Genomic DNA, 115343 nt, shown 5'->3' on the forward strand with positions numbered 1-115343 from the left:
GTCTTTGCCTCAACGATGATGACCAACGTGTACGTCGAATGGTCTCACGAGCCATAACACCCGTCACCTATTTTGGTATCGGAGCAAACAATCAGCAAACAGACCAACACTATGAGCGTGTATACGCTCAAGACGTCCAAACAAATAACAATGGGTGCCCAGAATTTACTCTAGTCTTCCCCGATCATTCCTCATATAAGGTATGTTCACAACTCATCGGTGAGCACCACGTATACAACCTTCTCGCTGCTGCTAGTGTTGCGTATCAGGCAGGAATTTCTACGGAGGCTATTGCACAGGTCCTTAATACTTCTCAAGCTGTTTCGCGTTGGCGTATGCAACGTACGGACCGTCCCGATGGAATTATCGTCATTAACGATGCTTATAACGCAAACCCCGAATCTATGGTGGCAGCTTTACGAGCCTTAGCTCAATTGGGTCGTACTCAACAGCGACGGACGTGGGCTATTCTTGGGCCCATGCTTGAGCTGGGTGAGGTCTCTGTTGCCGAACACGATAAACTTGGACGTTACGCAGTACGGATGAACATTTCGAAGATTGTAGCTGTCGGCGATATTGCTCAGCCTATTTACAATGCAGCACACCTTGAAGGCTCCTGGGGAGAAGAGGCAACGTGGGTTGCGACTGTAGAAGAGGCCTATCAACTCATTCGTCATGAAGCTCAGCCAGAAGATATTCTTCTCTTTAAATCCTCTCATTCTGCCGGTCTTGGAAAATTGGGAGAACGTGTGGCTACCGTTGAGAAGTTGCTCAGTGAAGAACGTGACACAAACGCCACACAGTGGTTGAGCGCCGGTGAGCCTTCGCAACAGGTAAACTCAGATTTTGATATTCAGAACATGACCGAAAATACTCTTGTGCAACACAAGCCGGAAGGCGATACCACAGCATGATTCCCATTCTTTTAGCGGCAACTTTTGGATTGACGATTTCAATTTTCGGCACTCCAATACTCATCAAATATTTAACCCGTCATCGTTATGGCCAATTCATCCGTGAGGAAGGTCCAGAATCGCATCAGAAGAAACTGGGTACCCCTACTATGGGCGGGCTTGTGATGATGTTGGCAACTGCTTTGGGATTCTTCCTATCGCTCGTGATAACCGCGGTGTTTTTCAAATCTTCGTGGGTACCTTCTGCCTCCGCGCTATTGGCCTTATTCTTGATGTTGGGTATGGCAGGAATCGGACTCATCGACGATATACGCAAGATTTCTCAGAAACAGTCTGAAGGTCTTAAACCTCGTGAAAAATTTATTCTTCAAGGGCTTGTAGGTACTATCTTCACCGGTCTGGCTCTACTCTTCCCAAACGCTCAAGGTCGCACTCCAGCCTCTAGCGCGATTTCTATTACGAGGGACACCGCGTTTGACTTCTTAACCTTTGGCCCAATTATTGGAATACTCCTTTTTATCCTTTGGGGCAATTTGATTATCACCGGCACGAGTAATGCGGTGAACCTTACCGACGGTTTAGACGGTTTAGCTACTGGTGTTTCTATTCTGGTGTTTTCTGGATATCTGATGATTTCGCTGTGGCAGACCCAGCACCTGTGCAACGGTGTAGCGGGAGAATCTGTCTGCTACGAAGTTCGTGATCCTCAACAGTTAGCGATGATTGCTGCTTCCCTTATCGGTGCGTTGGTCGGATTCTTATGGTGGAATACCTCTCCGGCTTCAATCTTTATGGGAGACACCGGAGCCTTAGGGCTTGGTGGGGCGTTAGCCGCTTTCGCTATCTTGACAAGAACTGAGCTGCTTCTTGTCCTCCTCGCAGGGCTATTTGTCGTGATTACCGTGACCGTTATAATGCAGCTAACTTATTTTAGGCTAACCAAAGGTAACCGTATCTTCCGGATGACCCCGTTGCAACATCATTTTGAGCTGGGCGGATGGCCGGAAGTTCAGGTTGTGATTCGTTTTTGGATTATAGCTGGAGTCTTTGTCATGCTTGGTCTTGGCGTATTTTATGGTGACTGGCTGATTGGCCACGGAGGGATAGTAAACTAGAACTATGCGTGCAACCAACGAGAACCCCGTCTACTCATCTTCACGTCTTGAAAACCTTACGAGCTGGGACGCACCATGGAAAGGTCTGCGTGTCGTCGTCGCTGGACTTGGCGTTTCAGGATTTTCTGCTGCCGATACTCTGATTGAACTGGGCGCAGAGGTATTAGTGATTGATAATGCTGATACTGAAGAAAACCGTTCAAAAGTTCAGACCCTTAAAATTGTTGGTCTAGCTGATGCGCTCTTATCTGAAGATGCGATGGATCATCTACCTCTCGTTAACGGGCAGCTTCCTGAACTTATTGTCACGAGCCCTGGGCTACGCCCTAACCTTGGGCTATTCGTTGAAGCTCAAGAACACGGTATTCAGGTATGGGGTGATGTGGAGCTTGCTTGGCGTCTGAATACTCGTCAGGGACGAAAAACTCCACAATGGTTGTGTATTACTGGAACTAACGGTAAAACAACAACGGTGGGCATGACGGAATCTATCCTTCAGCAGGCAGGGTACCGTGCGGTTGCTGTGGGAAATGTGGGAACACCTATTCTCGATGCCTTGAGAGATCCTGTCGAATACGATTATTTTGCGGTGGAACTGTCTAGTTTCCAATTGCATTGGTCGCACTCAATGTCTCCTCTTGCCTCTGTAGTGCTTAACGTTGCAGAAGACCACGTTGATTGGCATGAAGGGTACGAGAACTATCTTGCGGATAAGGCCCGTATTTATGAAAATACACAGGTGGCGTGTATTTTCCATGCCGAACATCAGAACATTATTCGTATGGTTGAAGAAGCCGATGTTCTCGAAGGGTGCCGTGCTATCGGCTTCCACGCAAATTCTCCGGCGCTTTCGATGTTAGGCGTTGTTGAAGGATTATTGGTAGACCGTGCGTTTACCGATAACCGTCAACATGAGGCTTTAGAACTTGCTGAAATTGCTGATACTGGTGCTCTTCCCACCAAACATACTGTTGAGAATGCTTTAGCAGCGGCTGCTTTATGCCGTGCTGCTGGCGTTCTTCCACAAGATATTAAACGCGGTTTAAAGAGTTTCGAACCTGGCGCTCATCGTATTCAACCGGTAGCTCACACCCATTCGGTACTGTGGGTTAATGATTCAAAAGCTACTAATCCTCATGCTGCACACGCTTCGCTGAGCTCTTTTGATTCAGTCCTTTGGATTGCTGGAGGGCTCTCAAAAGGTGTTGACTATGAGGAGCTAGTACGTTCTCATGTACATCGTCTCAAAGCTGTGATTCTCATTGGTACAGATACGCTCTCCTTACGCGAGGCTTTGTCAAAGCATGCTCCCAGCGTTCCGCTTTATAATGTCACTGATGAGCTAGAAAAATCTGCTAGTGGCGCTGACATTATGTCTCGTGCTGTTGCTCAAGCTTATGAATTAGCTTCAGAAAAAGACACTGTGCTCATGGCTCCTGCTGCTGCTTCAATGGACCAATTTAAGTCGTATGCAGACCGTGGCGACTGTTTTATTGAGGCCGTTACGCAACTGGTAGAGAAACTTAGCTCAACAGAGGACGAATAAAACCGGTTCTTGTAAGAAGACATCATTTCTTCCTCAACCGGAGGTGAAAACACTAACCCTAGCGATTGTTAACTGCTAGGTGAAGGGACAATAGTTTGAGCACGACAACCCCAGAACACTCTTCTGGTGCCTCAGAACCTTTATCAGAGCACACTCATAGGAGCTTTCGTGACCGTTTAGTTTCTTGGTATGTGGGTGTTCGTGGACGTGCTGAGAACTCTTCAATTAGTGATGTAGCATTATTGCTTTTTTTGATTGCCGTGGGATTAACACTCTTTGGCATCATGATGGTACTTTCAGCTTCTAGTGTTGAAGCTATTGCTGCTCAACTTTCACCTTTTAGCCAAGCGGTACGCCAAGCTCTTTTTGGGGTGATTGGCTTTGTTGCTTTGAGTATTTTCTCTTATGTACCAGTAACGCTCTATCGTCGTGGCTGGATACTGCATATTTTGCTTGCCATTATGACAATCATTCAGCTTTTTACCTCTCAATTTGGTAAAGAAATTGGTGGTAACCGCAACTGGTTGAATATCGGTTTTATTCAAATTCAGCCGTCTGAGCTGGCAAAGATTGTTTTTGTTATCTGGATGGCGTGGGTCTTATCCCAGCGTAGACTTTCTCCGGAAGATTCTAAATCTCCTTTTCCTTTGAAAGTGCTTTGGGGGTTGCCTCTTATCGGTGCAATTACCTTAGGTAAAGATATCGGTACCGTTATTGTTTATGCCATTATTTTCTTAGGAATGTTGTGGTTCTCAGGAATTACTTCCAAGTCTTTTGCTACTCTTCTAGGTATTTTTGCTGTTGCCGGTGTTGCTTCAGTATTGGTGAGTTCAAACCGTTTACAACGTATTTTAGGGCTTTTTGGTAAGTGCCAAGGCTCAATTTGTGATCAGTCTGATGCAGGTTTGGCAGCTTTGACAACGGGCGGTTTTTGGGGTGTCGGCTTAGGCCGTTCACGCCAGAAATACAATTATCTTCCCGAAGCTCATAACGACTATATTTTTGCGGTCATTGGTGAAGAGCTTGGACTGGTCGGCACCTTATTGATCATCGTTCTATATCTTGGGCTTATTTACTGCTGTGTCCGTATCATGCTCCGTAGTGCTGATCGTTTCGTCATTCTTGCTACGGGCGGAATTATGCTATGGCTGGTAAGCCAAGCAACTATTAATATTGCTATGGTGACGGGAATCCTCCCCGTGATTGGTATTCCGCTACCTTTTATCTCATATGGTGGCTCGTCACTGGTGACCTCACTTTTGGCGGTGGGCATACTTATCGCTTTTGCCCGGCAGAGCCCGTTACTTTCGATTACAGCGGGTAATGAGCAACTCTTCTCTACCAAATCTCATGAGAAGGATGCTCGCCGTCGTGCACGTCTGGGAAGAATCGTTCGGGATGAAGAACGACGTCTTCGCCAACCGTTAGCTCCTTTTACTGAACGCTATGAGAAATCTATATCTGTACTAGGTTTCTTTGGCTTAGGGCCGGCGGCGGTCTCAACATCGTCACCTCAGGGTTCAAAATATCCTTCACGATCTTCTGCGCAACGCTCTCAACCTCGTCGCTACCAGGAGGCTTCGGCCTCTCAACGGAGACGTCCTCAAGGTGAGCCTTCTCGTCGGGGGAGCAATCCTCGTGTGTCTCGAGAACAACGAGAAAAACCTGTGGGTCAAGGAATCTCTGGTGCTAGTCGTGGGGCAGACCGGCATCCTCAACGTCGAGATAGGTCCGAACAGTTCCATCTCAGACAACAATCGCATAGGGCTCAGCGGGGTTCTCACGTAGATCGTAGAAATGAATTTGAAGCATCACGACGGACTTCACGTACGAATAATCATCGTCAGGGCTCTGCTCAAGGAGCTCGCCGTAGAACTCGTCGAGAAGAATAATCTTTGGGTTGTGAGAGGATCCGGCGTAGAATTGAAGTTCATACAAATTGAACGGAGACTTAACCCATGACGATAAGCCCCTCCATTGTTTTGGCAGGTGGCGGAACCGCCGGGCATATCAACCCTATGTTGGCTATTGCTCGAGAAGTTACTCGCCAATCACCTGACGCAAAAATTCTTATGGTCGGTACAGAGGATGGACTGGAAGCAGACATCGTTCCTCAAGCTGGGTATGAGATAGCTTTTATTTCTCGTGCTCCTTTTCCTCGTAGGCCTAATCTGGCAGCGGTGAAGTTCCCCGTAAAGTTTATGCAGGGCGTGCAAAAGGCCCGTCAGATTCTGATGTCTTCGGGGGCTGATGTTGTGGTTGGTGTTGGCGGATATGTGTGTCCTCCGATGTATATTGCTGCTCAAATGCTTTCTGTTCCTGTCGTGATTCATGAGGCTAACGCAAAACCAGGAATGGCGAATGTTTTTGGAGCGAAGAGAGCTGCTTTTGTTGGAACAGCTTTTCCTGATACCAAAATTGCTCAAGCGCAACATGTCGGTATGCCAATGCGTGAGAATATTGAGTCTTTAGATCGTGAATCCTTACGAGAAGACGCTCGAAAGCGTTTAGGACTTGACCCGTCACTGCCAACGTTAGTGGTCACGGGCGGTTCTTTGGGAGCTAAGAGCCTAAACGATACTGTTGAGGGTATTCTTTCTGAATTGCCTCAGTGGAATTTTCAGATCTTGCATATTACAGGGCGTGACAAGTCAATAAAAACCCCTGACGGTATGTTGTTCGAAGCACCACGTTATGTGCAACGAGAGTTTATTACCAGCATGGAAGATGTGTATGCTGCTGCGGATCTTTTAGTTGTTCGTTCAGGAGCAGCTACCGTGAGCGAAGTCGCTGCTGTAGGTGTTCCCGCTGTTTTTGTTCCGTTGCCTATTGGCAATGGGGAGCAAGAGTTTAATGCTCGTTCTTTGATTCAATCCGGTGCCGGAGTCCTTGTCAAAGATGCAGAGTTTACTACTCAATGGTTTGTTGAGCATATTCCTGCTTTATTGGCAGATGCGAATAAACTCCGTGACATGTCAGAAAAATCCTATGCTCAAGGAATCCGTAATGCGGCTTCTACGATGGCAACTGAAGTACTAAAGGCGGTAAAGCATGACTAACAATTTGATGAACCTTCAGCTAGATCTTCCACATCCGTTAACTCCTCCTTTCCCAGAACGTTTATCGCTGGATTCTTTAGGAAAAGTTCACTTTGTGGGTATCGGCGGAGCCGGTATGTCTGCAATTGCCCGTTTGATGGTTCAGGCTGGGGTGAGCGTTTCTGGATCTGATCGTGCTGAGTCTTCGGTTACGGACAGTTTACGAGAACTTGGTATTGAGATTTTTACTCCGCAAGCAGCTGAGAACGTTGTGAATGTTGATACCGTTGTAGTGTCTACGGCGATTATGGCTGATAATCCAGAACTTGTAAAAGCTCGGGAGCTAGGGCTTCGTGTACTTCACCGTTCTGAGGCTTTAGCGGCAACGATGGGTACTTCTGAAGTTGTTGCAGTAGCTGGAACTCATGGGAAAACGACGACTAGCTCGATGATTTCTGTAACGCTGGGCGCTTTGGGCGCTGACCCTTCTTTTGCTGTTGGATCCACGATTGCCGGTTACGGTACGAATGCTCATTTGAGCTCTAACCAGCAGGGCTCTTGGTTTGTTGCTGAAGCTGATGAATCTGATGGCTCTTTTGTGCGCTATCGTCCTCAAATTGCTGTGGTAACAAACGTTGAACCTGACCACATTGATTTTTATGGAACAGCAGATAAAGTATATGAAGCTTTTGCACGGTTCGTTGCTTCGATGCCTGAGGATGGTGTTCTTATCGCTTGTATCGATGATGCAGGTGCTCGGGATTTAGCATCACGTACGCGTGAAGCCGGTTATTCTGTGATTACTTATGGTGAGGCTGAAGATGCTCACGTGCGTCTTTCCGAAACTACCAGTGACGGTATCGTTTGCTCTTCACACGTGACATGGGATTTCATGGTAGGGGAGCAAAACGTACAAGGTGCCGGACAGCTGGTGCTCAATGTTCCGGGTAAACATAATCAGTTAAATGGTTTAGCTGCTTTTATTTGCGGTGTTTTGGCCGGTTATGAGGCTGAGTCTAGTCTCAAAGCAGTGACCCAATTTCAGGGCACTGACCGTCGTTTTACCCTGCGTGGAGTTGTCAACGATATTAGAGTTTTTGATGACTATGCGCATCATCCCACGGAAGTTTTTCGTGCACTAGAAGCAGGACGGACAGTTGCTGCTGGGCATAATCTCTATGTGTTGTTCCAACCGCATCTTTTTTCTCGCACTCAGGAGTTTGCTCAGGAGTTTGCTCAGGCTTTATCGACTGCAGACCGCTCGTATGTTTTGGATATTTATCCGGCTCGTGAGCTTCCTATCGAGGGTGTTACTAGCGCGTTGATTACTGAGGCGGGTTTCTCTGAGGTACATTATGCTCAGCCTGAGGAGGCTTTAGAGAAGATGATTTCTCAAGCTCGCCCTGGCGACGTCATCATGACGGTAGGTGCTGGGGACGTAACAGCTTATGGTTCAGAACTGGTTGAGCGTCTATCGAAACGCGCGAAAGTATAGGTATGTCTGAAGATCGTGAACAGCTTTCGACTTTGAAGGATGGACAGCCGTCGAATGACGCTCCTGTCGTTCGTATTAACTCTTCTAAGGTGAAGCCTGTAGAAGATGATTCTTTGGTCAGTGCGAACTCTCGGCGTTTTGCTCAATGGCGTTCTACTCGCGCTGCGGCGAAAGGCTCTTCTACAGGGCAACAGAGCAGTTCTGCTGTTCATACTGCGGCATCCTCCTCTTCGTCATCTGGCGTGTGGTCTTTTTCTCGTGAGTCAGTTAAACGCTGGATTTATACCTTCTTAGGTCTTCTGGTCATTGCTGCGATATTCGTTGGTGTAGTTTTTTACTCTCCGCTTTTGGCTATTAAAACGATTACTGTGCAGGGTGCTTCTTTGTTGTCGAGTTCGTCAGTTGAGGAGAAATTACGTGGCTTAGAGGGTGTTCCTTTAACTCGTGTGAGTGATCAAGAGGTGTCTGCTTTGATTGGTCATCAACAGATTCTTCGAGGTGTTTCTATTTCTGCTCGGGCTCCCCACGAACTGATTGTTACTCTACATGAACGTATTCCGGTGGCTGCGATTCGCGATGGCTCAGAGTTTGTTTTAGTCGATAGTGATGGCGTGATGCTTTCTCGCGTTGATTCTTTAGAGGCTAGTGGTGTTCCTTTGATTGCTGGTGGTGGCGCTATTGTGAATACCCCACAGTTTAAAACGGTGACTCGGGTTCTTGAATCTTTGCCTCGTGATTTGTTGTCTATGGTGACTGAGGCGAAAGCTGATTCTACATCGACGATTACATTGATGATGGGTGATGATCGTCAGGTTTTGTGGGGGACAACAGCAGACAGTGACCTTAAAGCTAAAGTTCTTATTGAACTTATGAAGGCTTTGGGTGAGGATCAGCAGATTAAGGTCTTTGATGTCTCAAGCCCCTTGGTTCCTACGACTCGATAGTTCAACTTAAAGTTGAACTTCGGGTGCAATTCTTACTTTTTCGAGAAAATATCCTGTTTTTTTGAGATGTAAAGCGACAGAACCTCCGTAGTGTTGGTACTCTTCTAGTTGAAATACACATAAATCGAATAAATGTCATTCAATATAAAGTTGAAGGTTTGGTATTTATTCATCAATAATTCCTAAAAATCGTTAGAGGGACTTCATGGACGCAAATACCCCCCAGAACTACCTAGCAGTCATTAAAGTCGTCGGTATCGGCGGCGGCGGTGTCAACGCTGTCAACCGCATGATTGAGGTTGGTCTTCGCGGTGTCGAGTTCATCGCAATTAATACTGATGCACAAGCGCTGTTGATGTCTGATGCAGACGTTAAGCTCGACGTTGGTCGCGAGCTAACACGCGGTCTTGGTGCAGGCGCTAACCCCGAGGTTGGACGTCAGGCAGCAGAAGACCACGAGCAAGAAATCGAAGAGGTCCTCAAAGGCGCAGACATGGTGTTTGTGACTGCCGGTGAAGGTGGTGGCACCGGTACCGGTGGCGCTCCTGTCGTTGCTCGTATTGCACGTTCTTTGGGTGCGTTGACCATTGGTGTTGTAACACGCCCCTTCACCTTTGAAGGTCGTCGTCGTTCTAACCAAGCGGAAACCGGTATCGCAGCTTTGCGTGATGAAGTTGATACCTTGATTGTTATTCCTAACGACCGCTTGCTCTCTATCTCAGATCGTAACGTCTCAATGCTAGACGCCTTCAAATCTGCAGATCAGGTGCTTCTCTCTGGTGTTCAGGGCATTACCGACCTCATCACCACACCCGGCTTGATTAACCTTGACTTCGCAGACGTCAAGTCTGTGATGCAAGGAGCAGGTTCTGCATTGATGGGTATCGGCTCAGCTTCTGGTGAAGACCGCGCTGTTAAAGCTGCAGAGCTCGCTATTGCTTCACCTCTTCTTGAAGCATCTATCGATGGTGCACACGGTGTTCTTCTCTCTATCCAGGGTGGCTCAGATTTGGGTCTCTTCGAAATCAATGAAGCTGCTCGCCTCGTTCAGGAAGTTGCACACCCCGATGCGAACATCATCTTTGGTGCTGTTATTGATGATGCACTCGGTGATGAAGCTCGTGTGACCGTCATTGCAGCTGGCTTTGATTCTGTCAACCCTGAGACAAACGCTAACGGAAATAGCTCATCCGTTCAGCAGTCTGCACAGCAGAGCTCACCTTTTGGTGCAACTGCTAAAGCTCAGCCTTCTCAAGCGCCTGCAGCAAACTCTTGGCAGTCACAGGGCAACGACGTGCCTCACAACGCTGGTTTTGATGTAGATCTTCCACCAGTTGTTGAAGAAGCTCCTCGTAAAGATTCTTTGGACGTCCCTGACTTCCTCAAATAATCATCTAAAAGAGCAAAGCTCTTGGCGTAGAAACCTCACCGTATCTATAGCCAAGAGCTTTGTTCTTTTTATATCCACTCTTTTTTCTGGAGGACACCATGAGTTCACCTCTGGCAGCACATACGGTTGAAACATTGCACGACCGTCCTGTCCATATTGCTTTTAGCTCTGCTTCAGCAGGAAATCTAGGGTTGCACGTAGGGCAAAATTTTTTAGATGTTCTCAAGAACCGTGAACACCTTGAACAGTCTTTAAACCTCGGCTCAGAACAATTTACGTATGTAAATCAGGTTCATGGTGTTGACATCGTCGACGCTGATACACAGTATCTTCAACCGGTAATGCCTCATTCTTACCATGAACAAGAACGTCTGATGTATGCACAGTCCCTCCTTACTGATGCGCCTCAAGCAGATGCCGTGATATCCGCCCAAGGAAAACCTCTGGCCATTATGGTTGCTGACTGTATCCCCGTGATTTTTACTGCTGAATGTTCTGCCACATATTTTCCGTTGACTGCGGTTGCACATGCAGGGCGGAGAGGACTACTTGACGGCGTCTTGCAACAGACTGTGGAATCATTAGTGCGCCGAGGAGCAGAAAAAATTACTGCATGGATAGGCCCATCCATCTGCGGTGAATGTTATGAAGTTCCCGAAAAGATGCAGGAAGAGTCTACTCAAATTCTTTCAGCTGTTCGATCTCAGACTCGTTGGGGCACGACGGCTTTAGACTTGTCTGCTGGTGCTGAACAAGCTCTTCGACAACTGCCGTATGAGATAAAGATTGACACATCTATGGCTTGTTGTACCTTTGAAAACCAGCATTTGTTCTCTCATCGTAGGGGTGAACCTCAAGGTCGTTTTGCAGGTCTTGTATGGGTTGAAAATCTTAGGGAAAGAGGTACTAGTGTTAACCTATAGCATGCAACGTGCAGAAGAGTTAAAGAGCAACCTGATGCGTGTTCAAGAACGTATCCGCTGTGCCGAGCAGGATTATTCTGGCTCCCGAACTGCTCAAAGTCACAAAGTCGAACTCACTGTTGTGACAAAATTCTTTCCTGCTGAAGATATCTTAGCTCTTTATCATGCGGGGGTTCGCTCTGTGGGTGAGAACCGTGATCAAGAAGCTCATGAGAAAGCTCGTACGCTTGAACCGATGGTAGATTCGCATGATTCTTTGAGATGGTCTTTTATCGGGCAGCTACAGCGCAATAAAGCGAAGTCTGTTGTTCGTTATGCGCATGAAGTGCATTCTGTTGACAGGATTTCCTTGGTGGAGGCTTTAAACAAAGCCAAAATTCAATGTGAACAGAATGGGGGAGAATCCTTAGTCTCCGGTCCTTTATCGTGCTTTGTACAAGTCAATTTATCGTCTGAAGCAGATGATAGTTCCTCGCGTGGAGGCGCTACTGGTGATGAGATATTTCGTATCGCTGAGCGTCTTGAACAATGTGAGGGGCTCTCGTGTTCTGGAGTGATGGCAGTTGCTCCTTTGGGCGGAGATGCTGAGAAAAGTTTTGAGAAACTTTATGGTATTTCTCAGAAGCTGCAAGAGTTTTTTCCTCAGGCTTGGGAAATTTCTGCTGGGATGAGTGGTGACCTTGAAGAAGCTATTCGTTGGGGGTCAACGAGGGTGCGTGTTGGCTCAGAGATTATGGGTGCACGTCCTTAAGTGACTAAAAACCACGTTGGTTTATTGTTCTCTTTTTCTTTCTTAGGCGCGTTTTCCTACCCTAAAGAACTCTAGAATTGATACTGTGAAACATTGAAGAAGCAACTATGCCGGATTTTGAGTCTTTATTTAAAACCGGTGATGTTATAGATGGAGTGAAAAATGGCAGGGCGTACATTTCATCAGGCGATGTCATTCCTTGGTTTAGGGGAACAGGCAGAACCTGCGCGAGATCGCGTACAAGATCGTTACGATGATTTTGACGATTATGCAGAAGAGTATGACGATGACTACCGTCAGAACCGTGATGTTCTTTATAATTTCCCTGATGATGAGTACGACCAGTATCCTGTAGAAGAGGATGCGTCTAGAGTCATGTCTCATGATTTGGTATCTGACCAGCGAGAAGACCCATATCTTGCTGATGAAGAGAAAGCTGAACAAAAGTACGAACCAACGTACAATATGACACCTTCAGAACAAAAAACTGAAAAATCTTTTGTATCCTCAAACGCTGTGGGCCGTACTCCTCAGCGTACTCAACCTAATGACGAAAGCGAAGAAGAATTGCGCCTCATCACCACCGTTCACCCCCGCTCCTATAACGATGCTAAGACCATTGGCGAAACCTATCGTAGTAACATCCCCGTTATCATGAATGTTACTGAGATGACAGAATCTGATGCGAAACGCCTCATCGATTTTTGTGCAGGTCTAACTTTTGCTTTAGAAGGCAGCCTAGAACGGGTAACCGAAAAAGTATTTCTTCTGACTCCGTCAAATGTTGAAGTTGCCGGTTCCAAAGCTACTGAAGTTCCTGTGGCGATTGATAGCGAATCTCTCGACTTCTTTACCCAAGGCTAAAACACATGGTTGGTTACCTTTTAGCTTTACTGAGCATCCTTGTCTTCATCCTGTACTTTGCATTGCTTTTACGTTTGGTGTTTGACTGGGTGCAGATGTTTTCACGTTTTTGGAAACCTCAAGGCGTCTTCCTTATCGTAGCCTCTGCGGTGTATGCGATAACGGACCCTCCACTGAAGGCTTTGCGTCGGCTTGTTCCTCCGCTACGCGTGGGTGGCATGTCCTTAGATTTGGGATTCTTGATTCTTATCTTTGCGATTATGATTATCAATAACTTCCTTTTCCGATTAATCTTTATGTTTTCTTAAACCAAACTCTTTGCAGATGAGCTGATTGAGGCATAAGAGTAGTAATCTAGTACAAGGAATGTTTTATGGTGGGTAGTTTTCAGCTCGAGATTCTTCTACGTTAATATCGGAGACCAACGACGGTGCAACGCAGATAGAGTGTCGTGTACAAAACAATAGTTCTCATATTTTTGGGGATAATTGAAGAATTTTCCACGATAAAACGGCAACTTTACGTGAACTCACGTGTATCCTAGTTGCTGAGTTTAAAAAACTAGGAAGAATGTTCAGAGAGTAGCGGTGTTTTAGGGATGATGCACCGCTGCGTCGGGGAGTCCAGCAAAAGCTTGAATTTAGAGGTGAATATTTAGTGGCACTTACACCAGAAGCCGTCATTAACAAACGGTTCCAGGCAACCAAATTTAAAGAGGGGTACAACCCTGAGGAAGTCGACGACTTCCTTGACGAAATTGTTGTTGAATTGCGTCGTCTCAATAGCGAGAACGCAACTCTCAAACGAAACCTTGAAGAAGTCGAGAGTCGTTTGTCTCAGGCTCAAGAGGAACTGGAGCAGGTAGAAGCTCAAAGTGGCTCTGCTGTTGCTTCTGCTGAAGAACAGAACGCCCCTGTTGCTGCTGCAGCAGTTGCAGAACCTCAGCCTGCTGCAAGCACAGACCCCGAAGCTACCGACGCAGCAGAAAATGCTGGTGGTGGTCTCGGCGTGGGTACGAATAGTGCGGCTGGATTGCTTGCTATGGCTCAGAAACTTCACGATGATTACGTCTTCCAAGGTGAGACAGAGCGTGAACGTCTCATTGCTGAAGCACGTGAGGAGTCTGCACGACTGCTAACTTCTGCTCAAGAAGAGCGTTCCAAAGTTCTGGGTGAGCTCGAACAGAATAAAGTTAACCTTGAAGCTACTGTCGAGAAACTGCGCGGATTCGAGAAGAAATACCGTGAAGGTATGCGAAAGTACATCGAAGAGCAACTTCAGGATTTGGAGAGCGCTCCTTCTGTTGAGAGCAAACTTGACTCAACAGTTACTCCTACCGGTAGCTCCTTTATGCGCTAAAATCTTAGATTAGAGCTTTTGACGGGATAGTGGGAAGCATCATCATGATGCCTCACTATCCCGTCCGTTTATATAAAATAGTGATGAGAGCTGACCTTGAACCGGTGATACCGATAAGGATAAGCTCCACACCAACCATTTTGAGAACTTGTAGCAGATGGGAAAGAACACCGGATGTCTGAAGAACACACGCATCATGCGCAGAATTCATACTCGGCTGACTCCAATCCATCTGCGCACACCTTATCTGTCTTCCCCAAACTACTGACAGCATTCCTGACAGTGTTGATTGCTTACGGAGCAGATCAAGGCACTAAATATCTCGTTGAAACCACCATGACGCTGGAGGAAAAGATTCCAGTTATTCCCGGACTCCTTCGTTGGTATTACATTCTTAACTCTGGTGCAGCGTTCTCTCTGGGAACCAGCTACACCCTAGTTTTTACCCTCATCATGGTAGCTGCCGTCCTGATATGCTTATGGTGCCTTGTCCGAGCACGATCAACACTATGGATTTTCTCCTTAGCACTATTGTTAGGTGGCGTATTGGGGAACCTGACCGATAGGCTTCTTCGCCCGCCAGGATTTGGTATTGGACATGTTGTAGATTTTATTTCTATCGGAAACTTTGCCATCTTTAATGTCGCTGATTCGTGCATCTGCATCGCCATGGCACTGATTGTATTTCAGAATTTTCGTTCTGTTCGTCTTGACGGAACGTACGAATATTCTCAGAAGAAGAACCCACATAACACCGATCAGGAAAGTCACGAAACCAACGTATGAGTCAAAGAATTACATACCAGAGTGTTGTTAAAGAGTTTGCCGGTTTACGTCTTGACGCTGCTTTATCTGAAAGTCTTGATGTGGCAAGGACTCTAGCTGCAACTTGGATTAAAAACGGTGATGTTCAGGTGTTTGATGCCTCTGGACGTAGAGTCAAAGTTGCTAAAAGCTATAAGCTTTCGCTGGGGGACCAGATACAGGTCGACGCGCCAGCACCTCGAGATCTAAGCGATATTACCCCACAGCTTGTCGACGGTTTTTCTATTCTTTATGAGGATGAAGATATTGTCGTCATCGATAAACCTGCTGGGGTAGCAGCTCATCCCTCTCCAGGGTGGCACGGGCCTACCGTGCTTAGTGCTTTAATGGGATTAGGCGTGAGCATCTCAACTTCTGGAGCTGCTGAACGCCGAGGCATCGTCCATCGTTTAGATGTTGGAACATCTGGTGTTATGGTGGTAGCAAAGAATGAGCATTCATATAGTTTTCTCAAACGGGCGTTCAAAGAACGTACGGTCACAAAGCTCTACCACACCTTAGTTCAAGGTATACCAGATCCATTAGAGGGTACTATTGACGCTCCTATTGGGAGGCATCCTGGCCACGAATGGCGTTTTGCGGTGGTCGAAGGTGGCCGTGACTCTATCACTCACTATCAGGTGCTAGAAGCTTTTGGCCGTGCGAGTTTGGTCAAGGTACATTTAGAGACAGGGCGCACCCACCAGATTCGTGTCCACTTTTCAGCGTTGAATCACCCTTGTTGTGGAGACCTGACCTACGGCGCAGATCCCTCGTTGAGCGCACATCTAGGGCTTACTCGCCAATGGCTACATGCCCATATCCTTGAGTTTGAGCATCCGGTCAGTGGCAAGAACATGAGATTCACCAGCGAATACCCTCAAGACCTTGAGTATGCTTTAGAGTCGTTAAGAGAAGGAACGTTCTAGGACTACTCCAAGTAGAATAAACCATCGAAGCTAGAGGAAAGAAGAACAACGTGAGCGGTAAAGGTTTTACTCATCTACACGTACACACCGAGTATTCTATGCTCGATGGTGCAGCGCGCCTGACCGAACTCTTTAGCCGTGCTAAAGAGCTGAATATGGATGCCATGGCAACGACAGACCACGGTTTTCTCTTTGGGGCTTTTGACTTTTGGCAAAAAGCAAATGATGCCGGCGTTAAACCCATTATTGGCCTTGAAGCGTACGTCACTCCTGGTACTCACCGGACAGACCGTAGCCGTGTACGTTGGGGTGAACCAAATATCTCTGAATACGGTGACGTTTCTGGTGGTGGTGCATATACCCATATGACCTTGTGGGCAGAAACCACTCAAGGTATGCATAATCTCTTTAGAGCGTCCTCTTTGGCATCTCTTGAAGGCCACTTTTATAAGCCTCGTATGGACCGTGAACTTCTGCAAACTTATGGTAAAGGGCTGATTGGGACAACAGGGTGCCCCTCTGGAGAAGTTCAGACCCGCCTACGCCTTGGGCAATATCAAGAAGCTCTTCAAGCTGCCTCCGATTTTCGAGATATTCTCGGTGCTGAGAATTACTATTGTGAGCTTATGGATCACGGCATCGGCATCGAAAAAGTTGTTGTTGAAGATTTGATGCGTCTCGCTCGAGATTTAAAGCTTCCACTCGTGGCTACCAACGATTTGCACTACACTCATGAACACGACGCTCAAGCGCACGCGGCGTTGCTCTGCGTACAATCTGGCACCACGCTGCAAGACCCTAAACGTTTTAAGTTCGACGCTTCAAACTTCTACCTTAAATCTCCAGAAGAAATGCGAGAACTCTATCGTGACTTCCCTGAAGCTTGCGATAATACCCTAGAAATTGCTGAACGTTGTAACGTAGAGTTCAACACAAAAGCAAACTATATGCCCGCATTCCCTACTCCCGAGGGAGAGAACGAAGAATCGTGGTTCGTTAAAGAAGTCGAAAAAGGTCTACACTTCCGCTTCCCCAAAGGCGTACCCGATGATGTGCGCCGACAAGCAGAATACGAAGTAGAAGTCATCTCAAAGATGGGGTTCCCGGGCTACTTCTTGGTGGTCGCTGACTTCATTAACTGGGCTAAAAATAATGGTATTCGTGTTGGTCCTGGGCGTGGTTCTGGTGCAGGTTCAATGGTTGCATACGCGATGCGTATTACTGAGCTCAACCCCCTAGAGCATGATTTGCTCTTCGAACGTTTCTTGAACCCTGAGCGTGTGAGCATGCCTGACTTCGACGTGGACTTTGACGACCGTCGCCGTTCTGAAGTGATTCACTATGTCACTGAAAAATATGGTGAAGATAAAGTTGCTCAGATTGTTACCTACGGAACGATTAAAGCAAAACAAGCGCTTAAAGATTCTTCTCGCGTGCTGGGTTATCCCTTCTCGATGGGTGACCGCCTGACCAAGTTAATGCCACCAGATGTTCAGGGTAAAGGCATGACATTGAAAGAAATTATTGATGAGAAGTCAGCACGCTATGGCGAAGCCTCTGATATGCGCACTCAACTTCGTGAAGACCCTGAATGTCAGAAAGTCTTTGACACGGCTCTTGGCTTAGAAGGACTCAAACGTCAGTGGGGTGTACACGCTGCAGGTGTTATCATGTCGAGCCATGATTTGCTAGATTTGATTCCTATTATGCGCCGTGAACAGGACGGTCAGATTATCACCCAATTTGATTACCCAACGTGTGAAACTCTTGGGCTCATCAAGATGGACTTCTTGGGTCTGCGTAACCTAACAATCATCTCTGATGCTATTGAAAACATTAAACTAAACCGTGACTTCTTCCTTGACTTGGATGCGTTGTCTCTAGACGATAAAGAATCCTATGAGTTGCTAGCGCGCGGTGAAACATTAGGCGTATTCCAGCTTGACGGTGGACCGATGCGTTCTTTGCTGAAAATGATGCAGCCGGATAACTTTGAAGACATTTCCGCGGTTTTGGCTCTGTACCGTCCTGGACCTATGGGCGCAAACTCTCACACAAACTATGCGTTGCGTAAGAACGGACAACAAGAAGTCACACCTATTCATCCAGAGCTAGATGAGCCGCTGGCTGATATTCTCAATACCACCTACGGTTTGATCGTGTATCAAGAGCAGGTTATGGCTATTGCACAGAAATTAGCAAACTACACTCTGGGTGAAGCAGACTTATTGCGTCGTGCAATGGGTAAGAAGAAAAAAGAAGAACTTGACCGGCAGTATGAGAGCTTCCATCAAGGAATGCTATCGAATGGGTATTCTGAAGAAGCTATTAAAGCGTTGTGGGATGTCCTGCTTCCCTTCTCCGCCTACGCATTTAATAAATCCCACACTGCAGCTTATGGTCTAGTCTCTTATTGGACGGCTTATCTGAAAGCACATTACCCTCAAGAATATATGGCTGCTTTGCTGACTTCTGTAGGCGACGATAAAGATAAACTTGCCTCGTATCTCAACGAATGTCGCCACATGGGCATTACGGTATTGCCTCCAGACGTTAACGAATCCGAGTTGAACTTTACTCCTGTCAACGACGATATCCGCTTTGGAATGGGCGCAATTCGTAACGTTGGTGCCCCCGTAGTTGCTGCACTTGTGAGTGCAAGAACTGAAAACGGACGTTTTGAATCTTTCCAAGATTTTATGAAGAAGGTTCCCCTGACCGTGTGCAATAAACGTACCGTTGATTCCTTGATTAAGGCTGGGGCGTTTGATGAGTTTGGGCAGAGTCGGCGTGCACTATCTTCGATTCATGAAGAAGCTGTAGATTCTGCTGCTTCCGTGAAACGTCGTGAAGCAACCGGACAATTTGACCTTTTCGGTAGCCTAGGACTTGAAGAAGAGGGCTTAGGAAACGAGTCTATTTTGCAGATCCCCGATATTCCTGAATGGGAGAAGCGGGATAAGCTGAACTTTGAACGTGAGATGCTGGGACTCTATATCTCAGACCACCCGCTCAGAGGTTTAGAAGACCAGCTTGATGCTTTATCTAGCTCGTCAATTCTGTCTCTTTTCGATGAAGAATCATCGGTACCAGATGGTTCAATGGTCACTATCGCTGGCATGATAACTTCTGTGACTCGCCGTGTGGCAAAAAAGAGTGGTAAACCGTATGCTCGTGTTGAGTTTGAGGACCGTACCGGTTCTATCGAGGTTATGTTCTTTGGACGCGCCTATGAGCCTATCGCACCTATCTTGACCGATGATCTTATCTGTACGGTTAAAGGTCGTTTGCAACGTCGAGATGATGGCGCTGTCAGTATTAGTGCTCAGGAAATTAAGGTCCTTGAACTTACCCCTGGTGACGCTGTTGGGCCTGTGACCATCTCTCTTCCAGAATATAAAGCAACTGAAGAAGTCTTGTTACAACTTCAACAGATTCTTAAGAATCACCCTGGGGAGGCCGAAGTTCGTATTGCGTTAGGCACTCGCACTGGCAAGACATTGATGCGTCTTGGTAGCCATTTGCGTGTTACTCCTGATTCGTCTTTCTACGGTGACATAAAAGTTCTTTTAGGGCCAACTTGTTTGGAATAATGGGTGCTGTTTGTGCGCTGTTCTGGTTTTATTGCTCTAACACAGTAGAATGATGCATATGAGCAGACCTGCAGAAGAACAAGAATATTTGCCTCCTAAACTTTCTCTCTTGGACGTACGGAGGAAAGATTATAGTTATACGCAGCTTCGTGCTTTGATGCCTCGTCAAAGCTCAGAGTATGTTGGTAATGCTCAACAAACTGTTGAAGAGATTATTGCAGGGGTTAAAGACAGCGGCGCAGAATACATCCGTGAACTGGCAGAACGTTTTGACGGCGTTTGTCAGAGTTCCCTTCGTGTCCCAGAATCGGCTCTTGAGGATGCCTTAGAACGCTTAGATCCAAAAGTTCGAGTAGCTTTAGAGATTTCTATCGAACGTAACCGCACTTTCGCTCAAGCACAACGTCCTCAAGACAGAACAATTGAGGTGGCTCCCGGTGCTCAACTCACGAACCGATGGACACCGGTTCGACGTGTAGGTTTATACGTTCCCGGTGGCTTAGCGGTTTATCCATCTTCGGTGATTATGAACGCTGTTCCGGCACAAGCTGCAGGCGTTGAATCTATCGTGTTATGTAGCCCGCCACAAAAAGAATTTGATGGGTTGCCTCACCCCACTATTTTGGCGGCTGCTGCGCTTCTAGGAATTCGTGAAGTTTGGGCTATTGGTGGTGCTCAGGCTCTCGCAGCCATGGCCTACGGCATACAAGATGCTGACGATGAACTCATCAGCGTTGATACTATTACCGGCCCAGGAAATATTTTTGTTGCTTTAGCTAAACGCGCGTTACAAGGTGTTGTCGGTGTTGATGGTGAAGCAGGTACCACCGAAATTGCTGTGATTGCAGATAATTCTGCTCACGCAGAATATGTAGCTGCAGATTTAATCTCCCAAGCAGAGCATGACCCTAATGCTGGCTCTATTTTGATTACTGACTCGCCAGAATGCGCTGAACGTGTATCTCAAGCTATTGCTCATCAAGCATCGGTAACGAAACACCGAGACCGCGTGAAGACCGCCCTTGAAGGCCCCCAGTCAGGAATTATTCTGACAGATTCTTTAGAACAATCCATACGCGTTGCTGACGCTTATGCTGCTGAACACCTTGAGATTCATACGAAGAATCCTGTAGAGGTTGCTCAACGTGTGCGTAACGCTGGAGCTATTTTTATTGGCCCGTATTCTCCAGTTCCTCTCGGCGATTATGCTGCTGGGTCAAACCACGTGTTACCAACCTCCGGTACAGCTTCTTTCGCATCAGGTCTCAATACCTCAACTTTCATGAAGGTTGTTCAGCTGATTGAATATTCTCAACCTGCGTTAGAAGACATTGGCGACCACATCGTGACCTTGGCACAGGAAGAAGATCTCCCTGCGCACGGTGAAGCTATTAGCATTCGTAGCGCGAGCGATTCTTCTGAATCAGGAGGTAGCTTCTGATGAACTGCCCATACTGCCATAAGGCAGGATCACGCGTGATTGATTCGCGCGTGATTGAAGACGGCAGCGCGATTCGTCGTCGCCGTTTATGCGATAACTGTGAAGACCGTTTCACGACGTATGAAACAACGGGTATATCTGTTGTGAAACGTTCGGGAGTGACAGAGCCTTTTAAACGGGAAAAAATTGTGAATGGCTTACGTAAAGCCTGCCAAGGCAGACCTGTAAGCGAAGACGATTTAGCAAAACTTTCACAAGAAGTTGAAGAAAAAATTCGTTCTTTGGGAGATAACCGCGTAAAAGCTCATACCGTTGGATTAGCTATTCTTGAACCGCTATCACGGCTAGATGCTGTTGCCTATCTTCGTTTTGCGAGTGTATATCAGAACTTCGAGAATCTAGAAGATTTTGAGAAAGCTATCGAAGGGCTACGCGATACATATAAGAAGTATTCTGCTGACCTCTCACTCAATGACGAGACACCTCGAACTCTTGATATTACGGGACATGAAACATCTTCTCACCCTTCAGAAGATATCTTGTATCACCGCGAACAAGACGAGGGACCAGAACAACCAACCCTTTTATAAAGGACATACGACAAAGAACCTTCTGAGGAGGAAAGCGGTCTCCTCAGAAGGTTCTTTATGTGCCCCATTGAATGGGGAAGAAAACGATAGCCTTTTAGCTCTCTTGTTCAGTTGCTAGTCTTTGGCGCTCGCCTTCAACAAACCCGAAAGCCCATAGCGCGGCTCCTACAATTCCAGCGTTATTCCGTAATGCGGCCATGACCATCGGGATATCAAGATCATCTTCGAAATATGGCATGAATTTTTCAGGATTTTTAGAGATTCCACCACCGATAATAAACAAGTCAGGGGAGAACAATAAGGTGAGGTGGCTGAAATAACGGTGTAGTCGTTTACCGTATTTCTTCCATGAGAGGTCATCTCGTTCACGTGCTCGCGCAGAGGCACGAGACTCTGCATTTTCTCCGTCTAATTCTAGGTGACCTAACTCCGTGTTAGGGATGAGCTGTCCATTGAGGATAAGGGCAGAGCCGATACCTGTGCCTAAGGTAATAACAGCGATGAGCCCTTGTTTGTCTCGTCCTTGTCCGTAGTATGCTTCTGCTAGTCCGGCCGCATCAGCATCGTTGAGGGCATAAACAGTTCGTCCGCCAAGTGCCTCAGACATGAGCTGTTCGATATTAACACCAATCCATGATTTATCTACATTAGCGGCTGACAGCGCAACACCGTTTTTGACGATAGCTGGAAAATCAACGCCGATAGGAGAATCCTTAGCCGGCGCTACAGGACGTGACTGAAGTTCTTGAACAATCTCAGCAACAACTTCTGCACAAGCTACTGGCGTTGCTGGAGACGGCGTGGGGATACGGAATCGATCTGAAACAAGCTCGCCGGTACGAACGTTGACGATACCGCCCTTGATACCGGTTCCACCAATATCAATACCAATGGTGAGATCTTCACATGATACGTGTGTTGTGGTGTTCTCTGAAGTCATAGATTCTCCTAATAGAGGTTGAGGGGGGGGCTAAAGAGAAGGAAGGGTAAGAATATCTGCACCGTCTTCGGTTACTACGAGAGTATGCTCAAATTGTGCAGAACGTTGACGGTCTTTTGTGACGACAGTCCAATCATCTTTCCAAAGCTCCCACTCAATTCCACCGAGAGTAAGCATCGGCTCAATAGTGAAAATCATGCCCACTTCCATGACCGTGTTATACGCTGGTGCAGCATCGTAGTGAGGGATGATGAGCCCTGAATGAAATTCTCGCCCTACACCGTGTCCGGTGAAATCTCGAACGACTCCATACCCAAAACGTGCGGCATATTTTTCAATAACGCGACCAATAACATTAATTTCTCGTCCCGGTTTGACGGCCTTGATGGCACGGTCGAGAGATTCCTTGGTTCGTTCAACAAGAAGGCGTGATTGCTCATCAACATCACCGATGAGTAATGTCACGTTAGTATCTCCGTGCACACCATTTTTATAGGCTGTGACATCAAGATTGAGAATATCTCCATCTTCTAAAACAGTGCTATCTGGAATTCCATGGCAAATCACTTCATTGAGTGACGTACACACCGACTTCGGATACCCTCGGTATTCTACGGTTGAGGGGTACGCTCCATGATCACAAATGTATTCGTGAACAATGACATCGAGAGCGTCGGTGGTTACACCAGGGACAGCAGCTTTTGCTGCTTCAGCAATAGCATTTGCGGCAATAGTGCCAGACTCACGTACTAATTCAATCTCTTCAGGCGTATACATATTAGAGTCGTAGCCTTCACGAGCTTCGGCCTTTCCCACATACTCGGGGCGTTCAATATGAGACGGGACAGCCCTGATAGGGGTAACTACTCCAGGTGTTAAACAGCCGATAGGTGCTTGTCCTGGCGTTGCAGGAAGATTATGTGAAGTGGAAATTTTAGCCATAGGTTTATCCTAACTCGTCCAAGAGGTTCATTGACCGTTCTGCTCTTCTTTCAAGGAATGGATATTTTGCCGTATCTTGGCAAATAACGGCAGAAAATATTACTCATGCCAAAAAAATAGAGAATCTATAAGGCATCTTAGAGAACAGTTCTAGGGTAGGCTGTGAGATATACCTCCAGCAGGTGGAGAATAAGGCTCTGACGTCATAGAAATGTCTAGGGGCATGAGTTATAAGGAGAGACCTCATGAGTCAAGATTACTTACCCGGACCAGAAGAAAATGAGTACTGGTATAACTTGAGAACACAACAAGTACAACAAGGAAACCTCGGTTTAGGTACCGATTTGTGGGGACCTTACCCAAGTTATGAGGAAGCCTTACATGCTATGGAAAAAGCAAAACAACGTAACGAAGAATGGGACGAAAACAACGATTCTTGGTAGTACCCTCCAGCTTGAACTTAAAGTGTGAAAGGTATTCTGAGATTCTGCTGAGGTAAATACTCGATGATAGCGGTAGACTTTTATCTATGAGTTCTACACCTGCTTCTGAAGAAAACGCGCCCTATAACGCTCAAGAAACCACAACGCTTTCCCCTCGAGAAGAACCAACATCTCACACACCAAGCGTCTTCGATAACGTACGAAAAATTCGTACCGTCCACTTAAATGCGGCGAAAGCAGCTGGCGAAAAATTTGCGATGCTCACGTGCTACGATTACCTGACAGCACAAATTTTTGACGCCGCAGGAATCGAATTGCTCCTTGTCGGAGATTCAGCTTCAAATAATGTCCTCGGATATGAATCTACCTTAGCTATCACTGTTGATGAGATGATTCCACTTGTTGCTGCTGTATCTCGTGGAGCACAGCGCTCAATGGTTGTTGCAGACCTACCCTTCGGCTCATATCAGGCTTCCCCCGCTCAAGCAGTTGAGACTGCTAGCAGATTCATGAAAGAAGGCGGTGCGCACGCCATCAAAATGGAAGCAAGCTCCGCATACGCCGAACACGTGAAAGCAATAACACAAGCGGGTATCCCCGTGATGGCACATATTGGGTTCACCCCACAATCCGAGCACGCACTTGGCGGTTTCAGAATCCAAGGACGTGGCGATAGTCGAGAAAAAATTCTTCACGACGCACTCACCCTCACCGAAGCAGGAGCATTCTGCCTCCTCATGGAAATGGTGACAGAAGACGTTGCAGAAGCCGTCAACAAAGCAGTAGGAGACACCCCCACCATCGGTATCGGTGCAGGATCCTCAACGACAGGGCAAGTCCTCGTCTGGCAAGACGCATTTGGCCTACGCCAAGGAAAAATGGCGCGCTTTGTCAAACAATACGCACATATCGCTGAAGAACTAACTGACGCAGCAAAAACTTATCGACAAGAAGTTCGTGACGGCACATACCCCGGACCCGAACACATCTTCAAAAACTCATAACAAGAGGCGGAGTGTGAAGAAAGTATCACACCACCACCCACACCAAACGAAAGAACTCTACTCATTCTCTGGCATGACACCTCTCAAAGGCAGAGAAAAAACGAGAGAGCTTATACAGTGTAGACAGAAACCCCATACAGTCACCGACGACTGAAAACAACACGAGGAGTACCATGGACCGCCAACAAGAATTTGTTTTGCGAACTATCGAAGAACGCGATGTGCGATTTGTCCGAATGTGGTTTACCGACGTCGTCGGCACACTCAAATCAGTTGCACTCGCCCCCGCAGAAGTCGAAAGTGCCTTCGCTGAAGGACTCGGGTTTGACGGCTCATCTATCGAAGGGCTATCCCGTATCTACGAATCAGATATGCTCTTGCAACCTGACCCCGCAACATTCCAAATTCTTCCATGGCGTGGCGACGAAGAACCCACCTCCCGCATGTTCTGCGACCTGCTAACACCTGATGGGAAACCCAGCGCTGCAGACACCCGAGGCGTCCTCAAACGTACCCTCGAAAAAGCTGCAAGTATGGGTTTTACCTGCTACACCTCACCAGAAATTGAGTTCTACCTCCTCAAATCTAAAGAACTAGGCCCCAACGGATTCCCCATACCAGTAGACTCCGAATCCTATTTCGATCACACACCCGGAGGAGTCGTCCAAGACTTTCGTCGCAGAGCCGTGACCATGCTAGAAGAAGTCGGAATCTCCGTCGAGTTCTCTCACCACGAAGCTGGTCCCGGACAAAACGAAATCGACCTCCGTCATGCAGATGCACTACAAACTGCAGATAATATTATGAGTTTCCGCACCGTCATCAAAGAAGTTGCACTCTCCCAAAATATCTACGCAACATTTATGCCTAAACCCTTCACCGAACACCCCGGTTCTGGCATGCACACACACTTCTCACTCTTTGAAGGCGACACCAACGCCTTCTTCGAAGCCGGCGCAGAATACCAACTTTCACGTACTGCACGGCACTTTATTGCCGGTATCCTCAAACACGCACCAGAATTTACCTCTGTCACAAACCAATTCGTGAACTCTTATAAACGGCTTTGGGGCGGGGGAGAAGCACCCAGCTACGTATCGTGGGGACACAACAACCGCTCTGCACTCGTGCGTGTGCCACTCTATAAACCTAATAAAATGCAATCAGCGCGCATTGAATACCGTGGTATTGACTCCGCCGTCAACCCCTACCTTGCGTATGCTGTTATCCTCGGTGCCGGACTCAAAGGTATTGAAGGCGAATACGAACTTGGGCCAGCGGTAGTAGAAGACCTCCAAGCCATGAGCTCTGCAGAGCGCCGTGCAATGGGATACCACGCATTACCGTTCTCCCTACACGACGCCATCCATAAAACAGAAGAATCTGAATTTATGGCAGAAATACTGGGAGAACAGGTCTTTGAACAATTCCTACGGAACAAACGCACCGACTGGGAAGCATACCGTGCTGAGGTAACCCCATACGAACTGAAAAATAATCTAGGAATCCTCTAAAAAAATAGGGTAGAGCTAGCATCACCAGAAAACCACTCCCATGCTAGCTTTACCCTATTTTTCTCGCACTATCAGCAGTACCGGCATCCTCCTTTTAACAACGGGCAGGGAAAGGACACACCGTGCCACCGACACAACCGGCAACAGGAACACTGAGCATCGAAGAACTCGAACGCCGCGCACAACTTAGCCAAATGGTCGCCATCGGATTCTTTGATGCCCAAAAAAGTCTGCGTTGGCTTGACGCCCCCGAACTCAAAAACATTCACCGAGAAAAACTTTTTGAAGGACTACGCTACAGCCCCTCACCAGATAGTGCGCTCATAAGCCTCGTACGCCTACTCGAAAAAGCGCCACAACTAGAAAAAACCCTCAACGCAGAACAAACTCCTCTCGCAATATATCGACTCCTTGGAGCCTCCGAAGCACTTGGCGATTTTCTACTCCGACACCCAGAACATCTTGACGTCTTAACCTCCCCTCAAGAACACCTATTAGAAGAACCCTGCCCACCCACACTATTACCAGAGAAAGACCACGAACATCTCTGCCCACAAGCACCCCTAGACACCCAATACCGCCGTTCTATCCTCAACACCCTCGGCGCCAACCCCGAAGACGAAAACCCCACCGCAGAAAACTACGACAAAAACGCGTACATTACGCTTCGCACACTCTACCGGCGATACCTCTGCGAAATTGCTATCTGCGACCTCACCGCAGAAAACCCCCAAAAAATTATGCCTCTGGTAAGCCGAAAACTCGCCGACCTTGCATCTGCCGCCCTCGACGGAGCACTCGCTATTGCCCGCGCAGAAGCCAACAACAAATGGGGCACACACAACACACAACAAATACAACTAGCCATCATCGGTATGGGAAAATGCGGAGCCCGCGAACTCAACTACATCTCTGACGTCGACGTTATGTATGTTGTCGATACTAAGACCCTACCTGAATCCGAAACACCACTAACCGATGAACAAGTCTCACGAATCGCCTCAGAAATGGTTCAAACCATCTCAAAAGTTATCATGTCCCCAGCAAGCGAACCTGCCCTCTGGGAACTTGACCCAAACCTCAGACCCGAAGGAAAAGACGGAGCACTCGTCAGAACCATCAACTCCTACACCTCCTACTACCAACGATGGGCAGAAAACTGGGAATTTCAAGCACTCCTTAAAGCACGCCCCATAGCAGGCAACGCAGACCTCGGCTACCGATGGATGCAAAAAATTACCGGATTCATCTGGGAATCCTCAAATAGAGAAGGTTTCGTCTCCTCCGTACAAAAAATGCGCGCTCGCGTGACCGAAAATATTCCTGCACAGCATCGGGAACGCCAACTTAAACTTGGGCCTGGCGGGCTACGCGATATTGAATTTACCGTACAACTTTTGCAACTGGTCCACGGGCGTTTTACTCCCTCCGTGAGAACTCAAGCCACCACAGATTCTTTACAAGCATTAAGCAAAGCAAGCTTTATCGGGCGTGCTGACGCACAGAGTTTTGAAGAACATTATCAGAAGATTCGTCTGATGGAACACCGTCTGCAACTACGATACATGCGACGGACACACCTCATGCCTGAGAAAGATGAAGATATTCGGGTGCTGGCACGAGCTATCACTTCTCCTGAACATATCGGTGAGCAGACAGCACAAGGACTCATCAAAGACTGGACAAAAACTAAACGTGCCATTCGTTCTTTGCATGAGCGTCTTTTCTTCCGCCCTCTTCTGGCGGCTGTCTCACATTTATCTCAAAGTGAAGTCGCCTTAACCCCGGAAGAAGCGCAGGCTCGTCTTGGAGCTTTAGGCTATAAAGATACACGAACAGCGATGCGACATATCCAGGCGCTCACCCAAGGTATTAAACGTAGCGCTGAAATACAACGTACGTTGATGCCAGTGCTTTTAGGATGGTTCGCACAAGGTGTAGACCCTGACGCCGGATTATTAGGTTTCCGTCGATTATCAGAGTCTTTGGGCACAACACCTTGGTATCTGAGGATGCTCAGAGATTCTCCGGCGGCAGCTGAACGAGTCTGCCAGATTCTCTCGAGTTCACGTTTCATTGCGGATCTTCTAGAGGATGCACCAGAATCTATCGCGTGGCTAGATCATCAAGAAGATCTACTTCCACGTAGTGTGGAGGCTTTGCAAGAAGTTCTTCACAACAGCTTGATACGACATGAAGACACATCTGACGCAATTCGAAGTGTGCGGATGATTCGTCGCCGTGAAATTCTTCGTATTGCTATGGGCGAAGCCATCAATTTCTTGAACCTCGAACAGACCATGCAAGCGCTAACGACTATTGACCAAGTAACGGTCGAAGCGGCACTGAACATTGTTCTTCGCGAACGTTACACTCATACTCAACAAGAACCGAAAACTCAAGTGTGCATCATTGCGATGGGACGGCATGGCGGCTTTGAGATTGGGTACGGATCAGATGTGGATGTGATGTACGTTCATGAGCCATGTGAGGGGATTGATGAAAATGTTGCTGCCTCTGAAGCAACAGAGATTATTCATCGGATGGTACAGATCCTCAAACAGCCCTGTACACCACCTCTGCGAGCAGAAAAAATTCTTGATATTGATGCGAACCTTCGTCCTGAAGGTAAAACAGGGCCGATGGTTCGTTCTTTGGCATCGTTTAGAGAATATTACGAGCGTTGGGCGGATACATGGGAGTATCAGGCGTTGCTTCGTGCTCGTCCTTTTGCCGGTTCTCAGACACTTGGGCAGAAGTTTATGGAGTTGATTCGTCCGTATCGTTACCCTGCAACACTGACGGTGCAACAAATGATGGATATTCGACGTATCAAAGCCCGTGTTGAGAATGAGAGGATGCCTCAAGGCGCTGATAGAAACCGGCAACTCAAATTAGGCCGTGGTAGTTTATCTGACGTGGAATGGGTTATCCAACTGATACAGCTTTGCTGTGCATCTAAAATACCAGCTCTTCAAGTGACGGGAACTTTGCAAGCTCTGGAACAGGCAAGAATAGCTGGAGTTTTGAAAGACTCCGATGCAAATATTTTGGCTCAAGCCTGGAAACTAGCAACAAAGATTCGAGGATGTCAGGTGCTTCGAACGGGACGGTCTTCTGATGTGTTGACCAGTATGCGCACCGATTTAGAAGCAATCGCACGCTGGTGTGCTTACCCTGCAGGGCATACCCGTGAACTTGAAGAAGACTATTTACGGACGACGCGGCAAGCTCGACAAGTTTTTGAACGCCTTTTCTTCGATACTGATTTTCGCCAGCTCTAGAAGATTCCTCTTTTATGAGCTGTGTTTTTCAGCTTTAGATATTTGCTCTGTGAGGTCTTCTGGAGACAGGTTTGCTTGTGAGAACTCTGGGGTGAGTGGTAACTGTAGTTTGAGAGAGGTTCCCGGGCATATCTCTACGTGGGCTTCTTTGAGCTTAAAATCGACAACGTGCCCGCCTGCCTGATAGCTGTTTTCAATAAAGTGCGCGTGGCACCCAGGGACACCGATACCTTGCTCATAGATTGGTGTCCTAAAACCAACAATGGTTCCTTCACAATGGTCGAATTGGACAATATCTTCGTTCTCTGTTGCTTCTACCATCTTGGGGTACGGTTTGGATTGTTTAATGACGGTTCTGGTGCGAACCCATTCAAAAGAACCAACAATTTTGATGGCGTACATGTAGTTTTGTGAGACGGTGAAATCATCAAGTACCTGAGCTGCTGAACGTCTAAGAATGTTGTGTGGAAGGTCTCGTTTGATAACGGGGTTGAAATGAGTCACTACCGCAAAAGGTGTCTTTTGGTGCATTTGCGCAGGGCTGATAGAACCGTCGTGACGCATCTGGTAGCACTGCCCATCGAGGATAATCATCTCTCCGTCAAGCCCGTTAAACGTACCGATGCCAAAATCTCCGTGTGTGAGAAGTTCTTCAACTGTCATCTCTCCTTCGTAGACTCCGTCGAGTAATTGTGCCATGAGCCCAGTTTGAAATACTTCGTGAGGGCGCAATAAGGATTGAGGTGTTGTGATGTTCGAGGCGGATTCCATGTGCTGATTTAACTTTCTCAACGGGGGAGTAGAAATGAGGATATTGTTCTTTTTATTCTAGAGCAACTGAATTATGCGATGAATAGTGCTGTAAAAATACGAGAAAGGTCCTCCTCGAATAAAACGAGGAGGACCTTTCAATACTCATGCAATACGAGTGTTAGACACCGTAGTACATGGCGAATTCAAGTGGGTGAGGAACAAGAGAGAGAGGCTCAAGTTCTTGTGTTCGTTTGTACTCAATCCATGCGTTGATGAGGTCTTCGGTGAAGACATCTCCTTGGAGTAGGAACTCATGGTCTGCTTCAAGAGCTTCAAGTGCTTCAGCAAGACTTGCAGGAGCTTTCTTGATATCTTTAGCTTCTTCTGCAGGTAGCTCGTAGAGGTCCTTATCTACTGGAGCAGGTGGTTCAATACGGTTGCGGATACCGTCTAGACCTGCCATGAGCTGAGCAGCAAAAGCGAAGTATGGGTTACAGGAGGGGTCAGGGGCACGGAACTCGAGACGTTTCGCCTTAGGGTTGGTTCCGGTGATAGGGATACGGATACCGGCAGAACGGTTACCCTGTGAATACACCATGTTAACAGGTGCTTCATAGCCGGGGACTAGACGCTTATAGGAGTTGACGGTGGGGTTCGTGAAAGCAAGGACCGCTGAGGAATGCTCAATCAGACCGCCAATATACCAGCGTGCGGTGTCGGAGAGATTCGCGTAGCCGCGCTCATCGTAGAAGAGAGGTTCTCCGTTGTTCCATAGTGACTGGTGGCAGTGCATACCGGAACCGTTATCACCAAAAATTGGTTTAGGCATGAAAGTCACAGACTTACCGTATGCGTCAGCGGTATTTTTGACGACGTATTTGAATTTTAGAAGGTCGTCTGCTGCTTGGGTGAGGGTAGAGAACTTGTAGTTAATCTCTGCCTGTCCGGGTCCGCCTACTTCGTGGTGAGAGCGCTCTACTTCGAGCCCGACTTCGTCGAGTGCTACACAGATAGAGTCTCGAAGGTCTGCTTGTTTATCAACGGGGGATACGGGGAAATATCCACCTTTGGTGGGGGTTTTATTACCGAGGTTTCCGCCTTCTTCAACGCGTCCGGTGTTCCACTGCGCTTCGTCAGAGTCGACAGCGTAGAAGGAGCCTTGAGGCTGGACGTCGTATCGGACGTCTTCAAAGACAAAGAATTCTGCTTCAGATGCGAAGAACGCGGTGTCAGCAATACCTGTAGATTTGAGGTATTCTTCAGCGCGTTCAGCAACACCTCGAGGGTCACGGTGGTATGGTTCGCCGGTACGTGGGTTGACGATGGAGCAGGTGATGACCAGAGTTTTTTCAACGCGGAAAGGGTCTACGTAAGCAGAATTGACGTCGGGGATGAGCTGCATATCAGATTCTGCGATACCTTGGAACCCGCGGATAGAAGATCCGTCAAAGAGCTGTCCGTTGACGAAGAAATCGTCATCAATGGATTTAGCAGGAAGGTTGAAGTGCTGTTGCACGCCGGGCATATCACAGAAGCGGATGTCGACGAATACAACTTCTTCATCCTTGATGAAATCTAGAACTTCTTGTGCGCTGGTAAACATGGTCGGTTGTTCTCCTTAGATGAGTTTTGAGGCGACCGTAAAAATTTAGGTAATCCCCTGTGGTTGTTGTTAACCATATTCTGATATTTTTGCTCAGACGTATCTTTTATGTTTCGTGTTCGTAACATGAATGAGAGATGTAAGTCACCTCTAGGGTGTTCCTCTGACCATATGTGAAAAGTTAGATACTCTTAAACCGTGATGAAACGTGAAGATTTAGGATCATGGCTTAATGGCCCACCCACCGATCAAAAATACCCGGGCGAACATATGGGAAGACCTCAGCAAGGCCCTGGCTCTATCGCCCGTTTTGGACGAAGAATAATTGCTTTTTGTATCGACTGGTACTTGTGGTGGGCGGTGCTATACCTCTTGAACGTTCCACACCTACAAATATTCGTACTTCTTGTTGTTTGGGCATATCAAAGTATCACCATCGGCTTATACGGACATACCTTAGGGCATTTCTTATGCGGGATGCAGGTTCAAACAGTGGACGGTCATCCTGTAGGTCTTAAAAATGCTATCTTGCGTTCTACCTTAGTAATGCTCGTTCTTCCTGTCTTTATGATGGATGCAGATACTCGAGGCGTTCATGATAGAGTCCGCAATATGATTCTTGTACGTATCCGTTAATGTCTTCGAGAATATAGACATTAAATAAGGGTGGTTGGTGATGTACACATCACCAACCACCCTTAATTAATACTGGTCTTTTAGCGTCCGCGCATTGCCTGACGGTCAGGGCGCATACGGCTTGGATCAATACCCTTAGGAATGGGCAACATATTATTCTGCAATGAAGACAACCGATTATTAACGGCATGAACTTCTTGCTGGGTGAGCTGTTTAGGAAGCTTCTTCATCTGAGGAACAATTTTCTTCAGAGGAGTTTGTCCTTCACCGTTGCCAGAATGAATCACATGAACAGGAACGTTAGGAATCACTCGCTTAAGGCGTTTCTTCTCCTGATTAATAAGTGAAGAAACACGAGCTGGGGAACCTTCAGCGACCAAAACAATGCCAGGGCGACCAAGCGCACGGAATACAACGTCTTGGGTGCGAGGGTTAATAGCTACTGGCTGTTGTTCTACAATCCATCCTCGACGTAGAGAATTTAATGCTGCACCAGAGGCACCGGTCTGACCTTCAATCTGACCGAAGGCAGCTTTTTCTGCTTTTCGAGACAGAACCATAACAGCAACGAGAAGAGCAAAAGGAATACCGATAATAGTCCAAGTAATCCAGTTTTTCAGGAGGATGCCGATGAGGACAAAGGCAATAAGAACAGCTGCTGCCCAGAAGAAAAGAATCCAGCCAATACGAGGCTCAGAGGTGCGTGTCATAGCATAGACCTGCTTCATCTGAGCAAACATGCCAGGACCTTTATTCTTTTTCTTCTTTTCTTGTTGTGCGCGCTTTTCGTCGCGTGATGAAGTCACTGTGCGTCCTTCGCTTAAGGTGATGTGCTGGGGCACCCAACCACGCAGGCTGAGAGCGTACAAATATTTATTCTATATGACGTATCGGCTAAGACGACGTTGGAAAAAGAAAATATGCAGAGCAAAACGTGCCACTGACATAAGTTTTCTCTTAGTATCCTGCAGCTACTAGAGCAGAAGCCTCTTGCATTGCTCCGCCGTCGTCATCAATGTGAGCGAGTTCAGGAGGAATAGGGTAACCGTGATGTTTCATAGCACGTGCCCAGAGTCGTCCTGCACGGTAAGATGAACGAACCATAGGCCCTGCCATAACTCCAGCGAAACCGATTTCTTCTGCCATGGCAGAGTATTTGAGGAACTCTTGGGGTTTGACCCAACGATCAATGGGGTGGAAGAGCGGACCTGGTCGTAGGTATTGTGTCAAGGTAATAGTGTCGCACCCATAATCGTAGAGGTCGCAAAGGGCTTCGTAGATTTCTTCTTCGGTTTCGCCCATTCCAAGAATGAGGTTCGATTTGGTGATGAGTCCGGCTTCTTTACCCTGTTGAATCACTTCAAGGGATCGTTCATAGCGGAATGCTGGGCGAATCTTTCGGAAAATTCGTGGAACAGTCTCGAGGTTATGGGCAAAGACTTCTGGTTTAGCGTCGATGACTTGCTGTACGTCTTCTGGTGTGCCTTTAAAGTCAGGGATAAGGATTTCGACGCCTGTTCCCGGTGATACTTTATGAATCTGTCGGATGGTTTCTGCATAGAGCCATGCGCCACCATCGGGTAAGTCGTCTCGTGCAACACCGGTTACGGTGGTGTAACGTAGCCCCATTTTTTTAACGGATAGCGCAACTTTAATTGGTTCAGTACGGTCTAAAGCTACAGGTTTTCCGGTGGCAATTTGGCAGAAATCGCAGCGGCGAGTGCATTCTGAACCGCCGATGAGGTATGTTGCTTCGCGGTCTTCCCAACATTCGTAAATGTTAGGGCAGCCGGCTTCTTCGCAGACCGTATGCAAACCAGAGCCACGAGCGAGGTTAATCATGTCTTTATAGGCAGGACCAACTTTAGCTTTAGTTTTAATCCAGTGAGGTTTTTTCTCGATGGGGACTTCAGCGTTACGTGCTTCCACGCGCAATAGCTTGCGGCCCTCGGTAGCTACGCTCATCTTTAGTGCTCCTTTTTCTTCCAATGACCTGATGAAATTCTAATGCCATATGGGTCATTCATTAATAATTTATTGCGTGTGTGATGCAATGAAGTCTGTGATGTTTATTGTGCTCGCGGTTCAAAAGACTCGGCTAATTGGTCGCTATACCGTAAAAGCTCAGTTTCAAGAGAGTCTAATAATTCTTCAGGGGTAAAGCGTCTGCCAAGTTGTTCGCTAATGCTCGTCACTCCAGCATCGCTAATTCCACAGGGAATAAACTGGCTAAACGGCGCTAAATCGTTGCAACAGTTAATAGCGAAGCCATGCATCGTAGTATTTTTTGCGACGCGTATACCAATAGCAGCAATTTTTCGGTCTGGTGTGTTGCCTTCTCCGAGAACCCACACACCAGAGCGCCCTTGAACTCTTTGCCCCTGTATCCCTAGTTGTGCAAGAACATTAATCATGATGTCTTCACAGACACGAACATAACGCACCACATCAAGGGGCTCAGGCAGACGTACGATAGGGTAGCCGACTAATTGCCCTGGGCCGTGCCAGGTGAGCTTTCCACCTCTATCAATAGGGACTACTGGCGTGCTGGTATCTGCTGCGGGATATTCGTGTGCTTCGGTCCGTTTGCCAGCTGTGATAACAGGTTGGTGTTCTAATAACAACACCGTATTTTGTTGTTCATAAGCGGAGACTTTATCGTGAATGCGCTGTTGTAAAGAAAGCGCTTCAACATAGTCTACGTAATCGGGGGCAAAACCAACCCGCTTAATCTCTAAGCTCATATCTTCTACAGTATCCTTGTTTTTCTCTGTTCGGAAACTCCTCAAACGTGAGATTCGTCCGAGACCAGACAAAGGATAACCTAATTTTTTGGATAAATATGACAGAAATATTTCTCGAATAACATCTCTGTCCACAGCCTTATGACTAGTCGAAACGCTCTTTTGTGGATACCTGATGCCCTAAAAATTCTTCATCAGATATACCAGAGGTATGAGTACTCAGCCAGAGAATTACCCTCGTAGCATTTCCCTTGATCAATACGCTACTTTCCGATACTCCCTCGGGGCAACACAACAGCGAAGCTTATGGGCGGTAAGTTACCTTCCTGAAGAAGGGCATAATCCACTCTCTATCCCAGAAGGAAATTATGCCCTCGAAGAGATTTTCAACATCTCCCCAGCTGAAATGCGCCCTGCTGAAAGACTATGTTCTTTACCTACCCACGAAGACGTAGCAACTGTTTTTGCTATTTCCTCGGCAGGAGACAACGAATATATCTGGTATGAACAAACAGACGCAGGAACTCTCGAGAACCTTTTAAGTGAAAAAGGAAAAATTACGCCAGAAGAAGTGACAGGCATGGTTGAACAACTTTGCCGTGGTTTACGTTGGCTCCATGAACAGCAGATGGCGTACCGTGCGTTAAACCCTCGAAATATTGGTTTTACCAGTAACGGAAAGCTGAAACTATATGCTCCAGAACGAGAGTTACGTGGCGCAACCAAAACAGTTATTGAAGAGTATATTCGTCACGATACTTCAGCTCTTGCCTCTATTATTTGGCGATGTTTGACAGGGGAGGAGCCTGCAAATGCCAGTGATCGAACACCTCTACATTTCCTCTATCCGACGATGAATAAAGAGCTGATGTATTGTTTAGAAGCCGCTATCGATCACAGTGAACAGATGCCTCAACTTCACGAAATCTATCGCCTACTGGCACATGAGTTCGTGCCTCGTCCAGTGAATCTTTTCGCTAGTGCACATCCTCAAACACATGGAACCTTACCTGCTGAGCACCCTTGGAACCCGCCTACCCCTGAACAGAAAACTTCTTTTCAGCGATTCTTTGGGCGAAAGAGTATAGAGGTTCCCTCAGCCCTTGACCTTAACCAAGATGTACCATCTCATCGAATGAAAAAGTTTTTATCCGGCAAAATAACACGCCTTGTTCAGTTGTTGTCACAACGTAAAATTCTATGGGGAGCAGTCGCCGTCTTCGGCACATTCATCATAACGATGATGTATGGGGTGAGTGGGCTCTCTGGATTACCCTTAGCCGAACCGCACCAAGAAAAGACTCATACTACTCCTTCTTCTGAGGATAAAAGAACGGTGAGTTTGCCACAACATAGTGATGCTCCTTCTGCGCAGCAGGACTCTTCACCTTCTATTTATCCCGACCCACCTGAAGGAGAAGAGCTTGCTGAGCTCTTAGATGAACTCTTGCACAAACGTCAGGAATCTTTTTCTCAAAATCATCCATTGGTCAATACATATGCCGTGAAGGACTCTCCACAATATTTAGCTGATATGGCTTTACATGAACGCGATACTCAGCGAGAACTTGGAGAACAAAGTGTGAAACTAACTCACATACAGCAGGTTCAGGGGGAGAGCAATCGTATAGAAGTCCAAGCCGATATTGTGTCTTCTGCTCACAGTGCAAAACTTTTAACAGATGAAGAGAAACAGCGGTATGGGATTAAAACGGTGGGTGAACATGTGCAACAAACAGTGCGTTTTACTCTTCTACCAGATGATACAACGTGGAAAATCTATGATGCTCTCCCGTTGAATGGAGAATAAAAGAACGCGCTGTGAGCATCGAATTATTCATCGATACTCACAGCGCGTTCTAATCTGTGTGTAGAAATATTTTTAGTGCCAGAGCGTTGCTAGCGCGATATTGATGAGGGCAAGTCCACCAACAGCGTGAGCTAAGGGGATATTGCGTGCTTTTTCAAGCGTGCCAGCAGCTCGTGCTGCTTTATATTGACGTTGGCCCACAAAAGCGGCTACGCAGATAACGATTGCCAAGAGAATTTTGATGCCAATTTTCATATGGTTTAACTCTGCGTGCTGGGACATCTGAATAAAGTACAGGGCAAAACCTGTTGCTAGCTGGAGAAGAGCTGCATGAAATTGTCCGGGCAGGACGATTGCCTGTTTAAAATGTGCTACCCAAATTCCAAAGACTAATGCTGCTCCGACGATGTGTAAGAAAACTAAGAATGCAATGACCGTACTCATGTCTCTAGTCTACGGAACAAACAAATATTTTGCAGACACATTGACAGTAAAACTCTGTTCAGTGCTCAAAAACACGCAGATAAACAATGGTGGGTATGAACCACACAATGTGTGTGGCTCATACCCACCGACTCATAACTCAGGTTTTACCCTAAATCATAAAAACTATCGTTAGTTTTTAGAGACCGACCTCAGCTTCAAATGCAGCACCCTCGAGGCGAGTCTGCAAGAAGTGGAGGAAACGGCCCGCGTCTGCGCCATCAATGACGCGGTGATCATAGGTCAAGGAGAGGTAAGCCATGCTACGGATAGCAATGACATCGTTACCCTCTGCATCTTGAATCACTGCAGGACGCTTAACTGTTGCACCAATACCCAAAATAGCAACATTAGGCTGGTTAATAATCGGAGTGAAGAATACACCGCCGGTATTACCAATGTTGGAAATGGTGAAAGTGGAGCCAGAAAGTTCTTCAGGGTTAATCTGACCGGTACGTGCGCGAGAAGCAACATCACCAATCTTCTTTGCCAAGCCAGCTACGTTCAAGTTGCCTGCGTCCTGAATAACAGGAACAAGCAGACCCTTAGGAGTATCTGCAGCAATACCGATGTTCTCAGTGTTGTGGTAGGTAATTTCCTTGAGGTCTTCAGACATAGAAGCGTTGAACTGAGGGAACTGCTGAAGAGCCTCAGTAACTGCCTTAGTGAAGAACGGCAAGAAGGTGAGCTTAGCACCTTCACGTGCAGCAAACCCATCTTTTGCTTTGTTGCGAAGAGCAACAAGACGAGTCAAATCAACCTCAGCGACCTGAGTGAGCTGAGCAGAAGTTGCCAAAGACTCCACCATACGCTTTGCGATGGTCTGGCGGATACGAGGAGCTTTTTCAGTTGTTCCACGCTTTGAGGAGACCTTAGGTGCAGAAGCGCTCTTTTGTTCGGTAGCTGGGCTGGCAGTCGCAGCAACAGGAGCCGGTGCAGCAGGAGCAACAGGTGCAGCAAGAGCGGAGGACTTCTTTGCCTCTACTGCTGCCTGAATATCCTGCTTACGGATACGTCCGCCAACGCCAGTGCCCTTAATAGTTGAAAGGTCAATGCCCTCTTGCTTTGCCAACTTGCGAACAAGTGGAGTGACGTATACTTCGCCCTGTGCAGCAGTAGGAGCTTCAGCAGTAGGCGCCGCAGGAGCAGCAGGAGCAGCAGGAGCAGCAGGAGCAGCTGTAGGAGCTTCAGTCGCTGGCTCAGCTGGTGCAGAAGCTGGTGTAGCAGGTGCGCTAGACGCGCTACCGATAACAGCAAGAACCTGACCAACCTCAGCTTCTTCGTCCTCTTCAACACGGATTTCTAGAAGAGTACCTGCAGCAGGGGAAGGTACTTCGGTATCAACCTTATCGGTAGAAACTTCGAGAAGTGGTTCATCAACTTCAACGGTCTCGCCTACTTCTTTGAGCCAACGAGTGACCGTACCAGAAGAAACAGACTCACCAAGTGCAGGAAGAACAACTTCCTGTCCTTCTGCAGAACCAGTAGCAGCTGGCTCAGCCGGTACAGCAGGAGCTTCTTCCTGCTGAGCAACAGGAGCAGATTCTTCTGCGGCAGCTGCAGGCGCAGCAGGAGCGGCAGCACCAGAACCATCGCCAATCACGATGAGAGGAGCGCCAACTTCAACGTCAGCATCTTCTTCAACAAGAATCTGCTCTACAACGCCAGCTACCGGTGAAGGAACCTCAGTATCTACCTTGTCGGTAGAAACTTCGAGAAGGGGATCATCAACGGCTACGGTATCGCCAACTTCAACGAGCCAGCGGGTAACGGTACCCTCGGTTACGGATTCGCCCAATGCGGGCAGTTCTACTGTGTGGGACATATCTTCCCGTTCTCCTTGTGAATTCGGAAATTATAAAAAAGTGGAGGTGAAGGCGTAACAACCTTAGCTGATACGCCAACACAAAATACTGAGAAGTATTAGCCGTGTAGGGGAGCCCCAGCAAGTGCCATAGCAGCTTCGCCAAGAGACTCATTCTGAGTTGGATGTGCGTGAATGAACTGTGCTACATCCTCAGGGAAAGCTTCCCAAACAACCCACATCTGAGCTTCGCCGATTTGCTCACCCATGCGCTTACCAATAGCATGAACACCGACGATAGGGCCATCTTTCTGGCGGACAACCTTAACGATGCCGCCAGTACCCAAAATCGCTGACTTACCGTTACCAGCCAAGTTGTATTCAGTAGTTTCGATATTTTCAGCACCGAACTTTTCTTCAGCCTTAGGCTGAGAATAGCCGACAGAAGCAATTTCAGGTTCGCAGAAAGTAACCTTAGGGATGTTAACATCCTCAACAATCTGAGGGTTCAAACCAGCAATTTCTTCTGCAACGAAACGACCCTGCTGGTAGCCGCGGTGTGCCAACTGAACGCCAGGAACAATATCACCAATAGCGTAGATATTGCCAACACCAGTGTGTAGACGCTCGTTAGTGATAACAAAACCGCGGTCCATGGTAAGCCCCTGCTCTTCATAACCGAAACCAGCAGTGTTGGGGCCACGACCAACAGCGACAAGAACGATATCTGCTTCAAAGACTTTTCCGTCAGCCAAAGTAACTTTAGCGCCGTTAGCATCCTGTTCAACCTTCTCAAAAAGAGTTCCGGTGTTAAACTTGATGCCACGCTTCTTGAACTCACGTTCAAGAACTTTAATGATGGAAGGATCTTCGTTAGGTACGAGGTGAGGTAGACCCTCGATGATAGTAACCTCAACGCCCATGGAGTTCCACATAGACGCAAACTCAGAACCAATGACGCCGCCACCAAGAACGATAGCGCTCTTGGGCAGGTAATCCATCTGAAGTGCTTCGGTGGAGGTAAGAACTCGGTCACGAATCTCTAAGCCAAAAGTCTTTGATACAGAACCAGAAGCCAAGATGATGTGCTTGCCCTTATAAGCAGTTCCATCAACAGTGATGGTATCGGTAGCGGTCAGTTTACCTTCACCAGAAATAACGGTGACTTTTTTCATCTTCAAAAGACCAGAAAGTCCCTTGAACTTTCCTGCAACGATGCCGTCTTTGTAATCGCGAACTTTACCCATATCAATGGATTCCACGGTTGCGTTAACGCCGTATTTGGATGCTTCACGAGATTCCTCAGCTAATTCCGCTGCGTGCAAATACGCTTTGGTCGGAATGCAACCGGTGTGAAGACAGGTGCCACCGAGTTTTTCTTTCTCGATAAGACCAACGGTGAATCCTAGCTGAACTGCGCGAAGAGCTGCTGAATAACCAGCGCTTCCGCCACCGAGGATGAGAATATCAAATTCTTGAGCTATTGCCGTATCGGGCACTTTTGCGCTCCCTTGCGTAGATTGGAATAAATCCATTTTGCTTAAGGTTTCGGTTCATCGACCTAAAAGTCTGCTCTCTTACAAAGTTCTCAGAAAGAGCGCAGATAGCCTATGAACTCTCCTCTCTACCGTACCGCAACTCAGATGTGTGGAGTGTACAAAGGTGAAAGTGTTACACATGTTTTAGGAAGAACACATCACACTGGGGTAGAGGTCACGTTTAAAAACACCCCAAAAAGTTCTATGTATTAACAAAGTCGGGCTTTTTGCGTGTGCAAAAAGCCCGACCCTCGCCTTTGAACCTATCTTAACGACGTTAGGAAACTAGAGACTCCACAAACGTCAAAAGTGTTGCAACCGACATGCCAGTGCCTTCCTTAGGGGTAAATCCATAAGGAGATTCCTCATTAAAAGAAGGACCAGCGATATCAAGGTGTGCCCAAGGAATCTGCTGTTCATCAACAGAGCCAACAAACTCTTTGAGGAACAACCCAGCGCTTAGCATTCCACCATAACGGCCACCGATATTCTTCAAATCAGCAACGGGAGAGTTCAAGCTTGCGCGAAGATGTTCTGGTAAAGGCATAGGCCAGAAGGTTTCTCCTGCCTGACGTGAAGCCTGAACAATATCTTCACGAACCTTCTCATCGCCCATAACTGCCGCATAACGAGCACCTAGAGCAACGAGTTGAGCTCCCGTAAGTGTTGCAACATCAATAAGAACATCAGGTGCTGACTCAGAAGCGTATGCTAAACCATCAGCCATGACAAGACGTCCCTCTGCGTCAGTATTGAGAACCTCAACAGTTTGCCCGTCACGCATCGTCAAAACATCTTCAGGGCGGATAGCTGTACCACCGGGCATGTTCTCTGCCAAGCACAAAATTGCTGTAACAGCTACAGGCAGTTCAAGTTCAGCAGCAGCTGCAACAACATTCAGTACGGTTGCTGCACCAGCCATATCGCTTTTCATGGTCATCATTGCATTGCCTGGCTTGATGGAGTTTCCACCAGAGTCAAAAGTGATGCCTTTGCCAACTAAAGCAACGTGTTTTTGAGCGCCTTCGGGAGCGTACTTTACCTCGACCATACGTGGAGGTCGTGCGGAGCCCTGTCCTACGCCTGCAATGCCGCCAAAACCGCCATCTTTGAGTTCTTGTTCATCAAAAACTTTAACTGTTACATCTTTGAGGTCAGCAACACGTTCTGTAGCTTTCTGAGCAAACGTTTCAGGGTAAAGGGAAGATGGGGGTGTATTCACCAAACGACGTGTAGAATCCACCGCTTGACCAAGAATCAGTGCACGAGTGAGAACATCAGAAGCTGCATCAGATTCTACTTCGGTCACAATGGTGATATTCTCGACCGCAGTCTTAACAGAATCTGCAGTGCGAACTCGCAACTGTGGATCGCTAAAAGCACCCAGCGCAGCACCTTCAGCGATAGCAGCTACCTCAGCAACATTCTGTGCTGGTAGAGCAAGAGCAACATCTGAGAATCCTGCAAGCTGGCGGATAGCAGAACCTGTGGCGTAACGTAACGCATCAATATGTGCTTGAGTATCTTCCTGACGTGCTCCTAGACCGATTAATGCAAGAACATCAGCATTGGTCTCATCGACACCAGGTAAACGATGTAATTGATCTGCAGCACCGGTTACTCCCAGATCCTCAAGAACTGCTTCAAGCCCCTGCGCTGTTTCTTCGCCCAAAGGACCGCGCTCAAGAACTGGACCTTCTGTAGAAGAATAAACTCCTAGGACAAGAATCTGAGCCTCAATAGCTTCAAGGTCGGGGGAAGCGACTGAAAAAGTAAGATCGGATGAATCAGACATTATTCTCCTCATCAAGATAGATGGTAGTGTTTGGACTCTTAAAGATCTTTAAGTCGATAATGTTCCTACCGTTTATAGAGACATAATCAAAGGCGAGATAGATAAGAGTTGTATCTCATACTATCTTGCACCATGACCAGAAGACAGCTGTTTGAACTAATACAACAGAGAAGAAACAGAGAGTTTGCCGATTTCTCTGATTACACTAACTTAAGACATGCTCTAATACAGAACAGGTTCAGCCTTCTTGAACGTGTAGATATACTAGAGTGTTTCAAGAACTCAAGAGCATAACGGTACGAGAAAATGAGGGAGGGAATATGCTCAATCCAGAAGACTTATATGAGGAACAATCTGGGATGCTCAGCCATCCGCGTATTCAAGGGCTTCCTCTGCTGGTGTCTCTAGAGCCTCCACATGATATTGGCGGAACCGCCTATGGGGTAGCCGACGTGTTACGCAAAGAACTAGAACATATTAAGCTCGCTGAATTCGATTTTGACCAGCTATGCCGCTACAGAGAACGAAGCTTGCACTCTTTATTCCGTAAAGGCCTCTTTGACGAGATGTCTCTACCTGAGGTGAACTTGTACCTCATGGAAGATCACCTCAAACAGCCATTTTTGCTTCTTGCCGGTGCTGAACCTGACTATCAGTGGCAACGATTTGTCCAAGCTATACTGCGTATCATCCGTCAAGTTAAAAGCTCTTATGTCATGCTCGTGTCTGGGTACGCGATGTCCTTTCCTCACACTCGCCCTATCGTCGTAACGATTCGTGGCTCCTATGAGGAAGTTGTTGCCCCTCTGCGTACCGTCAACCATGTTTTTGAGATGCATCAGTCACATACTGATTTCTTAGAATATATGCTTGCTCGTCAGAACATTAAAACAGTGAAATTTAATGTGCATGTGCCACGATACCTAGGAGACAACTTTTTACCGCAAGCTGTATTACGGGCATTGGAACACATTACGTTGGTCTCGAAATTGTCTCTACCTCTTGAAAAAATGGTGGTGGCTTCAGGACAAGCTCAAAAAAGCATTAACGAGATGTTCAAAGACAACCAAGAAATTGCCTTCCTTATTAAAAAATTTGAAGAAGAGTATGACAGGTATATGAAGCATTATCCTCTCAACATGCTGGAGCTAGATGTTCAGGAAAATGATTCTTTACTTGACCGCGAGACGATAGGTCAAGAAATTGAAAAATATCTTGAAGAATTAGGGGAAAGCTCTTCTTCTGACTCATCGAATGCTGATAAACCTGATTCGCCGAGAACCTCATGATGATAAAACATAGTTCATGATGTCGATACCTATCGACATCATGAACTAACAACTCTGATGAGAGCCTACTTAATTGCTGGAGACCTATGAAGTCTCTCCTTAACCTAAAAATACAAGTAGCTTTTTCTCGATGATTGCAGGAGCTGGGGTATTGCCCTCTTTCATCCGTCACGTCTTATCCACAGTTTTCTGATACCCAGTACTTTTAGCCATAATCCTCATGCACAGTGGAGATATGGCATCTTCACATCACCCTTATTTTTTCGAATCCTTAGCACCTCACCCTGACTCACCTGCTCATGCCGTGGCGTACATCGTGCACCAACTAGGTTATTGGCCTGAAGACTCCGTTGTTCTCGTTCTTGCTGACACAACGCTCGGGCCTTTAGTACGTATCGATAGCAGGCAAGAATGTTCTCGCCAAGAATCGATAGCATTGATAACCCATCTTGTTCAGACGCTTTCCGAAAAACCCATAACCGAGGATAAGCTACCGTATTTTTTACTTGCCGTTTTTGGGCCGAACACACCCACTCGTAGAAGACAACTAGAAAATAATCTTAACCAACCTCCTTGTATCGAAGAGATTGAAACTGATCGATTAGCATCTGCGCTGTGTACCTACTGGCAACACGTCGGTATAGAGGTTGCATCGGTGCATCAAAAGACGCTCCTTGACGTCTTATATATTGGAGAAGTTTCGTATTGGAGAGCTCATCGAGATACCCACGAAATGATGTTGAGCGGATTCATCGATGAGGTGCAACGAACCGATGTCTACCTTAACTTGCTACTTGCTGGTTCTTGTGTTGCGCCCTGTGAGCTAGAAGCACAGAAACACTATTTACCTTCGCTAGAGAAAAGCCGTGATGTAGAGTCTAAGAACTGGTGGGAGGAAGAAATGGTGTTATGGCTGAAGGAATACCTCCAACACATTAAAACGCCAGATAGTGCCTATGCACAAGATTTTTTAACTCAAAAATACTATGAGAATATTTTGTGGAACCACGCCCTTATCCACGTAATAGAAACAATAAACCAATATCAGCGAACAGACTCAGCAGAGTTTGCTGATGCCATACGAAAAATACTAGACCCACACCTTATTGCTTTTCTTGGGGCAACATTAACGTCTGAACTTAGCGCACAATCTGTTATATATACCGTAGCTCTAGGCATAGACGAAACATCTTCTTTGTACCAGAAATTATCCAGCGCATATAAGAACTATCCGACGCATGAGATTCTTTGCCCACTTGGGTACGAACAATATCTGAGGCAGGCTAAAAGAATGATGAAACAAAAGACTAAAAAATCTCAACAACAAGATAGGGATATGCTTAATCTTTCACTTGAGAAATTTGCGTCAGTGCTCCTAGGGAAACATCGTATAAAACCTGATCCCCAAAGAATTGCTGCCATGGAGATTTTATGTGCTCTGATTCTTCGCGCATATGAAAAACCTGATACTGCGCGAGCTTACGTTCTTTTGGCATGGGGGAGTTGGGCTATTGGACAAGGCACTAAGGCTCGTGAATATCTTCGAAAAGTGCAGGAACAACTTCCCACGGAAGAACTTTTTCTCAAAAATATAGAACAACTTCCACCGTGGCTAGGCGGAGAATTTTAAAAGAACGTTAAAAACTCTTGACAATAGAGCTGAAATCTGAGTTTATGTGGTGCGAATTATGAAAAACAGAATCAACGCCACACCGATAACCTACCGCAAGGAGCCGTAAATATCTGACATACTCTATTACTGACCCCGTACGAGTCTGCGATAAGACAGTATCAACGAGTTGGAATAATCTACAGATGACCATTGTTATCTATGGTAGAACCCTCGTCTGATGATGCTTATCGTGATAAGCAGACTTGACAGGGTCTTAGGTGTTTTGACTACAAGACACCCCCACTGTCTGTAGTCTGTCAAATAGAAAGGTACTCTGTGTCACCTGCTGCACGTAAGAAGGTTGATGAAGCGGAAGAAAACGCTACACAAACCGCTACTGCTCAAAAGAAAAAAACTACTCGGACTAAAACAACCGCTAAAACTGCTAAGGCTGCTCAAGAACCTAACGAAGCTACTGCTGTAGAAGAAACTGAAGGCACTCAACCTAAAGCTCAGCGCAAAACTAAGAAAACTTCTACTACAAAGAGCACCAAAACCAAAGCAACTTCTAAAAAAGCTGCGAACGAAGAAGACGAAATTCTCGACGAAGACATCGAAGCCGAAGAACTCGACATCGACGTCAGCGATGAAATTTTAGACACCGATGACCTCGATGAGGACGTCGATGATGAAGAGAACGCCAAAAAAGAAGAAAAGAAGCAGACCGAAGAAACTGCTGCTAAACGTAACGGCTTTGTTCTTACGTCAAATGATGAAGACGACGCCCCTGCCCAGCGCGTTATCGCACCCGGCGCAACCGCTGACCCCGTCAAAGATTATCTCAAACAAATTGGTAAAGTATCTCTTCTGAACGCTGAGCAAGAAGTAGACCTTGCGATGCGTATTGAAGCTGGACTTTACGCAGAACATAAGCTCAAAGAAAACCCACAAATGGACCGTGAGCTTAAAAAAGAACTTCGTTGGGTCATCCACGACGGACGTCGTGCCAAAAACCACCTTCTTGAAGCAAACCTACGTTTGGTCGTATCTCTAGCGAAACGTTACACCGGACGAGGAATGCTGTTCTTGGACTTGATTCAAGAAGGAAACCTCGGTCTAATCCGTGCTGTTGAAAAGTTTGATTATTCTAAAGGTTTTAAATTCTCAACGTACGCAACATGGTGGATTCGCCAGGCTATTACCCGTGCAATGGCTGACCAAGCGCGCACCATTCGTATTCCTGTGCACATGGTTGAAGTCATTAACAAATTGGCTCGTGTGCAGCGTCAGATGCTTCAGGATTTAGGTCACGAACCTACCCCTGAACAGCTAGGTGAAGAACTCGATATGGCTCCAGAGAAGGTTATTGAAGTACAGAAGTACGGACGTGAACCTATCTCCTTGCACACGCCTTTGGGTGAGGACGGAGACTCAGAGTTTGGCGATTTGATTGAAGATTCAGAGGCCGTTGTACCTGCTGATGCAGTGTCCTTTACACTATTGCAAGAACAGCTTCATTCTGTCTTAGACACTTTGTCTGAACGTGAGGCAGGAGTAGTTGCCATGCGCTTTGGTATGACAGATGGGCAGCCTAAAACTCTCGATGAAATCGGTAAAGTTTATGGTGTAACCCGTGAACGTATCCGTCAGATTGAGTCTAAGACGATGTCTAAACTTCGTCACCCATCACGTTCTCAGGTACTACGAGACTACCTAGACTAAAAATAATATTTGGAATAAAACTAATGAAAGTTAGGGGGTTCTTCCTCAACCTGAGATTTAGGTTGAGGAAGAACCCCCTAACTTTGTTTCTAAAATAAAATAAGTATTTTTCATCTTTAGTTGACAAAAATTCATGCACTCGTGATAGATTTAACGGAATCTATCTATGTGTTTCAACTCACTAGTATAAGCCTATTGGGGAATCCAACAGTGAGAGCGTGCGTAGATTAGTGCTTCGAAATATGTGATTCTTAACTACTGTTTTTAGGTATCTGATGAAAGTGCAAACCAAGGACTTGAGGAAAGTCTATAAAGATAAGGGCTCGAAAGATAAGGAGATAGTTGCTCTATCTTCTCTAAACCTAGAACTCAACGCCGGTGATTCTTTAGGGTATATTGGTTTAAACGGATCAGGAAAATCAACTACACTCAAGATGCTCGTTGGAGTCTTGGCTCCGACTTCTGGAACTATTCTTTTAAACGGCTATAACCCTTTAACCGATCGGAAGAAAATTTCTCATAGAGTAGGGTATCTTTCACCTCTTAAAAGTCAGCTATGGTGGGACCTTCCTCCTATTAATACTTTCAGAATGATTTCACTTATTTATAAGATACCTAAAAAACAATGGAAGTCTGATCTCGATTATTTATCTGATAAGTTATCTTTTGATATCAACAATAAAAATCCTATACGAACTTTATCAACAGGAAATAGAGTTAAAAGCGAAATAATTTCTACTTTATTACCTCGTCCAGATCTATTAGTTCTAGATGAACCGACATTGGGCCTTGATATTGTATCCCGCGTAAGTATTTTAGAAACTATATCTGATATGCAGAGAAAATATGGCATGACTCTTATCTTTACTAGTCATGATCTTGAAGATGTTGAAACTATTTGTGACCAAATAATGATTATTGATTCTGGAAATATTATTGAACACTCAACTGTAAAAGAAATTAAATCAAAGTACAGAGAGAAAAGAAAAATACGAATCGAACATGCCCCTATATCCCATCATGAAACCCTCGATGACAGTAAAATTTCTTTGGTGTCTGAATCTGTATTTGAATATGAAATAGGGGCTAAGGAAAGTATTTCCGACCTTGTCAAGTTAATCCCCTTTGGTCGAGAAATCGTCGATATGAAAATAGAATCTCCTTGTTTATCTGATATAGTGCTCGACATGCATAAAAAACATGGTTAAAAAAATATTTTTATTTATTTATATTTTACACTGTGAAATAAAAACTGTATTTAAATATAAGTTTTCTTCGCTTTTGTTGATTATAGGACCAACACTTCTGGTAGCTATCCAGTATATTCTTTGGACATACGTTTATCGTGAATATGAGTATATCAATGGGTTTACCTTAGAAAATATTATTCTTTACGTGGTTATTGTGAGATTTTGGTCTTTTATATTACCGGGGTTCTTTCTTGCAAGTAGTGTTGAACAAAGGGTAAAAGATGGATCAATTGTTAAAGATCTTATTCAGCCTAACTCTATTATATTATTTTAGTTAGCGCGAGTATTAGGTAGGTCAGTCGTTTGGATTCTTTTTCTTACCCCTTTATTTTTACTAATGTATTTATTTTTTCATTTAGTATAGAGCTTTATATCATTAGTATTCTTTATTATATTTTTGGATATTTGATTGCTTTTTTTGTGTCAGTTATAGTGTCTATATTATCATTTAAGATTCAAAAAATCGATGGCGTTAACGAGCTGAGGGACTCTGTTATAGCTTTACTTGGTGGATCAATTATTCCATTAGACTTTTATCCCAGTTACATTCAAGATGTTGTTAAGTTTATGCCCTTTAAATATATCTATTATGAGCCAACAGCTATTCTTATAGGCGTTAATGACTATAGTGGTGAAGGATTGCTGATATCCGGTTTTTGGTGTTTATTACTCTCGTTAATATCTTTATTTTTATTAAAGTTCCTAAGAAAAAGAATAGTATTTAATGGTGGATGATTTTCATGATTGTTTTTATACTTAAGGTAATGTATTTTCAGTTCATGTCAAGTTATGTATCGAACTTGTCCCACCAATTTAATTTTATCCTAAGTAATATAGGAACATTTTTGCAAGCTCTTTCTGGGGCACTCGTTTATATTATTACTTTTAGCTCGATAGATTTTGTTGCTGGGTGGAGTTATGCTGATTGGGTTTTAGTCTTAGGGATTGTGATTTCGTCTAGAGGTTTATGGAACATCTTTTTTTCAGGTATTCTAGATCTTCCTCAGCTAGTTAGGACAGGGCAATACGATAATATAATTAATATGCCAGTTCCCTCTTTGGTGATACTATCTTCTTCTAAAATTAATAGTGAACTTTGGGGAGAGTTCTTTATTGGGGTATTTCTGATTTGTTTATCGCTTGTAAAGGGGTACGCTGTTTCAAACATTTTATTTCTCTTGGTACTCTTTATCTCGGTGGTAATGGGTACTTTAATTTACTTTTCTTTTTACATTATAGTGATGTCTGTTTCATTTTGGCAGTTTAATAGCTTAGGTCTATTAATAATTTTTGAGAGACTGGATGAGTTGTCTAAAGTTCCTCTTAACATTTTTCCTTCTTGGGTTAGAGGTATTTTGTTAACTATAATTCCAGTGGGTTTAATTGGTTATATTCCAGGCGCTTATTTATCGGGAAAAGTGAATATATATTTATATCTATCTTCCGTTCTGGCTTCAATTTTATTCTTTTCTTTTTCAGTATTTTTTTTATAAAATGGGAGAGAAAAAATATTTAATGCGATAAGTTGTTGTCTATAAAAATATTTTGTGGTTATTAGATGAAACGATACTAGTGCGAAAATAGCGCTCTTAAGATTTTCCCTCTGTCTGCTTTAGACGATGAACAGTATGCGACTAGGATGTCTCTGTAATGTTATAGTTATGAACTGCAGCTTGTAGGCTTTGCCTTATAGATACTTAGTACATGCATATATTTCTCAAATAAGGACCTTTCGAGGAGAATACCGTGGCAACCTCTTCATATACCGCTCGAAACCTTTCCGTCCTCGAAGGGCTCGAAGCCGTACGTAAACGCCCCGGTATGTATATCGGTTCAACCGATTCTCGTGGTTTAATGCATTGCCTCTGGGAAATTATTGATAACTCTGTAGACGAAGCTCTTGCCGGATACGGGCAATCCATCGACATTGTTCTGTACCGTGATGGCTCAGTAGAAGTTCGTGACGACGGGCGAGGTGTCCCGACCGATATCGAACCTCGCACCGGACTGAGCGGTGTGGAAGTGGTGTACACCAAACTTCATGCTGGTGGAAAATTCGGTGGAGGCTCCTATGCTGCCTCTGGTGGTCTGCACGGTGTCGGCGCTTCCGTTGTTAATGCTTTATCAAGCCGGTTAGATGTGCAAGTAGACCGTGGTGGGAAAACCTACCAAATGAGTTTCCGTCACGGCATCCCTGGAGTGTTTAAAGACGGGAGGACACCAACACCACAAGCCTCTTTTACCCCTTCACAAAAAGAAAACGATTCCTTAGTTGTTATCGGCAAGGCTAAACGAGGTGTGACCGGAACCCGCGTACGCTACTGGGCTGATCCACAGATTTTTACACCAGATGCAAAGTTCAGTTATCAGGAACTTGCTCAGCGTGCTCGCCAAACCTCATTTCTCATTCCGGGTCTACGCATCGCCATTCGTGATGAACGTCGGCTAGCTGGCACTCCCGGCGAACACGACACCTACGAAGAAGTGTTCCACCATGATGGCGGTATCTCTGAATTTGTTGAGTATCTTGGGCATGATTCATCTGTGACAGATATTTGGCGTTTTCAAGGGCGTGACACCTTTACTGAAACTGTTCCTGTTCTGGATGAAGAAGGACATTCTCAGCTTCAAGAAGTGGAACGTGAATGTGAAGTTGATATTGCCCTGCGGTGGGGGATTGGATATGACACAACTGTTCGTTCTTTCGTTAACATTATTTCTACCCCTAAAGGCGGCACTCACCTCACAGGCTTTGAACAAGGGCTTTTGAAGACCTTTAGAAAACATCTGAGTGATAATGCCAGAAAATATAAAGTTGGTGCTCAAGATAAGTTTGAAAAAGACGATATTCTTGCTGGACTAACAGCGGTACTCACTGTTCGTTTAGCGGAACCGCAATTTGAAGGACAAACAAAAGAGATTCTTGGTACCTCTGCGGTACGTCAGATTGTCTCGAAAATTGTGAGTACTCAACTAGCCCAGAAACTTAAAGCGACAGCTCGTGCTGATAAACAGCAGGCTCATTCCTTAAGCGAAAAAGTTGTGGCTGAGATGAAATCACGTATCTCAGCGCGAGTTCATAAAGAGACTCAGCGGCGAAAAAATGCTTTAGAAACCAGTTCTATGCCCGCGAAACTTGTGGATTGTCGTTCTCACGATGTCGCTCGTTCTGAACTTTTTATTGTTGAGGGAGACTCTGCTCTAGGAACAGCGCGTCTGGCTCGTTCGTCAAGTTATCAGGCTCTTTTGCCGATTCGCGGAAAGATTCTGAACGTTCAGAAAGCTTCACTGACGGATATGTTAGCTAATGCTGAATGTGCCGCAATTATTCAGGTTCTTGGTGCAGGCTCTGGTCGAACCTTTGATGTCGAAAGTATCCGCTACGGCAAGGTTGTGATGATGACGGATGCTGACGTTGACGGCGCACATATTCGTACTTTGCTTTTGACCTTGTTCTATCGTTATATGCGCCCTATGGTTGAAGCCGGTCGAGTCTATGCTGCGGTGCCTCCGTTGCATCGAGTTGAAGTCATTCATCGTGGACGGGCTAACGAGATGATTTATACGTATTCTGAACGTGAGTTAGAAGAACTTTTGCGCCGTTTAGAAGATGAAGGAAAGAACTATAAAGAGCCGATTCAACGATATAAAGGGTTGGGTGAGATGGATGCTGACCAGCTCGCGGAGACGACGATGGATCCTCGCCATAGAATGTTGCGTCGTATTCGCATTGAAGATGCGCAAGCTGCTGAGCAGGCTTTCTCTTTGTTGATGGGTTCAGAGGTTGCTCCTCGCAAGGAATTTATTATTAACAGTGCCCATAAATTATCTGATGACCAAATTGATGTGTAGTTAGTGTCTTGTTGTTCTTTTCCTGTGTTGTGTTCTCGAGGGTAATGGCAGATTGTTCCGGGATTGTTAGAGGATGATTTTTCTCGAGAGTATGTGCGTCGTTCTGTCGATGAATTATTTTTAGAGCGCGAGAGTGTTGCTCGTTTAGGGCTTCTTGGTCCGCGTGGATAAGTGCTTGCGTCCTTTTACTTTGCGACACGCTGGTGTTTGAGTAGAGATAAAGTGCAATAATTTTTATGAAAAAAATCACCACTATTCTCTATGGTGTTTCATGACAGATTATATAAAGGTGTCAATATATGGGTGGAAAATCTTTACGAGATAGTTTCAAATCTACTTTTTCTCATTGGCTGAAAACTTTTTGAAACACCCAAATAATGCTATTTGACTAGGGTAAATATTGATACTTAGGGGAGTGTTGTCAATTGTTGAAAAAAGCCCAGAACATAAAAAGTGCTTACTGTGAAAATAACCTTTAGAGCAACGTCAAGTCCCCAACTTAAAAGAGTAAATGACAGGGTGTAAACGACTATAAGACAAACCTTGCAACACACCGTAATCTAAATGTGATAAAGCGTGAGTCTCAACAACTCACGGCTCACACATTAAGGTTTATAAAAGGATACAAGCAGTGGATCCACTACTTATAGCACGGTGGCAATTTGGCATCACCACCGTATACCACTTCTTCATGGTGCCTCTGACACTAGGTCTCGGCCCTCTTGTCGCGTACTTCCACTGGAAATACGTCAAAACTGGAAGTGAACGATTTAAACGTCTCACCAAATTCTGGGGAAAACTCTTCCTGATCAACTTTGCCATGGGCGTCGCAACAGGCCTCGTCCAAGAATTCCAATTCGGTATGGCATGGAGCAACTACTCACGATTTGTCGGCGACGTCTTCGGTGCCCCCCTAGCAATGGAAGGCCTCTTTGCTTTCTTCTTCGAATCCACCTTCATCGGACTATGGATTTTCGGCTGGGGTAAACTCTCACCTAAAATTCACGCATGGACTATCACCATCGCCGTTATCGGTACCTGGATCTCCGCATACTTCATCCTTGTAGCAAACTCTTGGATGCAACACCCCGTCGGTGTAGAAATGGTTGACGGACGCCCCGTCATGACCGACATCCTCGCCGTGCTCTTTAACATCACCGCGGTACTCACCGTCCCACACGTTATTACCGGTGCACTCCTCGTCGGTGGAGCCTTCCTCGTCGGTATCTCTTGGTGGCATCTTTGGAAACGCCGTAAAGACGGAATCGACACCGTCGTTGACGGAAAAGTTGTCATCGGTGAGCGCGCTGAAGGCGTTCGCGACAAAGAAGATTTTCACGCTTGGCGCTACGCCCTACGCTTTGGTGCAATCGTAGCCCTCGTCGGATTCCTCGGAACCGCCTTTACCGGCCACGCACAAGCCCAGCTGATGATTCAACAACAGCCACTTAAAATGGCAGCTGCAGAAGCCGCCTGCGAAGACACCACAGCGTTCTCCCTCTTCTCCTACAGCACCAACCCCGGTAGCCAGAACTGTGCAGATATCCATACTGTCCTAAAAATTCCTGGTCTGCTTTCCTTCCTTGCTCACGAAAACTTCACAGAAGAAGTACCCGGCGTCGAAACCCTCCTCAAGGAATACCGCGAACAGCTAGGAACTCACTACCCTAACCAGCCAGAAGTCTACGGCGAGTACGCAGGACAAGAAATTCAATACACACCGCTGGTTGAAGTTACCTACTACGGCTTCCGTGGCATGTTCACCCTCGGTGGTATGAGCGCATTGATGGCTATCTACGCGCTATGGATAACCCGCAAAAACGGTACCGGCACAGTTCCCGCATCCAACGGTATTAAGAACCTACAGCTTGTAGCACTATGGTTCCCGTTCCTTGGCAATGCGGCTGGCTGGATTTTCACCGAAATGGGACGTCAACCATTCGTTGTTGCACCAAACTTCCAAGGCGACACCGCTGTTATGATGTTCACCGCTGCCGGTGTCTCACCAGAAGTATCAGCAGGAACCATTCTTTTCTCACTGATTACACTAGGACTACTCTACGGAGTCCTTGCAATCGTTGAGATATACCTGCTCACCAAATACGTTCGTTCCGGTATCGTGGCATCCATGCCTGAACTACTCGAAGACGACGAAGACACCAACCACGATGAAAAACGCGACGTCCTCGCGTTTGCATACTAAGAAGAGAGGACGAACACTATGAACATCTTCGCTGACCAGCCTCTGCTTCCTACCATATGGTTCATCATCATCGGCGTATTCTGGATTGGATACCTCATCCTCGAAGGATTTGACTTCGGAGTCGGCATGATGATGTCAAAAGTCTTTTCAAAAAATGAAAAAGAAAAACGACTTCTTCTCAACACCATCGGCCCTGTATGGGATGGAAATGAAGTCTGGATTGTAACCGGAGGTGCCGCAACCTTTGCAGCTTTCCCCTTCTGGTACGCTTCACTCTTCTCCGCGCTCTACATTCCGCTAACCCTAGCACTCGTATTCCTCATCTTGCGAGTCGTCGCTATCGATTACCGCGGAAAACACCATAGCGAAAAATGGGTCAACTTCTGGAATGCATCCATCTCCGTATCTTCCTTCTTCATTGCCTTCCTCGTTGGTGCACTGCTCGGAATTACCTCCACCGGTTTGCCGATCAATGAGAACGGCGACGTTGTTGGAGCCTTCACATGGGTGTTCAACCCCTTCACCTATATCGGTGGACTCGGAATTGTTCTCTTCTCGTATCTACAGGGGCTTGCCTTTATCGCCCTCAAAACAGACGGAGAAGTACGTTACCGTGCAAGTAAAACACTAGTACGGCTCATGCCATTAGGTGTTCTGCCCTGTGTTATCTGGGTGCTTTACCTACAATTCACCGGCATGAGCTCCGGAATACTCTCTTGGGCCATGGTTATTTTTGCTGTCATTAGCTGTGCATTTGCATACCTTAAAGCACGTGCAGGACGTGAAGGTTGGACCTTTGTCGGAACTTCACTATTCATCACGACTGGTGCTCTAGCTATCTTCCTAGCGTTATACCCCAATGTTTTCCCCTCAACATTGGACCCAGCTTACAGCCTGAATATTGCTAATGCCTCAAGCTCTCCCTATACCTTGACTATCATGACGTGGCTAGCATGTTTGATGTTGCCTTTCATCATTTTGTATCAGGCATGGGGATACTACATGTTCCGCAAACGCATGACAGTAGAACATATCCCTGACGCACATGATGCTACCGAGCTAGCAACTATGTCTAAGGGAAGCCACTAAACACTGGTTCAGAAGGAACGAGATATCTCATTCCTTCACAAAAAAGCGGGTGCGTCTATCAACCATAGACGCACCCGCTTTCATCTACCACCCCATCATTGACATCACAATAAAACCTTCTGCCCATTCACCAGAAAAATATATTTTTCAAAGGTAGACTCAAAAGAACATCTGTCTATACCTTCATACCCGAAAGTTCACCGTTACCTATGGATAAGCGTCCTCCACTGGGGCCCAACGCCACAACTAACCTCGGCATCTTTGCGCTCATCACCATCATAAAAACGAGTGCGACAGTACTATTTGCCGCCGTTCTTGGTACAGCTATCGCTTACATGGCTAGACTCACCTATGCTGCGATACACCGTAACCAAATCTTCACCAGTGATTATGACCGTCAGCAAGCAGTTTTTGGTGGCAACGCTGAAGCCCACCTAGACGGTATCTGGCTCGCAACTTTTGGGCAAAAACCAACCGTTATGATGCTGTTACTCGTTGCTTTCATCGCACTAGTATTACGTGCAGCAAGCGACTGGGCGCTGAGCTATTTCGCGCAACGTGCAGCCACCGGAACAAAATCAACTATCCGTGCACAACTGGTTGAAAGAGTCCTTGCCACCGGAGGAGTAGACACCCCCGATGGTACTGGCGGAACAGCAGTTCTGATCTCTCGAGGGCTCGACGCTATCGACGACTACTACACCAAAACTCTTACCGCACTTGTTAGCACCGCGGTAACCCCCATCATGATTCTTTGTGTACTGGGCTTCTACGACTTAACCTCCGCCATCGTCATTATCGCGACGCTGCCCCTCATTCCAGTCTTCATGGTACTCATCGGCAAAACCACGAAAAAAGACACTGAAAAAGCCCAACAAGAATTACTGCGTCTGTCTGACCATATTGTAGAGCTTGTCAAAGGATTGCCTGTGCTCGTTGGACTTGGACGTGCTCGTGCCCAATCAAAAGCTCTAGCAGAACTAGGGGAGCGTTATCGCAAAACAACAGTATTCACCCTACGCTCAGCGTTTCTTTCATCTTTCTGGCTTGAACTGCTCACCACCATTTCTATCGCCGTCATTGCGGTGCTCATCGGCGTACGCCTAGTCCACGGAAATATGGGTCTAGACGTAGCACTACTAGCATTACTTTTAGCTCCCGAATGCTATCAGCCATTACGCGACGTAGGTAGCGCCTACCATCAGTCTGAAGATGGCGTAGCCGCTCTACGACGTGCCCAGAGTATCATCGACCGTCCTCTCCCCGAAGAGAAAACCTTCTTTGACGGAGAAGAACTAAGCATCCAAAACGTCTGCGTCACATATCCCGGACGAAGCCAAGTTCTACACGACGTGAGCTTTACCGTTCCGCATGGAAGTACCGTCAGCATTACCGGACCTTCTGGTTGCGGAAAATCTACCTTATTGGGGGTTATCAACGGTTCTGTCGCTGACGGGCTAATCCCTACCGGATCTCGCAAACCCCTACAGGTCAGTGGTGAAGTCAGCGGTACCGGATCCATCGTATGGGTCAGCCAATCACCAGCCTTTATCGCAACCTCAGTGATTAACGAAGTTGCACTTTACGGATTCCCCGCCGTCGTTGATAGTGAAGAAGACTTTGCCGCCGTACTCAAACTCTTGAGCGAAACCGGACCACTTTCTCTATCTGCCCGCGGACGTGAACGATACCGTCAATACCTACGAGTTGTGGGGTTAGAAGATTTCGCCGACCTTGCACCAGAATCTTTGAGCGCCGGACAAATGCGCCGTCTAGCCATTGCACGGGCATTAGCACGTGTTGATGCTTTAGAACGTGTGGGGGAAAAGGTCACCGTACTTGTAGACGAACCAACAGCTCACCTTGATGCAATCGCCTCAGACCGCGTCAATATTTCATTGGCAGCTTTAGCTACCACGGGCGCTACTTTACTTATCGTCACCCATGACGAAGACCTTGCACGGCGAACAGACTTCCGCCTTGACGCTACAACGGACGAACGCGGAACCGCAACATCATGGACCATGAGTCGTAGTACTTCCATGGGGTGGAACGTTGAGAGCTTCAAAGAATCTCTACGACAGCATTCCGCCGAGAGCCCGCAAACAGCAGAGAAAAAGCCTCACCGTCCTGATACGGGGGCATACCGGCAACAATATGGTTCTTCCCTTCAAACGTTGAGAGATATTCGTTCACTGACCGGTATCACTTTTAAACAGAGCCTCATTCCTATTATCCTGTCTGCTCTAGCATTATCATTTTCTATCATGCTGACGGCACTTTCTGGCTGGCTCATCGTACGAGCCGCAGAACAGCCTGCCATTATGTACCTCATGGTCGCCATCGTCGGAGTACGGTTCTTTGGACTTGGGCGAGCCTGCACTCGTTATGTAGAACGTTTACGCACCCACGATCTTGTGCTCAAAGCAGCGAACTTCTTGCGAGTAAGAGCATGGGATTCTGCCGGAAGAACCGTGCTATCTTTGCGTTCGCTTCTTCGTGGCGACCGAATTCTTAACCGTCTTGTTGGAGATATTGACGAACTACGCGACGCTTTACCGCGTGTGATTCTTCCAGTAGGTTCTCACCTGACGGTGATGATTTTGGCGGTCGTCGTTACTTTAAGCGTTGCCCCTATTGCTACTCCTATTATTCTGTGTGCAGCGGTTATTTCTACCGTCGTCATACCGGCTTTGGTTCGATACACTGATCATCGCGCTGACGCTATTGCCCGATTCTCAACCTCAGAATTATTACGTTTAGGGGTCTCAACCCTTGACGCTGCCGCTGACCTTCGAGCCAATGGGCTCAACTACCTTGCGACTGCAGCCTTCAAAGAAAAAGACCAACGTAATGTTGAGTCAATCCTTGCAGGTTCAAAGGCTAGTGGCTTCGGACATGCTCTTACCATCGTGACGTGGTGGGGCGCGGCTCTAGGAACTATCGTCATCACATGGGCACAAGTTCGCTCTGGAGAATTGACAGGTCCGCTTGTCGCAATCATTCTCTTAATGTGCACCGCAATGGGAGAAAGCACCGCCGGACATATTGAAGCTGTACGAGGATGGCCTGCACTTGCTGAACTTGTACGACGTATGCGCCCTCTCGTGGAAACAAACTCAGTTCAGAACACTGCAACCGATGTTGCACAAACTCGTCAACGTCTAGGAACACCCATTACTTTGACGATGGAAAATGTTGCAACTCGTTGGCCCGGCATGAAAGAACCTGTTTTTACAGGACTTAACGCTTCGATTAGTTCTGGGCAATGGCTCGGCATTACCGGTGTTTCTGGTGCCGGTAAAACTACTGCTCTGGCAACATTGTTGGGATTCTTACCTGTAGAGAATGGGTCAATTAGTGTTAACGGGCAGACACTCGAAAGTGCTGATTTACGTGGTTATGCTGCATGGTGTCCACAATCTGCGTATATTTTCGAATCTTCGATTGCGAATAACCTTGCCTTGGCAGCTTCTGCGAAAAACCGGCCTAGTGAAGCTGACATGTACTCTGTTCTGGATAGAGTCGGGCTAGGAGACTTCGTACGTTCTCTGCCTGAAGGTCTAAACACTCCTGTAGGAGCTGGCGGTTCGTATGTCTCTGGCGGTCAACGCCAGCGTATTGCGATTGCTCGTACCCTATTGACGCAGTCTCCACTACTTCTTATGGACGAGCCGACTGCGCATTTAGACGCTCCAGCAGCACGTGCCCTGATTGCAGAAGTATCTCGTGGAACCAAAATAGATGTGGATACGATGAAACATGTTGCACGGCCTGATTCTGGTCTTCAGATACCTCCAGCTGTGGTTCTCGTGTCACACCGTCGCGACGATATTCAAGCCTGTGACCGTATCGTTGAGTTATCACCCTAAATAAACTCTCGTAGATACAAGAATGCCGTGGTTGCTTACGAAACTGAGCAACCACGGCATTCTTGTGCCAGAAATACGTGATGTTCTATGAGAAGAGAGTTCCTTCAAGGGGCAACTCAGCTTCAGCTGACGCCTTTTGAGAGCTGTGCTCTGGGACAGAAGGGTCATCCTTCGTCTCTGTTCCGGTGTTTGGCAATAACCACTGAGTGTGTTGATATGAGGAACCCACTGCAGCAATAGATTGAGTGAGGGGGATACCCGAATCATCACGAGCAGAAAACTCTGTTGGTACAGCCCTTGCTACACCAGCGGGGCTTACTGCCTTTAACGCTCCACGACCAATAAACGCTAACGTCAAAGAAGACTCGCCCGATAAGAAGCGATGACAACGAACGCCACCGGTGGCACGTCCTTTTTGAGGGAATTGTTCCAACTCAGTAACTTTGGCACTATCTTCGGAGCCACCGTGAGCAATCGTCATGACAACAGCATCACTACGCGCAGGGGTAACACCAAAAGCAATAACACGGTCTTTTTCAGCGAGTTTAATGCCGGCAATACCACTACCACCTTTGCCCTGAGGACGTACCTTATCTGCAGTGAAACACAATAACTTTGCTTGCTCTGTCACGAATGTTAGAACGTCGCTGTCGTGCGCACATACTGACACCGAAACAACCTGATCTTTAGGTTTAAGGGCGATAATATCCCAGCTATCAGCATTGAGCGGGTAATCAGGATTAACTCGTTTAACAACACCTTGAGCGGTACCTAAAGCAATAATCTGATGAAGCGGAGCCAACCCAACAATCTTTTCAGAACGCCCTAACGAAACAATCTCGTCTAAAGGAACGCCACTAGAAAGTATTGGTGTACCTTGAGAATTCTCAAGGACGACAAGGTCCATAACGTTTAACCGAACCATACGCCCTAAGGAGGTTACCGCTGCTATCTCAGAACGTGCGCTGGTTGCAACTGCTGACACTAACGCATCATGTTTGAGACGTTTTGTTGAATCTTCAAGTGCTACAAGACCATCAGGATACGGCGTACTTCTGCCAATACGCCCCGTTGTAGACAGAAGAACCCAACACGGGTCATTCGCAATTTCTAATGCTAAGCTGCCGCGTGTAACTTTCTGGTCAGAAGAATTTTTGGCCTGAGCGAGTTCATCAGCTAGACGATCTTTTGAAGTAAGAACGGTGCGTCGGTCTGTTCCATAGGTATCTGCTACCTCTTGTAACTCATCAGAAACAACCGTATGTAACCGTTTTTCGTGAGCTAAAATATCCTCTAAATCGGCAATAGCATGAAGTAGCTCATCACGTTCTTTCTCCAAGTCAAGCCGTGAATACTTTGTAAGCTGGCGGAGACGAACCTCCAAAATATAATGTGCCTGAACCTCACTTAAATCAAAGACCGTCATGAGGCGGGCTTTAGCTTGAGAGCTCTCATCCGAAGAACGAATAATCTGAATAACCTCATCAATATCAATAATCGCGATGAGAAGACCCTCAACTAAATGAAGACGTTTTTTCTTCTGTTCTAGACGGAACACGGTACGCCTGCGAACGACCTCAATACGATGATTAACGTAGACACGCAAAAGATCTAAAAGACCAAGGGTCTGAGGCTGTCCTTGTACAAGAGCAACATTATTAATGCCAAAAGAATCTTCTAAAGGCGTGTATTTGTATAACGAGGCTAGAACAGCTTGAGGATTAAAGCCATTTTTAATCTCAATGACCATACGCAAACCATTTTTACGATCTGTCAGGTCTGCCACATCAGATATGCCTAGAAGTTTCTTCTTCTGGACACCATCTTTAATTTTCTCAATAACTTTTTCAGGGCCTACCATATACGGCAACTCGGTAATCACAATGCCTTGTTTCCGAGCAGACACCTGTTCAATGGTAGCTTTAGCACGAGTTTTAAAAATACCGCGACCATGAGCGTAGGCATCTTTAATGCCGTCAAGCCCAACAATTGTTCCGCCGGTAGGAAGATCTGGGCCTGGAATAAACTTCATAATTTGGGCGAGAGTAGCGTCAGGATTCTCAATTAAATACCGTGCCCCAGCAATAACTTCACGAAGATTATGCGGAGGCATATTTGTAGCCATACCTACCGCAATACCCGAAGAACCATTGACTAACAGATTAGGGAAAGCGGCCGGCAAAACAGAAGGCTGCATCAACTGGTTGTCATAATTGGGAACAAAATCGACAACATCCTCATCTAAATCTGCGGTGAGCGCCAAAGCAGAAGACGCCATACGCGCTTCGGTATATCGAGAGGCCGCAGGCCCATCATCTAAAGACCCAAAGTTTCCATGACCATCAACAAGAGGCATCCTCATAGCAAAAGGCTGCGCTAAACGCACCATTGCATCATAGATGGCACCATCACCATGAGGGTGAAGCTTGCCCATCACTTCACCAACAACACGAGCACTTTTCACATGACCTTTAGCAGGGGTCAAACCCATCTGCTGCATCATATACAAGATGCGTCGCTGTACCGGTTTGAGACCGTCTCTAGCATCAGGTAAAGCTCGGGAATAAATCACCGAATATGAGTACTCCAAAAAGCTGGTTTCCATTTCGGAGGATACATCAATATCGACAATATTTTCTACGATATCTTCAGGGTAATCATCCTGCAGAGTTGTGCCACGGCGGGCCATATAAACCTCTTCAATAGCTGACGGGGTAGGGTCTTAAACATTCTACCGTTCGGTTCTGAGAATGCTCTCCTTTGAAAGAACCAACACAACAGCAAATGCGCTCATGAGGATATCAAAGCCAAGAATGTCATAACAATGACCAACGAACTAGAACCTGTACGGTTTACAATAAATAAATATCTTATACACCTTGGAGGGATACCCATATGAGCAGTCCTCGTCTTAGATTGTTGGAAGAGTCCATTACCAGATTAGGATTTTACCCAGAGCTGACAACAGACGCGGTAATAGATGGGTTAATAGGGCAAGAACCTCAATCCCACCTCGTTCATCTTGAAACCCACTTTGAACACGGTACCGTTCACCGCCACATTACAGTACTAGCGCTCACACAACGCTATTTGCTGGTAGTACACCTCGATGATCACGAACACCACCAACCAGATGAAACTGCAACACACCTCAGCGTTGAGAGCTTTTCTTTAGAACATCTAAAATCCGTATCCGTGAACTACGTGTATATCGACTCCTCCGATTACCAACGAGGAACCCTCCCTTCTGAAGTGTCCCTTAACATTGCGTGGACAGGTTCCCAACGTCTTGACCTGCAACCAGCAGACTGCCCTGACCCGCAATGCCATGCTAACCACGGATATACTGGCCTAGCGATGTGTGAAGACATCTCTTTACGTATTAGCTCAACAGCTGACGGAGCAGACGCCGTGAAACAAGCACACAACTTTGCACAAGCTTTAAGAAAAGCACAGCTAGAAGCAGGGAGATAACCTTAATGTTCACAGACTATTGCGGAACACCCCTGCCAACACCCGCACCATACGGTAGTGGTACTATTGCTGATCTTTTCGAATCAGCCGGAACACTCGTAAAACAGCGCACCATCACACCTGACCCTCACCCTCTGTGGGGGGAGGGCGCTCATGACGCCATCGGGTTAGCACAACGTTTAGAACAAGCTGGAATCAACCCCGACAAATTCCGTAGTGTGTGCGTTGTCATGGTAGACGGGCTCGGTGAAGACCTCCTCCAAAAATATGCCTCTTATGCCCCATTCCTTAAAAATTCCATTTCTTTAGGAACACTGCACTCTGCAATACCTTCGACCACGGCAGCATCCCTCACCTCTTTCGGCACCGCTTTACCACCGGGGATACACGGTGTTGCTGGATACGAAGTGCGCAACCCTGAAAATGACGCTGTCGTCAATCATCTTTCAGGCTGGGATTCATCCATCGACCCTCACCGATGGCAACCTTACCCTACCGTCTTTGAACGCTATGAAAACTATTGCAACGTCGCAACCGTATCCTTGAGCCGATACCAAAAATCAGGGCTAAGCCAATTTGGCTTACGAGGAGGAGAATTCTTCCACGCTCAAGCACCAACTGGAAGAATCACTCTTGGAACGAGTCTTCTGTCATCAAGGAAACCATCCCTTGTCTATATGTATTGGGGAGAAATCGACCAAGCTGGACACCGCTTCGGAACAGGATCCACCCAATGGATTTACCAACTAGAAGAATTGAATCTTTCTCTCAGAAAATTATCAGAAAGAGTGCCCGCACAAACACTATTACTCTTATCTGCAGATCATGGGATGCTCAATATCGATCGTGAACACCGATACGACTACTCTGCCGATGAACATCTCATTGAAAATGTCAGACTCACTGCAGGTGAACCACGTATGGTTCAGCTATACCTGAAAGACAATTCCAAGGAAGCAAAAGAAAAAACTCTCAACGATTGGGCTAAACGCTGGGGAGAACAAGCATGGATTATCGACACCGAAGAAGCTTGCGAACAGGGACTTTTTGGTATTGAAGTGCGAGATCAAGCACGCGCTCGTATCGGTGATATTTTGATTGCTTGCCGTGAGCCTATTGCTCTCTACGATAAACGTCGAGCTAAACCGCAAGCTTTCGATATGGTTGGTCAGCACGGTTCTTTAACCGAAACAGAGACGACTATTCCGCTACGCGTATTACCTACAACATAAACTAAGGGAGGAGAACACCTCAGGTGTTCTCCTCCCTTAGTGAAACGGTTAGCCTTCTTGTACGGGAGCTGTCGTTGGCACGTCATGTGCTTCTTGAGGGCCTGCTGGAGTCGCAGGAGCAGTATTGCGTGCTTCACCTTGTGTTGCTGGCGGAACAGATGGACCAGAAGGAATTGGCTGAGGCTGAGCCGGCAAGGACGAGGCTGGCGGTGCCACAGTTGGTCCTTGTACGGTAGCTTCTGTTGGTTCCTGCGTGGAATCAGCTTCTTGTGTCGTTGGCTCTGGTGCAGAGCTACTCTCTACCGGTTCTTCAGAGGGGGTAGGTTCTGCTGTTGTGCTCTGAACAGTGGGTTCAGGCTCCTGAACAACAGGTGGTTGTGGTGCGATAACAGGTGGTGGTGCTTGTTCAACAGGAACTTCTGGTACGGGTGGATCTACATACTCAATAGTTCCTGGAGCTACAGGGGCAGGTGTCGGATTAAGATATTTAACTTCAGGCTCTTTGACAGTGTGAGTGGGAGCTGGAGCAGGAGAGAATGTTGCCCGAGGTGATTCTGTAGCGGTAGGACTTGTTGTAGCGGTTTCTTTGACGGTGTGAGCGTCGGTCGGGGTGATGTTATCTGAGCTGTGGTTAAAAGCGTAGACGGTGGCGATACCTGCAAGGAGAAGAGCACCCACGCCTAAAGCACCGAATACGATACCTTTACGGGAAGTTGCTTCGACTGTAGATTCTGCTGCGTGGGTAAGAACATCACGCTCATTGAGTGATCCTGTTGTGAGAGCGCGCTGTTGTGCTGCTTTTTGTGCAGTAAGCCCCGCAATAGCTGCCTGACGGGCACGGTATTCTGCTTCTTTTTGTTTACGAGCCTTTTCCTCTGCGTGTTGCTCGTTCCGTTCCCTGATTTTCTCGGCAAGGCTTTTTTTCTCAAAAACTGTGCCGTTTCTGAGCAGTTGGTGTGAGAGAGAATCGTCCTCAGCGCCTTGTTCTACTGCGTGGAGTGAATCCTCTGTGACATAGATATAGCCTGGCTGGGCGATAGTTGTGATAGGTTCCGTTTGAACTGATACATCGTCTGAACCTTGAGCCTGATGATTTTCTACATCAGATTCGTTCTGCTCAGGTTTGTGTACTTCTAACGGCGCAGTATCTTCCGATGTGTGGTCTATATGTTCAGAATCATCGGAGGCCGCTGAATCAGCGCGATGTTTAGGGTGGGTCATATACGTACCTATCTGCGTGGTTCTCTCTACGTGCTAGTGATTGAGACAAAGTCTAAAGACTTTACCGCTCATAGTACATTCTACGGATAACAGAGTGAAAATAGGAGTCTTTGTGTCCTGAGAACGTATGATCTCTTACGAACAATCACGAGTAATGGCGAACCTGAACAACGAGAAGAGAGGAATGCCTATCCTTGTCCTGGGGCAGGATTTTGAATAGGTGCAGGCACAACATTGTTTGCCGGCGGGGCTGGTTGTACAGGCTGTGCTGGAGCAACCGGCGCTGGAGCAACAGGCTGAGCAGGCGCCACGGGTGCCGCGGGCGCTGGCTGTACAGGCTGTGCTGGAGCAACCGGCGCTGGCTGTACAGGCTGAGCAGGCACTACAGGCGCTGGCTGTACAGGCTGTGCTGGAGCAACAGGTTGAGCAGGCGCCACGGGTGCCGCGGGCGCTGGCTGTACAGGTTGAGCTGGAGCAACCGGCGCTGGAGCAACAGGCTGAGCAGGTATGACAGGGTCAGTCTCTACCTCGGGGACTTCTTCTACTGTCTCTGGAACAGCCGGCACAATAGGCTCAGCCGGAACAAATTCTTCAGTTACTTGGGGGACCTGCACTTCAGGTGCCGGTGAGAACGTTGGCGTCGGTGACAGAGATGGGCTAGAAGAAGATACAGGGGTTGGTGTTGCGGACGGTGTTGATCTTGGGGTAGGAGTAGCGCTGACACTTGGTGAATCCGTCACCGCATGTGTTGCTTCTTCTGAGATAGGAGAGATAGGTGGGTCTGCTACGGGGAAGAACGTAAAAGCCGCCACAGATAGTCCCAAAAGAGAGACACCTAAAAGCCCAAGAAACATGGTTCTTGTATGTTTCTTGTGGGGGAGTTCAGTAACTTTAGGACCTGTCGGTAAATCAGGGATATGATCGGGTTCTTCAACATCCGAAAGATGCTTAGGGGAATAAGAATGACTCATAGGGGTATACCTAATATATTAACTGGCGACTGTTAACGACGCTGATTACCAAAAATAATGTCGTCCCAGCTTGGCACAGAAGTGCGTTTTGAACGAGACGAAGAACTTTCAGCCTTGGCAGGGGTTTCTGGACTTTCTGTACGAGAAGAATCTGCAGAAACCTCATCTGCAGAATCTTGCTGTTGCTCAATATCAGCCGAATCAGAGCTCATCGCTGATACATCTTGTGATTCAATATTTTTCTGAACAGATTGCTGCTCTGTGGTAGCTACCTCATCGTTAGCTTGTGGTTGATCCTGCACATTCTGAGGTACTGAATCAGTAGAAGAGACAACAGAATCTGTTACTACAGTGACCTTTTGAGCGCTACTATTACGGGCACGCTCCAATAATTCTGCAAGTTTACGTTCACTTGCAGATGCGAAGTCACGAGTTCCAGCACCTTCAACAGACTGTGGTTTTTCTGAAAGAGGAGCTACTTTTGGAGTTGATGCTGAAATCTCAGAAAGCTCTGCTATAGAATCCGTTGACGTCTGGACAGGTTCCTCTACCGAGGCAGGGGTATCTTCCTTATGATGAGTATGAGACATCATCCCCGGAACCGGTGCATCTTCTTGATCTGCTCGTTCCATCAAAAAATAAGCTGCTTCATTGGAGGCATAGACACTCTGATTTGCAGGATTATACGTCCATCGTGCAGGGAAAACGACGGTCTGGGGAATACGCTGCTGAGCCTGTTCACTGAGCTCAATATCAGCGCTAATGCTCCACTGCCCAGATTCTTGCTGATAGGTGCTCCACTGAGCGTCTTCTAGAGGAAGATTGAACTTTTCGCCAACACGCTCCATGAGCTCATCTAATGAGAGAGCGGGGGCGTCGGAACGACCGTGTGAAAGAACCGCCGGAGAAATACGCACCGCGCGTGCTGCAGCAATAATATGAGCACGTTCTGCAAGAATAGGCCACTCATAGCGGCGCACACGTTCTGCTTCCCAACCAGATTCCTCAACGATTTGTTCAACACTCGCTCCCTGACGGAAACGTGCCTGAATATCACGAGGACCAAAAACACCGTTGCCAGGGCGACCACGAAGAGGCTGAATACGACGAGCTTTAGCGATGCTCGTGCGTAGATTCTGATCAATAGGAAGAATATAACGTTCCCCTTGCGCAGATTCTAAAACGAGATGCTCACCGTCATCATGGATACCAGATAGTCGCAGCTCAAGCATGTTATCTCCTTGTTGGCAATAAAGTTCAAGAAAAGATTACCCCGAGACGCCCATAACGCGCAGGAAACAACCACTCAAAAAACTAAAAAATACGTTTTTAATATGGAGGTGTCACCTCAAAGGCCACCATAAGGTGTAAAAAAAGTCACATATTCTCAAGGGCGTACCCATGAAACCCGCGAAAAATAAGGGTTCTTCTCAGAAAATAATCATCAATAGAAAAAATAGATAGCTTCCACAGTAAAAAATAGCTGTTTCTTACTAGACAACAGCCAATATTTAGTGAAAAATGCTACGCGTTACCGGAAACTAAAGCATCACGTCTTTACTCACGTAAGGTAACACTGTCCCACAGACTGCAGAAACTTCCCTAACGTACGATGGAAGGTATGCCTAAACACACGGAGCGTGAAAAACACTTTGGCTACAGACTACGACACACCTCGTAAACAGGACGAAGAAAATAACGAAGAATCATTTGAAGAGCTCAATAACCACCGCTCAGAAATGCAATCAGGTGCTGTTGACGAAGACGAAAACGCAGCAGCTGAAAGTTTTGAGCTACCCGGTGCTGACTTGTCTAATGAAGAACTCAACGTCGTTGTTCTTCCTGCACAAGATGACGAATTCACCTGCGGTTCTTGCTTCCTCGTGCGTCACCGTTCACAAATCGCTCACGAAGACGGCGGAATGCAATACTGCATCGATTGCGAAGGCTAACACCAGCCAATACATATGGGGAGGGGTGAGAAACCAAAAATGGTTTCTCACCCCTCCCCACATGCACACACATAGTTATTCTTCAAGTGATGAATCCTCAGGGACTTCTTTACCCTCATTGAGAATCTCAACAATACGTTCAGGATGACGGCTAGAAGCTAACCAATAAGGAGTTGGATCGGCTGGATCAACAATATGAATCCGAACTTTTGGCTCAATCCAACCACGAAAACACATAAAAGCACGACCATCTAATGCAGGCCCCGCAACGACTCTTGCCGCATCACCATAAAAAGACTCGGCGTAGCCCACATATTCCCTCTCAATCTGTGCTCTACCAACACGCAACACTCGAGAAGTAATCTCAATCGTTGGCGAAGAAGCAAAGAGAACACCACCGACCAGAAGCATCATGAGAATACCCACGACAATACCGATAGGGATATTAATCGGAGCAGCAACAAGATAACTTGCACAACCCACCCCAATAGCTACTAACCAAGTACCAAAACCGGGGGAGAGACGCTCATAGTAAAGAACATCAGTGGAATCAGGAGACATACATAAACCTTTGAAAGATAGCGAACAAGCATAAGCCGTAGAACTATCTTAGCGATATTCAACCGCTGATACTGAGTTCTACTAGGCGATGTGAACTAAGATTCAAGAACTCTATAGAGAAAAGACTAAGACATCACACGAAGTACTCGAATGGGCATAATTCTAGTACAGTGAACTACTGTGACTGAATCTATCGATATACCCCTCAAAATGCTCGATGAAGGTATTCCTGCTCCAAGCTACGCACACGATGGTGACGCTGGCGCAGACCTTCGCTCAACCATTGATGCTGTTCTCGCACCCGGCGAACGCAAGATGATACCTACAGGTGTGTCTTTGGCACTACCTGACGGATATGTTGCACTTGTGCACCCCCGCTCAGGTCTTGCAGCACGACACGGCATCACCATCGTCAACGCACCCGGAACCGTAGACTCTGGATACCGTGGAGAAATTATCGTCTGCTTACTCAATACAGACCAACACGAAGCCTTTACCATCAACCGTGGCGACAGAATTGCTCAAATGGTGATTCAACGCTTTGAAAAAGCTCATTTTATGATGGTCAACGAATTGCCTTCCTCCGAACGAGCTGAAGCAGGGTTCGGTTCAACAGGTGTTCGCTAGAATAATTGAGAAAACATCATAGAACTGCTGTATACGTAAGGTAAAAGATATGTTTGGGTTTGGAAAAAAGAAAAAACGTGAAGACTCAGCTCAACAGAACCTAGAACAGGGCACAGAGCAAGAAGAACAACCAACAACAGAAGAGGCTGCTGAGCCAGTAGAAGAAACGGCTGAAGAAAACCTCAACACCCCCTATGACTATGACCGTTCTTCTGGGCCATGGGACGTCTCCGAACAGCAAGAAACAGAAGGCTACATGGATTTTGGTGCAATGCGCATCAAAATGATCAACGGGCTAAACATGCGTTTAGACATCGAACAAAAAAGTCAACAGCTCGTAGCGGTAACACTCACTAAAGGTCAAGGAAGCTTGCAAGTACAAGCTTTTGCTGCACCTAAATCACGTGGAATCTGGGACGATATCCGTCAAGAAATTGCACACTCAGTACGTGAACAGGGCGGAAGCGTTCAAATCCTTGACGGGTCTTTAGGGCGGCAGCTCGTCTCTCGTATTTCTGCGCAAACAGCAGACGGACGTAAAGGTTTTAGAGTAGCTCGCTTCGCCGGTGTAGATGGGCCTCGCTGGTTCCTTCGTGGTGTATTCGCCGGAGATGCTGCAGTTAAACCAGAAGCCGTAGCGGAAATGGAAGAAGTGTTCCGTTCAATTGTTGTTGTTCGTGGGCAAGACCCTCGTCCTCCTCGCGAACTATTGCCGATGACAGTTCCTGCTGCTATTCAAGAAGCACAGCAACAAGCACAACAACAGTCCACACCTCAGGGGAAAGAAGAACTCCTTAAAATGCCTCGTCGCGGACCAGAAATCACAGAAATAGGGTAGAAAATGGTGCCTACTGCGGCAGAGAATACTAGCCATGAGCAAGTTCTACGAAAACGCTTAGAACGTTACCCTGAGCGTTTTCGTGCACGTGTGGGTGGACGCGTTGTTCACGTAACGCTATCTGCCCCAACCGATCCACCGAGATACACTGCAGTACTTGAAGTGCGCCGTTCTAAGCCCCTCGCCCCTTCTAACTATCATCAACTAACGGGTATTCCCATTATTGAGGTCCTTGAAGAAGACTCTGATGACGAAACTCAAGAAGTAATCGCCGACGATGATTCTTCTGAAGAAACTCTTAGCGATGAAGAACATAACATTCCTCAATATCGTGTGAGCAGCTACCCCAAAACACCTGCCCCACTATATCCAGAGTTTCCGCCCCTTGCTGAAGGTGACTATCTCGAACTCATCTGGCACGGTCAACGCAACGTTCCAGGGATTGTTGCAGGTACCTATATTCGCTGTAGTGGGATGCTCTCTCAACGAGTGACGCCTCATCGGATGTATAACCCACGCTATGAGATTGTTCCATCACATGTTGCCTATGAAGAGAAACATAAAACACCATGAACCAAGAACAGCCCTCAGACTTTCAAGACCAAACCACTGAAACGACTCAGGGAAAACCTGTAAGTATCAGTACCGCATTAGAGCAAGCCGGTACCCACCTACGACGTAAAGACAACGGACACGTAGATATTCTTCACGCAGTGGGTGGCGTTCGAGGCATAGTTGAAGCAACCCTTCCAGGGGTAGCTTTTTTGATTCTTTTTACCACCACCAAAGAACTTTTTATTGCTTTAGCCTTTTCTTTAGGTGTGGCTGGTATCTTTGCGTTGCTTCGCCTGAGACAGCGGGGCACCTTGATTCAATCGTTATCTGGTTTCATCGGGGTTCTCATCTGCGCTGTTATATCGTATCGTTCAGGTAGTGCCACAGAGTTTTATGCCCCAGGACTGTACATTAATCTGGTGTATGGTCTTCTTGTGGGCGGATCTGTGGTGGTTCGTTGGCCTATTCTGGGACTTTTCTACAGCTATATTCGTGGAGAACAAGGTCATTGGCGTCAACGTCCAGAACGTCTACGAGCTTATAATCGGGCAACTCTAATACTCTGCGCGATGTTTTTTGCGCGTCTTGCTGTGCAAGTTCCTCTGTACCAGATAGGCGATGTGACGACTTTAGGTATTGCCCGTCTTCTGATGGGGATACCACTATACGCGGTGGTCTTATGGGCAAGCTGGATTATTTCTAAGCCTCAGCAATAAAGTGATTTCTTGTAATCATCACCGTCTTTGAGAGAATAAAAACTCGTGTACATCTACATCGTATAGTTGTACACGAGTTTTCTTTTTAGCTAAAGAGGGCTTTAATATCTTCTTCTCCGTCGGCAGTGGTGATGAAGAATAGTTCGTCTTCGCCTTCGATGGGTTCATCGGGGCTAGGGGGACGAGGCACACCATCACGTAGTATGGCGGTTAGCGTGGTATCTTCTGGCCAGTGAATCTGAGATACCGTGTGCCCAATGATGGGGTGGTCTGAAGGGACTGTATATTCTACGAGCATTGCACCACCGGCTTGAAGCTGGAGCAAACGGACAACGTCACCGACTTCTACTGCTTCTTCAACTAGCGCCGTCATGAGCCGTGGAGTTGAGACTGCAACATCAACACCCCACGATTCGTCGAAGAGCCATTCATTTTTGGGATTATTGACTCGTGCGATAGTGCGTGGCACACCATATTCTGAACGTGCTAGTAGGGATACAACAAGGTTTGATTTGTCGTCGCCAGTGGCTGCAACAATAACGTCAGCGGTTTCGGGTTTGGCTCGACGAAAGACAGAAAGTTCACAGGCGTCACCGATAATCCATTGTGCATTGCGTAATTCGGAGCGCCCAATGACTTCGGGTTTTTTATCAATAATGCGAACATTGTGTCCGTGTGCGGTGAGCTCTTTTGCAATGGAAGATCCGACGGAACCTGCACCAATAATGAGAACGTGCATTGTGTCTATCTCCTGTCGTTTTCGTCGGTTGATTCTGCCGGTGGGGCAGCAAGAACTCGAGATATTTCACCAATATCTTCAGTGCGCATCATCGCGTGGACGACATCTCCATGCTGATAGCTAGAGTCTGCACGCGGGAGGATACCTTCCCCGAAACGGGTGATATAGGCAATGCGAACCTGTGCGGCAGCTTCAATATCTGTAAATGGGCGTCCTGCCCATTCTTCGTGGAGCTGTAGTTCTGCAAGAATAAGTCGGCCTGAGGCTTCTCTGAAATCTCCTGTCATGGTTTGTTCTGGCAGGATACGTCGCAGCACTTGGTCTGTGGACCATCGCACTGCAGCAACGGTAGGGATTCCGAGTCGTTGGAAGAACTCTGCACGGTTCGGGTCATTAATACGGGCAACGACGTGGGAGACACGAAAAGTTTCTCGAGCGACTCGGGACGCAAGAATGTTCGAGTTATCCCCAGAGGAGACTGCAGCGAACGCATAGGCCTCTTCAATGCCAGCACGTTTGAGGGTTTCTCTGTCGAAACCTACTCCAGTAATTTTTTTACCAGAAAAGTCTTTACGTAATCGGCGGAAGGCTTGTTCGTCTTGGTCAATAACGGCAACAGTATGACCTGAATCTTCGAGGGTATGCGCAAGCATGACACCGACTCGACCTGCTCCCATAATCACAAAATGCGGCATATTTGTCTCCTCTAAAAGCCCTCGGCCATTTGCGTGCAACCTATAGCCTATTCTAGTTTTTGTGATGACGCTAAGCCTCTGAGGATGATTTTAGTGTTTTTTGGGCGGGGTAGCTGTTTTTTAATCTCTGAAATGGCTACTCTTAGAGGCTGTGAACAAAGTATGGGGACACATCAAACGTTCTATTTGGGGACGACCAACGCACCGAGCAAATGTGCGTTTTCTTGCGTTGCCTAAACGCCGTGCTTTTTCACTTTTTGGGGCAGATAGTGTTTCGTCGGTTGCTTACGCTCCAGACGAGATTATTCTTATGCTTTCTTTAACTGGTGCTGCGGGGCTTGTTTTTTCACCTCTTGTCGCTATTGGTATTGCTTTGACGTTGCTGATTGTGGTGGGAACATACCGTTATAACGTTAACCAGATTTCTGAGCATGGTGAATACGAGCTTGTCTTACACCGTTTAGGGCCGACTCCTGCTTTGGCACACGGCGCGTCTTCTATGGTGGATTATGTGCTGACTGTGGCTGTCGCAATATCCGCTGCTACTCACTATCTTTTGACGATTTTTCCTCATCTTGTGCCACACCAACACTATCTTGCAGCGTCGTTGGTTATTGCCGTGACTTGGTTGTGTATTCGAGGGCTTCGTTTTACAAGTAAAGCTTCAATGGTTCCAACCTACGCATTTTTGGGGATTCTTGCTTTTACCGGTGTGGTAGGCATCTACCAGTATTACACCGGTACGTTAGCGATGGCAGAAAGTAGCACCTATTATGTGATTCCTCGTGGTGGTTTAGAAAGCGTTGTGAGTGGTTTAGGGCTCGTTTTGTTGTTGGCACGTGCCTTTTCCTCCGGTGCTGTTGCGTTGACTGGTGTGTCAACGATTAATAGTTCTGCGCAGTTTTTTGCGGCTCCCCAGAAACGTAACGTTGCTACTGTTTTGATGATTTCAGGGTTTGTCTCTTCAGCTCTTTTGCTGTTGGTGATGTTCCTTGTGCATGCTATTGGTGCGGTGGTTGTTCAAGAACCCGAAAAATATTTAATGGTTCAAGGACGTCTCGTTAGCGAGGGCTTCCGACAAAAACCGTTGTTGTATCAGGTCGCTGAAACGATTTTTTCGGGCTCTTTAGCACCTGTTCTTTTAGGGTATGCAACGGTGGGTATTTTGCTGACTGCCGCATGTACTGCTTTCGCTGGTTTTCCTTTGCTGACTTCTTCTATCGCCGAGAATAAGTATCTGCCGGTTCAAATGAGAGCGCTTCATTCTGCTCGTCTTCACGCGAATTCGGTACTTGTTTTGGGTGCTTTATCTGTGCTTTTGGTGTTTATTTTTGGTGCAGATATTAATGCGTTGATTCAGATGTATATTGTGGGGGTTTTTACTTCCATGTGTTTGACTCAGAGCGCTATTTTGAGGCATCGCTGGCAGCAGTTGCGTATTACTTTAGAGCGTTTTAAGCGGCGTAAGTTGATTCGTGATGTGTTGGTGACTTCTTTTGGTTTGGTCGTCACGGCAGTGTCGATGCTTGTGGTGCTTTTGACGAAACTGACTCAGGGCGCTTGGGTGAGCCTCATTCTTATTCTTTTGACGATGGGAATGATGACGTTAATTCGTCATCATTATGATTATGTAGATAAGGATTTAATGTTGTCTCAGGATGAAGAGTCATTAGAGCAGGCTCGTGCACTTCCTTCACGAGTGCACGCTGTGGTGTATATTCCTCGTTTGCGTAAGCCTGCTGCACGTGCTTTGGCGTATGCCCGTGCTTCTCGCGCTTCAACGATTAGCGCTGTTGCTATCAACGTCGCTGAGCAGAGCACGAAGGAGTTATTGAAGAAATGGGATACACTGGGTGTTCCTGTTCCGCTTACTATTTTAGATTCTCCATATCGTGATAGGGTCACTCCGTTGATTGAGTACATTCGGCAAAAGAAAGCTCAGTCTCCTCGCGATATTGTGGTGGTGTATTTACCGGAGTACGTGATTACTCGGTGGTGGGAGCGTTCTATTCATCGAAGAACGGTGCATAAACTTGCTCAACGTCTACGTCATGAGTCTGGTGTTGTTATCGCTCATGTTCCGTGGTCTGTCGGTCAAGAACAAGGAATCATTCAATAATGCTTGAGGCTAGGCACCTTTTATAGGGACAATACTTTAAAGTTGTTGGTGCTGGCTATTCATAAGACTAAGGACGCTATGAGCACAGTAGATTTTCATGTGGGTGCGATTTTTCGTGTACGACCGGAGCGAGTTGCTCACGGTGGGTTCTTTGTGGCGCGTCATCATGGGCGGGTTATTTTTGTTCGTCATGGTGTAGTCGGTGAGGAAGCAACGGTTCGAATCACGGGTATTGGACCGAAGGAGCGTTTTTTCTTTGCCGATGTTATCGCGGTTGAGTCGCCGGCGCCTGCCCGTCGTGATGGTGTGTGGGAGCCTGCAGATGCTCTAGTTGCTGCCCAAGAGGGCAGATTGCCGGTGGGCGGTATGGAGTATGCGCATTTATCACCTGCCGTACAGAGAGAATATAAACGTGAGATTGTTCGAGAACAGTTGATTCGCTTAGGTGCAATGGACGCTCAAAATCCTGTCCTTGAGAGCCTAATCGTGCAGGAGTTACCTGGGGGAGAGTACGGTACTCGTACGCGTATTCATTATTCGGTTACTGAGCAGGGGCGTATTGGGATGAGTCCTTATCGTTCTGCTGAGGTAGTAGCGGTGCAAGGATGCCCGTTAGAGGATGCCGCCATGGGGCAGTTACGTCTTCATGAGTTAGAGATTCCTGATGTTGCTCGGGTTGATGTCGCGGTGTCTTCAACGGATGAGCGGACGGTTCATTTTACTTTGCGTGATGGTGTATCTGTTGCCTCTGTGAAAGATGATCTTCTTGCGCAGTGCCAGATGTTGTGGTCAGATCTTTCTGGGGTGAAGCCTTCTATTCTTTGTTCTGCTGTTAACCGTTCTGGGGGGCCTTCGCAACCTGTGATTTTATATGGCCAAGAGACTTTGCATGAGTCGTTTGAGCTGTCGGGTCGTACTTATAAGTGGGAAGTTTCTTCTCGCGGTTTTTGGCAGAATCATCGTTGGGCGGCTCAGACTTTAGGTGCTGCTGTGTTAGAGGCTTTGCCGAGTTCTCTTAAAGGCGGCACGATTTACGATATTTATGCTGGCGCTGGTTTATTTACCGCTCTTGCTGCTGATGTCGTGGGTGCTAAGGGAACTGTTTTGAGTGTTGAGGGGTCTGCGATAACTCATAAGAACGCTCGATATAATTTTGCTGTTCCAGATGGTTTTTCTCGTACTGATCGTTCTGCTAAAACTCATATTGAGGTGCGTCGTGGTGACGCTCGGAAGGTTTTGGAATCTACGGTACGTCAGGTGAAAGCGGGGGAGTTTAAGGCTCCTGATGTTGTTATTCTTGACCCATCTCGTGAAGGTGCTGGTCGTGGTGTCATCCGTCAGATTGATATCTTGGCCCCTGCGCGCGTTATATATATTGCGTGTGATCCTGCGTCTTTGGGGCGTGATACAGGGTATTTACGCGCTTTGGGTTGGCAGATGGTTCAGCTGAGTGCCTTTGACATGTATCCGAATACTCATCATGTGGAGTCTATTGCAGTCTTCGAAAAGACACATAAGGGTGAATAGTATCACATTTTGTGTATTTCTTTGATATTTTTACTCTAAAAGTCGCTCTATTAAATAATCAGAAGCTTTCGCACCCCTCGAAAACCGCTAGTTTTCAGGGGTGCGATTTTTTGTCTTGAAAAATATTTTTTGAAAAAAGACGTTCTATTTAGTCACGTTTCTTTTGCGAAAAACAACTTTGAGTGTGACACGGTACACTAGTCAATGATAAGAGTTAGTGTCAATGTGTCTCTAAGAATCGCATCACACCAGCACGCAAACCACAGGTAGCGTCCACACACGCACTATCTGAAGGTAGAGAACGAACATAGAGACCACACCACACAAACTTTCCATAACAGTGTCGAGAGGAGTCCCACATGAGCACTGTGGATAGCTTTAGTTCCAAAGGCGCACTAGAAGTCAAAGGAACAACCTACGAAATCTATCGGCTCAACGCCGTCAAAGGTGCAGAAAAACTTCCATACTCACTGAAAGTTTTACTCGAAAACCTCCTACGCACCGAAGACGGTGCAAACATCACAGCAGAGCACATCCAAGCTCTCGCCCAATGGAACCCCAACGCAGAACCTAACACCGAAATCCAATTCACTCCTGCACGAGTCATCATGCAAGACTTCACCGGTGTTCCCTGCGTTGTAGACCTTGCCACCATGCGAGAAGCCGTTAAAGACCTCGGCGGCGACCCCAGCAAAATCAACCCACTAGCACCAGCAGAGCTGGTAATCGACCACTCCGTGCAAATTGACAACTTCGGAACATCCGAAGCTATCACCCGCAACATGGACATCGAATACCAGCGCAACAGCGAACGCTACAAATTCCTCCGCTGGGGACAAGGCGCCTTTGACGACTTCAAAGTTGTCCCACCAGGAATGGGCATCGTCCACCAAGTCAACATTGAATATCTGGCACGTACCGTTATGGCACGAGAAGTCAACGGCACCCTACGCGCATACCCCGACACCCTCGTCGGAACCGACTCTCACACCACCATGGTCAACGGTCTTGGCGTGCTCGGATGGGGCGTCGGCGGTATCGAAGCAGAAGCCGCCATGCTCGGACAGCCCGTATCCATGCTGATTCCACGCGTCGTCGGATTCAAACTCACCGGCTCCATCCCCTCCGGCGCAACCGCAACAGACGTGGTACTCACCATCACGCAAATGCTTAGAGAACACGGCGTCGTCGGAAAATTCGTAGAATTCTACGGTGAAGGCGTCAGCCAAGTTCCACTAGCTAACCGTGCAACTATCGGAAACATGAGCCCAGAATTTGGCTCTACCGCAGCAATGTTCCCCATCGACGAGGTAACACTAGACTACCTACGTCTAACCGGACGCACTGAAGAACACATCGCATTGGTCGAAGCCTACACCAAAGAACAAGGACTCTGGCACGACCCACGTCAAGAAGTTCAATACTCCGAGTACCTCGAACTCGATCTTTCTACGGTCGTACCCTCTATTGCCGGCCCCAAACGTCCACAAGACCGTATCGAACTCTCTTCCGCACGCGAACAATTCAGCAAAGACATCCACAACTACACCCAACCTGGCAAAGAACACCAAGAAGTTGAAGTGTCCATGGCTGACGGGCGTCACTTCACCCTTAAAAATGGTGCCGTCTGTATAGCCTCCATCACCTCTTGCACTAATACATCTAACCCCTCAGTGATGATGGCAGCCGGTGTCCTTGCACGTAACGCGGCAGCAAAAGGCCTCACCGCCAAACCTTGGGTCAAAACCTCTATCGCCCCAGGCTCTAAAGTTGTGACCGACTACTACGAAAAAGCTGGACTACTACCGGATCTCGAAGCACTAGGTTTCTACGTCGTCGGTTATGGTTGTGCCACCTGCATCGGAAACTCCGGTCCACTTGAACCAGAAATCTCCGAAGCCATCCAAGAGAACGACCTCTCTGTCACCGCCGTACTCTCCGGCAACCGAAACTTTGAAGGCCGTATCTCTCCAGATGTGAAAATGAATTACCTCGCTTCACCGCCGCTGGTTATTGCTTACGCGCTGGCAGGAAGCATGGACTTCGACTTCGAGAACGACCCACTCGGTCAAGACCATGACGGAAATCCCGTCTACCTCAAAGACATCTGGCCACACCCTGCCGAAGTCGAAAAAATCATTGCAGAAGCAGTCGACACCGAGATGTACACCAAAGAATACGGAACCATCTTTGACGGCGACGAACGCTGGCAATCTCTTGAAACACCTACCGGAAACACCTTTGACTGGGACGAAGACTCCACCTATGTGCGCAAACCCCCATATTTTGAGGGTATGAGCATGGACATCGAACCGGCTCAAGATATTATTGGTGCTCGCGTGCTCCTCAAATTGGGGGACTCCGTCACCACTGACCATATTTCTCCTGCTGGTTCTTTTGCCGCTGATACTCCTGCCGGTCAGTACCTCATCGAGAACGGAGTAGAACGTAAAGACTTCAACTCTTATGGTTCTCGTCGCGGTAACCATGAGGTGATGATTCGAGGAACCTTCGCTAATATTCGTATTAAGAATCAGCTACTGGACGGTGTTGAAGGTGGATTCACCCGAGACTTCACTCGTGATGGTGTGCAAAGTACCGTTTATGATGCTGCGCAGAACTACCAGCAAGCAGGTATTCCGTTGGTTGTCTTAGGCGGTAAAGAATACGGTACCGGTTCTTCTCGTGACTGGGCGGCTAAAGGTACTACTCTTCTAGGAGTTAAAGCTGTGATTGCTGAATCCTTCGAGCGTATTCACCGTTCAAACTTGATTGGTATGGGTGTTCTTCCGTTGCAATTCCCTGACGGAGAATCACATGAGTCACTGGGCTTGGACGGAACAGAAACTTTCACAATTTCTGGTGTTGAAGCACTCAATGACGGAGTAACTCCACGAACTCTGACTGTTACGGCTACTGCTGAAGATGGTACCGATACCGTCTTTGACGCTGTTTTGCGTATTGATACGCCTGGTGAAGCAGACTATTACCGCCACGGTGGTATTTTGCAATATGTGCTACGTAACCTTGTGAGAGAAAGCTAAAGAATCTGATTCTTTTATCGCATTCTTGAGTGTTGCGTTTCTATAAGAGAAATCGCCAGCTCATGGTTTCTGTATCTCTCGGTATGAGATGGTGCTAAACCGTGAGCTGGCGATTTTTATTCCAAATTATATATTTTTTTAGATGAGCATTTGAGAGGAAAGAAAACGTCCTGCTCAAAACCTGTTAAGATAGTTTTTATGCTAAAACAACCCATCTGGAGCGCGGACTCACCGAATCTGGTGATACACGGGGATAACCTTAAAGTCATTGAACATCTGCCAGATGAGTCGTTTCAGCTCATCTACATCGACCCTCCCTTTAATACTGGAAAAGTTCAGAAGCGTCAGAGCCTGAAAACTGTGCGTTCTGAGGGCGGCAATAGAGTGGGGTATCAGGGGCAGCGTTATCAAACCATTAAAGGTGATATCGCCAGTTACGATGACTCTTTTGCAGACTTTTGGTCTTTTCTTGAGCCTCGTCTGCAAGAAGCTTGGCGTCTACTCAAACCGGAGGGAACTCTTTACCTGCACCTTGATTATCGAGAAGTTCACTATGCAAAAGTTCTTTTAGACGGACTATTTGGCAGAGAATGTTTTTTGAACGAGATTATTTGGGCTTATGACTACGGTGCTCGGACTAAACGACGTTGGCCAACAAAACATGACAATATTTTGGTGTACGTCAAAGACCCTAAAAAATATTATTTTAATAACCAAGAAGTTGATCGTGAACCCTACATGGCCCCAGGGCTGGTCACTCCCGAAAAAGTTGCCAAAGGTAAATTACCTACTGACGTGTGGTGGCATACGATTGTTTCTCCCTCAGGGAGAGAAAAAACCGGTTACCCCACTCAAAAACCTTTAGGTGTTCTACGTCGGATTATTCAAGCCAGTAGCGCGGAGCACGACTGGGTTCTTGACTTCTTTGGGGGAAGCGGAACGACTGGTGCCGCCGCATGGGAACTGAACCGTCGTTTTGTTCTCATCGACCAGAATAAACAAGCAATTGACGTAATGCAGAAACGTTTTGAAAACTCTCCACCTGCTGAACCGTCATCGCAAGAGGCTGTGCCTGCTCCTGTGCGTTTTACGGTATTTCGGCAACGGCCAGTTCGCTTAGTAGACCGAGCATAGAAGAACGGTGCTTGAGCATGGTAAGCAAATAACGAACTATTTGGTGGCTTTAGTGTTCATAAATCGATGTAGCCTTACCACAACGGGTATCCTTGTATAATTATTGTTTCTATTTCGGGCCTCGTCTAAGGCACTGTGAACTAGTGCAGATACGACCTATCGGTGTTTAAAGGAGAGCAAGATGGGACTACTAGAGAATATCTCTTCCCCTGAAGATTTGCGGAGCCTATCACAGGATCAGATGAATACACTGGCTCAAGAAATTCGTGAATTCTTAATTAAACACGTTGCCCAAACTGGTGGACATCTTGGACCTAATCTTGGTGTCGTCGAATTAACCCTCGGTATTCATCGGGTCTTCAACTCTCCTGAAGACTCCATTATTTTTGATACAGGGCACCAATCTTATGTTCATAAGCTCGTTACAGGACGTCAAGACTTTCACACTTTACGCCAAAAAGGCGGTTTAGCCGGATACCCCGACCGTTCCGAATCTATTCACGATATTGTTGAGTCTTCTCATGCCTCATCTTCTTTGAGCTGGGCAGACGGTATTTCTCGGGCTCACGCACTCCAAGGAAAATCAGAACACTATACAGTAGCTCTTATTGGCGATGGTGCTCTCACCGGTGGTATGGCGTGGGAAGCCGTCAACAATATTGCGGCCGATAAAAACCGCCGTGTAGTCATCATTGTCAACGACAACGGACGTTCTTACGCGCCTACTGTTGGCGGTTTCGCTAACCATATGGCAGAGCTACAGCAAGAATTTCAAAAACATCTAGATTCTGTTCGACTAGATCGCCGTTACGATAGAACCCTTGATAAGATGCGTCGCGGGCTGCAATCTACAGGCCCTCTAGGTCAGATGCTCTACCGTGGTTTACACGGAATGAAAGCCGGACTAAAAGACATCGTTGTTCCTAACGGACTCTTTGAAGACCTCGGCATGAAATACGTTGGTCCCATTGACGGACACGACCAAGAAGCTGTTGAACAAGCACTCAAATCTGCTAAAAACTTTGCTGGTCCGGTCATCGTCCACGCGATTACCGAAAAAGGTCACGGCTACGCTCCTGCTCGTGCCCATGAAGACGACCAATTCCATGCTGTTGGAAAAATTGACCCAAACACCGGTATGCCGTTATCTTCTTCTGGCGGTCAGTCTTGGACCAGCGTTTTCGCTCAAGAAATTAAAGATATTGCAGACGAACGTGAAGACATCGTAGGTATTACGGGAGCGATGCTCATTCCTGTCGGACTCAAACCGATGGCACAAGCACACCCTGAGCGTGTAATTGACGTTGGTATTGCTGAGCAACACGCTGTTGCAATGAGTGCGGGGCTAGCCTATGGCGGTTTACACCCGGTGATTGCACTTTATGCGACATTCCTGAACCGCGGTTTCGACCAGCTTCTCATGGACGTCGCTTTGCATAAAGCGGGCGTAACCATTGTGCTCGACCGCTCTGGGATTACCGGTCCTGACGGTCCAAGCCATCACGGCATGTGGGATTTAGCATTATTACAGTTTATTCCTGGTTTGTATTTGGCTGCTCCTCGAGATGAACTTACTTTACGAGAAGAACTACGTGAAGCTGTCAATATTAATAATGCACCGACAGTGATTCGCTACCCTAAAGGTAATGTGGGAGAGCCCATTGCTGCGATCGAACGTTGTGAAGACGGTGTAGACGTGCTGGCACGTAACGGTGACCGTGATGAGAGAACTGGACAACGCGACGTACTGATTGTTTCAGTAGGTGCGTTAGCTCCATTAGCTTTGGAAGTATCTGAAGCATTGGCTCAAGCGCAGGTGACAAGCACCGTAATCGATCCTCGATGGGTCATGCCTGTTGCTGATTCTGTTGTAGAAGCTGCTCGGGAACACCGCATTGTGGTAGTGCTTGAAGACGGTGTTCGTGCTGGTGGTGTGGGCGCAAGAATCCGCCAGATGATGCGCTCGCATGGAGTGGATACTGCCCTCAATGAGGTTGGTTTGCCGGTTGAGTTTATTGCTCATGCTTCGCGTGGAGAAATTTTTGAAGACGTCGGTTTAACCGTTGAGAAAATTACTGCCGATACTTTAGCTCAGCTTGCTGGGCAGATGGTTCCTTATGCTCGAACTAAGGGTGAGAAACCTAACCACGCAAAGAAATAAAATGAAGATACGGTGTTAAAAGCTCTTGGGGTGTTGGGGTACCAAAAAAATTTTTTGGTACCCCAACACCCCAAGAACGTTAAACGCTACGAGAAATTATCCGAAGATGTTGACGATGTCGCCAATGAATTTGAGGATAAGGGTAGCTACCTGAATAATCTGGTTGAAAATCTCCATGAGGGTGACCTTTCCGAAAATAATATGTTGTCGGCAATGAGAACAGGTGTGAGATGAAATACGTCACTCACAGAACCGAATATATCATTAGAAAGTGTCTCTGGCTAGAGGTAATAATAATTTATTAACCGACGAAGATTCTTCCGTCCTTGACCTCTGTCTTATATTCAGGAAGCGGTGTAGGGGCTGGACCACCAGTGACAGAGCCATCTTTAATGGAAAAATGTGATGCATGGCAGGGGCAGGCAATAATGGTTGTTTGGACGTTCAGCTGGCAACCTTGGTGGGTGCACGCTGAACTAAACGCCTTAAAAACACCTTCTTTCGGTTGGGTGAGCATCACTGTTATACCCTCGGCTGTTGCTTTATATGCACCGCCGAGAGGAACATCAGATACTGCAGCCATATCGGTTGGTTTTTGAGGGCCTTCTGCCACCTGAGGTTGTGCATCTTCTTGAGAGCATCCGCTCAATGCTAAACCTGCACTGCCGACGCTCAGACCGCCGAGTACGGTACGGCGGTTCATCCCTTTGTTGTGGGGTACACCTGACATGATTTCTTCCTAAAATAGTGTGAATAACGGGTTTTATGGTGTGTGAAACTTTTCAAATAACGGTAGTAAGACTGGCATAGTGAGCTGAACCTGCCACGGGCGGGCGTCAAGTGCGATGAGTCCGTCTTTGAGAGATTCTGCTGAAAGTTCACGCGGCATATCCCAACAAATTTTACGTAGTGTATTGGGAGCCAAAATATTATTGTGCGGAATATTTACATCTTCAGAGAGCTGGTTAATAGCAGCTTTCGCTTCTTGAATGAGCTCTAAAGACAGCGGGCGACGACATTCCCATGACTTTAGTGGGGGTGGACCTTGCGAGGGAATGGTGAAAGGAACATAGTCTTTTTCTTGATGTGCTCGAGCGATAGCGCGTATCCAGCGTGGTGCTTCACGTGCTAACGCTCGTGTTTGGAATCCTGCAATTTTGAGTAATTGGGGGACGGTTCTAGGCATCTGTCGCGCTGCCTGAACTAGTGAAGCATCAGGAAGAAGACGCTTAGGTGCGATGTCTTTACACTTTGCAAGGTGCTCTCGTTCGTACCAGAGGTTACGTAGAACTGTTAGTTGGCTTTTGGTCGAAAGCTCGTGAATACCCTTCGTTTTACGCCACGGGTCACGTGGTTTTTGAGGGTGGTTAGTACGGACAATATAGTCGAATTCTTCGAGAGCATATTGAAGTTTCCCTTGAGAGATGAGTACCTCTTCGAGAGCATCTCGTAAATCGACCAAAATTTCAACATCTAAGGCGGCGTAGACTAACCATTCCTTAGGTAATGGGCGAGAAGACCAATCTACTGAGGAGTACTCTTTTTTGAGGGTATAGCCTAAAAGCTGTTCAACCATAGATGCTAAACCGACTTTTTGGTATCCAGCTAGGCGTGAAGCGAGTTCAGTATCAAAAATACGTTGGGGGATTAGCTCTAGTTCTCTAAGGCAAGGGAGGTCTTGAGTGGCGGCATGAAGTACCCATTCTTGCGGTGCAAGGAATTGATAGAGAGGTTCTAAATCTATGGGGGCTATGGGGTCGATAAGAACCGGTGCTGTTCCTGCACGTTTGAGCTGTATGAGGTATGCACGTTGACCGTATCGAATACCTGAAGCTCGTTCAGTGTCGATAGCGACGGGTCCTGTGAGCGCGTCGAGTCGTTCGATGGCGCGTTGTAACGCAAGTTGTGTGGTGACTACAGGAGGAACGCCGCTTACTGGGGCTTCTAATAAGGTAGGTGTCGTTGATGAGGGGAATGAACTTTCTGCACAGCTATTTGCTGTGGTGTGTGTGCAAAACTCATCTAACAAAAAATCACTACCTTGTGTATGTTCGCTCAGGTGCGGGGTGTCGTTTATAGATTATTGTCTATTCTAATCTGTTGTTGTGGGTGCAAACGATAAACAAAGGGAGTTAATGCAGTATCGTTGGTCTGTTGGAGTGTTGTATCCCTCACCTTCAAAGACGTGTCCAAGGTGTGAATCGCATGCTGCGCATCGTACTTCAATGCGTTCCATTCCGAGAGAATAATCTTTGATGTAGCGGATTCGATCTTCTGCTAAAGGGCTGAAAAATGAGGGCCAACCACAGTGCGTCTCAAACTTTTCATTGCTGCGAAAGAGCTCTGTCTTACATGCTTTGCACGAATAGATGCCCTCATCTGTGTGGTTCCAATACTCTCCGCTGAAAGGGCGTTCTGTTCCGCCTTGACGTAATATTCTGTACTCTTCGGGGTGTAGTACTGTTTTCCAGTCTTTGACGATTTTTCCGACTTCAGGGTGTTCAGTGTTCATGATGTCCTTGTCGATTTGTTGTTGTACGGTAGTAGTCACCTGAATTTTACTCGTTCTACCTGCTCAAATGTGGTGGCTTATGTTGGTCTTGTCGAACAAAAAGAATAGAACACTGTGAGAAAGATAACCTAAAGTGGATTGATGTTCGGGTTTGTCACTTATGATTAACACGGTAATTAGTTGAACCAGCGAAACCAACTAAGAGCGGAGGAAATATGACCGACTCTCAAAAACAAGAACTAGCCATATCAGATAGCTCACTACTACTTATCAGTGGTGTTGCTCGCAAAGCAGCACGAACGGGTGCGTTAGCAGGTGCTGCTATTACCGCTACCGGTATGTTGTCAGCTGCTGCATTGTCTACCTACTTTGCACGACAAGTGGTGGTGCCGCCTACCAGACCGGAAGAGAACCTTAAAGTTTTTTCTGTTGGTTATCCTGTAGAACCACGACGAGAAGACGAACATCCTACTACTATCACTCTTAACGCGACACCAGCTACACGAGCACCCGGTGAATACGGCCTCTATTTCGACGGTGGTACACATTTTGCTCATCTTGGTGAAGTGCTTTCTTACCAACCATATGAAGAAAAAGTGGTTCGTCGTGTCATCTCCGTTGAATCTGGTGATTTATCAAAAATTGTTCGAGGGCGACTTTCTGGCGTTATTGCCCGAACACCGGAAACTGCGGGGTATCGTGCTGAAGAAATTACCCTCAACTTACCGGTAGGTGAAGCTCCTGCTTGGTTGGTTCACCCTCAAGCAAGTTATCGCGATTATCCTCAAGAGTCGACCCCTAAACCTTCTACGACATGGGCTATTATGGTTCATGGTATGGGTGTAACTCGTGCAGAGACTTTACGCGCGCTTGAGGCAACTCAAAGTCTAGGGCTTACCTCTTTGCATATCTCATATCGTAATGACCGTGACGCTCCGCCTTCAGACGACGGCCGCTATGGTTTAGGGTTTACTGAATGGCAAGATGTTGATACTGCCATTGAATATGCTCTAGAACATGGTGCTCAAGACGTTGTCCTCTTCGGATGGTCTATGGGTGGTGCAATTAGTTTGCAGACTATGGATAGAGCACGTCATCGTCGTGCAATTAAGGCTCTTGTCTTAGACGGACCGGCTATTGATTGGCTTCAACTCATCGAGTACCAAACAAAATATAACCGTCTGCCGTTGCGTATCGGAGAGCTAGGTGTCTCGATGATTTCTAAACCTGCTCTAAATATCTTTACCGGACTTAAACGCCCAATTGAGCTATCGAAGATGTCGTGGACTCGCCGCCCCGGTGATATTCGAGTCCCAACTCTGATTTTGCATTCTTTGGACGATACATATGTTCCAGCATCTAGCTCTCAAGAGATTGCCATGAAATCTCCGTTAGTGGACTTTATCCCGTTCTTTGGAGCAACGCATACACGTGAGTGGAATGTTGATCCTCAGAAATGGACGAATACTGTTATTGATTGGCTAAAAATTCGTCTCGGATAGTTGTTCCTCTGCGTCGCTGTTATCGAAGGTGGGTGTTTGTTAGGAGGGCAAACACCCACCTTTTTGTTGCATTGCGGGGATATTAGGAGAGAGCAATTTTGGCGTAGGTGCCGTTTGTAATAGCTAATAAGTCTTGTGGGCTTAGCTCAACGTCTAGACCGCGTTTACCGCCAGAGACAAGTACTGTTGCAAAATCTTCAGCACTGCTATCGAGTAATGTGGGATGCGCTATTTTTTGCCCGATAGGGGAGATTCCACCAACAACATATCCGCTACGACGTTCTGCAATTTTTGGGTCTGCCATAGTCGCATTTTTCCAGCTGAGAGCTGCTGCTGCCGCTTTAAGATTGAGTTTTCCGGCAACGGGTACGATACAGACGGCATAGTTGTTATCGTGGGCAATCATGAGGGTTTTAAAAACTTGTTGTTCGCTTCGACCTAAGGCTGTAGCAGCTTCTAAACCGAACGAGGTCTCACCCTCACGATGTTCATATTCTCGTGGCTCAAAAATAATTCCAGCTTGGCTAAGTGCTTGTAACGCTGCGGTAGCTGTTGCTACGTTTTTCTTTTTCTTTGCCATGATTTCCGTACTATGACTTTCTGTGTTGTGGTGCTTACTTGGTATCTACCCTAGAAATGAGAGAGTGCTTTATCAAGAGCGCTATGAGGTAATGCGGGTCATAGTTGGGTTTTTAATGAGGTAAGGAATTACACTGGTTGAGAACTTAAAACAGCATGACAACGATGTTGCTGTTTCCAAGCTAAGTTTTCAAGGAAGATACCCCATGGCTTCATATACGCACCTGATAGAACGTCGCCCAAATGTTTCGGCACAAGAACTACTTGCAGGATTTCGCCCTTCAGAGCGTTTTGGTGAGGTGTCTTTTGACACGTACCGCCCAGATCCCAGTCAACCAAGTCAGGCTCAGGCAGTAGAGGCCTTGCGTGCTTTTGGTGCTACGGTAGCACCTACTCAAAAGAGCGGAGGATTTTTCTCGCGGCTTTTTGGGTCTTCCTCCTCATCTTCACAGAAGAAAACTGGCATATATCTTGATGGTGGTTTTGGTGTCGGTAAGACCCACCTTTTAGCCTCTTTGTGGCACAGTGTTGAAGGCCCAAAGGCTTTTGGCACTTTTGTGGAGTATACGAACTTAGTAGGGGCTTTGGGGTTTCGTTCTACAGTGGATGCGCTGAGTTCTTATCGTCTGGTGTGTATTGACGAATTTGAGCTTGATGACCCGGGCGATACGGTGTTGATGTCTCGTTTGATGCGTGAACTATCTGATGCTGGTGTTCGTTTGGCGGCAACATCGAACACTTTGCCTGGAGCTTTGGGGCAAGGGCGTTTTGCTGCGGCTGATTTTAAGCGGGAGATTCAGGTTCTTGCTGAACAATTTGATGTGTTACGGGTAGATGGTGAGGATTATCGTCATCGTGGTTTACCTCAGGCGCCTGAGCCTGTTGTGTTGGGTGCTGAAGAGTCTTGTGCTCAGCAACGTTTTAGCGGGAGCGATGTAGTTGCCTGTGATGATTTTTCTGCGGTTATTGAGCATCTATCGGTGGTTCATCCTTCGCGGTATCGTCAATTATTAGATGGTCTTAGCGGTATTGTGTGGAAGAATGTTCAGACGATTACGGAACAGTCAGTAGCTCTTCGTTTTGTTGTTCTTGCTGACCGTCTTTATGACAAGGATTTGCCGATTATCTCTTCGGGTGTTCCTTTTGACCAGGTGTTTACGGAGGAGATGATGAATGGCGGATATCAGAAGAAGTATTTTCGTGCGGTGTCACGTTTAACGGCGTTGGCTCGTGAAGGAAATGGCTAAAATAGCCCATAAAAACACTCTAAATGTGACGTATTACACGTTATAAAATATGGGGTGTTTATAGTGTAAAAACTCTAAACGCCCCTGTTTTTCCTTGAAAACAAGGGGGATATGGTGTGTTGTGTGGCGATTTGGCAAGAACGAAAAAAACGTGTAAAGTATTTACCTGTCAGCCAAACGAACACTTGTTTCGTTGAGGTGTTGATATGCGGTTGTAGCTCAGTTGGTAGAGCACCACCTTGCCAAGGTGGATGTCGCGAGTTCAAGTCTCGTCAACCGCTCGCATGATGCTTATAAAGAGCACACGCCCTAGCTTCTAGCGAGGCTCGGTGAGGTGGTCGAGTGGTTAGGCAGCGGCCTGCAAAGCCGTGTACGCGGGTTCAAATCCCGTCCTCACCTCGCAGACATTATTTATAATGTTTAAGCGCGATTAGCGCAGCGGTAGCGCGTTTCCCTGACACGGAAGAGGTCACTGGTTCGATCCCAGTATCGCGCACAAAATAACCCCAGTTCTTGTAAAGGAACTGGGGTTTTGTGCTACCTGTAAAAAATACTCAGAAGTTGCAAAAACAGTTTGCACAATACGTTTTTTGTGTGTATAGTATTTACTCGTTGCGCGGTTGTAGCTCAGTTGGTAGAGCACCACCTTGCCAAGGTGGATGTCGCGAGTTCAAGTCTCGTCAACCGCTCCAAAACAGATAAGACCTCCAGAAACATCTGGAGGTCTTATCTTTTATTCACCATCAAAAATTTGACCACTTCAACTCCAAAAGAGTAGAGTTTTGCAGGGTAATCTGAGTAATTGAACCTACAGAAAATACCCCTCTCAAGTCTTGCAACTTGCACCATGAGCTATCAAATCACTTGAACACCTAAGGTATAACGTGACATCGCCGAAACTAGCATCTGACACCGACCACGGCAGAATGTATGCACGAACTGAAGGCGGAACTCTCGAAGTTCCTTCCATTACCACTATCATCGGACAACAAGCTACAGATTTGAGCGGATGGCACGGATACATGGCAGCAAAAGCAGCCCTAGAAGACCGCCGTTCCTATCGAGTATCACAATCCTCAGGACTAAAATTCGCCATCATACGCGACGCCGCACAAGCCTCAGAAAGATATAGAGACGAAGCCGCCGCCCGCGGAGACCGCGTCCACAACTACGCCGAAAATGTTGCACTAGCAAAAATGGGCAAAGAACACCGCACCGAAGAATGCCGTGAAATACTTGTGAGCAACGGAGAACAAGCCTACGCAGACCGTTTCGATGAATGGTGGGATATATACAACCCCCGCCCACTAGCAACTGAAGTAACTATTTGGAACCATAGCGTCGGATACGCCGGAACACTCGACCTCGTCGCTGAAATCGCCGGACACGTATGTATCATCGACTACAAAACTAAAGGAACCGATCGCAAAGGACGCGTCAAAGCTCTCGACCCTAAAGTCGTCATGCAACTCGTAGCAGGACTCAAAGCTGAAGAATACATCAGTGATGAAACAGATAACCTCTGGAAGCCGTGGGAATACTCAAAAGCACCTATCCTCATGGGAGTTGCCCTGGGGCAAACACAAGTCGTTCCACAACAAGCGAATCCGGTAACCTTAGAAAAAAACTGGTATAGATTCTGCGCTCTCAAACGCGTCTGGGACTGCACCCGCGATCTGGCAGAAAACGGGGCAGAAGCTCTAATGCCCGTTGTGCCACCACCTGCCACACCAACCACTACACCTATAACACACCTAGGCTAGAAAGAAGACACATGCCGATTCTTAGCATCCGCACCGTTGGAGACCCCGTACTACGTACCGTTTGTGACCCTGTAACAGTTTTTGACAAAGACCTCAAAACTTTAATTCACTCGATGCTAGATACCATGTACGAAGTCAACGGAGTGGGGCTTGCCGCACCACAAATTGGCAACACCAAACGTCTCTTCACCTACGGAAATATCGATGGACAAGAAGGGCACATCATCAACCCCGTCCTCGAACGAGGAGAAGAACCTCAAGAAGGGTCAGAAGGATGCCTCTCCGTACCCGGTCTTTCCTCACCAACACCACGCACCAACTGGGCGCGTGTAACAGGCGTGGATTACAATAACCATCCAATCGTCTTAGAAGGCGAAGGACTGTTCGCCAGAATGTTGCAACACGAAACAGACCACCTCGACGGACATCTTTATATTGATCGACTCGTTGGAGAAGAACGTAAAACCGTGATGCGTGCAATTCGTAGTTCTAACTTTGACCATGTTACTGAACGTACCCAACGAGAACGAGCCACACGAGTTTCCTCCGGATTCGGCACTAACACCCAATCTAGCAGTAGTGCCTTTGGCAGTTCTTTCCTGAAAAAATAAGGTATGAGTATGAAAGTTTTATTCGCTGGAACACCAGAGACTGCGGTAACAGCCTTAGAAGGGCTTTTGACATCACCGCACGAAATCGTTGGAGTGCTGACCAGAGAAGACGCTCCGCAAGGACGTAAACGTGTGCTAACTCCATCACCTGTTGCCCGCCGTGCCGAAGAGCTAGGGCTTCCCATTATCAAGGCAAATCGTTGGAGTCTAGAGGTTCAAGAACAAGTACAAGCACTTAAACCTCAGGTTGCCGCAGTAGTAGCTTATGGAACAATACTTCCTCAATCTGCACTAGATACACTCGAACATGGGTGGGTTAACCTTCACTTTTCGAATCTTCCTTTGTGGCGCGGTGCTGCGCCTGTTCAACGTGCCTTGATGGCGGGAGAAGACGAAATTTTCTCGTGTACTTTCCTGATTGAAGCAGGCTTAGATACAGGCCCCGTGTTTATGCAAGAATCTACCCGTGTTCAAGGAGATGACACCGCAGCAGATATTCTGCATCGTCTTGCATTGAGCGGTGGAGCCTTACTCTCTCAGACCTTTGAAAAAATTGAGCAGAAAATAGCTCCTCAACCCCAGCATGGGCGGCCCACTCACGCAGCAAAATTAGATGTGAGTGACGGAAAAATTACGTGGTCAGATACCACAGCAGAGATTATTGCACGATGTCGAGGTGTTATCCCTGAGCCGGGAGCTTGGTGCATGCTAGAACAGAACCGTATTAAAATAGCTATGGTTCGACCTAGCCTTGAATCACCAGTAGGCGAATACGGGACGGTACGTGTCCTTGCTAAAAAAGTTGTTGTTAGCTGTTCTGATGGTTGTGTAGAACTGACTCAAGTGCAGCCGGCAGGAAAGAAAATGATGAACGCTGCCGATTGGGCACGTGGACTTGGAAAAGCTCTCAACGAACAGAAAGTAGTGCTGTCATGAGCGCAGAAAAACCCCGCCAGAAAAAATACTCAACTCGTTCTTCCCGTCAAGGAGAAAACACTGAATTAAAACGCGGCGGGGGCGGTCAAACCCGCCGCAACGCGCAGGGACGTGAACGTAACCGACGTGCTCAGCACGAACGTGCTTTCTCCGCTAGCGCGCCAAGGGCTCGCCGTCGCACCTCAGACCCCGCACGAAAAACAGCGTTTGAGGTCATTAATTCCGTGGCGCTTTCAGATTCTTACGCCAACCTTGTGCTACCTCAAGCCATCCGTAAACATCGCCTAGACCAACGTGACGCTGGGTTTGCCACAGAGCTCACCTACGGAACGTTGCGTTATCAGGGTCGTTATGACGCAATTTTAACTCATTGTGTAGACCGCCCTTTAGAAAAAACAGGCGCTCAGATTCTGACGTGTTTGCGTATGGGCGTGCACCAGCTATTAGCGATGCGTGTTCCAGCGCATGCGGCGTTGAACTCTACCGTGGCGTTAGCCCGCGCCGAAATTGGAAGCGGACCTGCACACTTCATTAATGCGGTACTCCGTCGAGTCTCTGAAAGAACCCCCGAACAATGGGAAGAACTTTTAGTCTCAGAAGCAAAGGACGAACTGCATCAATTATCGGTGAGTTATTCGCATCCGACGTGGATTGTGCGAGCTTTCCGTCAAGCGTTAGTCGCTCATGGGCGTGACGTTCACGAGATTACCAAACTTCTAGAAGCAGATAATCTCGCTCCTATTGTGAATCTTGTTGTTTTACCACAGCTAGGTTCTTTAGACGAAGTCTTAGCAAAAGGTGCTCAAAAAGGTGAACTTGTTGAGGGTTCTGCTCTTTACTCTCAAGGCGATTTAGGGCGCTTAGAGAGTGTTCGACAAGGTACAGTGCGTGCTCAAGACGTTGGTTCTCAGCTTGTTGCTCGTGCTTTAGCGCAGGCTCCATTATCGGGAAAAGATGAGGTATGGCTAGACCTTTGTGCAGGGCCGGGCGGTAAAGCGGCTCTGCTGGGTGCTTTGGCTCAAGAACGTGGTGGTGTCCTGATTGCTAATGAATCAGCGCCACATCGAGCAGCTCTTGTTGAAAAATCTCTTAAACCGCTTGATTCTCAACGGTATCGAGTGCTGACGGGAGATGGGCGCACGATTGATCAGACTCTTAAAGCACAGTCGAGTTTGCCGAAACAGCTACGTTCTACCATGCTTTTTGATCGTGTCATGGTTGATGTGCCCTGTTCAGGGCTTGGTGCTTTACGTCGTCGCCCTGAAGCTCGTTGGCGTAAAAGTCCCCGTGATATAGCGGAACTTTTGACCCTGCAGAAACAGCTTTTTGATGCTGCCGTGCAACAGACACGCTCTGGTGGGCTGATTGCGTATGTGACGTGTTCTCCTCATATGGCAGAAACTCGCAATATCGTTCAGGATATTTTGCGAACTCACGATGTGCAGCTTCTTGATTCGGCTCAGGCTTTAGCTGAGGTTGCGTTAACCGATGATCAAGGACAATCCTTGCTTTCGGGAGAGCGCGCTGTTGGTTGTGCTGTAGAGGGGAGTGGTGCTACGGCAACAACAGCTCAACTATGGCCTCATGTGCATGGAACAGATGCGATGTTCTTTGCTCTCTTTCAGAAGAAATAGATTTTTGTTTCTCTGACTTGAGCTGGCAGGGTTCTCTCAGGGGTATCTTGGGTATCTTTTCGGTTGTCGTGCTTGTTTTTGGGTGTGCTATCAAGGCAGAATTGAACAGTGTTCAATAATACTTCTGATACCGAGAACAATCCCCATAACCTGAAAAATATTCTGGCTCATCGCGATTGTGGAATGCTTTGGCACCCTTACGCCCCGTTAGAGACTAAACCTCTCTACGGAGTGTTATCTGCCCAAGGTACTCAACTGCAACTACAAGACGAAGACGGGGCTACCTATACCGTTCTTGACGCAATGAGCTCATGGTGGTGTCAAGTTCACGGGTATTCTCACCCCGCATTAAACCAGGCATTGAGAGCACAAATAGAAAAATTTTCTCATGTGATGTTTGGCGGTCTAACACACGAGCCTGCAATCAATCTTGCAGAACGTCTTGTTCGTCTTGCACCAGGGGAACTCAACCACGTGTTCTTAGCTGACTCAGGGTCTGTCTCGGTAGAAGTGGCGCTCAAACTTGCTGTGCAATATCAGCGTGCGTTAGGACGCCCCACCAAAAACCGTTTTCTTGCTCTAGAAGGCGGATACCACGGGGACACGATTGGTGCAATGAGCGTATGCGACCCTATTGGAGGTATGCACAGTGAGTTCAGAGGGTTTATCCCAGAACAGCTCTTTGCGCCACGACCTCCTAGCGCAACTTACGATAACGCGCAGCAACAATGGTCCGTCAACGAACAAGCTCAGCATCATTGGCAGAAAACGACGGAAACTATCATCGCCAAAGAACATGATTCTTTAGCAGCTATTGTGGTTGAACCTATTGCTCAAGGGGCAGGTGGCATGCACTTTTACCACCCCCATACGTTGAATACTTTGCGTGAGCTTGCCGACCGTTATGAGCTCCTTCTTATTTTTGATGAGATTGCAACAGGCTTTGGACGCACTGGAAAATTTTTCGCTACCGAATGGAGCGACATTGTTCCCGATGTTATGACCGTCGGCAAAGCACTCACCGGAGGATACCTGACTCAAGCAGCAGTGCTCGTGAGCACTAACGTCGCTTCAACAATTAGTGGTTCTGAACATCGTGCCCTTTTACATGGGCCAACCTTTATGGGCAACCCGTTAGCAAGTGCCGCTTCGTGTACTTCCTTGGATTTATTAACCGGCGCTCTTGACGGGTACCCGCTGTCGCGCTGGGAACAGAGCGTACCCCGTTTAGAGCGGGCTTTGAAAGATTCTTTAGAGCCTGCACAATCTTTAACGTCTGTGCGTGATGTGAGAGTTCTTGGAGGTATTGGAGTTATTGAACTCTATGAGGATGTTCGTATTTTTGAGCTTACACAGGCAGCTCTTCGCCGTGGCGTTTGGGTGCGTCCTTTTAGGAACTTGGTCTACACAATGCCACCCTATATTGCTACGGAAGAAGAGATACAACATATTGGTCGTGCCCTCGTTGAATCTGTTGCAGAGGTGCACGGAGAGTAAGAATAATGTTTGAACTACTAGAACATGCGAATGATGAACGACACCGACCTTGGCATGAGTGTTCTGTCGTGCATATTGTGGGTACTGATACAGATGTTGGTAAGACTATCGCTACAGCAGCTTGCGCGGCTGCGCTCATTGCTCACGGTAAAACTGTAGCAGTCTATAAGCCTGCTCAAACGGGGGTGCAACCCAATATGCCGGCAGACGCTCAACTAGCAGCGTATCTTAGTGGCGCTGATTCCTATGAGGGGGTGCGTCTACCTGATGCGATGGCTCCTGTGGCGGCAGCAGAAAAAAATGGTTGCACTTTACCTTCTCTAGAAGATTACGCAAAAACAATTCATCAACTGCGAGATAGCTATGATGTGGTGATTGTTGAGGGTTCTGGGGGAGTAAGTGTTGATATTGGCACTGCCGTGAATTCGAGAGGGTGGGGGCATCAAGCTGATTTAATGTCCTTGATAGCTGAAGATGTTCATGATTCTTGTGCCGTAATTGTGGCACGTATTGGGCTGGGAACTCTTAACCACACACTTTTGACCTATGAGTATCTTCGTGTTCGTTCGCTTAACGTGGCGGGGGTTTTGATTGGGGCTATGCCGTCATCTCCAACAGAGATACATCGAAGTAACCTTGACTTTTTGGTGCGTTTAGGGTGCCCCGTGCTCGGCGCTATTCCTGAAGGTGCTGGAAAATCTTTTGTGGTGGGAGAAGACACCGAGTTTGTGCATTGCTTCGATGAGCTGCAGGAGTTTCGGAAAAATGCTTCTCGCTGGTGTGGGATAGAGTAGTGTTGAAGGTGTTTTTCAGAGAACGCTCAGAGCTTTTGGAACGGAAGAAAGAACCATGGACTGTCATATTCACCCCTCTATTTTGAGTGCAGATTTTGCGAACTTTGAACGTGACTTACAGCGTATTAGCTCAGCAGACGCTGTTCACGTTGATGTGATGGATAATCATTTTGTTCCGAACCTTAGCTGGGGTCCTGCTGTGGTGAAGCGTTTGCGTGAGGTGTCGCCACTGCCATTTGATGTACACCTCATGATTGAAGACGCTGACCGGTGGGCGCCAGAATACGCACAGATGGGTTGTGAATCTGTTACTTTCCACGCTGAAGCCGCTCAAGCACCTATCCGTTTGGCTCGCTCTTTGCACGCTGAAGGGGCACAAGCTGGTATGGCGTTACGTCCGGCTACCGCAGTCGAACCGTATCTGGATATGTTGAGCGAACTAGACATGTTGCTGATAATGACGGTTGAACCTGGTTTTGGTGGGCAAGCATTCTTAGACGTTACGCTCCCTAAAATTCGTCGAGCGGCAGAAGCGATTGCTGGCTCTGGCGCACAACTGCGTTTACAGGTTGATGGTGGCATTACTGAAGAAACTATTGTGCGCGCAGCAGAAGCTGGTGCTGATACTTTTGTTGCGGGTTCTTCTGTCTTTGGGGCAGAGGATCTTTCTGCGGCTATTAGTGCTCTGAGAGAGCGTGCTCGTAGCGTATAGTTCATGTTCGCTCTGATGTTGCTGTAAGGCTTTTGTTCTCGCGCATCTTAGAGGTAAGAGGGGGTGTCAAAGGACGTTGACACCCCTCATATCTTGAAAATAGGTTATCCTAACCATAAAATATGGGTATCCTTATTTCTTAAGGGTGCTAGGAACCAGCTCAGAGATGACAACAGAGGCAGGAGTTCTCCAATGGGAAAACGCGGCGCACGACGAGCAGCACATACCCCTTTAGGTTACGCCTGGGAAAAATACCATAACGGACAAAAATTCTTCCGCATACAAGACTACCCAAGAGCAACTCTCTGCTTCGAAAATGCCCTGAACGCCTTCATTCAACTATCTGACAAAGAAGGTGAAGCAACCTGTTGTTCAGCCTTAGCTGCCGCCTACGGCAACAACAACATGTATGAATTTGCTCTTCCCTTCGCGCAAAAAGCTATTAACCTCTTTGAATCACTCGGCCGTCAAGAAAAAGTCGCCTCCCAACGGCAAAGCCTCGCGCTAATCTACCTAGGGTGTGAACAAACAGAACAAGCCGAACAATGCTACCAGCAGGTCATTGACGAGTTTGAAAACATCAAATATTTTGAAGAAGCCGGACGTAACGCGCATACTCTGGCTAACATGCTGGCACATCGTCAAGAACTTGACCAAGCGAGACGTCATTTTCATCGAGCAATCGGGTTATATTACCAAGTGCCACGTGAAGAGGTGGAATACACCCAAGCTGTCGCTTTGATGCAGCTTGCTTTCCTTGAAAAACTGAGTGGAGACTATGACGCCTCAAAGCTGCTCTACACGGAAGCCCTCGAAATCTTTGAACGACACCAATCATACTGGGAAGTCGGCAGCTGCTACGAAGGGCTAGCTATCGCAGAATATAGTACTGGAGCTCCTCACGTTGCTGTTGTTCACGCAAAAACAGCACTTGATGTTTTTCAACAACACGGCTTCAGAGAGGACGCATTACGGGCCCGCATTAACTACCAAGCCGTACAAATCGCCATTGAAGATTGGTGTGCACAACACCAAAATGACGATACATAAACGAACATGACGGCAGATAACAAATATCTAACATCGTGTGAGTTGTGGGTGTTTTCCCTAGCGAAACTGTGCAATAATCAAAAGCGCAATAACAACATCGTGCTCCGGGACCCGGTGAAAATCCGAACCGGCGGTGATAGTCCGCTAACTTACCTCAAAGATTACTCTTTGCGATAAGCCTGATTGGTGAAATTCCAATACCGACAGTACAGTCTGGATGGAAGGTAGCACGAGCAAAACGGCGTAGAGACACTCCTATATCCAAAGTGCCTCTACAAGAACTCTATGTAAATACGCCCCATCACATCAAGGGCGTATTCGACACGAGATAAACCCCGCTTTGTTCTTCCCGGAGCCTCCGCGAAAGGGAAAAACATGGATTTTCTGCGGTGGCTCTTCGACGCACAACTTCACATTGGCGATCAAACGCTTTTGGTGCGCGAAGTCCTCGGTAACATTTTTGGTCTAGCCTCAGCATTGGGCGGTATGCGCCGTAAAGTCTGGGCATGGCCGGTTGGAATAGCGGGTAATCTCCTCCTCTTTACCGTATTCCTTGGAACATTCTTCGGCTCCATCAACACTATCAACATGCTAGGACAAGCCGGACGACAAGTCATGTTTATCATCGTCTCTATCTGGGGATGGTACCGGTGGAAAACCTCAAAAGACAACGGCTCTTCTGCTGTCATCCCTACATGGGCAACAGCAAAAGAACGCATTTTTCTCATCGTCGGCATGCTGGCAGGAACAGCAGTCCTTACCCCTATCTTTAGGGCACTAGGCTCATACGAACCAGTCTGGTCTGACGCATGGATTTTCACAGGCTCCCTCCTTGCCACCTACGGCATGGCCAAAGGATGGGTTGAATTCTGGCTCATCTGGGTAGCCGTAGACATCGTCGGTGTTCCACTTCTCTGGTCCGCCGGATACTACGCAACAGCACTCATGTATGTCTTTTACGGTGGGTTCACTCTCGTGGGATTCTTCGTCTGGTGGCGCGCTCGCAACCGTGAAGCAGCTCAGGTTGCGTTGGAAACACAATTCCCCGACCCAACCGTCGATAGGATTCACACATAAAGTCAAGGGCTCGCTCGCAATACTCTCGTGGAGTCCTTGAGGGCGGTAGTTTCACCTTCGCAAGGTGAAGCTACCGCCCTCATATCTTAAAGAAGGGATGTTAATCTAAGGAAGCACTTACTTCTGATGTGAATAAAAGAGTAACGGTCATCATGCTATTCTGCAGACGAGGGTGCACATCTTCTGAGACAAACTGCCTTAGAGTGGAAAAGGTGAAAAACTTTGAATCTCTCTTTGCTGAACTCACCGAAAAAGCTCGTACCCGCCCCGAAGGCTCTAAAACCGTTGAAGAACTAGACCGTGGCGTACATGGTATTGGCAAAAAAATTGTTGAAGAAGCTGCCGAAGTGTGGATGGCTGCCGAATATCAAAGCGATGAAGAATTTGCAGAAGAAGCATCTCAGTTGATATACCACCTTCAAGTGATGATGATTGCTAAAGGCCTCACACCCGAAGATATTTATAAATACCTCTAAACTCATTCATGAAGGATGTTCCATGTTACGTGTAGCTGTACCCAACAAAGGATCTTTATCTGAAGCGGCGAGCCGTATGCTCAAAGAAGCCGGCTACCTGCAACGTCGTGACAGTAGAGAACTCGTCATCGTTGACCAAGAACATCACATCGAATTTTTCTACCTACGACCTCGAGACATTGCAGTGTACGTTGGTAAAGGGACCCTTGACGTCGGTATTACTGGACGTGACCTACTACAAGACTCTCAAGCACCAGCGGTTGAGAGTCTTGCCCTTGACTTTGCAAAATCAACGTTCCGTTTTGCTGGGCCACAAGGCCAATTCCAAAATATTCAAGAGCTTAACGGCAAACGTATCGCAACATCCTACGCCCAACTCGTCCGCCAATATCTACAAGAACAAGGTGTTGAAGCCAGTGTGACACGGTTGGACGGGGCTATCGAATCTTCAATTCGTTTAGGTGTAGCTGACGCTATCGCCGATGTTGTTGAAACAGGAAACACTATGAGAGCTGCGGGGCTTGAACCGTTTGGCGAACCACTCATGCACAGTGAAGCTCTCCTGATTCGACGCAAAGAAGTTGAAGATACACACGGTCTTGAACGGCTCATTAGTCGCCTTCGCGGAGTGCTCATCGCACGTCAATACGCTCTCGTTGACTACGACATTCCTGAAGCCTTACTGCCACAAGCGTCTGCACTCACACCAGGTTTAGAAGCACCGACAATTTCTCCTCTTGAAAGAGAAGGATGGGTTGCTGTGCGCTCTATGGTGTTACGTCAAGAAACCAACAACATTATGGACCAGTTATACGATATTGGTGCGCGTGCTATTCTCGTCTCTCCGGTACAGGCTGCACGTCTTTAAAGAGCCCTACAACATCGAGGTGCTTTCTTTGACGGGAAGCACCAACACGTCATAGTAGGTAACAGAACAAGGTAAAGGACTAAATAATCTATGGGCGTTGCTATCCGAGTGATTCCATGCCTTGATGTCGATCAAGGACGAGTGGTTAAAGGGGTTAACTTTGAGGGGCTACGCGATGCTGGAGACCCCGTCGAACTAGGAGCTCAATATAACCAAGCTGGTGCTGACGAGCTCACGTTCTTAGACGTTACCGCCTCAACTGCTAACCGAGAAACAACTTTTGAAGTCGTCCAAAAAACAGCAGAAACTGTGTTTATTCCCTTAACCGTTGGTGGGGGAGTACGTAGCGTCGATGACGTGGACAAACTTCTACGCACCGGTGCAGATAAAGCATCTATCAACACTGCAGCTATCAAAAACCCTCAACTCATTAACGACATCACAGAACGTTTTGGTTCTCAGGTGCTTGTCTTATCAGTGGATGCTAAACGATCCGAAAACACTCCTTCAGGATACGAAATTACCACTCATGGCGGTAAAAAAAGTACCGGAATTGATGCGCTAGAGTGGATTGCCGAAGCCGAAAAACGCGGTGTTGGAGAAATCTTATTGAACTCTATTGACGCTGACGGAACAAAAACAGGTTTTGACCTCCCGATGATTCAAGCCGTTCGAGCTATCACAAAGCTTCCACTGATTGCTTCTGGAGGGGCTGGAGCACCGGAACATTTCCCGCCCGCCATTGAAGCTGGGGCAAACGCGGTTCTTGCGGCGTCCATCTTCCATTTTGGTGAGGTGAGCATCGCTGAAGTTAAAGATGCTATTCGAGACGCCGGATATGACGTCCGCTAAAAACTAAGAATAGGACAACCGAACGATGAATAGCGCATCCTCATCTGAAAAATCTTTACGTGAAGAACGTATCGCTCACTTAAGTTATAACGAGCAAGGCCTCATTGCCGCAATTATTCAACAGTACGATACTGGCGAAGTGCTGATGTTGGGGTGGATGGACCAAGAAGCTTTACGACGGACACTGAACGAAGGACGGGTCACGTTCTGGTCTCGTTCTCGCCAAGAATACTGGCGTAAAGGCGATACTTCAGGACATTACCAATATGTTAAGTCAGTATCAGTAGACTGCGATAAAGATGCTCTGCTTCTACAAGTTGACCAGATAGAAGCAGCCTGTCATACAGGACAACGGACCTGTTTTTTAACAGGGGGAGAACTTCCTGCAACCGTCCTGCCAACACCTGCCGCACAATAATAAGCTATGTTGAAGGGTTCTGCTAAGACCTTCAAAAGACTTACAATAGCGATACACCATCTTCCAGCTAGATACCAATGCAGAGGACTTCACCGCATATGCAAGATATGGGCATTATTTCCCCCAGCTTTGAACAATTTCAAACATTAGCGAAGACTCGTCGTGTCATCCCCGTCTACACCAAAATTTTGGCAGATTCGCTGACTCCTATCGGACTTTACCGTGCTTTGGTGCTACGTGACGGGACAGCACAAGCTGGAACATTCTTACTTGAATCAGCAGCAGAAAATGCTCAATGGTCACGCTACTCATTTATTGGTGCACATTCTCGCGCAACTTTAACCACCTCTGCAGGAAAAGTCTTTTGGCAAGGAGAAACACCGGTTGGTGCACCCACTGACGGCGATCCTGTCGAGGCCATCCAAAAAACTCTCAAAACATTACACACCGAACGTTTTGACCATCTTCCCCCACTCACCAGCGGACTGGTCGGCTATCTTGGGTGGGATGTTGTACGGCACTGGGAAAATCTTCCACATCAGCCACAGGACGATATCCAACTACCGGAATTCGCGCTTAACCTTGTCTCAGACATGGCAATACACGATAACACTGACGGTACCGTAACCCTGATTGCCAACGCCATTAACTTCAACGGTACCGACGATAACGTTGAACAAGCCTACGAAGACGCTGTCGAACGCGTCCACTGTATGCTTGATAAACTTTCACAACCTTTAGAACGTTCAACCGTATCTGAACTACATGGCACCAATAACGTTGAACATGCGCTTGCCCAAGCTCAATGTTCTATGACAGAGAAAGAATTCCTCAACGTCGTAGAACAATCCCGCCAAAACATTATCGACGGTGATGTATTCCAACTCGTTCTTTCACGTCGATTCACCATCGAGAACCACGCAGAACCACTAGACGTCTACCGGATGTTACGTCAATCTAACCCCTCTGCTTACATGTACCTATTCAACTTTGAAGACACCGAAGGGCAACCTTTCCATATTGTTGGTTCATCACCAGAGGCACTAGTAACTCTCAAAGACGGTGTTGTGTCCACACACCCCATTGCCGGTTCACGTCCGCGTGGTGCTACCCGCGAAGAAGACCTCAAACTCAGTGAAGAACTCCTTGCAGATGATAAAGAACGCTCAGAACATCTCATGCTTGTTGATTTAGCCCGCAACGACTTATCACGTATCGCGGTGCCTGGCTCTGTAGCTGTAGAGCAGTTCATGGAAATTGAACGTTTCAGCCACATTATGCATATCTCCTCTACCGTCACTGCACAAAAAGGTGAAGATTACGACGCCTATGATGTTCTTCGCGCGACCTTCCCCGCCGGAACACTTTCAGGTGCACCTAAACCACGTGCTATGCAACTGATTGACCAATACGAACCTCAAAGCCGTGGAGTGTATGGGGGAGTGTGCGGATATTTTGATTTTGCTGGCAACATGGACATGGCCATTGCTATTCGCACCGCTTTACTCAAAGGCACACACGCCTATATACAAGCAGGAGCAGGTCTTGTCTTAGATTCTGACCCATCATCTGAAGAACAAGAAACCTGTCACAAAGCAGCAGCACCTTTACGTGCTGTAGCGTTAGCTGCTGGTATCAAAAGACTCTCCACTGGCACTCAACAGCACCCAACAGAGCTAGAAAACTGAGTGATTACTGATGCCGACATCTTTCTACACTCGTCTAAACGCCCCTAAAACAACGTTCCTGACCCTCTTATGTGCAGCAATAACATTTGGCTCAACACTACCTAGCTGGATTGACGTTCGAGTTAACACCTCACTCCTTGACTCCACCTTGCATGTTGCCGGTTCAGAGGCAGCCCCCGCCGTAAGTTCCCTCTCCCTCGTAGCTTTAGCAGGCATGCTCGTCATTCGTTTAGCCTCTACACGAATTGCGCGTATCGTCGCCGTACTACTATCGCTGACCGGAGTCGGAATGTGCGCATCCGTCATATCGGTATTAACAAACCCCGTTTCAGCTTCAACAACGCCCGTAGGAAAAGCTACTGGACTGTCACAAGTCTCAGCAGACTACACCATTACCTTCTGGCCGTGGGCATCATTTTGTGGTGCCATACTCATCATTATTCTAGGAATATACATGTTCCTAGCGGTGACGCACTGGCCCAAGAAAAGAAAATACGACAGAACAACCCACCGCATAGACGATGAAATAGACGACATCGATACTTGGGATTCTCTCAGCGCAGGGGTCGATCCCACCGCAAGAAGCTAAGAGCCGGCGAGTAAAACCACGCAACATAGCGCATAAATCTGAGCTGTTCATGACGCTATCGACTAGAATCGTCAATAGATTTATTTCCTTCACCTAGAGGAACACACACATACAAGGAGAAACAATGGCTAAAGAGCAGGTCGTGCTTTCACCAGAGATTCCATACCCAAACCACGGAAACACCGTTGCTTCATGGGGCATGTTCTCTGTGATGATTCTTGGTGCACTCATCTCCGCACTAGGCTTTGATTTTGGCCGTCCCTTCTTTTTCTGGCTCGGCCTTGGCGTGATGGTCCTCGGCGCATTCGTCGGTTGGGCTCTTAAAGCTGCAGGCTACGGCCAAGGTGGGGCAAAGACTAAATACACCGGACACTAAAAGTTCCGTATATGACCTCTTATATAAGCGTCTCGCCCTCGGCGGGACGCTTATTTCATAGGAATTATTATCAGCAACCAACAACTATTTTCTGATGAAGGAACATTGGCATGGCAACAGTCCTAGAAAACATCATTACAGGTGTACGTGAAGACCTCACCGAACGCATCAACAACACCCCTCTTGAGGAAATACAACGCCAAGCCCAGAACCAAAAACCTGCACTCGAAGTACTCAACTACCTAAGAACTCAGAACGCCAATACCTTTAGCGTCATCGCAGAAGTTAAAAGAGCCTCCCCGTCCAAGGGCGAACTCGGAGAAATACACGACCCCGCCGCCCTCGCACAAGCCTATGAACGAGGGGGAGCCAGCGTCATCTCCGTTCTTACTGAACAACGACGCTTTAAAGGGACACTCAACGACCTCAAAACGGTACGCGAACACGTCAACATCCCCATACTACGCAAAGACTTCATCATCGACGAATACCAGATTTGGGAAGCACGAGCCTACGGCGCTGACCTCATCCTCCTCATCGTCGCAGCACTGGATGACCAAACACTCAAAGAATTTCTAGAACTCACCCATAAACTAGGGATGAGAGCACTCATTGAAACGCACACACCAGAAGAAATTGAGCGCGCCAAAACACTAGGAGCCCACATCATTGGTGTTAACGTACGCAACCTCAAAACTTTGGACGTTAACAACGCACACTTTGCAGAACTAGCCCAACTACTTCCTCAAGACGCTGTCATCATCGCAGAATCCGGTGTCTCCACAGCTCAAGACGTCACAGACTACGCACTACACGGGGCACAAGCCGTCCTCGTCGGAGAAGCACTCGTTCGTTCCGGAGAACCCGAAAATACTGTCCGAGAATTCAAACAAGCCGGACACACCGGACGCACACAATACCTCCAACAACAAAACGCCTAAGACCCAACTTACGCAACAGCTCTATAACAGAAAACGAGGCATAACGGTGACAAACCAACTTGCAGATAACTTTTTGAAAGGGAACTCTTCTTCCCTCAAAAATGCCCCCGGCCCTTACTTCGGTCAATACGGTGGTCAATGGATGCCCGAATCTCTAATGATGGCAATGACCGAGCTAGAAGAAACCTTCGAATCTGCAAAAAATGATCCAGCATTTATGGCAGAATTCCAACGCCTCAGCCACGAATACTCCAACCGCCCATCACTACTGACCGAAGTACCACACTTCTCAGAGCACGCTCACGGGGTACGTTTCTTCCTCAAACGAGAAGACCTCAACCATACCGGCTCACACAAGATTAACAACGTTATTGGCCAAGCACTCCTAGCACGACGCATGGGCAAAACCCGTCTCATCGCAGAAACAGGAGCCGGGCAACACGGCGTAGCAACAGCAACAGCCGCCGCATTATTCGGCATGGAATGCGTCATCTACATGGGTGAAGAAGACACCGAACGTCAATCCCTCAACGTGGCACGCATGCAACTTCTTGGGGCACGAGTTATCGCCGTTCAAAACGGTTCACGAACCCTCAAAGACGCCATCAACGAAGCACTACGCGACTGGGTAGCAAACGTCGACAACACCCATTACCTCCTAGGAACAGCAGCAGGAGCGCACCCCTTCCCCGCCATGGTGCGTTTCTTCCACGACGCCATCGGCACCGAAGCCCGAGAACAAATCCTCGAAGCCACCGGAAAACTTCCCGACGGTATCGCAGCATGCGTTGGCGGAGGCTCCAACGCTATTGGAATGTTCCACGCATTCCTTGACGACCCCGATGTCAAAATCTATGGCTTTGAAGCAGGTGGTGACGGCATAGAAACAGACCGTCACGCAGCAACCATCAATCTTGGAAAACCTGGTATGCTTCACGGCGCGATGACATACCTGATGCAAAATGAAGACGGACAAATCATCGAATCTCACTCAATTTCTGCTGGACTCGACTACCCCGGGGTCGGCCCCGAACACTCCTACCTCAACGACATCGGCAGAGTCAGCTACCAGCCCGTTACCGACACCGAAGCCATGGACGCATTACAGCTACTATGCCGTACCGAAGGTATCATTCCTGCTATCGAATCTGCCCATGCGCTCGCTGGCGCTTTGCGCGTTGCACGTGAATGGGCTGCCAACAACCCTGAAAATGCTTCCGACAAAGTGATGGTGGTATGTCTTTCAGGTCGTGGCGATAAAGACATGGGAACAGCCCTAGAATGGTTCGGCCTAGGTAAAGCCATCCCCTCATCATCTTTAGTCACTGGAAATAAAGAAGCTATGCATGAAGCTCAGAGCGTAGAGAGCGAGAACAAGTAATGACGTATCGTGATTATCTATCAGAAGGCGTTCGGTATTCTGTACGTCATAATTCTTTTCCGCCGGCTCCAGCTGGGTCGGCGTTGAAACGACGCCTTGAAGAATGTCGTGAACAAGGACGTGCTGCCCTCATCGGTTACTTGCCGGTAGGCTACCCCACCGTTGACGAATCCATTCAGGCTGCTATTGCGTTAGGACGTAACGGTGCAGACATTATTGAACTAGGTGTCCCTTATTCTGATCCAGTGATGGACGGCCCCGTTATTCAAAAGGCAACAGCACACGCCATAGAGAACGGATTCCGTCTAAAAGATGTGTTTCGTGCCGTACGCGAAATTACTGAGGCCACCTCTGCTGTTGTCGTTGTAATGACCTATTGGAACCCCGTGTTAAGTTATGGCGTCGATGAGTTCGCTCGTGATCTTTCAGCAGCCGGAGGGGCTGGAATCATTACACCAGATCTCGTCCCTGACGAAGCCTCCGCATGGTTTGAGGCATCCGAAAAGTATCAGTTAGATCGTATTTTCTTAGCTGCTATTTCTTCTTCTGACGAGCGTTTAGCGATGATTTCTCGTGCTTCTAGTGGCTTCGTGTACGCGGTATCGGTCATGGGTGTGACGGGTATGCGCCAGTCCGTGAACAATGCTGCTTCTGAACTGGTGCAGCATTTACGTGAAGCGGACGCTCCAGCAGTTTGTGTTGGTTTGGGTGTTTCTCGCCGTGAACACGTTGAAGAAATCGGGCAATATGCTGATGGTGTGATTGTGGGGACTGCTCTTGTGAAAGCTCTAGAATCTGATGGGGTTGAAGGAGTCGCAGTTTTGACGCGTCAGTTAGCAGGTAAGAACGATGAATAATACGGTGTTAGAGGCTTCTATTCCGTCCCCATCCATTAACAGCTTTCATGTAGGCGGTCTAACCATTCACTTTTATGCTTTATGCATTTTGGTGGGTATTTTCTTGTGCTTGAAACTTACAGCCTACCGTTGGAAGTCATGGGGGCAAGATCCTGAACGTATTTGGGATATTGCGTTATGGTCTTTCCCCTTTGGCATCGTGGGTGCTCGAGCTTACCACGTGCTCATTACTGACCCTGCAAGTTATTTTGGTGCAGGTGTTGATCCTCTCAACGTCTTTAAGATATGGGAGGGCGGAATCGGCATTATGGGTGCTATTTCTTTAGGTTCTTTAGGTGCTTGGATTGCTTGCCGTCGTTATGGTATTTCTTTTGCGCTCTTTGCTGACGCTGTTGCCCCCGGTATTCTTTTAGCTCAGGCCTGCGGACGTTGGGGTAACTGGTTCAATCAGGAGCTGTTCGGCAAACCTACTACTTTGCCGTGGGGCTTAGAAATTTCTTCTCATTCTCCAAATTTTCCGCACCAATACCCTGCAGGTACGCTCTTTCACCCAACTTTTCTGTACGAATCGTTATGGAATCTTTGCGGTGTCATGCTCTTATTGTATTTAGGTCGTAAGTCGGTGCTTGTTTTAGGTCAGACTTTTTGGCTCTATGTGTTGTACTACGGTGTGGGACGTATCATTATCGAGATATTCTGGCGTATTGATACTCCTCATTATGTGTTGGGTCTTCGCGTTCATGTGTGGACTGCTGGCTTGCTGATTGTTCTTGGTCTTTGCGGTCTGATTATCGCTAAGATGCGGGCTCGTCAGCGTGCTCTTATAGACGCGGCTCAAGGGGTCTAAACTTCAGCTCCGTAATATTGTTTTGGAAGAAAACCAGACGATGTCTTGCCCACAATATATGTTGTGGTCAGGACATCGTCTTTTAAGGTATAGAAGTTTTATGATGCGGTGAGGTGTACTCTGCTATTGGTTTGTTCAATGACCCGATAATCGTGGGTCACGACAATGGCAATCCCTCCGTTACGGCAATGTTCTTGAAGAAAGTCGAGAACACATTGCGCGTGGTAATCGTCTAATGCTGCTGTTGGTTCGTCAAGAAGGATTAAAGGAGTCTCGCGGACTGCTGCTCGTATAATCCCGATACGTTGTTGTTCACCACCGCTTAGTTGATAGGCAGGGGTATCTAAGAGCTGCGTGTTGAGTCCGAAACGTTCACAGGCACGATAGACCTGTTCTTGATGCTCCTCAACTTTAAAACCTCCGAACTCAAGATTTTTTCTGACGTTCCATGAGGGGACTAAACCTGAATTTTGGAATACAAAACTTACATGGTTGCGAAGAAAGCTTCGTTGTTCTTTTCCTTTGAGAGCAGATACCTCAACGTCATTGTAGAAGATTTTTCCAGATGTGGGTTTCTCGAGACTTCCAAGGCACTGTAAAAGAGTAGTTTTCCCTGAACCGCTCTCTCCTGTGATAACAACATATTCTTGAGACCTTGCTGTAAATGAGAGGTCGTTCCATAACGTTCGACCGGGAAAGGAAAAGGAGAGGTCTTGAACTGTTAAGAGAGGGAAAATAGCCATATTTTCTATACCCCTTACGATATTTCTAAAGCATGTTGAGTGATATTTTTCTCTAAAGCTCTGAGCATCAACATGCTGGATGTACAGACAACAAAAAATATGCCTAGTCCAAGAGCGAAAGAAACTCCTGAATTTTTACCATAGAGGGCAACAAACATGCTGATCGGTATTGTCGAGGCAAAAATGAGCTGATATAAAAAGTTTCCGTGTCTTTCTAACCATGTAGCGCCTGTCGTTTTATGAAGGAAGAGAGCTGTCGTATGACGAGCGTAGTAAGTGATAGCAAGAAGAGTGCTTCCTACGGCGAGAGATAATAATGATAAAACAGCGCCGGCTACAGACATAACTAACGTTGCCTGACGATTAGCATGTTCGAGCTGAGCTTCTTCTTGTACTGATCTATAAGCAATAACAAAATCTGATAAATGATGGTTTTCTATAGCTGCTTTGAACGGCTTATAACTATACGTAAGGTCTGCTGTGCCAAGGTTTATGACAGGTATTGTCTTTGACGAGAATTGGCTGACAACGAGGACAGGATTTTCCCGATAGGTTATGTCAGTAGGCGCTTTACCTAAAAGAGGCAATATTCCTGTATCTGGTATTGAATACTGTAATACTTTTATGGTGTGGTGATGATGAGCAGTTTCTTCTTGGAAAGATACCCAACCTTCAATCTGATGTTTAATATTTTCAGATTGATGCTCTAAATCCTGTGGAATAACTAAAACAACATTATCTGACGAAGAAATGTCGTTGGCAATGGTATCGACCAGCTCCTGTGAGAGAGACGAAAAATATCGAAGATAGGGAAGATTAACCAAGAGGAAATTGCTGTTATCTTCCTGCTCTCCAAATTGCAGTGGAGAGGAAAGAAATACGTGGTTTTGCTTTTCAAAATCATCATAGATTTTTTGTATCTGCTGCATCTTTTCTTCTCCAACTCGTGTAAGAGTCAGATAACTAAATAATGGTTGAACGAGGTCTTTGCTATGTGCTCGAACACTATTGGCACGTTCTTCTTTTGTATAGGTAGAAAAATGATGAACTGTTGCATCGAGGCTAGCTATTGTGCAGTACGAACCTGTGATAACAAGAGAAAGAGATAGAGTTGCTAGCAAGCGGAGAGGCTTCTTCCCCTTGGTAAGAGCTCCTAAAGAATACTGTCGGGTTGCTACATAGACCGTGGCACATGAACATACCCATAAACAGAACAATATCGCTAAAGTTTGCAAACTGACCCAGAAAATTGTTTGTAAACGGTACCCGTCAGCAACAAAGAAGCTATAACCAGATAACGCTAAGAAACTTATGAGAGCTGGAATCAGAAGAGGAAACCCTAATACCAGATATTCTTGAAAAACAACACGTCGTGGGTTTTCTCCGACGGTACGTCGAATAGCTTGTATTGATAGTCGGAGGCTGTACATCTGAACCATCATGAGGATGAGAGTACAAGAGAGCACTACAATACCAGCAGCCCAAGTGCTAAAAATGAGAGAAAAAGCCCAAGAAAATTCAGCTGGTTGAAGTTGTTGAACTTGACCGCTTGAACCTAAATTTTGGAGATGAGTAAAAATATTCTGTGCACTGCGAACATCGCCTTGCACAAAGTACGTTCCAAGAAAGTGGTCTCGTTGAAGAGAATCTCCGGGTAATAGTTTTGGCGTATAAAGTTTGCTAAAACTTGGAAAATATTCTTGATCAATATTTCCGATAACAGTATCTGGCTGACCAGAGAAAAGATAATAGGTGGTGGATAGCTTATCGAACTGTGCTGATGGAACAGTTTTATAGATATTGACGTGCTCAATCTGAGCTTGTTCTGTGAGCTGTTGTATCAAGTCCTGTTCAGTGATGTCGTGAGGTGTTTCTACAAGAGAGAACGAAGATGATATTCCCTCTGGAATTCCATAACGGTCTTGGTCAATCACAAAGAATACTGTTGTGACGCTCAGAGCTATAGCCCATAGAGATGAAACAACCCATAGAACACCATGCGTCAGACCAAGCCTGCTGTTTAACATCTCAATAACCTTTTAGCTACAAACTTTTCATGTGATACATGCTCCGCGGAGGAAGCTAAGAACAATTAAGCTCCACAAAATCATACAATTTTGAGACGCCTTTATTTCACTGTGTACGTCTTGTCGCTAAAAATAAAAATATCTGAGACATCCAACTATTTAACTATCAGATACTAAGCCGTCTCACTATCTGGTGCATTAACGCGAAGAATTACCCCTTTTGAAACAAAACAAGGCACAATAACTACCAGAAGATAGATAGAACACACCCAAAAAACTAGCGTCTTCTACCGGTGAACGTGAAAACGTAACAACATTGACTCCACCACACACAGGAATCAACTGCACCACAACAAATCCACCACTGATAACACCTATTGCCTATCAGTAAACGGAACATACCCCATCGCTGCAATGGCGCGGCTCAAACCTTTTAGCTCCCACCCCACATAAGAGCTAGAGCCTATGCGCACACACGATGCGGATAAGCCTCAAACCTGAGCCGTACCACCACCGAAACCTCGCTCACACACGTACCCTAACGCATGTGAACGACCCGCCGTGGAGAGGAAAAGGCCTTTGAAAAACCCAACATCACACACCCCAACACAGAGCAAACACAACTCCACCACACCACCGTCACCCTTCCAAACATTTGCCGCAATACCTCAAGCGCAAGGGCTATACCACCCCGACAACGAAAAAGACGCCTGCGGACTAGCGATGGTTGCAACGATCAACGGTCAAGCCAGCCACGACATCGTTGACCACGCACTCACCGCACTGCGTCGGCTCGAACATCGAGGAGCCGTCGGAGCAGACGAAGGCACCGGCGACGGCGCAGGAATCCTCCTACAACTGCCCGACACATTCTTCCGCGCCGTACTAGACTTCTGCCTACCAGAAACCGGAAAATACGCAGCTGGAACAGCGTTCCTCCCCGCTGACGAAGAAAACATCAGCGAATACAAACAATCACTAGAAGACATCGCCCACGCAGAAGGACTCAAAGTCCTCGGCTGGCGAGACGTGCCCACCAACCCAGAACTTGTCGGAAAATCAGCACGCGCCGTCATGCCTCACTTTGTACAGATGTTCATCGCCGAAGCAGAACCCGAAGAACACGACGCCGTTGCCGCACCCTTCACCGGACATATCCCTATCATCGACCTCGACACAACATCCGCACAACAACAACTAGACCAAAAAGCTTTTCGTCTACGTAAACGCGCACAGCACAAGCTCGGAGTATATTTTCCGTCCTTCTCTACACGAACCATCGTGTACAAAGGAATGCTAACCACCGCACAACTAGAACCCTTTTATCCTGACCTCTCAGACCCCAGATTTCAGACAAAACTTGCTATCGTCCACTCACGATTCTCAACGAACACCTTTCCCTCATGGCCGTTAGCGCAACCCTTTAGAACCATCGCACATAACGGCGAAATCAATACCGTCAAAGGTAACCGTAACTGGATGCGAGCGCGCCAATCACAGCTCAAATCACCATTGTTAGGACGAAATCCCGAAGAATTATTTCCCATCTGTTCGGCGGGTGCTTCAGATTCTCAGTCTTTTGACGAGGTTGCAGAACTGCTGTTGCTTTCTGGGCGTAGCGCGCCACAAGTGATGATGATGATGATTCCTGAGGCGTGGGAAAAACACGAGGATATGGACGAAGACCTCCGAGCCTTCTACCAATATCATTCAACGTTAATGGAACCATGGGACGGCCCAGCAGCAGTAGCTTTTACTGATGGTACACGGGTTGGTTCTGTCCTTGACCGTAACGGGTTACGACCAGCACGCTACTGGGTGACTGATGAAGGTCTTGTTGTTCTTGCATCTGAAGTGGGCGTTATCGATATTGACGAGAAGAATATCGTTCAGAAAGGTCGAGTTAGCCCAGGAAAGATGTTCTTCGTCGATACAGAACAACAACGTATCATCTCAGATGAAGAAGTTAAAAAGAGCGTAGCGAATAGTCACCCATGGAAAAAATGGGCGTCAGAGTCCATTATCAATCTTGCCGATTTACCTGAACGTGAACATATTCGTTACCCTCGTTCATCGATGACTCTGCGCCAACAGACTTTTGGGTACACCACTGAAGAACTTAAAAAGATTCTTGCCCCCATGGCACAACATGGTGCAGAGCCTATTTACGCGATGGGAACGGATACTCCTATTGCGGTTCTTTCGTCACGTTCACGATTACTTTTTGACTATTTTGTGCAGTCTTTTGCTCAGGTAACGAATCCTCCTCTTGACTCTATTCGTGAAGAGCTTGTTACGTCCTTGAAGACGTCGGTGGGTCCTAATGGGAATATTCTTCGTAATGGGCGTGTACATACTCGTCATATTGGTTTAGATTTTCCCGTTATCAATAATGATGAGTTGGAAAAGATTGCTCACCTCACTGATGAGGATGGTATGGGTATTGCCCTGAAAGTTCGGGGTCTTTATAACCCTGCTGGGGGAGAAGACGCTTTACGTGCTCGGCTGAGTGAAATTTGTGAAAAGGTGTCTGCCGCTGTTAATCGCGGTGTGGAGCATATTATTCTTTCTGATCGTCATTCTAATGCGCAGTGGGCGCCTATCCCGTCGTTGTTGTTGACGGCGGCGGTTCATCATCACCTTTTGCGTTCTGCAACTCGTACGAAGGCGTCTTTGGTGGTTGAAGCTGGTGATGTTCGCGAAGTGCATCATATTGCTACTTTGGTTGGTTATGGTGCTTCAGCGGTGAACCCGTATCTTGCCATGGAATCGGTGGAACAGCTGGTTCGAGATGGTGAGATTGAGTCAGTTTCTGAAGACGAAGCTGTTAAGAACTTGATTAAGGCTTTGGGTAAAGGTCTGCAGAAGATTATGTCGAAGATGGGTATTTCTACGGTGTCTTCGTATTGTGGTGCTCAGACTTTTGAAGCGTTGGGTTTGTCTGAGCGTCTTGTGAGCGAGTATTTTCCAGGGACTCATTCGCAGATGGATGGTGTGGGTCTTGATGTTATTGCTGCTGAGGTGAAAGCCCGTCATGACCGTGCTTATCCTCAAGATGGGGTAGCTGTTCCACACCGTACGTTAGAAACTGGTGGTGAATATGATTGGCGTCGTGATGGTGCCTCCCACCTGTTTAACCCTGAGACTGTTTTCCGTTTGCAGCATGCAACCAAAACCGGGCGCTACGATATTTTCAAGTCTTATACAGAACGTGTAAATGATCAGTCTAAAGAGCTGATGACAATACGTGGGTTATTGTCTTTGAAGCAGGATCGCCCTCCGATTGATATTTCTGAGGTAGAGCCGGTGAGCTCTATTGTGAAGCGTTTTTCGACGGGTGCGATGTCGTATGGGTCTATCTCTCAGGAGGCTCATGAGACTTTGGCTATTGCGATGAATGCTTTGGGTGCAAAGTCGAATACTGGTGAGGGCGGTGAAGATGTTGAACGGCTTCTTGACCCGCAACGGTGTTCAGCGATTAAGCAGGTTGCTTCTGGTCGTTTTGGCGTGACGTCTTTATACCTCACACACGCCCAAGATATTCAGATTAAGATGGCTCAAGGCGCTAAACCTGGTGAAGGTGGGCAGCTCATGAGTCAGAAAGTGTACCCGTGGGTGGCGAAGACCCGTCACGCGACAGCTGGGGTGACCTTGATTTCGCCACCTCCTCATCATGATATTTATTCTATTGAGGATTTGGCACAGCTGATTTATGACCTCAAACGTGCCAACCCGCAGGCTCGTATTCATGTCAAGTTGGTGTCTGAGGTGGGTGTTGGAACGGTTGCTGCCGGTGCAACGAAAGCTAAAGCCGATGTCGTGCTTATTTCTGGTCACGATGGTGGTACTGGTGCTGCTCCTTTGAACTCCTTGAAACATGCTGGAGCACCATGGGAGTTAGGTCTTGCTGAGGCTCAACAGA

At 47.1% G+C, this 115343-nt stretch carries 94 protein-coding genes, 4 tRNA genes and 1 riboswitch (2 of these 99 cut by a window edge); of the genes, 74 read left to right on the forward strand and 24 right to left on the reverse strand.

The annotated features are described in order from the left end of the window. From ACN08W_RS02240 to nrdR, 18 genes are all read left to right on the forward strand, one after another. Window positions 1–914: the 3' portion of a UDP-N-acetylmuramoyl-tripeptide--D-alanyl-D-alanine ligase gene (locus tag ACN08W_RS02240; protein WP_419108693.1), read on the forward strand. It extends 676 nt beyond the left edge of the window; only the last 914 of its 1590 coding nucleotides appear in the window; its start codon lies beyond the left edge, outside the window; it ends in the stop codon at window positions 912–914. Further along, window positions 911–2029 carry a phospho-N-acetylmuramoyl-pentapeptide-transferase gene (gene mraY / locus ACN08W_RS02245; RefSeq protein ID WP_419108694.1) on the forward strand — a complete coding sequence of 373 codons (1119 nt, stop codon included), beginning with the start codon at window positions 911–913 and terminating at the stop codon, window positions 2027–2029. The genes ACN08W_RS02240 and mraY overlap by 4 nt, the downstream gene beginning before the upstream one ends. Window positions 2030–2033: 4 nt before the next feature. Next, entirely contained in the window at window positions 2034–3575 is a 1542-nt protein-coding gene (gene murD, locus ACN08W_RS02250; RefSeq protein ID WP_419108695.1) for a UDP-N-acetylmuramoyl-L-alanine--D-glutamate ligase, read from the forward strand. A gap of 95 nt (window positions 3576–3670) precedes the next feature. Next, window positions 3671–5467 carry an FtsW/RodA/SpoVE family cell cycle protein gene (locus ACN08W_RS02255; RefSeq protein WP_419108696.1) on the forward strand — a complete coding sequence of 599 codons (1797 nt, stop codon included), beginning with the start codon at window positions 3671–3673 and terminating at the stop codon, window positions 5465–5467. A gap of 66 nt (window positions 5468–5533) precedes the next feature. Further along, complete coding sequence (murG, locus tag ACN08W_RS02260) at window positions 5534–6634, forward strand: undecaprenyldiphospho-muramoylpentapeptide beta-N-acetylglucosaminyltransferase (protein WP_419106825.1); 1101 nt, start codon at window positions 5534–5536, stop codon at window positions 6632–6634. Next, on the forward strand, window positions 6627–8108 hold the full coding sequence (murC, locus tag ACN08W_RS02265; protein WP_419108697.1) for a UDP-N-acetylmuramate--L-alanine ligase: 1482 nt from the start codon (window positions 6627–6629) through the stop codon (window positions 8106–8108). Before murG ends, murC begins: the two co-directional genes overlap by 8 nt. A 2-nt stretch (window positions 8109–8110) precedes the next feature. After that, the gene (locus ACN08W_RS02270) at window positions 8111–9052 is read left to right on the forward strand and encodes a cell division protein FtsQ/DivIB (protein ID WP_419108698.1); all 942 of its coding nucleotides are present in this window, start codon (window positions 8111–8113) and stop codon (window positions 9050–9052) included. Between the two features lie 205 nt (window positions 9053–9257). After that, a complete protein-coding gene (gene ftsZ / locus ACN08W_RS02275) occupies window positions 9258–10442 on the forward strand; it encodes a cell division protein FtsZ (protein ID WP_419106828.1) in 1185 nt (394 codons plus the stop codon). Between the two features lie 98 nt (window positions 10443–10540). Then, window positions 10541–11365, forward strand: a complete 825-nt coding sequence (locus ACN08W_RS02280; protein WP_419108699.1) for a polyphenol oxidase family protein — start codon at window positions 10541–10543, stop codon at window positions 11363–11365. Further along, the gene (locus ACN08W_RS02285) at window positions 11352–12116 is read left to right on the forward strand and encodes a YggS family pyridoxal phosphate-dependent enzyme (RefSeq protein ID WP_419108700.1); all 765 of its coding nucleotides are present in this window, start codon (window positions 11352–11354) and stop codon (window positions 12114–12116) included. Before ACN08W_RS02280 ends, ACN08W_RS02285 begins: the two co-directional genes overlap by 14 nt. A gap of 162 nt (window positions 12117–12278) precedes the next feature. Further along, window positions 12279–12980 (forward strand): cell division protein SepF, encoded by a 702-nt coding sequence (locus ACN08W_RS02290; RefSeq protein WP_419108701.1) that lies wholly within the window; start codon window positions 12279–12281, stop codon window positions 12978–12980. A gap of 5 nt (window positions 12981–12985) precedes the next feature. Further along, on the forward strand, window positions 12986–13288 hold the full coding sequence (locus tag ACN08W_RS02295) for a YggT family protein (protein WP_419103017.1): 303 nt from the start codon (window positions 12986–12988) through the stop codon (window positions 13286–13288). 349 nt (window positions 13289–13637) lie between these two features. Next, window positions 13638–14339: a DivIVA domain-containing protein gene (locus ACN08W_RS02300; RefSeq protein ID WP_419103018.1), complete on the forward strand. Its 702-nt coding sequence runs from the start codon at window positions 13638–13640 to the stop codon at window positions 14337–14339. 174 nt (window positions 14340–14513) lie between these two features. Beyond that, a complete protein-coding gene (gene lspA, locus ACN08W_RS02305; protein WP_419108702.1) occupies window positions 14514–15125 on the forward strand; it encodes a signal peptidase II in 612 nt (203 codons plus the stop codon). Further along, on the forward strand, window positions 15122–16072 hold the full coding sequence (locus ACN08W_RS02310; RefSeq protein ID WP_419103020.1) for an RluA family pseudouridine synthase: 951 nt from the start codon (window positions 15122–15124) through the stop codon (window positions 16070–16072). Before lspA ends, ACN08W_RS02310 begins: the two co-directional genes overlap by 4 nt. Window positions 16073–16122: 50 nt before the next feature. Continuing rightward, complete coding sequence (gene dnaE / locus ACN08W_RS02315) at window positions 16123–19665, forward strand: DNA polymerase III subunit alpha (RefSeq protein ID WP_419103021.1); 3543 nt, start codon at window positions 16123–16125, stop codon at window positions 19663–19665. 58 nt (window positions 19666–19723) lie between these two features. Further along, window positions 19724–21106: a histidinol dehydrogenase gene (gene hisD / locus ACN08W_RS02320; protein WP_419108703.1), complete on the forward strand. Its 1383-nt coding sequence runs from the start codon at window positions 19724–19726 to the stop codon at window positions 21104–21106. Further along, window positions 21106–21696, forward strand: a complete 591-nt coding sequence (nrdR, locus tag ACN08W_RS02325) for a transcriptional regulator NrdR (RefSeq protein ID WP_419103023.1) — start codon at window positions 21106–21108, stop codon at window positions 21694–21696. Before hisD ends, nrdR begins: the two co-directional genes overlap by 1 nt. 94 nt (window positions 21697–21790) lie before the next feature. Here the strand turns inward: nrdR and ppgK are convergent, their stop codons facing one another. Next, window positions 21791–22636, reverse strand: coding sequence for a polyphosphate--glucose phosphotransferase (gene ppgK, locus ACN08W_RS02330; RefSeq protein ID WP_419108704.1), 846 nt, complete (start codon window positions 22634–22636; stop codon window positions 21791–21793). Window positions 22637–22666: 30 nt separating this feature from the next. Continuing rightward, a complete protein-coding gene (gene map / locus ACN08W_RS02335) occupies window positions 22667–23578 on the reverse strand; it encodes a type I methionyl aminopeptidase (protein ID WP_419103025.1) in 912 nt (303 codons plus the stop codon). 245 nt (window positions 23579–23823) lie between these two features. Here map and ACN08W_RS02340 point away from each other — a divergent pair, with 245 nt between their 5' ends. From ACN08W_RS02340 to ACN08W_RS02355, 4 genes are all read left to right on the forward strand, one after another. Next, the gene (locus ACN08W_RS02340) at window positions 23824–24021 is read left to right on the forward strand and encodes an SPOR domain-containing protein (RefSeq protein ID WP_419108705.1); all 198 of its coding nucleotides are present in this window, start codon (window positions 23824–23826) and stop codon (window positions 24019–24021) included. Window positions 24022–24107: 86 nt separating this feature from the next. Continuing rightward, the gene (gene panB / locus ACN08W_RS02345) at window positions 24108–25025 is read left to right on the forward strand and encodes a 3-methyl-2-oxobutanoate hydroxymethyltransferase (protein WP_419103027.1); all 918 of its coding nucleotides are present in this window, start codon (window positions 24108–24110) and stop codon (window positions 25023–25025) included. A 173-nt stretch (window positions 25026–25198) separates the two neighbouring features. Continuing rightward, a complete protein-coding gene (gene glnA / locus ACN08W_RS02350) occupies window positions 25199–26539 on the forward strand; it encodes a type I glutamate--ammonia ligase (RefSeq protein WP_419103028.1) in 1341 nt (446 codons plus the stop codon). Between the two features lie 122 nt (window positions 26540–26661). Continuing rightward, the gene (locus ACN08W_RS02355; RefSeq protein WP_419108706.1) at window positions 26662–29823 is read left to right on the forward strand and encodes a bifunctional [glutamine synthetase] adenylyltransferase/[glutamine synthetase]-adenylyl-L-tyrosine phosphorylase; all 3162 of its coding nucleotides are present in this window, start codon (window positions 26662–26664) and stop codon (window positions 29821–29823) included. A 12-nt stretch (window positions 29824–29835) separates the two neighbouring features. Here the strand turns inward: ACN08W_RS02355 and budA are convergent, their stop codons facing one another. Then, window positions 29836–30594 carry an acetolactate decarboxylase gene (gene budA / locus ACN08W_RS02360; RefSeq protein ID WP_419108707.1) on the reverse strand — a complete coding sequence of 253 codons (759 nt, stop codon included), beginning with the start codon at window positions 30592–30594 and terminating at the stop codon, window positions 29836–29838. Between the two features lie 160 nt (window positions 30595–30754). Beyond that, window positions 30755–32179 (reverse strand): type I glutamate--ammonia ligase, encoded by a 1425-nt coding sequence (glnA, locus tag ACN08W_RS02365; protein WP_419103031.1) that lies wholly within the window; start codon window positions 32177–32179, stop codon window positions 30755–30757. A gap of 201 nt (window positions 32180–32380) precedes the next feature. Here glnA (ACN08W_RS02365) and ACN08W_RS02370 point away from each other — a divergent pair, with 201 nt between their 5' ends. Further along, window positions 32381–32815 (forward strand): RDD family protein, encoded by a 435-nt coding sequence (locus ACN08W_RS02370; protein WP_419103097.1) that lies wholly within the window; start codon window positions 32381–32383, stop codon window positions 32813–32815. Between the two features lie 80 nt (window positions 32816–32895). Here ACN08W_RS02370 and ACN08W_RS02375 read toward each other — a convergent pair whose 3' ends face one another. The 3 genes from ACN08W_RS02375 to lipB all read right to left on the reverse strand — a co-directional run bounded on the left by ACN08W_RS02375 (window position 32896) and on the right by lipB (window position 35559). After that, entirely contained in the window at window positions 32896–33621 is a 726-nt protein-coding gene (locus ACN08W_RS02375) for a DUF4191 domain-containing protein (RefSeq protein ID WP_419103032.1), read from the reverse strand. 151 nt (window positions 33622–33772) lie between these two features. Continuing rightward, window positions 33773–34780, reverse strand: coding sequence for a lipoyl synthase (gene lipA / locus ACN08W_RS02380; RefSeq protein WP_419108708.1), 1008 nt, complete (start codon window positions 34778–34780; stop codon window positions 33773–33775). Window positions 34781–34884: 104 nt separating this feature from the next. Next, window positions 34885–35559: a lipoyl(octanoyl) transferase LipB gene (lipB, locus tag ACN08W_RS02385; RefSeq protein ID WP_419108709.1), complete on the reverse strand. Its 675-nt coding sequence runs from the start codon at window positions 35557–35559 to the stop codon at window positions 34885–34887. Between the two features lie 211 nt (window positions 35560–35770). Between lipB and ACN08W_RS02390 the strand changes: the two genes are divergently transcribed. Further along, entirely contained in the window at window positions 35771–37369 is a 1599-nt protein-coding gene (locus ACN08W_RS02390) for a protein kinase domain-containing protein (RefSeq protein ID WP_419106841.1), read from the forward strand. 72 nt (window positions 37370–37441) lie between these two features. On the opposite strand, the gene ACN08W_RS02395 is transcribed toward ACN08W_RS02390, so the two are convergent. The 4 genes from ACN08W_RS02395 to ACN08W_RS02410 all read right to left on the reverse strand — a co-directional run bounded on the left by ACN08W_RS02395 (window position 37442) and on the right by ACN08W_RS02410 (window position 42989). Continuing rightward, window positions 37442–37813, reverse strand: a complete 372-nt coding sequence (locus ACN08W_RS02395) for a hypothetical protein (protein ID WP_419106842.1) — start codon at window positions 37811–37813, stop codon at window positions 37442–37444. Between the two features lie 178 nt (window positions 37814–37991). Further along, on the reverse strand, window positions 37992–39677 hold the full coding sequence (gene sucB, locus ACN08W_RS02400; protein WP_419108710.1) for a 2-oxoglutarate dehydrogenase, E2 component, dihydrolipoamide succinyltransferase: 1686 nt from the start codon (window positions 39675–39677) through the stop codon (window positions 37992–37994). Between the two features lie 98 nt (window positions 39678–39775). Further along, a complete protein-coding gene (lpdA, locus tag ACN08W_RS02405; RefSeq protein WP_419108711.1) occupies window positions 39776–41155 on the reverse strand; it encodes a dihydrolipoyl dehydrogenase in 1380 nt (459 codons plus the stop codon). Window positions 41156–41471: 316 nt separating this feature from the next. Then, window positions 41472–42989: a leucyl aminopeptidase gene (locus ACN08W_RS02410; protein ID WP_419108712.1), complete on the reverse strand. Its 1518-nt coding sequence runs from the start codon at window positions 42987–42989 to the stop codon at window positions 41472–41474. Window positions 42990–43309: 320 nt separating this feature from the next. Between ACN08W_RS02410 and ACN08W_RS02415 the strand changes: the two genes are divergently transcribed. From ACN08W_RS02415 to cydC, 11 genes are all read left to right on the forward strand, one after another. Beyond that, complete coding sequence (locus ACN08W_RS02415) at window positions 43310–44278, forward strand: PAC2 family protein (RefSeq protein ID WP_419108713.1); 969 nt, start codon at window positions 43310–43312, stop codon at window positions 44276–44278. Window positions 44279–44513: 235 nt separating this feature from the next. After that, window positions 44514–45908 (forward strand): hypothetical protein, encoded by a 1395-nt coding sequence (locus ACN08W_RS02420; RefSeq protein WP_419108714.1) that lies wholly within the window; start codon window positions 44514–44516, stop codon window positions 45906–45908. A 318-nt stretch (window positions 45909–46226) separates the two neighbouring features. After that, a complete protein-coding gene (locus ACN08W_RS02425) occupies window positions 46227–47612 on the forward strand; it encodes an RNA polymerase sigma factor (RefSeq protein WP_419106847.1) in 1386 nt (461 codons plus the stop codon). 275 nt (window positions 47613–47887) lie between these two features. Next, a complete protein-coding gene (locus tag ACN08W_RS02430; RefSeq protein ID WP_419108715.1) occupies window positions 47888–48820 on the forward strand; it encodes an ATP-binding cassette domain-containing protein in 933 nt (310 codons plus the stop codon). Beyond that, window positions 48813–49136 (forward strand): ABC-2 family transporter protein, encoded by a 324-nt coding sequence (locus ACN08W_RS02435; RefSeq protein ID WP_419108716.1) that lies wholly within the window; start codon window positions 48813–48815, stop codon window positions 49134–49136. The genes ACN08W_RS02430 and ACN08W_RS02435 overlap by 8 nt, the downstream gene beginning before the upstream one ends. 29 nt (window positions 49137–49165) lie before the next feature. After that, window positions 49166–49597 carry an ABC-2 family transporter protein gene (locus tag ACN08W_RS02440; RefSeq protein ID WP_419108717.1) on the forward strand — a complete coding sequence of 144 codons (432 nt, stop codon included), beginning with the start codon at window positions 49166–49168 and terminating at the stop codon, window positions 49595–49597. A 110-nt stretch (window positions 49598–49707) separates the two neighbouring features. Then, complete coding sequence (locus ACN08W_RS02445) at window positions 49708–50355, forward strand: ABC-2 family transporter protein (RefSeq protein ID WP_419108718.1); 648 nt, start codon at window positions 49708–49710, stop codon at window positions 50353–50355. Window positions 50356–50608: 253 nt separating this feature from the next. Continuing rightward, a complete protein-coding gene (locus ACN08W_RS02450) occupies window positions 50609–52714 on the forward strand; it encodes a DNA gyrase/topoisomerase IV subunit B (RefSeq protein ID WP_419108719.1) in 2106 nt (701 codons plus the stop codon). A 631-nt stretch (window positions 52715–53345) separates the two neighbouring features. After that, the gene (locus tag ACN08W_RS02455) at window positions 53346–54917 is read left to right on the forward strand and encodes a cytochrome ubiquinol oxidase subunit I (protein ID WP_419103044.1); all 1572 of its coding nucleotides are present in this window, start codon (window positions 53346–53348) and stop codon (window positions 54915–54917) included. Window positions 54918–54935: 18 nt separating this feature from the next. Continuing rightward, window positions 54936–56006, forward strand: a complete 1071-nt coding sequence (cydB, locus tag ACN08W_RS02460; protein WP_419106849.1) for a cytochrome d ubiquinol oxidase subunit II — start codon at window positions 54936–54938, stop codon at window positions 56004–56006. A 209-nt stretch (window positions 56007–56215) separates the two neighbouring features. Then, a complete protein-coding gene (gene cydC / locus ACN08W_RS02465; protein ID WP_419108720.1) occupies window positions 56216–59878 on the forward strand; it encodes a thiol reductant ABC exporter subunit CydC in 3663 nt (1220 codons plus the stop codon). Window positions 59879–59963: 85 nt separating this feature from the next. Here the strand turns inward: cydC and ACN08W_RS02470 are convergent, their stop codons facing one another. After that, the gene (locus tag ACN08W_RS02470) at window positions 59964–62567 is read right to left on the reverse strand and encodes a DNA gyrase/topoisomerase IV subunit A (RefSeq protein WP_419108721.1); all 2604 of its coding nucleotides are present in this window, start codon (window positions 62565–62567) and stop codon (window positions 59964–59966) included. A 206-nt stretch (window positions 62568–62773) separates the two neighbouring features. Between ACN08W_RS02470 and ACN08W_RS02475 the strand changes: the two genes are divergently transcribed. Together ACN08W_RS02475 and ACN08W_RS02480 are read left to right on the forward strand one after the other, a co-directional pair. After that, complete coding sequence (locus ACN08W_RS02475) at window positions 62774–63352, forward strand: DUF5998 family protein (RefSeq protein ID WP_419108722.1); 579 nt, start codon at window positions 62774–62776, stop codon at window positions 63350–63352. A gap of 5 nt (window positions 63353–63357) precedes the next feature. Then, a complete protein-coding gene (locus tag ACN08W_RS02480; RefSeq protein ID WP_419108723.1) occupies window positions 63358–64584 on the forward strand; it encodes an alkaline phosphatase family protein in 1227 nt (408 codons plus the stop codon). Between the two features lie 48 nt (window positions 64585–64632). Here ACN08W_RS02480 and ACN08W_RS02485 read toward each other — a convergent pair whose 3' ends face one another. The 3 genes from ACN08W_RS02485 to sepH all read right to left on the reverse strand — a co-directional run bounded on the left by ACN08W_RS02485 (window position 64633) and on the right by sepH (window position 68008). Further along, complete coding sequence (locus ACN08W_RS02485) at window positions 64633–65805, reverse strand: hypothetical protein (RefSeq protein ID WP_419108724.1); 1173 nt, start codon at window positions 65803–65805, stop codon at window positions 64633–64635. A 188-nt stretch (window positions 65806–65993) separates the two neighbouring features. Next, entirely contained in the window at window positions 65994–66776 is a 783-nt protein-coding gene (locus tag ACN08W_RS02490) for a hypothetical protein (RefSeq protein WP_419108725.1), read from the reverse strand. A gap of 32 nt (window positions 66777–66808) precedes the next feature. Continuing rightward, window positions 66809–68008 (reverse strand): septation protein SepH, encoded by a 1200-nt coding sequence (gene sepH, locus ACN08W_RS02495; protein ID WP_419108726.1) that lies wholly within the window; start codon window positions 68006–68008, stop codon window positions 66809–66811. Window positions 68009–68428: 420 nt separating this feature from the next. On the opposite strand from sepH, the gene ACN08W_RS02500 reads away from it, so the two are divergent. After that, window positions 68429–68728, forward strand: coding sequence for a DUF4193 domain-containing protein (locus ACN08W_RS02500; protein WP_419101941.1), 300 nt, complete (start codon window positions 68429–68431; stop codon window positions 68726–68728). A 75-nt stretch (window positions 68729–68803) separates the two neighbouring features. On the opposite strand, the gene ACN08W_RS02505 is transcribed toward ACN08W_RS02500, so the two are convergent. Continuing rightward, window positions 68804–69289, reverse strand: a complete 486-nt coding sequence (locus tag ACN08W_RS02505; protein WP_419106856.1) for a DUF3093 domain-containing protein — start codon at window positions 69287–69289, stop codon at window positions 68804–68806. Between the two features lie 180 nt (window positions 69290–69469). On the opposite strand from ACN08W_RS02505, the gene dut reads away from it, so the two are divergent. The 4 genes from dut to ACN08W_RS02525 are packed head-to-tail and all read left to right on the forward strand — an operon-like array spanning window position 69470 to window position 72025. Beyond that, on the forward strand, window positions 69470–69916 hold the full coding sequence (gene dut, locus ACN08W_RS02510) for a dUTP diphosphatase (RefSeq protein WP_419103054.1): 447 nt from the start codon (window positions 69470–69472) through the stop codon (window positions 69914–69916). A gap of 49 nt (window positions 69917–69965) precedes the next feature. Continuing rightward, complete coding sequence (locus ACN08W_RS02515) at window positions 69966–70754, forward strand: DUF3710 domain-containing protein (protein WP_419108727.1); 789 nt, start codon at window positions 69966–69968, stop codon at window positions 70752–70754. A gap of 3 nt (window positions 70755–70757) precedes the next feature. After that, entirely contained in the window at window positions 70758–71327 is a 570-nt protein-coding gene (locus ACN08W_RS02520; RefSeq protein WP_419103056.1) for an asparaginase, read from the forward strand. Further along, window positions 71324–72025 (forward strand): DUF3159 domain-containing protein, encoded by a 702-nt coding sequence (locus ACN08W_RS02525; RefSeq protein WP_419108728.1) that lies wholly within the window; start codon window positions 71324–71326, stop codon window positions 72023–72025. The genes ACN08W_RS02520 and ACN08W_RS02525 overlap by 4 nt, the downstream gene beginning before the upstream one ends. 85 nt (window positions 72026–72110) lie before the next feature. Here the strand turns inward: ACN08W_RS02525 and ACN08W_RS02530 are convergent, their stop codons facing one another. Continuing rightward, entirely contained in the window at window positions 72111–72764 is a 654-nt protein-coding gene (locus tag ACN08W_RS02530; protein ID WP_419103058.1) for a potassium channel family protein, read from the reverse strand. A gap of 5 nt (window positions 72765–72769) precedes the next feature. Beyond that, window positions 72770–73459: a potassium channel family protein gene (locus ACN08W_RS02535; protein ID WP_419103059.1), complete on the reverse strand. Its 690-nt coding sequence runs from the start codon at window positions 73457–73459 to the stop codon at window positions 72770–72772. Window positions 73460–73610: 151 nt separating this feature from the next. On the opposite strand from ACN08W_RS02535, the gene ACN08W_RS02540 reads away from it, so the two are divergent. From ACN08W_RS02540 to dxs, 5 genes are all read left to right on the forward strand, one after another. Then, window positions 73611–75578 (forward strand): APC family permease, encoded by a 1968-nt coding sequence (locus ACN08W_RS02540; protein WP_419108729.1) that lies wholly within the window; start codon window positions 73611–73613, stop codon window positions 75576–75578. A gap of 78 nt (window positions 75579–75656) precedes the next feature. Continuing rightward, window positions 75657–77105, forward strand: a complete 1449-nt coding sequence (locus ACN08W_RS02545; RefSeq protein ID WP_419108730.1) for a class I SAM-dependent RNA methyltransferase — start codon at window positions 75657–75659, stop codon at window positions 77103–77105. Window positions 77106–77464: 359 nt separating this feature from the next. Beyond that, complete coding sequence (acnA, locus tag ACN08W_RS02550; RefSeq protein WP_419108731.1) at window positions 77465–80149, forward strand: aconitate hydratase AcnA; 2685 nt, start codon at window positions 77465–77467, stop codon at window positions 80147–80149. A 198-nt stretch (window positions 80150–80347) separates the two neighbouring features. After that, window positions 80348–81283, forward strand: coding sequence for a DNA-methyltransferase (locus ACN08W_RS02555; RefSeq protein WP_419103063.1), 936 nt, complete (start codon window positions 80348–80350; stop codon window positions 81281–81283). A gap of 181 nt (window positions 81284–81464) precedes the next feature. Continuing rightward, complete coding sequence (gene dxs / locus ACN08W_RS02560; protein WP_419108732.1) at window positions 81465–83444, forward strand: 1-deoxy-D-xylulose-5-phosphate synthase; 1980 nt, start codon at window positions 81465–81467, stop codon at window positions 83442–83444. Window positions 83445–83745: 301 nt separating this feature from the next. On the opposite strand, the gene ACN08W_RS02565 is transcribed toward dxs, so the two are convergent. From ACN08W_RS02565 to msrB, 3 genes are all read right to left on the reverse strand, one after another. Next, the gene (locus tag ACN08W_RS02565; RefSeq protein ID WP_419106862.1) at window positions 83746–84174 is read right to left on the reverse strand and encodes a Rieske (2Fe-2S) protein; all 429 of its coding nucleotides are present in this window, start codon (window positions 84172–84174) and stop codon (window positions 83746–83748) included. A 33-nt stretch (window positions 84175–84207) separates the two neighbouring features. Next, entirely contained in the window at window positions 84208–85473 is a 1266-nt protein-coding gene (locus ACN08W_RS02570; protein WP_419108733.1) for an HRDC domain-containing protein, read from the reverse strand. Between the two features lie 63 nt (window positions 85474–85536). After that, a complete protein-coding gene (gene msrB, locus ACN08W_RS02575) occupies window positions 85537–85956 on the reverse strand; it encodes a peptide-methionine (R)-S-oxide reductase MsrB (RefSeq protein WP_419103067.1) in 420 nt (139 codons plus the stop codon). Window positions 85957–86171: 215 nt separating this feature from the next. Here msrB and ACN08W_RS02580 point away from each other — a divergent pair, with 215 nt between their 5' ends. After that, window positions 86172–87458, forward strand: coding sequence for an alpha/beta hydrolase family protein (locus tag ACN08W_RS02580; RefSeq protein WP_419103068.1), 1287 nt, complete (start codon window positions 86172–86174; stop codon window positions 87456–87458). 82 nt (window positions 87459–87540) lie between these two features. Here the strand turns inward: ACN08W_RS02580 and ybaK are convergent, their stop codons facing one another. Further along, window positions 87541–88038 carry a Cys-tRNA(Pro) deacylase gene (ybaK, locus tag ACN08W_RS02585; RefSeq protein WP_419103069.1) on the reverse strand — a complete coding sequence of 166 codons (498 nt, stop codon included), beginning with the start codon at window positions 88036–88038 and terminating at the stop codon, window positions 87541–87543. 205 nt (window positions 88039–88243) lie between these two features. Here ybaK and zapE point away from each other — a divergent pair, with 205 nt between their 5' ends. From zapE to lgt, 25 genes are all read left to right on the forward strand, one after another. Beyond that, window positions 88244–89284, forward strand: a complete 1041-nt coding sequence (gene zapE, locus ACN08W_RS02590; RefSeq protein ID WP_419108734.1) for a cell division protein ZapE — start codon at window positions 88244–88246, stop codon at window positions 89282–89284. 208 nt (window positions 89285–89492) lie between these two features. Then, window positions 89493–89565, forward strand: a tRNA-Gly gene (locus ACN08W_RS02595). A gap of 47 nt (window positions 89566–89612) precedes the next feature. Then, window positions 89613–89683 (forward strand) — tRNA-Cys (locus ACN08W_RS02600). A gap of 25 nt (window positions 89684–89708) precedes the next feature. Then, window positions 89709–89780: transfer RNA gene (locus ACN08W_RS02605), tRNA-Val, on the forward strand. A 120-nt stretch (window positions 89781–89900) separates the two neighbouring features. Then, window positions 89901–89976 (forward strand) — tRNA-Gly (locus tag ACN08W_RS02610). A gap of 192 nt (window positions 89977–90168) precedes the next feature. Continuing rightward, window positions 90169–91047: a cytochrome gene (locus tag ACN08W_RS02615; protein WP_419108735.1), complete on the forward strand. Its 879-nt coding sequence runs from the start codon at window positions 90169–90171 to the stop codon at window positions 91045–91047. An 11-nt stretch (window positions 91048–91058) separates the two neighbouring features. Continuing rightward, window positions 91059–91658, forward strand: a complete 600-nt coding sequence (gene def, locus ACN08W_RS02620; RefSeq protein WP_419108736.1) for a peptide deformylase — start codon at window positions 91059–91061, stop codon at window positions 91656–91658. Between the two features lie 9 nt (window positions 91659–91667). Next, on the forward strand, window positions 91668–92594 hold the full coding sequence (fmt, locus tag ACN08W_RS02625; RefSeq protein WP_419108737.1) for a methionyl-tRNA formyltransferase: 927 nt from the start codon (window positions 91668–91670) through the stop codon (window positions 92592–92594). Next, a complete protein-coding gene (locus ACN08W_RS02630) occupies window positions 92591–94228 on the forward strand; it encodes an RsmB/NOP family class I SAM-dependent RNA methyltransferase (RefSeq protein ID WP_419108738.1) in 1638 nt (545 codons plus the stop codon). Before fmt ends, ACN08W_RS02630 begins: the two co-directional genes overlap by 4 nt. Before the next feature lie 108 nt (window positions 94229–94336). Next, a complete protein-coding gene (gene bioA / locus ACN08W_RS02635; RefSeq protein ID WP_419108739.1) occupies window positions 94337–95725 on the forward strand; it encodes an adenosylmethionine--8-amino-7-oxononanoate transaminase in 1389 nt (462 codons plus the stop codon). 5 nt (window positions 95726–95730) lie between these two features. Beyond that, window positions 95731–96519, forward strand: coding sequence for a dethiobiotin synthase (bioD, locus tag ACN08W_RS02640; protein ID WP_419108740.1), 789 nt, complete (start codon window positions 95731–95733; stop codon window positions 96517–96519). Between the two features lie 55 nt (window positions 96520–96574). Beyond that, a complete protein-coding gene (gene rpe / locus ACN08W_RS02645) occupies window positions 96575–97231 on the forward strand; it encodes a ribulose-phosphate 3-epimerase (RefSeq protein WP_419103077.1) in 657 nt (218 codons plus the stop codon). A 192-nt stretch (window positions 97232–97423) separates the two neighbouring features. Continuing rightward, the gene (locus ACN08W_RS02650) at window positions 97424–98281 is read left to right on the forward strand and encodes a hypothetical protein (protein WP_419103078.1); all 858 of its coding nucleotides are present in this window, start codon (window positions 97424–97426) and stop codon (window positions 98279–98281) included. Window positions 98282–98377: 96 nt separating this feature from the next. Then, window positions 98378–98515, forward strand: a riboswitch (FMN riboswitch). Between the two features lie 141 nt (window positions 98516–98656). After that, window positions 98657–99358, forward strand: a complete 702-nt coding sequence (pnuC, locus tag ACN08W_RS02655) for a nicotinamide riboside transporter PnuC (RefSeq protein ID WP_419106871.1) — start codon at window positions 98657–98659, stop codon at window positions 99356–99358. Between the two features lie 212 nt (window positions 99359–99570). Then, complete coding sequence (locus ACN08W_RS02660; RefSeq protein WP_419103080.1) at window positions 99571–99834, forward strand: phosphoribosyl-ATP diphosphatase; 264 nt, start codon at window positions 99571–99573, stop codon at window positions 99832–99834. Window positions 99835–99856: 22 nt separating this feature from the next. Further along, window positions 99857–100702, forward strand: a complete 846-nt coding sequence (hisG, locus tag ACN08W_RS02665; RefSeq protein WP_419103081.1) for an ATP phosphoribosyltransferase — start codon at window positions 99857–99859, stop codon at window positions 100700–100702. Between the two features lie 90 nt (window positions 100703–100792). Continuing rightward, window positions 100793–101554 (forward strand): imidazole glycerol phosphate synthase subunit HisF, encoded by a 762-nt coding sequence (hisF, locus tag ACN08W_RS02670; RefSeq protein ID WP_419103082.1) that lies wholly within the window; start codon window positions 100793–100795, stop codon window positions 101552–101554. Window positions 101555–101579: 25 nt separating this feature from the next. Then, window positions 101580–101972 carry a phosphoribosyl-AMP cyclohydrolase gene (hisI, locus tag ACN08W_RS02675; RefSeq protein ID WP_419106874.1) on the forward strand — a complete coding sequence of 131 codons (393 nt, stop codon included), beginning with the start codon at window positions 101580–101582 and terminating at the stop codon, window positions 101970–101972. Window positions 101973–102070: 98 nt separating this feature from the next. Next, window positions 102071–103660 (forward strand): anthranilate synthase component I, encoded by a 1590-nt coding sequence (locus ACN08W_RS02680; protein ID WP_419108741.1) that lies wholly within the window; start codon window positions 102071–102073, stop codon window positions 103658–103660. 10 nt (window positions 103661–103670) lie between these two features. After that, a complete protein-coding gene (locus ACN08W_RS02685) occupies window positions 103671–104249 on the forward strand; it encodes a Trp biosynthesis-associated membrane protein (RefSeq protein ID WP_419108742.1) in 579 nt (192 codons plus the stop codon). 124 nt (window positions 104250–104373) lie between these two features. Continuing rightward, on the forward strand, window positions 104374–104625 hold the full coding sequence (locus ACN08W_RS02690; RefSeq protein WP_419103085.1) for an HGxxPAAW family protein: 252 nt from the start codon (window positions 104374–104376) through the stop codon (window positions 104623–104625). Between the two features lie 110 nt (window positions 104626–104735). Further along, on the forward strand, window positions 104736–105566 hold the full coding sequence (gene trpC, locus ACN08W_RS02695) for an indole-3-glycerol phosphate synthase TrpC (RefSeq protein ID WP_419106877.1): 831 nt from the start codon (window positions 104736–104738) through the stop codon (window positions 105564–105566). 46 nt (window positions 105567–105612) lie between these two features. Beyond that, window positions 105613–106947 (forward strand): tryptophan synthase subunit beta, encoded by a 1335-nt coding sequence (gene trpB, locus ACN08W_RS02700; protein ID WP_419108743.1) that lies wholly within the window; start codon window positions 105613–105615, stop codon window positions 106945–106947. Further along, on the forward strand, window positions 106947–107804 hold the full coding sequence (trpA, locus tag ACN08W_RS02705) for a tryptophan synthase subunit alpha (protein ID WP_419106879.1): 858 nt from the start codon (window positions 106947–106949) through the stop codon (window positions 107802–107804). The genes trpB and trpA overlap by 1 nt, the downstream gene beginning before the upstream one ends. After that, window positions 107797–108651 carry a prolipoprotein diacylglyceryl transferase gene (gene lgt, locus ACN08W_RS02710; protein ID WP_419108744.1) on the forward strand — a complete coding sequence of 285 codons (855 nt, stop codon included), beginning with the start codon at window positions 107797–107799 and terminating at the stop codon, window positions 108649–108651. Before trpA ends, lgt begins: the two co-directional genes overlap by 8 nt. Before the next feature lie 98 nt (window positions 108652–108749). Here the strand turns inward: lgt and ACN08W_RS02715 are convergent, their stop codons facing one another. Together ACN08W_RS02715 and ACN08W_RS02720 are read right to left on the reverse strand one after the other, a co-directional pair. Next, window positions 108750–109394, reverse strand: coding sequence for an ABC transporter ATP-binding protein (locus ACN08W_RS02715; RefSeq protein WP_419108745.1), 645 nt, complete (start codon window positions 109392–109394; stop codon window positions 108750–108752). Between the two features lie 14 nt (window positions 109395–109408). Beyond that, window positions 109409–111421: a hypothetical protein gene (locus ACN08W_RS02720; protein WP_419108746.1), complete on the reverse strand. Its 2013-nt coding sequence runs from the start codon at window positions 111419–111421 to the stop codon at window positions 109409–109411. Window positions 111422–112000: 579 nt separating this feature from the next. Between ACN08W_RS02720 and gltB the strand changes: the two genes are divergently transcribed. After that, window positions 112001–115343 carry the 5' portion of a glutamate synthase large subunit gene (gltB, locus tag ACN08W_RS02725; RefSeq protein ID WP_419108747.1) on the forward strand. 1334 nt of this gene lie beyond the right edge of the window, so only the first 3343 of its 4677 coding nucleotides appear in the window; its start codon is at window positions 112001–112003; its stop codon lies beyond the right edge, outside the window.

The organism is Rothia sp. CCM 9419 (assembly GCF_048512815.1).
Classification (GTDB): domain Bacteria; phylum Actinomycetota; class Actinomycetes; order Actinomycetales; family Micrococcaceae; genus Rothia.

Excerpts from the sequence above, each read along its gene's own strand:
- mraY (WP_419108694.1), top strand. The coding sequence starts at position 911 with ATGATTCCCATTCTTTTAGCGGCAACTTTTGGATTGACGATTTCAATT.
- murD (WP_419108695.1), top strand. The coding sequence starts at position 2,034 with ATGCGTGCAACCAACGAGAACCCCGTCTACTCATCTTCACGTCTTGAA.
- murG (WP_419106825.1), top strand. The coding sequence starts at position 5,534 with ATGACGATAAGCCCCTCCATTGTTTTGGCAGGTGGCGGAACCGCCGGG.
- murC (WP_419108697.1), top strand. The coding sequence starts at position 6,627 with ATGACTAACAATTTGATGAACCTTCAGCTAGATCTTCCACATCCGTTA.
- ACN08W_RS02270 (WP_419108698.1), top strand. The coding sequence starts at position 8,111 with ATGTCTGAAGATCGTGAACAGCTTTCGACTTTGAAGGATGGACAGCCG.
- ftsZ (WP_419106828.1), top strand. The coding sequence starts at position 9,258 with ATGGACGCAAATACCCCCCAGAACTACCTAGCAGTCATTAAAGTCGTC.
- ACN08W_RS02280 (WP_419108699.1), top strand. The coding sequence starts at position 10,541 with ATGAGTTCACCTCTGGCAGCACATACGGTTGAAACATTGCACGACCGT.
- ACN08W_RS02290 (WP_419108701.1), top strand. The coding sequence starts at position 12,279 with ATGGCAGGGCGTACATTTCATCAGGCGATGTCATTCCTTGGTTTAGGG.
- ACN08W_RS02295 (WP_419103017.1), top strand. The coding sequence starts at position 12,986 with ATGGTTGGTTACCTTTTAGCTTTACTGAGCATCCTTGTCTTCATCCTG.
- lspA (WP_419108702.1), top strand. The coding sequence starts at position 14,514 with ATGTCTGAAGAACACACGCATCATGCGCAGAATTCATACTCGGCTGAC.
- ACN08W_RS02310 (WP_419103020.1), top strand. The coding sequence starts at position 15,122 with ATGAGTCAAAGAATTACATACCAGAGTGTTGTTAAAGAGTTTGCCGGT.
- hisD (WP_419108703.1), top strand. The coding sequence starts at position 19,724 with ATGAGCAGACCTGCAGAAGAACAAGAATATTTGCCTCCTAAACTTTCT.
- nrdR (WP_419103023.1), top strand. The coding sequence starts at position 21,106 with ATGAACTGCCCATACTGCCATAAGGCAGGATCACGCGTGATTGATTCG.
- ppgK (WP_419108704.1), bottom strand. The coding sequence starts at position 22,636 with ATGACTTCAGAGAACACCACAACACACGTATCATGTGAAGATCTCACC.
- map (WP_419103025.1), bottom strand. The coding sequence starts at position 23,578 with ATGGCTAAAATTTCCACTTCACATAATCTTCCTGCAACGCCAGGACAA.
- ACN08W_RS02340 (WP_419108705.1), top strand. The coding sequence starts at position 23,824 with ATGAGTCAAGATTACTTACCCGGACCAGAAGAAAATGAGTACTGGTAT.
- panB (WP_419103027.1), top strand. The coding sequence starts at position 24,108 with ATGAGTTCTACACCTGCTTCTGAAGAAAACGCGCCCTATAACGCTCAA.
- glnA (WP_419103028.1), top strand. The coding sequence starts at position 25,199 with ATGGACCGCCAACAAGAATTTGTTTTGCGAACTATCGAAGAACGCGAT.
- budA (WP_419108707.1), bottom strand. The coding sequence starts at position 30,594 with ATGGAATCCGCCTCGAACATCACAACACCTCAATCCTTATTGCGCCCT.
- glnA (WP_419103031.1), bottom strand. The coding sequence starts at position 32,179 with ATGTTTACCAGCGCACAAGAAGTTCTAGATTTCATCAAGGATGAAGAA.
- ACN08W_RS02370 (WP_419103097.1), top strand. The coding sequence starts at position 32,381 with ATGAAACGTGAAGATTTAGGATCATGGCTTAATGGCCCACCCACCGAT.
- lipA (WP_419108708.1), bottom strand. The coding sequence starts at position 34,780 with ATGAGCGTAGCTACCGAGGGCCGCAAGCTATTGCGCGTGGAAGCACGT.
- lipB (WP_419108709.1), bottom strand. The coding sequence starts at position 35,559 with ATGAGCTTAGAGATTAAGCGGGTTGGTTTTGCCCCCGATTACGTAGAC.
- ACN08W_RS02390 (WP_419106841.1), top strand. The coding sequence starts at position 35,771 with ATGAGTACTCAGCCAGAGAATTACCCTCGTAGCATTTCCCTTGATCAA.
- ACN08W_RS02395 (WP_419106842.1), bottom strand. The coding sequence starts at position 37,813 with ATGAGTACGGTCATTGCATTCTTAGTTTTCTTACACATCGTCGGAGCA.
- sucB (WP_419108710.1), bottom strand. The coding sequence starts at position 39,677 with ATGTCCCACACAGTAGAACTGCCCGCATTGGGCGAATCCGTAACCGAG.
- ACN08W_RS02410 (WP_419108712.1), bottom strand. The coding sequence starts at position 42,989 with ATGTCTGATTCATCCGATCTTACTTTTTCAGTCGCTTCCCCCGACCTT.
- ACN08W_RS02415 (WP_419108713.1), top strand. The coding sequence starts at position 43,310 with ATGCTCAATCCAGAAGACTTATATGAGGAACAATCTGGGATGCTCAGC.
- ACN08W_RS02420 (WP_419108714.1), top strand. The coding sequence starts at position 44,514 with ATGGCATCTTCACATCACCCTTATTTTTTCGAATCCTTAGCACCTCAC.
- ACN08W_RS02430 (WP_419108715.1), top strand. The coding sequence starts at position 47,888 with ATGAAAGTGCAAACCAAGGACTTGAGGAAAGTCTATAAAGATAAGGGC.
- ACN08W_RS02435 (WP_419108716.1), top strand. The coding sequence starts at position 48,813 with ATGGTTAAAAAAATATTTTTATTTATTTATATTTTACACTGTGAAATA.
- cydB (WP_419106849.1), top strand. The coding sequence starts at position 54,936 with ATGAACATCTTCGCTGACCAGCCTCTGCTTCCTACCATATGGTTCATC.
- cydC (WP_419108720.1), top strand. The coding sequence starts at position 56,216 with ATGGATAAGCGTCCTCCACTGGGGCCCAACGCCACAACTAACCTCGGC.
- ACN08W_RS02470 (WP_419108721.1), bottom strand. The coding sequence starts at position 62,567 with ATGGCCCGCCGTGGCACAACTCTGCAGGATGATTACCCTGAAGATATC.
- ACN08W_RS02475 (WP_419108722.1), top strand. The coding sequence starts at position 62,774 with ATGAGCAGTCCTCGTCTTAGATTGTTGGAAGAGTCCATTACCAGATTA.
- ACN08W_RS02480 (WP_419108723.1), top strand. The coding sequence starts at position 63,358 with ATGTTCACAGACTATTGCGGAACACCCCTGCCAACACCCGCACCATAC.
- ACN08W_RS02485 (WP_419108724.1), bottom strand. The coding sequence starts at position 65,805 with ATGACCCACCCTAAACATCGCGCTGATTCAGCGGCCTCCGATGATTCT.
- ACN08W_RS02490 (WP_419108725.1), bottom strand. The coding sequence starts at position 66,776 with ATGAGTCATTCTTATTCCCCTAAGCATCTTTCGGATGTTGAAGAACCC.
- sepH (WP_419108726.1), bottom strand. The coding sequence starts at position 68,008 with ATGCTTGAGCTGCGACTATCTGGTATCCATGATGACGGTGAGCATCTC.
- ACN08W_RS02505 (WP_419106856.1), bottom strand. The coding sequence starts at position 69,289 with ATGTCTCCTGATTCCACTGATGTTCTTTACTATGAGCGTCTCTCCCCC.
- ACN08W_RS02515 (WP_419108727.1), top strand. The coding sequence starts at position 69,966 with ATGTTTGGGTTTGGAAAAAAGAAAAAACGTGAAGACTCAGCTCAACAG.
- ACN08W_RS02520 (WP_419103056.1), top strand. The coding sequence starts at position 70,758 with ATGGTGCCTACTGCGGCAGAGAATACTAGCCATGAGCAAGTTCTACGA.
- ACN08W_RS02525 (WP_419108728.1), top strand. The coding sequence starts at position 71,324 with ATGAACCAAGAACAGCCCTCAGACTTTCAAGACCAAACCACTGAAACG.
- ACN08W_RS02530 (WP_419103058.1), bottom strand. The coding sequence starts at position 72,764 with ATGCACGTTCTCATTATTGGTGCAGGTTCCGTCGGATCTTCCATTGCA.
- ACN08W_RS02535 (WP_419103059.1), bottom strand. The coding sequence starts at position 73,459 with ATGCCGCATTTTGTGATTATGGGAGCAGGTCGAGTCGGTGTCATGCTT.
- ACN08W_RS02545 (WP_419108730.1), top strand. The coding sequence starts at position 75,657 with ATGAGCACAGTAGATTTTCATGTGGGTGCGATTTTTCGTGTACGACCG.
- acnA (WP_419108731.1), top strand. The coding sequence starts at position 77,465 with ATGAGCACTGTGGATAGCTTTAGTTCCAAAGGCGCACTAGAAGTCAAA.
- ACN08W_RS02555 (WP_419103063.1), top strand. The coding sequence starts at position 80,348 with ATGCTAAAACAACCCATCTGGAGCGCGGACTCACCGAATCTGGTGATA.
- dxs (WP_419108732.1), top strand. The coding sequence starts at position 81,465 with ATGGGACTACTAGAGAATATCTCTTCCCCTGAAGATTTGCGGAGCCTA.
- ACN08W_RS02565 (WP_419106862.1), bottom strand. The coding sequence starts at position 84,174 with ATGTCAGGTGTACCCCACAACAAAGGGATGAACCGCCGTACCGTACTC.
- msrB (WP_419103067.1), bottom strand. The coding sequence starts at position 85,956 with ATGAACACTGAACACCCTGAAGTCGGAAAAATCGTCAAAGACTGGAAA.
- ACN08W_RS02580 (WP_419103068.1), top strand. The coding sequence starts at position 86,172 with ATGACCGACTCTCAAAAACAAGAACTAGCCATATCAGATAGCTCACTA.
- ybaK (WP_419103069.1), bottom strand. The coding sequence starts at position 88,038 with ATGGCAAAGAAAAAGAAAAACGTAGCAACAGCTACCGCAGCGTTACAA.
- zapE (WP_419108734.1), top strand. The coding sequence starts at position 88,244 with ATGGCTTCATATACGCACCTGATAGAACGTCGCCCAAATGTTTCGGCA.
- def (WP_419108736.1), top strand. The coding sequence starts at position 91,059 with ATGCCGATTCTTAGCATCCGCACCGTTGGAGACCCCGTACTACGTACC.
- fmt (WP_419108737.1), top strand. The coding sequence starts at position 91,668 with ATGAAAGTTTTATTCGCTGGAACACCAGAGACTGCGGTAACAGCCTTA.
- ACN08W_RS02630 (WP_419108738.1), top strand. The coding sequence starts at position 92,591 with ATGAGCGCAGAAAAACCCCGCCAGAAAAAATACTCAACTCGTTCTTCC.
- bioD (WP_419108740.1), top strand. The coding sequence starts at position 95,731 with ATGTTTGAACTACTAGAACATGCGAATGATGAACGACACCGACCTTGG.
- rpe (WP_419103077.1), top strand. The coding sequence starts at position 96,575 with ATGGACTGTCATATTCACCCCTCTATTTTGAGTGCAGATTTTGCGAAC.
- ACN08W_RS02650 (WP_419103078.1), top strand. The coding sequence starts at position 97,424 with ATGGGAAAACGCGGCGCACGACGAGCAGCACATACCCCTTTAGGTTAC.
- pnuC (WP_419106871.1), top strand. The coding sequence starts at position 98,657 with ATGGATTTTCTGCGGTGGCTCTTCGACGCACAACTTCACATTGGCGAT.
- hisG (WP_419103081.1), top strand. The coding sequence starts at position 99,857 with ATGTTACGTGTAGCTGTACCCAACAAAGGATCTTTATCTGAAGCGGCG.
- hisF (WP_419103082.1), top strand. The coding sequence starts at position 100,793 with ATGGGCGTTGCTATCCGAGTGATTCCATGCCTTGATGTCGATCAAGGA.
- hisI (WP_419106874.1), top strand. The coding sequence starts at position 101,580 with ATGAATAGCGCATCCTCATCTGAAAAATCTTTACGTGAAGAACGTATC.
- ACN08W_RS02680 (WP_419108741.1), top strand. The coding sequence starts at position 102,071 with ATGCAAGATATGGGCATTATTTCCCCCAGCTTTGAACAATTTCAAACA.
- ACN08W_RS02685 (WP_419108742.1), top strand. The coding sequence starts at position 103,671 with ATGCCGACATCTTTCTACACTCGTCTAAACGCCCCTAAAACAACGTTC.
- ACN08W_RS02690 (WP_419103085.1), top strand. The coding sequence starts at position 104,374 with ATGGCTAAAGAGCAGGTCGTGCTTTCACCAGAGATTCCATACCCAAAC.
- trpC (WP_419106877.1), top strand. The coding sequence starts at position 104,736 with ATGGCAACAGTCCTAGAAAACATCATTACAGGTGTACGTGAAGACCTC.
- trpA (WP_419106879.1), top strand. The coding sequence starts at position 106,947 with ATGACGTATCGTGATTATCTATCAGAAGGCGTTCGGTATTCTGTACGT.
- lgt (WP_419108744.1), top strand. The coding sequence starts at position 107,797 with ATGAATAATACGGTGTTAGAGGCTTCTATTCCGTCCCCATCCATTAAC.
- ACN08W_RS02715 (WP_419108745.1), bottom strand. The coding sequence starts at position 109,394 with ATGGCTATTTTCCCTCTCTTAACAGTTCAAGACCTCTCCTTTTCCTTT.
- ACN08W_RS02720 (WP_419108746.1), bottom strand. The coding sequence starts at position 111,421 with ATGTTAAACAGCAGGCTTGGTCTGACGCATGGTGTTCTATGGGTTGTT.